The sequence below is a fragment of the Providencia sp. PROV109 genome, from assembly GCF_033681625.1.
Classification (GTDB): Bacteria; Pseudomonadota; Gammaproteobacteria; order Enterobacterales; family Enterobacteriaceae; genus Providencia; species Providencia hangzhouensis.
The window spans coordinates 1-111,185 of the sequence record NZ_CP096321.1; the positions used below are offsets into that span (position 1 = coordinate 1).

121 protein-coding genes and 5 pseudogenes (1 of these 126 running past the window's edge) are annotated in these 111,185 nt (G+C 52.1%); 99 read left to right on the forward strand and 27 right to left on the reverse strand.

The features are described from left to right. Nucleotides 1-59 precede the first annotated feature (59 nt). From M1F25_RS21570 to M1F25_RS21580, 3 genes are read left to right on the forward strand one after another with little or no spacing between them, the layout of a single operon-like run. Nucleotides 60-845 (forward strand): ParA family protein, encoded by a 786-nt coding sequence (locus tag M1F25_RS21570; RefSeq protein ID WP_001151305.1) that lies wholly within the window; start codon nucleotides 60-62, stop codon nucleotides 843-845. A 3-nt stretch (nucleotides 846-848) separates the two neighbouring features. Then, nucleotides 849-2,030, forward strand: a complete 1,182-nt coding sequence (locus tag M1F25_RS21575) for a ParB/RepB/Spo0J family partition protein (RefSeq protein WP_001207227.1) — start codon at nucleotides 849-851, stop codon at nucleotides 2,028-2,030. A gap of 48 nt (nucleotides 2,031-2,078) precedes the next feature. Further along, nucleotides 2,079-2,351 carry a helix-turn-helix domain-containing protein gene (locus M1F25_RS21580; RefSeq protein WP_000703827.1) on the forward strand — a complete coding sequence of 91 codons (273 nt, stop codon included), beginning with the start codon at nucleotides 2,079-2,081 and terminating at the stop codon, nucleotides 2,349-2,351. 52 nt (nucleotides 2,352-2,403) lie between these two features. Here M1F25_RS21580 and M1F25_RS21585 read toward each other — a convergent pair whose 3' ends face one another. Both M1F25_RS21585 and M1F25_RS21590 read right to left on the reverse strand, forming a co-directional pair. After that, nucleotides 2,404-3,039: an N-6 DNA methylase gene (locus tag M1F25_RS21585; RefSeq protein ID WP_000074431.1), complete on the reverse strand. Its 636-nt coding sequence runs from the start codon at nucleotides 3,037-3,039 to the stop codon at nucleotides 2,404-2,406. Nucleotides 3,040-3,130: 91 nt separating this feature from the next. Next, nucleotides 3,131-3,274, reverse strand: coding sequence for a hypothetical protein (locus tag M1F25_RS21590; RefSeq protein WP_000939033.1), 144 nt, complete (start codon nucleotides 3,272-3,274; stop codon nucleotides 3,131-3,133). A gap of 326 nt (nucleotides 3,275-3,600) precedes the next feature. Here M1F25_RS21590 and M1F25_RS21595 point away from each other — a divergent pair, with 326 nt between their 5' ends. The 11 genes from M1F25_RS21595 to M1F25_RS21645 are packed head-to-tail and all read left to right on the forward strand — an operon-like array spanning nucleotide 3,601 to nucleotide 9,497. Next, on the forward strand, nucleotides 3,601-3,978 hold the full coding sequence (locus tag M1F25_RS21595) for a hypothetical protein (RefSeq protein WP_001125904.1): 378 nt from the start codon (nucleotides 3,601-3,603) through the stop codon (nucleotides 3,976-3,978). Further along, nucleotides 3,971-4,252, forward strand: coding sequence for a hypothetical protein (locus M1F25_RS21600; protein ID WP_000044823.1), 282 nt, complete (start codon nucleotides 3,971-3,973; stop codon nucleotides 4,250-4,252). The genes M1F25_RS21595 and M1F25_RS21600 overlap by 8 nt, the downstream gene beginning before the upstream one ends. Continuing rightward, nucleotides 4,227-4,901: a hypothetical protein gene (locus tag M1F25_RS21605; RefSeq protein ID WP_000344149.1), complete on the forward strand. Its 675-nt coding sequence runs from the start codon at nucleotides 4,227-4,229 to the stop codon at nucleotides 4,899-4,901. Before M1F25_RS21600 ends, M1F25_RS21605 begins: the two co-directional genes overlap by 26 nt. Beyond that, nucleotides 4,894-5,400, forward strand: a complete 507-nt coding sequence (locus M1F25_RS21610) for a hypothetical protein (protein ID WP_000566443.1) — start codon at nucleotides 4,894-4,896, stop codon at nucleotides 5,398-5,400. The genes M1F25_RS21605 and M1F25_RS21610 overlap by 8 nt, the downstream gene beginning before the upstream one ends. 5 nt (nucleotides 5,401-5,405) lie before the next feature. Next, the gene (locus M1F25_RS21615; RefSeq protein ID WP_002210541.1) at nucleotides 5,406-5,717 is read left to right on the forward strand and encodes a hypothetical protein; all 312 of its coding nucleotides are present in this window, start codon (nucleotides 5,406-5,408) and stop codon (nucleotides 5,715-5,717) included. An 8-nt stretch (nucleotides 5,718-5,725) separates the two neighbouring features. Continuing rightward, a complete protein-coding gene (locus M1F25_RS21620) occupies nucleotides 5,726-6,226 on the forward strand; it encodes a hypothetical protein (RefSeq protein ID WP_000647188.1) in 501 nt (166 codons plus the stop codon). 3 nt (nucleotides 6,227-6,229) lie between these two features. Further along, complete coding sequence (locus M1F25_RS21625) at nucleotides 6,230-7,657, forward strand: DNA cytosine methyltransferase (protein WP_000936897.1); 1,428 nt, start codon at nucleotides 6,230-6,232, stop codon at nucleotides 7,655-7,657. Then, nucleotides 7,657-8,313: a hypothetical protein gene (locus M1F25_RS21630; RefSeq protein ID WP_000268552.1), complete on the forward strand. Its 657-nt coding sequence runs from the start codon at nucleotides 7,657-7,659 to the stop codon at nucleotides 8,311-8,313. Before M1F25_RS21625 ends, M1F25_RS21630 begins: the two co-directional genes overlap by 1 nt. Nucleotides 8,314-8,368: 55 nt before the next feature. Next, on the forward strand, nucleotides 8,369-8,986 hold the full coding sequence (locus M1F25_RS21635) for a hypothetical protein (RefSeq protein WP_000464630.1): 618 nt from the start codon (nucleotides 8,369-8,371) through the stop codon (nucleotides 8,984-8,986). Nucleotides 8,987-8,998: 12 nt separating this feature from the next. Next, the gene (locus M1F25_RS21640; protein WP_231138427.1) at nucleotides 8,999-9,193 is read left to right on the forward strand and encodes a hypothetical protein; all 195 of its coding nucleotides are present in this window, start codon (nucleotides 8,999-9,001) and stop codon (nucleotides 9,191-9,193) included. Between the two features lie 25 nt (nucleotides 9,194-9,218). Beyond that, a complete protein-coding gene (locus M1F25_RS21645) occupies nucleotides 9,219-9,497 on the forward strand; it encodes a hypothetical protein (protein ID WP_000746034.1) in 279 nt (92 codons plus the stop codon). Between the two features lie 90 nt (nucleotides 9,498-9,587). Here the strand turns inward: M1F25_RS21645 and M1F25_RS21650 are convergent, their stop codons facing one another. Genes M1F25_RS21650 through M1F25_RS21665 form a run of 4 tightly spaced genes read right to left on the reverse strand, consistent with a single transcriptional unit; the run spans nucleotide 9,588 to nucleotide 13,115 of the window. Next, entirely contained in the window at nucleotides 9,588-10,076 is a 489-nt protein-coding gene (locus M1F25_RS21650) for a hypothetical protein (RefSeq protein ID WP_004201072.1), read from the reverse strand. 14 nt (nucleotides 10,077-10,090) lie between these two features. Continuing rightward, nucleotides 10,091-12,283: a DNA topoisomerase 3 gene (locus M1F25_RS21655; RefSeq protein ID WP_000366823.1), complete on the reverse strand. Its 2,193-nt coding sequence runs from the start codon at nucleotides 12,281-12,283 to the stop codon at nucleotides 10,091-10,093. Continuing rightward, nucleotides 12,283-12,516, reverse strand: coding sequence for a hypothetical protein (locus M1F25_RS21660; RefSeq protein ID WP_001191890.1), 234 nt, complete (start codon nucleotides 12,514-12,516; stop codon nucleotides 12,283-12,285). The genes M1F25_RS21655 and M1F25_RS21660 overlap by 1 nt, the downstream gene beginning before the upstream one ends. Beyond that, nucleotides 12,498-13,115 (reverse strand): hypothetical protein, encoded by a 618-nt coding sequence (locus M1F25_RS21665; RefSeq protein WP_001249395.1) that lies wholly within the window; start codon nucleotides 13,113-13,115, stop codon nucleotides 12,498-12,500. Before M1F25_RS21665 ends, M1F25_RS21660 begins: the two co-directional genes overlap by 19 nt. 167 nt (nucleotides 13,116-13,282) lie before the next feature. Between M1F25_RS21665 and mobH the strand changes: the two genes are divergently transcribed. The 18 genes from mobH (at nucleotide 13,283) to M1F25_RS21755 (ending at nucleotide 29,381) form a co-directional block, all read left to right on the forward strand. After that, entirely contained in the window at nucleotides 13,283-16,255 is a 2,973-nt protein-coding gene (mobH, locus tag M1F25_RS21670) for a MobH family relaxase (RefSeq protein WP_318840344.1), read from the forward strand. After that, complete coding sequence (gene traD / locus M1F25_RS21675) at nucleotides 16,252-18,117, forward strand: conjugative transfer system coupling protein TraD (protein WP_000178857.1); 1,866 nt, start codon at nucleotides 16,252-16,254, stop codon at nucleotides 18,115-18,117. Before mobH ends, traD begins: the two co-directional genes overlap by 4 nt. Nucleotides 18,118-18,166: 49 nt before the next feature. Beyond that, nucleotides 18,167-18,712, forward strand: a complete 546-nt coding sequence (locus tag M1F25_RS21680; RefSeq protein ID WP_000228720.1) for a hypothetical protein — start codon at nucleotides 18,167-18,169, stop codon at nucleotides 18,710-18,712. Continuing rightward, nucleotides 18,669-19,298: a DUF4400 domain-containing protein gene (locus M1F25_RS21685; protein WP_000743449.1), complete on the forward strand. Its 630-nt coding sequence runs from the start codon at nucleotides 18,669-18,671 to the stop codon at nucleotides 19,296-19,298. The genes M1F25_RS21680 and M1F25_RS21685 overlap by 44 nt, the downstream gene beginning before the upstream one ends. Nucleotides 19,299-19,345: 47 nt before the next feature. After that, nucleotides 19,346-19,522: a hypothetical protein gene (locus M1F25_RS21690; protein WP_169342285.1), complete on the forward strand. Its 177-nt coding sequence runs from the start codon at nucleotides 19,346-19,348 to the stop codon at nucleotides 19,520-19,522. 241 nt (nucleotides 19,523-19,763) lie between these two features. Further along, nucleotides 19,764-20,141 carry a hypothetical protein gene (locus M1F25_RS21695; protein ID WP_000869297.1) on the forward strand — a complete coding sequence of 126 codons (378 nt, stop codon included), beginning with the start codon at nucleotides 19,764-19,766 and terminating at the stop codon, nucleotides 20,139-20,141. Beyond that, a complete protein-coding gene (locus M1F25_RS21700; RefSeq protein WP_001231464.1) occupies nucleotides 20,141-20,803 on the forward strand; it encodes a hypothetical protein in 663 nt (220 codons plus the stop codon). Before M1F25_RS21695 ends, M1F25_RS21700 begins: the two co-directional genes overlap by 1 nt. 180 nt (nucleotides 20,804-20,983) lie before the next feature. Next, nucleotides 20,984-21,127: a hypothetical protein gene (locus M1F25_RS21705; protein WP_001275801.1), complete on the forward strand. Its 144-nt coding sequence runs from the start codon at nucleotides 20,984-20,986 to the stop codon at nucleotides 21,125-21,127. Between the two features lie 11 nt (nucleotides 21,128-21,138). Next, on the forward strand, nucleotides 21,139-21,504 hold the full coding sequence (locus M1F25_RS21710) for a hypothetical protein (RefSeq protein WP_001052530.1): 366 nt from the start codon (nucleotides 21,139-21,141) through the stop codon (nucleotides 21,502-21,504). Nucleotides 21,505-21,648: 144 nt separating this feature from the next. Further along, complete coding sequence (traL, locus tag M1F25_RS21715; protein ID WP_000805625.1) at nucleotides 21,649-21,930, forward strand: type IV conjugative transfer system protein TraL; 282 nt, start codon at nucleotides 21,649-21,651, stop codon at nucleotides 21,928-21,930. After that, nucleotides 21,927-22,553 carry a TraE/TraK family type IV conjugative transfer system protein gene (locus M1F25_RS21720; RefSeq protein ID WP_001049717.1) on the forward strand — a complete coding sequence of 209 codons (627 nt, stop codon included), beginning with the start codon at nucleotides 21,927-21,929 and terminating at the stop codon, nucleotides 22,551-22,553. The genes traL and M1F25_RS21720 overlap by 4 nt, the downstream gene beginning before the upstream one ends. Beyond that, complete coding sequence (locus tag M1F25_RS21725; RefSeq protein ID WP_000794249.1) at nucleotides 22,537-23,454, forward strand: type-F conjugative transfer system secretin TraK; 918 nt, start codon at nucleotides 22,537-22,539, stop codon at nucleotides 23,452-23,454. The genes M1F25_RS21720 and M1F25_RS21725 overlap by 17 nt, the downstream gene beginning before the upstream one ends. After that, nucleotides 23,454-24,767, forward strand: a complete 1,314-nt coding sequence (locus M1F25_RS21730) for a TraB/VirB10 family protein (protein WP_024131605.1) — start codon at nucleotides 23,454-23,456, stop codon at nucleotides 24,765-24,767. Before M1F25_RS21725 ends, M1F25_RS21730 begins: the two co-directional genes overlap by 1 nt. After that, nucleotides 24,764-25,342 (forward strand): type IV conjugative transfer system lipoprotein TraV, encoded by a 579-nt coding sequence (gene traV, locus M1F25_RS21735; RefSeq protein ID WP_000793435.1) that lies wholly within the window; start codon nucleotides 24,764-24,766, stop codon nucleotides 25,340-25,342. The genes M1F25_RS21730 and traV overlap by 4 nt, the downstream gene beginning before the upstream one ends. A 78-nt stretch (nucleotides 25,343-25,420) precedes the next feature. Further along, nucleotides 25,421-25,738, forward strand: a complete 318-nt coding sequence (gene traA, locus M1F25_RS21740; RefSeq protein WP_064754699.1) for a TraA family conjugative transfer protein — start codon at nucleotides 25,421-25,423, stop codon at nucleotides 25,736-25,738. A gap of 284 nt (nucleotides 25,739-26,022) precedes the next feature. Continuing rightward, nucleotides 26,023-27,285 carry an IS1380-like element ISEcp1 family transposase gene (locus M1F25_RS21745; protein WP_000608644.1) on the forward strand — a complete coding sequence of 421 codons (1,263 nt, stop codon included), beginning with the start codon at nucleotides 26,023-26,025 and terminating at the stop codon, nucleotides 27,283-27,285. A 323-nt stretch (nucleotides 27,286-27,608) separates the two neighbouring features. Then, the gene (locus M1F25_RS21750) at nucleotides 27,609-28,754 is read left to right on the forward strand and encodes a class C beta-lactamase CMY-6 (protein ID WP_015058212.1); all 1,146 of its coding nucleotides are present in this window, start codon (nucleotides 27,609-27,611) and stop codon (nucleotides 28,752-28,754) included. Nucleotides 28,755-28,847: 93 nt separating this feature from the next. Continuing rightward, on the forward strand, nucleotides 28,848-29,381 hold the full coding sequence (locus tag M1F25_RS21755) for a lipocalin family protein (protein ID WP_001221666.1): 534 nt from the start codon (nucleotides 28,848-28,850) through the stop codon (nucleotides 29,379-29,381). Here M1F25_RS21755 and sugE read toward each other — a convergent pair. Continuing rightward, nucleotides 29,378-29,695: a quaternary ammonium compound efflux SMR transporter SugE gene (gene sugE / locus M1F25_RS21760; RefSeq protein WP_000118520.1), complete on the reverse strand. Its 318-nt coding sequence runs from the start codon at nucleotides 29,693-29,695 to the stop codon at nucleotides 29,378-29,380. The two genes, M1F25_RS21755 and sugE, sit on opposite strands and share 4 nt — an antisense overlap. 256 nt (nucleotides 29,696-29,951) lie before the next feature. Here sugE and M1F25_RS21765 point away from each other — a divergent pair. From M1F25_RS21765 to traN, 10 genes and pseudogenes are all read left to right on the forward strand, one after another. Next, nucleotides 29,952-30,323 (forward strand): annotated as a pseudogene (locus M1F25_RS21765) (LuxR family transcriptional regulator); the annotation flags it as partial. A gap of 99 nt (nucleotides 30,324-30,422) precedes the next feature. Beyond that, nucleotides 30,423-35,909 carry an Ig-like domain-containing protein gene (locus M1F25_RS21770; protein ID WP_000606835.1) on the forward strand — a complete coding sequence of 1,829 codons (5,487 nt, stop codon included), beginning with the start codon at nucleotides 30,423-30,425 and terminating at the stop codon, nucleotides 35,907-35,909. A gap of 148 nt (nucleotides 35,910-36,057) precedes the next feature. Beyond that, on the forward strand, nucleotides 36,058-36,765 hold the full coding sequence (locus M1F25_RS21775) for a DsbC family protein (protein WP_001259346.1): 708 nt from the start codon (nucleotides 36,058-36,060) through the stop codon (nucleotides 36,763-36,765). Continuing rightward, entirely contained in the window at nucleotides 36,762-39,209 is a 2,448-nt protein-coding gene (gene traC, locus M1F25_RS21780; RefSeq protein WP_000637384.1) for a type IV secretion system protein TraC, read from the forward strand. The genes M1F25_RS21775 and traC overlap by 4 nt, the downstream gene beginning before the upstream one ends. Nucleotides 39,210-39,223: 14 nt before the next feature. Further along, complete coding sequence (locus tag M1F25_RS21785; RefSeq protein WP_000351984.1) at nucleotides 39,224-39,541, forward strand: hypothetical protein; 318 nt, start codon at nucleotides 39,224-39,226, stop codon at nucleotides 39,539-39,541. Next, nucleotides 39,538-40,068 carry a S26 family signal peptidase gene (locus M1F25_RS21790; protein WP_001010740.1) on the forward strand — a complete coding sequence of 177 codons (531 nt, stop codon included), beginning with the start codon at nucleotides 39,538-39,540 and terminating at the stop codon, nucleotides 40,066-40,068. Before M1F25_RS21785 ends, M1F25_RS21790 begins: the two co-directional genes overlap by 4 nt. After that, the gene (locus M1F25_RS21795; protein WP_001447719.1) at nucleotides 40,031-41,296 is read left to right on the forward strand and encodes a TrbC family F-type conjugative pilus assembly protein; all 1,266 of its coding nucleotides are present in this window, start codon (nucleotides 40,031-40,033) and stop codon (nucleotides 41,294-41,296) included. Before M1F25_RS21790 ends, M1F25_RS21795 begins: the two co-directional genes overlap by 38 nt. Beyond that, on the forward strand, nucleotides 41,293-41,964 hold the full coding sequence (locus M1F25_RS21800) for an EAL domain-containing protein (RefSeq protein ID WP_000575345.1): 672 nt from the start codon (nucleotides 41,293-41,295) through the stop codon (nucleotides 41,962-41,964). The genes M1F25_RS21795 and M1F25_RS21800 overlap by 4 nt, the downstream gene beginning before the upstream one ends. Continuing rightward, a complete protein-coding gene (locus M1F25_RS21805) occupies nucleotides 41,961-42,968 on the forward strand; it encodes a TraU family protein (RefSeq protein ID WP_000983282.1) in 1,008 nt (335 codons plus the stop codon). The genes M1F25_RS21800 and M1F25_RS21805 overlap by 4 nt, the downstream gene beginning before the upstream one ends. A 103-nt stretch (nucleotides 42,969-43,071) precedes the next feature. Next, nucleotides 43,072-45,879, forward strand: coding sequence for a conjugal transfer mating pair stabilization protein TraN (traN, locus tag M1F25_RS21810; RefSeq protein ID WP_001447718.1), 2,808 nt, complete (start codon nucleotides 43,072-43,074; stop codon nucleotides 45,877-45,879). Between the two features lie 38 nt (nucleotides 45,880-45,917). On the opposite strand, the gene M1F25_RS21815 is transcribed toward traN, so the two are convergent. Together M1F25_RS21815 and M1F25_RS21820 are read right to left on the reverse strand one after the other, a co-directional pair. After that, nucleotides 45,918-46,559: a hypothetical protein gene (locus tag M1F25_RS21815; RefSeq protein WP_223854615.1), complete on the reverse strand. Its 642-nt coding sequence runs from the start codon at nucleotides 46,557-46,559 to the stop codon at nucleotides 45,918-45,920. A 341-nt stretch (nucleotides 46,560-46,900) separates the two neighbouring features. After that, nucleotides 46,901-47,542, reverse strand: coding sequence for a hypothetical protein (locus tag M1F25_RS21820; RefSeq protein ID WP_000796664.1), 642 nt, complete (start codon nucleotides 47,540-47,542; stop codon nucleotides 46,901-46,903). A 294-nt stretch (nucleotides 47,543-47,836) separates the two neighbouring features. Between M1F25_RS21820 and M1F25_RS21825 the strand changes: the two genes are divergently transcribed. From M1F25_RS21825 to M1F25_RS21930, 22 genes are all read left to right on the forward strand, one after another. Continuing rightward, entirely contained in the window at nucleotides 47,837-48,157 is a 321-nt protein-coding gene (locus M1F25_RS21825; RefSeq protein ID WP_000547566.1) for a hypothetical protein, read from the forward strand. Between the two features lie 303 nt (nucleotides 48,158-48,460). Further along, the gene (locus M1F25_RS21830; RefSeq protein WP_001186917.1) at nucleotides 48,461-48,646 is read left to right on the forward strand and encodes a hypothetical protein; all 186 of its coding nucleotides are present in this window, start codon (nucleotides 48,461-48,463) and stop codon (nucleotides 48,644-48,646) included. Nucleotides 48,647-48,865: 219 nt separating this feature from the next. Continuing rightward, nucleotides 48,866-49,834: an AAA family ATPase gene (locus M1F25_RS21835; protein WP_000085160.1), complete on the forward strand. Its 969-nt coding sequence runs from the start codon at nucleotides 48,866-48,868 to the stop codon at nucleotides 49,832-49,834. Nucleotides 49,835-49,844: 10 nt separating this feature from the next. Continuing rightward, nucleotides 49,845-50,753, forward strand: a complete 909-nt coding sequence (locus tag M1F25_RS21840) for a hypothetical protein (protein WP_000739139.1) — start codon at nucleotides 49,845-49,847, stop codon at nucleotides 50,751-50,753. 60 nt (nucleotides 50,754-50,813) lie between these two features. Next, nucleotides 50,814-51,344, forward strand: coding sequence for a single-stranded DNA-binding protein (gene ssb, locus M1F25_RS21845; protein ID WP_000987165.1), 531 nt, complete (start codon nucleotides 50,814-50,816; stop codon nucleotides 51,342-51,344). 94 nt (nucleotides 51,345-51,438) lie between these two features. After that, nucleotides 51,439-52,428: a phage recombination protein Bet gene (bet, locus tag M1F25_RS21850; RefSeq protein ID WP_001282585.1), complete on the forward strand. Its 990-nt coding sequence runs from the start codon at nucleotides 51,439-51,441 to the stop codon at nucleotides 52,426-52,428. Nucleotides 52,429-52,490: 62 nt separating this feature from the next. Beyond that, nucleotides 52,491-53,501, forward strand: coding sequence for a YqaJ viral recombinase family protein (locus M1F25_RS21855; protein WP_000706865.1), 1,011 nt, complete (start codon nucleotides 52,491-52,493; stop codon nucleotides 53,499-53,501). Between the two features lie 199 nt (nucleotides 53,502-53,700). Further along, nucleotides 53,701-54,978, forward strand: a complete 1,278-nt coding sequence (locus M1F25_RS21860) for a DUF3150 domain-containing protein (protein ID WP_000170087.1) — start codon at nucleotides 53,701-53,703, stop codon at nucleotides 54,976-54,978. Between the two features lie 84 nt (nucleotides 54,979-55,062). After that, nucleotides 55,063-56,859, forward strand: coding sequence for a VWA domain-containing protein (locus M1F25_RS21865; RefSeq protein WP_000039319.1), 1,797 nt, complete (start codon nucleotides 55,063-55,065; stop codon nucleotides 56,857-56,859). 61 nt (nucleotides 56,860-56,920) lie between these two features. Then, on the forward strand, nucleotides 56,921-57,256 hold the full coding sequence (locus M1F25_RS21870) for a hypothetical protein (protein ID WP_001447572.1): 336 nt from the start codon (nucleotides 56,921-56,923) through the stop codon (nucleotides 57,254-57,256). A gap of 264 nt (nucleotides 57,257-57,520) precedes the next feature. Further along, nucleotides 57,521-57,955, forward strand: a complete 435-nt coding sequence (locus M1F25_RS21875; RefSeq protein WP_004200877.1) for a hypothetical protein — start codon at nucleotides 57,521-57,523, stop codon at nucleotides 57,953-57,955. 54 nt (nucleotides 57,956-58,009) lie between these two features. After that, the gene (locus tag M1F25_RS21880) at nucleotides 58,010-58,213 is read left to right on the forward strand and encodes a hypothetical protein (RefSeq protein ID WP_000050847.1); all 204 of its coding nucleotides are present in this window, start codon (nucleotides 58,010-58,012) and stop codon (nucleotides 58,211-58,213) included. 71 nt (nucleotides 58,214-58,284) lie between these two features. Beyond that, the gene (gene yfbR, locus M1F25_RS21885; protein WP_000071870.1) at nucleotides 58,285-58,890 is read left to right on the forward strand and encodes a 5'-deoxynucleotidase; all 606 of its coding nucleotides are present in this window, start codon (nucleotides 58,285-58,287) and stop codon (nucleotides 58,888-58,890) included. After that, nucleotides 58,883-59,152 (forward strand): hypothetical protein, encoded by a 270-nt coding sequence (locus M1F25_RS21890; RefSeq protein WP_000184110.1) that lies wholly within the window; start codon nucleotides 58,883-58,885, stop codon nucleotides 59,150-59,152. Before yfbR ends, M1F25_RS21890 begins: the two co-directional genes overlap by 8 nt. 13 nt (nucleotides 59,153-59,165) lie before the next feature. Beyond that, a complete protein-coding gene (locus M1F25_RS21895) occupies nucleotides 59,166-59,384 on the forward strand; it encodes a hypothetical protein (RefSeq protein WP_000260293.1) in 219 nt (72 codons plus the stop codon). A gap of 73 nt (nucleotides 59,385-59,457) precedes the next feature. Further along, nucleotides 59,458-60,015 (forward strand): hypothetical protein, encoded by a 558-nt coding sequence (locus tag M1F25_RS21900; protein WP_000064432.1) that lies wholly within the window; start codon nucleotides 59,458-59,460, stop codon nucleotides 60,013-60,015. 74 nt (nucleotides 60,016-60,089) lie between these two features. Further along, the gene (locus M1F25_RS21905) at nucleotides 60,090-60,941 is read left to right on the forward strand and encodes a hypothetical protein (RefSeq protein WP_000595210.1); all 852 of its coding nucleotides are present in this window, start codon (nucleotides 60,090-60,092) and stop codon (nucleotides 60,939-60,941) included. A gap of 205 nt (nucleotides 60,942-61,146) precedes the next feature. Further along, a complete protein-coding gene (locus M1F25_RS21910; protein WP_001032043.1) occupies nucleotides 61,147-61,293 on the forward strand; it encodes a hypothetical protein in 147 nt (48 codons plus the stop codon). A gap of 106 nt (nucleotides 61,294-61,399) precedes the next feature. Continuing rightward, nucleotides 61,400-61,786 (forward strand): hypothetical protein, encoded by a 387-nt coding sequence (locus tag M1F25_RS21915; protein ID WP_001077336.1) that lies wholly within the window; start codon nucleotides 61,400-61,402, stop codon nucleotides 61,784-61,786. Nucleotides 61,787-61,963: 177 nt separating this feature from the next. After that, entirely contained in the window at nucleotides 61,964-63,691 is a 1,728-nt protein-coding gene (locus tag M1F25_RS21920) for a toprim domain-containing protein (RefSeq protein ID WP_000122922.1), read from the forward strand. Continuing rightward, nucleotides 63,678-63,956, forward strand: a complete 279-nt coding sequence (locus tag M1F25_RS21925; protein WP_000268337.1) for a hypothetical protein — start codon at nucleotides 63,678-63,680, stop codon at nucleotides 63,954-63,956. Before M1F25_RS21920 ends, M1F25_RS21925 begins: the two co-directional genes overlap by 14 nt. 72 nt (nucleotides 63,957-64,028) lie before the next feature. Beyond that, entirely contained in the window at nucleotides 64,029-64,250 is a 222-nt protein-coding gene (locus M1F25_RS21930) for a hypothetical protein (protein ID WP_000714163.1), read from the forward strand. A gap of 181 nt (nucleotides 64,251-64,431) precedes the next feature. On the opposite strand, the gene M1F25_RS21935 is transcribed toward M1F25_RS21930, so the two are convergent. From M1F25_RS21935 to intI1, 4 genes are all read right to left on the reverse strand, one after another. Beyond that, complete coding sequence (locus tag M1F25_RS21935) at nucleotides 64,432-65,436, reverse strand: IS110-like element IS4321 family transposase (RefSeq protein ID WP_000427620.1); 1,005 nt, start codon at nucleotides 65,434-65,436, stop codon at nucleotides 64,432-64,434. A 78-nt stretch (nucleotides 65,437-65,514) separates the two neighbouring features. Beyond that, nucleotides 65,515-68,487 carry a Tn3 family transposase gene (locus M1F25_RS21940; RefSeq protein WP_001138073.1) on the reverse strand — a complete coding sequence of 991 codons (2,973 nt, stop codon included), beginning with the start codon at nucleotides 68,485-68,487 and terminating at the stop codon, nucleotides 65,515-65,517. A 2-nt stretch (nucleotides 68,488-68,489) separates the two neighbouring features. Further along, nucleotides 68,490-69,047 carry a recombinase family protein gene (locus M1F25_RS21945; protein ID WP_001162012.1) on the reverse strand — a complete coding sequence of 186 codons (558 nt, stop codon included), beginning with the start codon at nucleotides 69,045-69,047 and terminating at the stop codon, nucleotides 68,490-68,492. Nucleotides 69,048-69,352: 305 nt separating this feature from the next. Then, on the reverse strand, nucleotides 69,353-70,366 hold the full coding sequence (gene intI1 / locus M1F25_RS21950) for a class 1 integron integrase IntI1 (RefSeq protein WP_000845048.1): 1,014 nt from the start codon (nucleotides 70,364-70,366) through the stop codon (nucleotides 69,353-69,355). Nucleotides 70,367-70,572: 206 nt separating this feature from the next. On the opposite strand from intI1, the gene aac(6')-Ib reads away from it, so the two are divergent. The 4 genes from aac(6')-Ib (at nucleotide 70,573) to M1F25_RS21970 (ending at nucleotide 72,869) form a co-directional block, all read left to right on the forward strand. Then, entirely contained in the window at nucleotides 70,573-71,151 is a 579-nt protein-coding gene (gene aac(6')-Ib, locus M1F25_RS21955) for an AAC(6')-Ib family aminoglycoside 6'-N-acetyltransferase (protein ID WP_015058213.1), read from the forward strand. Nucleotides 71,152-71,319: 168 nt separating this feature from the next. Then, nucleotides 71,320-71,667 (forward strand): quaternary ammonium compound efflux SMR transporter QacE delta 1, encoded by a 348-nt coding sequence (locus M1F25_RS21960; protein WP_000679427.1) that lies wholly within the window; start codon nucleotides 71,320-71,322, stop codon nucleotides 71,665-71,667. Continuing rightward, nucleotides 71,661-72,500, forward strand: coding sequence for a sulfonamide-resistant dihydropteroate synthase Sul1 (sul1, locus tag M1F25_RS21965; RefSeq protein WP_000259031.1), 840 nt, complete (start codon nucleotides 71,661-71,663; stop codon nucleotides 72,498-72,500). Before M1F25_RS21960 ends, sul1 begins: the two co-directional genes overlap by 7 nt. 126 nt (nucleotides 72,501-72,626) lie before the next feature. Further along, nucleotides 72,627-72,869 (forward strand): hypothetical protein, encoded by a 243-nt coding sequence (locus M1F25_RS21970; RefSeq protein ID WP_000376617.1) that lies wholly within the window; start codon nucleotides 72,627-72,629, stop codon nucleotides 72,867-72,869. 83 nt (nucleotides 72,870-72,952) lie between these two features. Here M1F25_RS21970 and M1F25_RS21975 read toward each other — a convergent pair whose 3' ends face one another. Together M1F25_RS21975 and M1F25_RS21980 are read right to left on the reverse strand one after the other, a co-directional pair. Next, nucleotides 72,953-73,252 (reverse strand): DUF2293 domain-containing protein, encoded by a 300-nt coding sequence (locus M1F25_RS21975; RefSeq protein ID WP_001183923.1) that lies wholly within the window; start codon nucleotides 73,250-73,252, stop codon nucleotides 72,953-72,955. A gap of 113 nt (nucleotides 73,253-73,365) precedes the next feature. Next, nucleotides 73,366-73,536: a hypothetical protein gene (locus M1F25_RS21980; RefSeq protein WP_016479969.1), complete on the reverse strand. Its 171-nt coding sequence runs from the start codon at nucleotides 73,534-73,536 to the stop codon at nucleotides 73,366-73,368. A 332-nt stretch (nucleotides 73,537-73,868) separates the two neighbouring features. Between M1F25_RS21980 and M1F25_RS21985 the strand changes: the two are divergent. Further along, nucleotides 73,869-74,420 (forward strand): annotated as a pseudogene (locus M1F25_RS21985) (DNA cytosine methyltransferase); the annotation flags it as partial. A gap of 381 nt (nucleotides 74,421-74,801) precedes the next feature. Next, complete coding sequence (locus M1F25_RS21990) at nucleotides 74,802-75,416, forward strand: endonuclease III domain-containing protein (protein WP_000413042.1); 615 nt, start codon at nucleotides 74,802-74,804, stop codon at nucleotides 75,414-75,416. A 97-nt stretch (nucleotides 75,417-75,513) separates the two neighbouring features. Here M1F25_RS21990 and M1F25_RS21995 read toward each other — a convergent pair whose 3' ends face one another. After that, a complete protein-coding gene (locus M1F25_RS21995; protein WP_000855769.1) occupies nucleotides 75,514-76,359 on the reverse strand; it encodes an RmtC family 16S rRNA (guanine(1405)-N(7))-methyltransferase in 846 nt (281 codons plus the stop codon). 309 nt (nucleotides 76,360-76,668) lie between these two features. Between M1F25_RS21995 and M1F25_RS22000 the strand changes: the two genes are divergently transcribed. The 4 genes from M1F25_RS22000 (at nucleotide 76,669) to M1F25_RS22015 (ending at nucleotide 79,388) form a co-directional block, all read left to right on the forward strand. Beyond that, a protein-coding gene (locus M1F25_RS22000) for an IS1 family transposase (protein WP_223174630.1) occupies nucleotides 76,669-77,366 on the forward strand; the annotation gives its coding sequence in 2 pieces (ribosomal slippage) (nucleotides 76,669-76,918 and nucleotides 76,918-77,366; 699 coding nt in all). A 197-nt stretch (nucleotides 77,367-77,563) separates the two neighbouring features. Further along, a complete protein-coding gene (locus M1F25_RS22005; protein ID WP_004201164.1) occupies nucleotides 77,564-78,376 on the forward strand; it encodes a subclass B1 metallo-beta-lactamase NDM-1 in 813 nt (270 codons plus the stop codon). 3 nt (nucleotides 78,377-78,379) lie between these two features. Further along, on the forward strand, nucleotides 78,380-78,745 hold the full coding sequence (gene ble, locus M1F25_RS22010) for a bleomycin binding protein Ble-MBL (RefSeq protein WP_004201167.1): 366 nt from the start codon (nucleotides 78,380-78,382) through the stop codon (nucleotides 78,743-78,745). 4 nt (nucleotides 78,746-78,749) lie between these two features. Then, the gene (locus M1F25_RS22015) at nucleotides 78,750-79,388 is read left to right on the forward strand and encodes a phosphoribosylanthranilate isomerase (RefSeq protein WP_004201168.1); all 639 of its coding nucleotides are present in this window, start codon (nucleotides 78,750-78,752) and stop codon (nucleotides 79,386-79,388) included. A gap of 10 nt (nucleotides 79,389-79,398) precedes the next feature. Here the strand turns inward: M1F25_RS22015 and M1F25_RS22020 are convergent. From M1F25_RS22020 to cutA, 3 genes and pseudogenes are all read right to left on the reverse strand, one after another. Next, a pseudogene (locus M1F25_RS22020) lies at nucleotides 79,399-79,965 on the reverse strand (twin-arginine translocation (TAT) pathway signal sequence domain protein); the annotation flags it as partial. Between the two features lie 90 nt (nucleotides 79,966-80,055). Next, nucleotides 80,056-80,430: pseudogene (locus tag M1F25_RS22025) on the reverse strand (protein-disulfide reductase DsbD domain-containing protein); the annotation flags it as partial. Nucleotides 80,431-80,434: 4 nt separating this feature from the next. Next, a complete protein-coding gene (gene cutA / locus M1F25_RS22030) occupies nucleotides 80,435-80,764 on the reverse strand; it encodes a divalent-cation tolerance protein CutA (protein WP_004201171.1) in 330 nt (109 codons plus the stop codon). Nucleotides 80,765-80,957: 193 nt separating this feature from the next. Between cutA and groES the strand changes: the two genes are divergently transcribed. The 6 genes and pseudogenes from groES to M1F25_RS22060 all read left to right on the forward strand — a co-directional run bounded on the left by groES (nucleotide 80,958) and on the right by M1F25_RS22060 (nucleotide 87,240). Next, a complete protein-coding gene (groES, locus tag M1F25_RS22035) occupies nucleotides 80,958-81,248 on the forward strand; it encodes a co-chaperone GroES (protein ID WP_004201172.1) in 291 nt (96 codons plus the stop codon). A 55-nt stretch (nucleotides 81,249-81,303) separates the two neighbouring features. Further along, nucleotides 81,304-82,944, forward strand: a complete 1,641-nt coding sequence (groL, locus tag M1F25_RS22040; protein WP_004201176.1) for a chaperonin GroEL — start codon at nucleotides 81,304-81,306, stop codon at nucleotides 82,942-82,944. 224 nt (nucleotides 82,945-83,168) lie between these two features. Then, nucleotides 83,169-83,711: pseudogene (locus M1F25_RS22045) on the forward strand (transposase zinc-binding domain-containing protein); the annotation flags it as partial. 91 nt (nucleotides 83,712-83,802) lie between these two features. Beyond that, complete coding sequence (locus M1F25_RS22050; protein ID WP_004201181.1) at nucleotides 83,803-86,205, forward strand: RHS repeat-associated core domain-containing protein; 2,403 nt, start codon at nucleotides 83,803-83,805, stop codon at nucleotides 86,203-86,205. Beyond that, entirely contained in the window at nucleotides 86,195-86,617 is a 423-nt protein-coding gene (locus tag M1F25_RS22055; RefSeq protein WP_001165345.1) for a hypothetical protein, read from the forward strand. Before M1F25_RS22050 ends, M1F25_RS22055 begins: the two co-directional genes overlap by 11 nt. Nucleotides 86,618-86,787: 170 nt before the next feature. Then, nucleotides 86,788-87,240 carry a hypothetical protein gene (locus tag M1F25_RS22060; RefSeq protein ID WP_000791469.1) on the forward strand — a complete coding sequence of 151 codons (453 nt, stop codon included), beginning with the start codon at nucleotides 86,788-86,790 and terminating at the stop codon, nucleotides 87,238-87,240. A gap of 15 nt (nucleotides 87,241-87,255) precedes the next feature. Here the strand turns inward: M1F25_RS22060 and M1F25_RS22065 are convergent, their stop codons facing one another. Further along, on the reverse strand, nucleotides 87,256-87,858 hold the full coding sequence (locus M1F25_RS22065) for a hypothetical protein (protein WP_000278322.1): 603 nt from the start codon (nucleotides 87,856-87,858) through the stop codon (nucleotides 87,256-87,258). 269 nt (nucleotides 87,859-88,127) lie between these two features. On the opposite strand from M1F25_RS22065, the gene M1F25_RS22070 reads away from it, so the two are divergent. The 11 genes from M1F25_RS22070 to M1F25_RS22120 all read left to right on the forward strand — a co-directional run bounded on the left by M1F25_RS22070 (nucleotide 88,128) and on the right by M1F25_RS22120 (nucleotide 102,015). Beyond that, a complete protein-coding gene (locus M1F25_RS22070) occupies nucleotides 88,128-88,409 on the forward strand; it encodes a hypothetical protein (protein WP_000575657.1) in 282 nt (93 codons plus the stop codon). A gap of 298 nt (nucleotides 88,410-88,707) precedes the next feature. Next, a complete protein-coding gene (locus M1F25_RS22075; RefSeq protein WP_000949433.1) occupies nucleotides 88,708-89,244 on the forward strand; it encodes a hypothetical protein in 537 nt (178 codons plus the stop codon). Between the two features lie 2 nt (nucleotides 89,245-89,246). Further along, entirely contained in the window at nucleotides 89,247-90,257 is a 1,011-nt protein-coding gene (locus tag M1F25_RS22080) for a tyrosine-type recombinase/integrase (RefSeq protein WP_000543934.1), read from the forward strand. A 4-nt stretch (nucleotides 90,258-90,261) separates the two neighbouring features. Further along, nucleotides 90,262-91,131: a 3'-5' exonuclease gene (locus tag M1F25_RS22085; protein ID WP_004201184.1), complete on the forward strand. Its 870-nt coding sequence runs from the start codon at nucleotides 90,262-90,264 to the stop codon at nucleotides 91,129-91,131. Next, complete coding sequence (locus M1F25_RS22090) at nucleotides 91,128-91,619, forward strand: hypothetical protein (protein ID WP_000139717.1); 492 nt, start codon at nucleotides 91,128-91,130, stop codon at nucleotides 91,617-91,619. Before M1F25_RS22085 ends, M1F25_RS22090 begins: the two co-directional genes overlap by 4 nt. A gap of 316 nt (nucleotides 91,620-91,935) precedes the next feature. Continuing rightward, on the forward strand, nucleotides 91,936-92,811 hold the full coding sequence (locus tag M1F25_RS22095) for a DNA replication terminus site-binding protein (protein ID WP_001097010.1): 876 nt from the start codon (nucleotides 91,936-91,938) through the stop codon (nucleotides 92,809-92,811). Nucleotides 92,812-92,963: 152 nt separating this feature from the next. Continuing rightward, nucleotides 92,964-94,004, forward strand: a complete 1,041-nt coding sequence (locus M1F25_RS22100) for a DNA-binding protein (RefSeq protein ID WP_000101568.1) — start codon at nucleotides 92,964-92,966, stop codon at nucleotides 94,002-94,004. Between the two features lie 286 nt (nucleotides 94,005-94,290). Next, on the forward strand, nucleotides 94,291-95,802 hold the full coding sequence (locus M1F25_RS22105; protein WP_000811656.1) for a UvrD-helicase domain-containing protein: 1,512 nt from the start codon (nucleotides 94,291-94,293) through the stop codon (nucleotides 95,800-95,802). 110 nt (nucleotides 95,803-95,912) lie between these two features. Continuing rightward, nucleotides 95,913-96,953: a conjugal transfer protein TraF gene (gene traF / locus M1F25_RS22110; RefSeq protein WP_001326396.1), complete on the forward strand. Its 1,041-nt coding sequence runs from the start codon at nucleotides 95,913-95,915 to the stop codon at nucleotides 96,951-96,953. A 1-nt stretch (nucleotide 96,954) separates the two neighbouring features. Next, complete coding sequence (locus M1F25_RS22115) at nucleotides 96,955-98,388, forward strand: conjugal transfer protein TraH (protein ID WP_000256129.1); 1,434 nt, start codon at nucleotides 96,955-96,957, stop codon at nucleotides 98,386-98,388. 12 nt (nucleotides 98,389-98,400) lie between these two features. Continuing rightward, the gene (locus M1F25_RS22120) at nucleotides 98,401-102,015 is read left to right on the forward strand and encodes a conjugal transfer protein TraG N-terminal domain-containing protein (RefSeq protein ID WP_000534551.1); all 3,615 of its coding nucleotides are present in this window, start codon (nucleotides 98,401-98,403) and stop codon (nucleotides 102,013-102,015) included. Between the two features lie 37 nt (nucleotides 102,016-102,052). On the opposite strand, the gene M1F25_RS22125 is transcribed toward M1F25_RS22120, so the two are convergent. Next, complete coding sequence (locus M1F25_RS22125) at nucleotides 102,053-102,415, reverse strand: hypothetical protein (protein WP_000683483.1); 363 nt, start codon at nucleotides 102,413-102,415, stop codon at nucleotides 102,053-102,055. A gap of 715 nt (nucleotides 102,416-103,130) precedes the next feature. Here M1F25_RS22125 and M1F25_RS22130 point away from each other — a divergent pair. From M1F25_RS22130 to M1F25_RS22145, 4 genes are read left to right on the forward strand one after another with little or no spacing between them, the layout of a single operon-like run. After that, a complete protein-coding gene (locus M1F25_RS22130) occupies nucleotides 103,131-103,403 on the forward strand; it encodes a helix-turn-helix domain-containing protein (RefSeq protein ID WP_000356489.1) in 273 nt (90 codons plus the stop codon). After that, nucleotides 103,403-103,936, forward strand: a complete 534-nt coding sequence (locus tag M1F25_RS22135) for a transglycosylase SLT domain-containing protein (RefSeq protein ID WP_000790610.1) — start codon at nucleotides 103,403-103,405, stop codon at nucleotides 103,934-103,936. The genes M1F25_RS22130 and M1F25_RS22135 overlap by 1 nt, the downstream gene beginning before the upstream one ends. A 10-nt stretch (nucleotides 103,937-103,946) precedes the next feature. Further along, entirely contained in the window at nucleotides 103,947-104,555 is a 609-nt protein-coding gene (locus M1F25_RS22140; protein ID WP_000891157.1) for a hypothetical protein, read from the forward strand. Continuing rightward, nucleotides 104,552-105,103, forward strand: a complete 552-nt coding sequence (locus M1F25_RS22145; RefSeq protein ID WP_001020646.1) for a FlhC family transcriptional regulator — start codon at nucleotides 104,552-104,554, stop codon at nucleotides 105,101-105,103. Before M1F25_RS22140 ends, M1F25_RS22145 begins: the two co-directional genes overlap by 4 nt. Nucleotides 105,104-105,162: 59 nt before the next feature. On the opposite strand, the gene M1F25_RS22150 is transcribed toward M1F25_RS22145, so the two are convergent. Genes M1F25_RS22150 through M1F25_RS22165 form a run of 4 tightly spaced genes read right to left on the reverse strand, consistent with a single transcriptional unit; the run spans nucleotide 105,163 to nucleotide 107,154 of the window. Beyond that, a complete protein-coding gene (locus tag M1F25_RS22150) occupies nucleotides 105,163-105,582 on the reverse strand; it encodes an H-NS family nucleoid-associated regulatory protein (RefSeq protein WP_000651490.1) in 420 nt (139 codons plus the stop codon). Between the two features lies 1 nt (nucleotide 105,583). Next, the gene (locus tag M1F25_RS22155) at nucleotides 105,584-105,877 is read right to left on the reverse strand and encodes a hypothetical protein (protein ID WP_000919078.1); all 294 of its coding nucleotides are present in this window, start codon (nucleotides 105,875-105,877) and stop codon (nucleotides 105,584-105,586) included. A 16-nt stretch (nucleotides 105,878-105,893) separates the two neighbouring features. After that, entirely contained in the window at nucleotides 105,894-106,877 is a 984-nt protein-coding gene (locus M1F25_RS22160) for a ParM/StbA family protein (protein ID WP_000077457.1), read from the reverse strand. After that, nucleotides 106,813-107,154 (reverse strand): hypothetical protein, encoded by a 342-nt coding sequence (locus M1F25_RS22165; protein WP_131728116.1) that lies wholly within the window; start codon nucleotides 107,152-107,154, stop codon nucleotides 106,813-106,815. Before M1F25_RS22165 ends, M1F25_RS22160 begins: the two co-directional genes overlap by 65 nt. 221 nt (nucleotides 107,155-107,375) lie before the next feature. Here M1F25_RS22165 and mobI point away from each other — a divergent pair, with 221 nt between their 5' ends. From mobI to M1F25_RS22185, 4 genes are all read left to right on the forward strand, one after another. Continuing rightward, a complete protein-coding gene (gene mobI, locus M1F25_RS22170; RefSeq protein ID WP_001447712.1) occupies nucleotides 107,376-107,915 on the forward strand; it encodes a conjugative transfer protein MobI(A/C) in 540 nt (179 codons plus the stop codon). Nucleotides 107,916-107,919: 4 nt separating this feature from the next. Next, nucleotides 107,920-108,207 (forward strand): hypothetical protein, encoded by a 288-nt coding sequence (locus tag M1F25_RS22175; protein WP_000127321.1) that lies wholly within the window; start codon nucleotides 107,920-107,922, stop codon nucleotides 108,205-108,207. Next, a complete protein-coding gene (locus M1F25_RS22180; protein WP_001348532.1) occupies nucleotides 108,192-109,292 on the forward strand; it encodes a RepB family plasmid replication initiator protein in 1,101 nt (366 codons plus the stop codon). The genes M1F25_RS22175 and M1F25_RS22180 overlap by 16 nt, the downstream gene beginning before the upstream one ends. 786 nt (nucleotides 109,293-110,078) lie before the next feature. Continuing rightward, nucleotides 110,079-110,243 (forward strand): hypothetical protein, encoded by a 165-nt coding sequence (locus M1F25_RS22185; RefSeq protein WP_032427622.1) that lies wholly within the window; start codon nucleotides 110,079-110,081, stop codon nucleotides 110,241-110,243. An 85-nt stretch (nucleotides 110,244-110,328) separates the two neighbouring features. On the opposite strand, the gene M1F25_RS22190 is transcribed toward M1F25_RS22185, so the two are convergent. Continuing rightward, the gene (locus M1F25_RS22190) at nucleotides 110,329-110,763 is read right to left on the reverse strand and encodes a hypothetical protein (protein ID WP_004201092.1); all 435 of its coding nucleotides are present in this window, start codon (nucleotides 110,761-110,763) and stop codon (nucleotides 110,329-110,331) included. A gap of 17 nt (nucleotides 110,764-110,780) precedes the next feature. After that, on the reverse strand, nucleotides 110,781-111,185 hold the final stretch of the coding sequence (locus M1F25_RS22195; RefSeq protein WP_000946104.1) for a phosphoadenosine phosphosulfate reductase family protein. 711 nt of this gene lie beyond the right edge of the window; 405 of the gene's 1,116 nt are visible here — the last part of the coding sequence; its start codon lies off the right edge, out of view; its stop codon occupies nucleotides 110,781-110,783.

Genomic DNA, 111,185 nt, shown 5'->3' on the forward strand with positions numbered 1-111,185 from the left:
ACATGTGAAAGTTTGGGGGTGGTCTTGATCACCTGCGAGAAACCAAAATAGAGGTGGGTATGGCAAAAGTAATCAGCTTCGCCAACCAGAAAGGCGGAGTGGGTAAGAGTACCCTCTGTATCCAGCAGGCCTTTTATCTGGCGTTACAGAAGAAAAAGAAAGTGCTGGTCTTGGATATGGATGGTCAGGGGAACACGTCCTCTCGACTGGCCCCCAGACGAGAGCTTGAGGATGGTGACTACGAGCCCATCCTCACTGGAACCAAAACCGCAGAGCTGTTCGCTTACGAGCTGGACGGCATTGAGGTCATGCACTGCCCTTGCGGTGCAGACCTCATTCATACGCCGAAGAATGACCCGGATCTGTTTGAGATGGAGGCTGTGCCTCTTGACCAAGCCATGAATCCGGCTCGCCATTTGGCTGAGCTGTTTGAGAACTACGACTACGTGCTGATTGATTGTCCGCCTAGCCTCGGCAGAAAGCTGGTGGCAGCGTTGGTGATGTCTACCCATGTGGCATGTCCGGTAAAGCTCTCTGGCTTCGCTGTGGACGGCGTAGAAGGTCTCCTGAACACGATTATTGGTGTGCGCGAGGCATACAACCAAAATTTGGAGATCCTGGGCATCGTGATCAACGACATGGACCGCTCTGTCAATCACGACAAAGCCCTCAAGTCGCTGGAGAACACAGTTCCGGATCTGCTGTTTGAGAACAAAATTATGCACCGGCCTCCGCTCGATACGGCGACGACTGATGGCATCCCTGTCTGGGAGCTTCGCTATGGACATGTCGCGGCCAAAGAGGTTGAGGCGGTGTTGGAAGAACTATTAGAGAAGGTGGGCTAAGCGATGGCATTGAACAATTTAAAAGGCCTGTCCGAACTTGCTAAAGCCGCCAAAGGCAAGAAAGGCAAAGAGGTTCTTACCGTACCTGTTGACGACGTTGTATCCAAGGTCCAGGTTCGTAAGCGCTTCCGTAACATTGAAGAGCTGGCGGCAACCTTGCTGACCGAAGGGCAGCAATCTCCGATCATCGTGTTCCCGAAGAATGAAGAAGGCAAGTTCGTCATCCAAAAAGGGGAGCGGCGTTGGAGAGCGTGTAAACACGCTGGTATCGAGACCATTGACCTGGTGGTGAATGATAAGGTCCAGAACAATTTGGACGAGACTGCTGGTGAGCTGATCGAAAACATCCAGCGGGATGACTTGACTCCGGTAGAGATTGCCGAGGCGTTAAACCTGTTTATTGAAGAAGGTTGGAAGCAAAAGGATATTGCTGATCGGCTCGGTAAGAATATCACTTTCGTATCTACGCATCTGTCGTTGCTCAAGCTACCTGACTGTGTGCGTGAGTTATACGATAATGAAGTATGTTCTGATACAGAGACCTTGAATAACCTTCGTCTCTTGTTCGATCTGAATGAAGAAAGATGTCGCGCCGTCTGCGCGGTGGCTATGTCTGACGGGATTACTCGTAAACAAAGCCGTGAGCTGCTGAATGATGCCAAACGTATCAAAGACGAAATGGAAAAAGGCCCACTGACTGGCTCCCACCAGAATGATGAGCTTGGCGCTGGCAACACCGACGAGCAATCCCTCAACTCGGGTGGGGATGGTACGTCGGAACAAACCGGGAATGACGACCTGAACCTTGCCCAGGAGGAACTGGAAGGGGGTAAAAATTCCAATGGTCAGGACGATGATGACGAAGACCCTTTGCGTGATGAAGAGGGTGAGCACAAAGATCCTGTCAAGCAGCCAGATAACAGCGGCAAGGACAAAGATGAAGAAGGCGGTGATGCTCTTCCTCCTCTGCCGAAGGACAAGGAATGGAAGAACGTCCGGGCTGACAGTTTGATTTTTGCTGTCAACGTTAACCTGGATGGCGAGACCAAACGTGGAGTCATCATGACCGACCGTGTTGCTCTGGTTCCGTCTACTGTCTGGGTTAAAACGCTCGATGGCGAAGGCAAGGAAAAGCATGTTCATGTGCCTGTGTCAGACATTGAACTCCTGAGTGTCGAAGGCTAATAAAGGAGGCCCAGCCAAAGAGGTTGGGCCTGTCAAGAACAGGTGAATATGAAGATCTCACAGGACATGAAAAGAAAATTTGCTTTGGTGAATGCCCTGTCTAAAACGGAGAAGCCAAGTCTCCAAGACCTTCACAAGGCAACAAATATTCCTGAATCAACGATCAAGAGACAGTTGTCTGCCCTGCGTGATGAGTTCGGAATGAATATCTTGTTCGTCAGGGAGTCTACCGGCGAACGAGGTGCCACCGGCTACTACATGCTGACAGACTGGGGGATCTTAGACAGGTCTTCGTTCTTGAACCGGTACGGAAAACTGTAAGGTGCCATAGAGCAGCGCATTGAATGCAAAACCCGCCAATCGGCGGGTTTTTTTATGCTGCCACGGTAGCGGCGGTTGCTGGAGGTTTTTCGGCGTAGTAGGCGATGTTCTTGGTTCGTCTGCTAAGGGTGTCTATGCCGACGATACTCAGCGTTTTGGGAGTGGTATTGCGGGACTCGAAATAATGGAATAGCTGGATCATGCAGCACTTCACCATCAACGGATCGATGTCTTCCAGGTAGATTGAGGCTTCTCTCAATGCTTCGGGACCGTGGTTCTCGATCAGGTTTTCCATCCAGTGAATGGCGTTGATGCCAGAACCACAGCAAGGCTCATAAAAGTCTGCCGAAGACTGTGAGCCAACAATGAGTGACATCAAGCGGCCAATCTCTGGAGGAGTGGGGAAGTAATTGGTGCCCTTCTTGTGGAAGCCAGACATGCTTAGGACGTAACCCAAAACATCGCTGGTGGGGTCGCGCTTAATGGCGGCAGACAGGACGTGAGAGAGCTCGAAGGCGACCGGCTGAAGTTCTTCCGGGATCTCCTCCTTGGCTGGGTATAGGCCAGTCTGCAAGTATGCCCACTGGTCAATAAAGGCCTCAACAAACCGAGATGTGCCCATTCTGTATCGGGACTGCTCGATGAGAGATAAAGCCTTGGATGTAAGTTGCTGTGTTTCTGGTGACATAAGCGCTCCAGTTTGTTCTGACGAAACATTCAAGAGGTAGAAACGAAGAACCCCGCCGAAGCGAGGTTCTTTGCTTTCCTGCCTGATCGCCTTAATGCCGAAGCAAAGACGTCTTGATAAAGTCGGGGCAACCGGACATTTCCCGGTCGATGAAGTCCTGACGTTTCGCCAGCGGCCATTTCATGAACGCCGCGAGCGGGATGCGCTTATTCGTGTTAGTATTGCCTTGCAGCATAACAAAGCTCCTTAATTGCTTGATTGTGTTGTAAGGGCTGCAACGAAGGTCGAAGAGCGATGCGGCCCTTATTTATGATTATTACAGCATCATAAAATAATATCAAGAGACAATAAAACGATACCAAGAAACAAAACTTTCACATGTGAAAGTCTCCCCGCTGTCCACCTCGCACACTCCAAACGCCCAAACGCCCAAATAACTTGTCTATCTGCCCAAAATGGGCGCGTAAGCGTCCGATAGAAAGTAATTGTTAGTGAGATATTGACTACACGGAATATGGCTATATCATAGAATCATAAAATGATGCTGTAAAAGTGATATGTATGCCAAAGCAAGCAAATCATCTCCGTTTGAAGAAACCTTGCGCCAACTGTCCATTCCGGAAGGAGGGCGCTATCGAGCTGGCCCCTGGGCGATTAGAAGGCATCATCAACGACATCGTTGAAAACGACATGACGACGTTTCATTGCCACAAGACCGTGCACTCAAAGTCAGGTGGTGAATGGGATGAAGAGGGTAACTATGCACCTTCGGGACAAGAGTCGATGTGTGCCGGTGCTGCGGCTTACTTGATGAAAATAGGCAGGCCGACAGTGGCTATGCGAATTGCCTTTGCGTTTGGTGATGCAAAGGTGTCCGACTGGGACGAAGCTCAAGAGCTGGTTGTCGAGCCTTTGGTACAAGGGGACCGAAATGAGTAAGCGATATGCGGTAGTGCCGCATCCGAAACTGAAACGAGAGTACAAAGGTCGGCTGGTCAGAACTACTCGGGTACTAAAAAACGGCTGGGGGTTGATCCCTCTAGGGGCTGTGGCAACGGTCACGCATCAGTCTCCCAAGGGATCAGAACTGACCTTTGAACCATGCGACTGCTGCGGCCTGAAAGCCATTATCAGTCATGTAAGCATGGACTCCATTGAATTTATCGAACCGATTACTGAGGAAGAAGATGGACGAGAACAAGCTCAACATTGAAACGGTCGATGGGCACAACGAGCTGGTAGTCAGCTTTTTGTCCAGAATGGTAAGCCTGAGTGACGAGGAAAAGCAGACAGTATTGTCCTGCCTTCCGGACACCGGCAAACAAACAATCACCCAGCTCTATGAGGCGCTGCGTTCTCAAGGGCACCAGGATCTTGCAGAGAAAGTCGAACCATACCTCCAGCAGGGGGTGTTTGGGCCGATCTTCGATAACGCCAAGTCCAAGGTGTTCGTTCGGGACGAAGCGCCTTTTTTCCTCATGGATGAAAATCCTTTGAACTGGGATGACGCTAAAGCATTCAATCGCCTACGTATGAGTACGACCTGTGTTCTTGGCCGTGGCGGCTGGACTATCGGTGAGCGCTTTGATGACCGCTTTGATACCGAGGTGGGCGGAACACAGCTTATCGTCACTCAGTCACTCAACGAAAAAGGTGAGATTGAAGGAGGACTTCCTACCTCGATGTCGCTGAATGACTTTGCTGAGTTCCCTAAACAGCCAAGGCCTCCTCAAATAGTCGATTACCAGGAAGACAAGCGATACACGCTTGAGGAAGCGGAAGCTATCCCTGAGCTCGCACCAGTGGTTCAGCGTCTGAAAGAGCGCATCGAAGAGTATGAGGAGAGAAGAGCCCATGATTGACCTGACATGCCGCCTTTGTGCTGGTTCCGGTGTTTATGACTTTTCCCCTTCCAAAGAAACCTGCGGTATGTGCCAAGGGCATGGGAAATTTGTTGACGCCAAAGCAATGCTGGTGGCTGCCATCGAGCTGGCAAAGAAGCAACGCGAGCCTGTCATTGAAGTGGTAATGGGGTTGGTGCTCCAGGGTGTGGATGTTAGAGGGAAGGAGCCTGGAGAGCGGTTCAAGGCTGCTCAGGCCTTTAACGCCCCAGGGCACAACCTATTACGATACGGGTGGGATGCTTGGGAGCTCTATGCCCTCCATGAGGGTGTAAGTCCAGAACTTGCATCGCTTGGCCGAAGTGTGATGCGCGAGTGGCATAGCCATTCATGGGGCCGGTTCAGTGGAGAGGTAGGCTTTAACGCCGCCGAGATCATGATCAAACAGGCCAAAGACAACCCAGAAAAAGCAGAAGAGCGCTGGGCGTTCCTGCTTAGTGAAGAATGGATGGTGGAGTAATTGTCGTGACAGAACAAACCAATAAGAAATTGATGCTGGATGAGTCTCCAGATATGCCCCTGCAATTCAAGTGGAGAAAGTTTGGTGGTGCGATTTTTACTGCCACGCAAACAATGGAGCACGTCAAGGAAGGACGTAAGCTCGGGCCGACTCCAGCAGGGATGCTACCTCAAGAAGTGTGGCTGAACCGCCTGATCGCTATGGAAGAAACCCTGCCACGAGGGAAGTTTTTTGACAGATTCCGCCGCCGCGACAAAAACGAGCAGTATGACTTGGCCGCCGATCATCTCCGTCTTGTCGGACAGAAAAAGCGATAGGGGGATAGATGAAAGCCCAGGCATACCCACCATCAGTCATTCGTAAAGGCGCTGTGTTGTACGCAGCCCTTTATTACATCTCTGATGATGATAAAGCAAAGGTCGAGGTTACAGAGTGGATAGTTCGCTCTATTCAGAAACGACGCAACTCAACCAGCGATCAACGCTATGTCAATCTTGCCCAAAAGTTAGATGGGATTACGTGGGGGAAAAGGTCACGGAAGAATGGGGACTTTGGTTGGTTGCCATCTATACCGAGCTGGTGCTTGAAGCAGTTCCGGGAAGGTGGCGAATTGCCTTTTGGCGTTTATACGACGCGACTGGCCGCTCTCAAGTTTGCGAAAGTCAGCTTGCAGGAAGAGGTCCAATATTGCGAGGCCGAGCTGAAAAAGGCTCAGACAGAAGAGGATACTCAGGAACTCCAAGAGGAGCTGGCGGAGAACCAGAGACTTCTGAAAGCTGCTGGAGCAATGGTGAAGCGCGAGCAAAACAAGAAGAAAAGAGGTTGACCAATGTTACCGATCGTCTCCCCCTCCGTAGTAACCAAACAACTTGCGTTCAATCGAGTAGGCGATAAACGCAAGGTTAGGGTTTCGTCCAACTTTTTGGATGTTATGGGGTTCAAGCCAGGTATGGGCATCGCCGTTGAGCCAGGGGAGGGGATGGGCGGTTTTTCGGTGATCCCAGCGACCGATGAACTACAGACACACCAGGTTTATCAGCGCCGGTATCAACCAAAGAGTCGCTCCAACAACCCGCTGGAAACCGTTATTGAGTTTTCTGGACAAGGGCTCATAGATAAGTGCTTCCCTCGCTATACAGAGCGTTTCCACGTCGAAATGCGAAAAGGTCGAGTAGTCTTCACTCCCGTCGCAAACAGAGCCTTTGCCATTGCTGATCGGTTCAGAAAAACCAGCCCTTTCCGTGCCTTTGTGGCATTGACTGGCGGGGTAGACATTCATGTTATGGAATCGCTTGGCTGGAAGGCTGAGATTGTTTTGGAACATCGTCCAGTTGAAGCCAGAGACAGAGCATCCGGGCGGAACCTGAGTGAAGTACATGCGCTCAATACGCTGGTGAACAGCTCCCCGCGTATCCTGCTGAATGAAGACATTCATCACCTGGAGCTGGATCGCCTTGGAGCCTTGCTGGCGGAGTGCCCACCAATTGGTTTGGCCCATTACTCGTTGGGGTGTGATGACCACTCAAACGCCAAAAGTCCAAGGGACAAAGAGCGTTCTCTTGAAGATCTCTCCACCATGCTCGACATGGTTTACCCGGCACTAAAACAGATCGAGGTCGTGAACCCTGCCGTCGTGCTGGTGGAAAACGTCCCGAACTTCAAAGCATCCGGAGCCGGGGCGATGATGGGAACGACACTGCGGCGGATGGGGTACTTCCTCACTGAGATGGTCTTGAACGGTCTGGATTTCGGCGCGTACCAGGGGCGAGAACGCTATTACATGGTGGCGTCGGTCTTCCCTGGGTTCGTTCCACCGAAACCTGAGCAGAGAGCTGGTGGACGATTGTGGCCGGTGATCGAGAAGCACCTCGGGGATTGTGCAGACGTCACAGCGTTGAAGTCAATTCAGGCCAGAGAGTCAACTTCTCGCAGGATGCCTGCGTTCTTGACGAGAGAAAGCACCAGTTGCCCGACCATCCTCAAGTCTCAGGATCGTGGGGTAAAGGATGCAGTGTACATCCAAGACGGTGGCCGCATTTACAAGCCATCGGTCGATCTGGTTCAGGAGTTGATGTCGATACCTGATAGCTTTGATATTTCGTGGATGGCAAAAGAACAAGCGACAGAAACACTTGGGCAGAGTGTGGATTACAGATTGCATTCAGCGGTCATGGCCGCAGTTCGGGATCACCTGAATGTGAATTGCGGTCGCCATACCGTGGTGCAGCACGGTATCAGAAGTAAGGAAGGTAAATAATGGCAGTCATTTACTACGGCGAGGGAACCCATGACGCCGGTTTCGTCGGGTTCCGTGTCGCACGAACAGTTGGGGTGGCGGATGATTACCGGCAGGAATACTTCTCCTTGAGAGAGTATTCCTACGCAACAGCTCACCGGCTGGCCTACAGCTTGGACCGAAAGTGGGAAGCTGAGGCAGAAGAGGTGAAGCGTCAGAATAAGACTTGTAAGCGGCGACGCAACTCCGGGCCAAATATCATTGCTGAGGGGCTGAGGGCTTATATCAGTATCGAGAACCGGAGCCGGATGGGGGTGAAGAGAACCTACTTCGCACCTTGTTTTCTCGTCACAAAGCCAGGCTACGGCAATGGGGATATTGTTTTCAGGATTTCCACTCATGGCTACGCAGAAGCCTACGAAAAGGCGGTGGAAAAATATTGTGAGATCCATGATTTGACGGATGAGCAGTATGTTGAGTTGCTTGACCGTATGCCGAGTACAGAGGTGTTCACTGGATACCTGCTGAATGCTCTTTTAATACGCGGTCATCGCGCCACAAAAGCTGAAATACTGAGTAAGCTGGGGGCTGCGAAGAATGAAGATGACATCACCAATAGCAAAGGGAAAAGCGGCCACAACAGAGTGCGTTGCCCAGAGTATCGGTGGGCGCAATAACAGCGCCAGATGTTCAAACCATGTTTTATAGCAACACCTCTTTGGGGGCGGAATTATGTTTTTTGATAACAAAGTAGAATCTCACTCGCTCGTAATGGGAGCCAGCGGGAAGGGCAAATCGGTCTTGTCCGAACAAGTGCGGAAAAACGCGAGGCTGCGCGGTGATCTGCTGGTGGATACTGAGATGTACCGTGAAGGTCGAGGGTTGAAACCATACGAGCATGAGTACGCTCGTCGCTTAGTTCTGGGGCTAAGTGGACCGTTGCCGCGTGAACTGCGTGGGAAGCCGGTGACGGTTATCTCTGATGTGTCCAGACCAAAAAAGGTAAAGCGTCAGCCAAAGCAATTTGTTAAGACCGTAAATGGCGTCACCCTTGAACGCCAATTGGTGGCAGATGCAAGAGACCAGTTGGAAATGCAAACAGGCGTCTGGCTCAAACAACCTCAGCTCATCGAGCTGATGGAAGAGTCGGGCATAGACGAAACTCTAGCCGATTTTGGTGAGGCTGAAACACAGATCCGAGAAATGCTGGCGGATGCGTTGGCGATGAAACTGGTAGGGCGCTCATGGCCCAAGTGTGGAGCCCTCTATAACGCGGCAGAAAAGTCCGACGTTAACTTTTCCTCCGAGCTTGATGCTGCGGCAAAAGAAGCTGGATACATGGTTCGCTGAATGGGATTTGGTGTGGACAAGATAGATCGGCAAAGTTGGCTCGTTAAATTCAGGCGAGCGAAGTGTCAGGACACTTTAGACACGATGCGGGATGCGGCCATTCGCAACTATGAAGGGAATATTCGTGTTATCGCGGATATTGTATTGGCCCATGAGGCGAGAGAGACAGAAATTGAAAAAGGGATGTTTTGTCTAATAGTTAGATAGTCTGATGAGCTATCAGGTGGTGATTATGAAAAAGAGAATACTTCATCTGCCCGTAAAAAAGATTTACTTCGATCAGATCAAATCTGGAGAAAAACCAGATGAATATCGCCTCGTCACAGACTACTGGATAAAAAGACTAGAGGGGCGCGAGTATGATGAAGTCCATGTTAAGTGTGGCTACCCAAAGGCTGGAGATATGTCCAGGATAGAGATTCGTCCTTGGCGTGGCTTCTCAAGGAACGTCATAACGCACCCGCACTTTGGAGATTATCCGGTTGAAGTATTCGCCATCCATGTGAATTGATTTTGGTATTCTGATTTAAAACTATTGTAGCTCAGGTATCAAAAGAACTTGGGTAATTAAAGATAAGGGGCCGACGGCCCCTTAATTGTTTTAGTTTGTGAATATTGAACAATCGAGGTGGGATAGCGCTTGTTCGTAGCTACCTTTGTGGTTCGTCTTACGCAGTGCCACCAGCTCAACAATCAATTGGCTTAAAGCCAGTGATTGAGGCTCCCAGACGCGCTTGCATTTGTCAGCCATGTTGGCATTTACGTCTGTAATGACGTAGAGGAAATCAGGGACGTCTTTCAAGGTCCCCAGGCCTTTTGCCATATCAACAGCCTCAGGGTTTTGATAGCTTCGAGTGGCGCTCAGGTCATCGTGGGAAATATAGCTGGCAGATGTCTCAGCGAAACCTAACACCATGCCTTTTCCTGCGCTTTTTGCAATGGCCGAGCCGATAGCTAGAGTTGGCATGATGGCCTGACCTATTTGGCGGGTAGATGCAGTTGCCAAGCCTGAGGCGATGTTCTTCCCGGCATCTTCGGCAGTGGCAGAGCTGGTTGTGAGCATCGCAGTTAAAATGATTTTTCCAAACATACTTAATTCCTCTATCAATCCATAAAGTCCGACTTTTTGAAGGGCATAGTGCCTTTGCAATCGGGATACGCTGTGCAGCCCCAGAACTTAGAGGCTCGTTTCTTGCCAGGGGCTTTTCCTTTCCTGAGACGCATCGGGCTACCGCAATCTGGGCAGTCTGGACAATCCTCCGCCGCGATACGTTTCTCGGGTTTCCCTCGGTTGTCTGGGAACGTCTTCTTGCAAGCCTCGTTCTGGCAGCCCCAGAAAAAACCGTTCTTCCCTTTGATCCGGTGCATCTCTCCACCGCAGTTGAAGCATTCGTGTGAAGGAGGCTTCGCGCCCTCGAAGGCTTTAGCCATCGCGCCACCTTCTTTGGTCAGAACCGGTGCGGCCACTTTGAGCTGCTCAACCATTTGGCAGATCCAGGTGGAAATCTGCTTCATGAAGACAGACATGTTCCCGGAGCCGGAGGCAACTTTCTCAAGCTCCTGCTCCCAAGCCGCAGTCATGCCGGGTGATTTGATGGCTGGTGGAAGCACTGCTATAAGCGCATGAGCCTTATCAGTTGCAAGCAGTACCTTTTTCTGACGCTTGAAGTAGCCTTTATCAACAGCGCCCTGGATGATGCTTGCGCGTGTTGCTGGAGTGCCTAAACCGGCTGTGTCTTTGAGGATTTGTTTGAACTTCTCCTCAGTCACGAACCGGGCAATGTTCTCCATCGCGGCAAGCAATGTGGCTTCGGTGAAGTGCGGTGCTGGCCGCGTCATTTTGTTTGCCAGCTCGGCCCCATTCAGCAAGGCAGGTTCGCCCTGGCTAACCCTGGGGAGCTTCTCTTGTTCAACCGGCGCGTCGGTGTCTTCCCCCTCGTCCTTGGGACTGCTTTCACTATCAGAAGCAAACAAAACCTTCCAGCCTTGTTTGGTAGGTGTCTTACCAGCGGACGCAAAGAGGTGACGCCCACACTGCACCTCGATGGAGGTTTTGGTGAACTCGAACTCGCTGTAGAACTGCGCGATGTAGAAACGACGGATGGCGTCGTAAAGATTGAACTCGATCTCAGACATGGCACTGATGTCTGTTCTGGCCGGTGTTGGAATGATCGCGTGGTGCGCGGTCACTTTGGCGTCATTGAATACCCTGGCCTTGCGATGAGGATCTGCGCCAGCCACCAGCCCAGAGACGTTCTGATCGGACAAAATGAGCGCCTGGAGAATGTCCGGAATGTCTTCCTTTTGGCTCTCGGGTAGATAACGACTGTCAGTACGAGGGTAGGTGGTCGCTTTGTGCGTCTCGTACAGAGCTTGAGCTGCATCCAGTACCTGCTGAGCTGTGTATCCCCATCGTTTGCTCGCGTATTGTTGCAGCGACGTTAGATCGAAGGGGAGGGGGGCTGACTCTTTACCTGGTTTGGTTTCTGCTTTGCTGATAACAGCATTGGCACCATTGACCTGGGAGGCTACCTGCTCGGCATAGGCCTTATTGACGCACCGGCCTTGCTCGTCACTGCACTCTTCTGGTGGTATCCATTGGGCGGCAAACTGTCCATTCTGTACGGACACGTTCACACCCAGAGTCCAGTATGGTGAGGGGGTGAAACCGGCGATCTCTCGGTCCCGTTGACAAACAAGAGCGACGGTTGGGGTGATAACCCTGCCAACGTGAAGAGTGTGGTTGAAGCCGACATCTCGGGCCAGCACTGTGTAGAGGCGGCTCACGTTCATGCCTACCAACCAGTCAGCGCGTTGCCGTGCCAATGCGGCGTAGTAGAGTGAGACCGTATCCTTGCCATCCTTTACGTTGTTCAGCGCTTTCTTGATGCTTGACTCATCGAGAGCCGTCAAACAAACTCGGCGAATAGGGCCAGAGTAGCGGAATCGATCCAGAAGCGAACGGGCGATAGCCTCACCTTCTCGGTCGTAGTCCGTTGAGATGTAGATGGTGCTCGCCTTTTTGACCAGTCCCTCAACAATTTTGTACTGTTTGAACGCACTCTTGCGAACGTTGTACCGCCATGACTCTGGTGCAATAGGGAGGGTCTCCAGTGACCATGACTTGTAGCGTTCGTCATAATCGTCTGGCATATACAATTCCAGCAGGTGGCCGAACGCCCACGTAATAACGCGGTTTCCTCCATCATGGAGAAATCCATCACCTCGTTGGGAGGCCTTCATTACGCCAGCCAAATCTTTTGCCTGAGAAGGCTTCTCGCAGATATAAAGGTCCATTAAGCAGCTCCTCTCATCTTTGATTCCAGATTCGCCAGCTCAGTCCAGCTTTGAGCCAGACCTTTGACTTCGGGGTAGTCTCTGGAGAGGTTTTCGAGGACTCCAGAAATGACATAGGCCGCTTCGCTGGAATTACCCCTCGAACCGGCCTCCTGGAGCATGATTAATAAAGCGTCGAAGAGCTCAGCCTTACGGCCTAGCTCTGTCTGGTTTCTTATTTCAGAGCTTTGCATGGGTTCACCACTGAATAGGGACGCACGGACTCGCGCACAATGCGGCGATCTGCGTCAGTTACAGCCTGACTGGTGCAAAAGTGCGTCCAGGCATTCAGATAATCTTTATAGGTGTGGGTAGGTGGTATGCAGCCGGTTACAACGTCCTTGGGGATGTTTGTGGTTCCCTCGGCTTCCACAAAGCGCCAATCGTGCTCGTCCATACCTTTGCCACCATCGCAATAGCGTTCCCAGCGTGACAACTCGTACAGCGAGTAGCCTTTGCCTTTATTCATGGACTTGAAGGTATTGATGGCTTCGTTGACATCCCCGTGCTGTTTGATCCCTGCTGGAGTTTTATCTGAACCAGCGGAGTCATCTTTGACCTTGTTCATCGTTGCGCTGACATTACCGTCGCCCAGCACATGGATATAACCAGGTTGACGTAATGCAGCACCACCGCGCCCCATGTTGTCCCATGCCATCGACAGTTCCCGGCTAACTCGGGCAGGTTTGTCATTTTCGGCAGGGGCAGTCTGGGGCTGAGGCTTTTGCTCGGGGGCGTTAGAGGCACACCCGGCCAGAATTGCCACTCCCAGAATTGCTATCAGTTGTCTCATCGTGTCGTTCCTCATAAAAAATTGTCGATGAGCCCATTCTAAAAGGGGGGGGATGGAAAGCTGGTTTCTCAAACTGCCCAAATTGGACAGATAGGCGTGTGTGCGATCTAAAGGTGTTTTGAGAGCATGTAGCGACGAGAAATACGATAGGAATATGGTCAACCTACATGCTGAAAGCCCTTAACAAGTTATTTGGTGGGCGAAGTGGAGTGATCGAGACCGCGCCGAGCGTCAGAGTGTTGCCGCTTAAAGACGTGGAAGATGAAGAAATCCCTCGATACCCACCTTTTGCCAAGGGCCTGCCAGTGGCCCCACTAGACAAGATACTGGCAACCCAAGCTGAACTGATTGAGAAAGTGCGGAACTCTCTCGGTTTCACTGTGGACGACTTCAACCGGCTTGTTTTGCCGGTGATCCAGCGGTATGCCGCGTTTGTTCACCTGTTGCCAGCTTCCGAATCACACCACCACCGTGGCGCTGGTGGTCTGTTCCGACATGGGCTTGAAGTGGCCTTCTGGGCAGCTCAGGCATCTGAGTCAGTTATCTTTTCCATCGAGGGGACGCCTCGTGAACGCCGTGACAATGAGCCGCGTTGGAGACTGGCGAGCTGTTTCTCCGGGCTGCTGCATGATGTGGGTAAACCGCTCTCGGATGTGTCCATTACGGACAAAGACGGGTCAATCACATGGAACCCGTATTCGGAGTCACTTCATGACTGGGCACACCGTCACGAAATCGACCGTTACTTTATCCGGTGGCGCGACAAGCGACACAAAAGACATGAGCAATTCTCGCTGCTGGCGGTGGATCGAATTATTCCGGCTGAGACTCGGGAGTTTCTGTCCAAGTCTGGCCCGTCCATCATGGAAGCGATGCTGGAAGCTATCTCAGGAACCAGCGTCAATCAGCCTGTGACCAAGCTGATGCTTCGCGCTGACCAAGAGAGCGTCTCACGGGACCTTCGCCAGAGTCGTCTCGATGTGGACGAGTTCTCCTATGGTGTGCCTGTCGAGCGGTACGTGTTCGATGCCATCCGCCGCCTGGTTAAAACCGGAAAATGGAAGGTCAATGAGCCAGGCGCGAAAGTCTGGCACCTCAACCAAGGTGTATTCATTGCCTGGAAACAGCTTGGGGACCTTTATGACTTGATCAGCCACGACAAGATCCCCGGTATTCCACGAGACCCTGACACACTGGCCGACATTCTCATCGAACGTGGTTTTGCTGTACCAAACACGGTGCAGGAGAAGGGTGAACGTGCGTACTACCGCTACTGGGAAGTTTTGCCTGAGATGCTCCAGGAGGCGGCGGGATCGGTGAAGATCTTGATGCTCCGACTCGAATCAAACGACCTGGTGTTTACGACTGAGCCTCCTGCGGCTGTTGCTGCGGAAGTTGTTGGTGATGTTGAGGACGCTGAGATTGAGTTCGTTGATCCTGAGGAAGTCGATGACGACCAAGAGGAAGATGTGTCAGCTCTGAACGATGACATGTTGGCCGCAGAGCAGGAAGCAGAGAAAGCTCTAGCTGGTCTTGGCTTTGGTGATGCGATGGAGATGCTGAAAAGCACCTCAGATGCTGTCGAGGAGAAACCAGAGCAAAAAGATGCTGGATCAACGGAATCATCTAAGCCTGACGCTGGCAAGAAGGGTAAGCCGCAGAGCAAACCGGGCAAAGCAAAACCGAAGAGTGATACAGAGAAACAACCCCACAAACCAGAGGCAAAAGAGGATTTGTCCCCTCAGGACATTGCCAAAAACGCACCACCTTTGGCAAACGACAATCCGTTACAAGCACTCAAGGATGTTGGGGGTGGACTGGGGGACATCGACTTTCCGTTTGACGCATTCAGCGCATCGGCAGAGACAGCCAGCACTGACGCAACAAACTCAGAAATCCCAGATGTGGCAATGCCCGGAAAGCAAGAGAAGCAGCCAAAACAGGACTTCGTTCCACAAGAACAAAACTCCCTGCAGGGCGATGACTTTCCAATGTTCGGTAGTTCTGATGAACCGCCATCATGGGCGATTGAGCCGCTCCCTATGCTGACTGACGCACCAGAACAAACAACACCAGCGCCAGCAATGCCACCTACGGACAAACCTAATCTGCATGAGAAAGACGCAAAGACCTTACTCGTTGAGATGTTAGCCGGGTACGGAGGAGCATCGGCGTTGCTTGAACAAGCGATCATGCCTGTTTTGGAAGGTAAAACGACGCTGGGCGAAGTCCTATGCCTGATGAAGGGTCAAGCCGTCATTTTGTACCCGGATGGCGCTCGGTCGCTGGGTGCGCCGTCAGAGGTTCTCTCGAAGCTGTCCCACGCCAACGCGATTGTTCCAGACCCGATTATGCCAGGTCGCAAAGTTCGTGATTTCAGCGGAGTGAAGGCAATTGTACTGGCGGAGCAGCTTTCAGATGCAGTCGTAGCGGCCATTAAGGATGCCGAGGCGTCAATGGGGGGATACCAGGATGCCTTTGAGCTCGTCTCTCCCCCTGGCTTGGATGCAAGCAAGAATAAGTCTGCACCGAAACAACAAAGCCGAAAAAAGGCGCAGCAGCAGAAGCCTGAGGTTAACGCCGGTAAACCCTCGCCTGAACAAAAGGCGAAAGGTAAGGACTCCCAGCCACAGCAGAAGGAGAAGAAGGTCGATGTTACTTCTCCGGTTGAAGAGCCGCAGCGCCAGCCGGTCCAAGAAAAACAGAACGTGGCTCGCCTTCCTAAGCGGGAGGTTCAACCAGTGGCTCCTGAGCCCAAAGTTGAGCGTGAGAAGGAATTGGGACACGTCGAGGTGCGAGAAAGGGAAGAGCCAGAGGTTAGGGAGTTTGAGCCGCCTAAGGCGAAAACAAACCCGAAAGACATCAACGCGGAAGATTTCTTGCCGTCTGGTGTTACGCCTCAGAAAGCACTCCAGATGCTCAAGGACATGATCCAAAAACGCTCGGGCAGATGGCTCGTGACACCTGTCCTGGAAGAGGATGGCTGCTTAGTAACCAGTGACAAAGCCTTCGACATGATTGCCGGTGAAAACATCGGCATCAGCAAACACATCCTCTGCGGGATGCTGAGCCGGGCACAGAGACGGCCTTTGCTCAAGAAACGTCAGGGAAAACTGTATTTAGAGGTAAATGAAACATGACAATGAGTTATGACCCGCTCGCCTACGAGATGCCGTGGCGGCCCAACTATGAAAAAAATGCTGTAGCAGGCTGGCTTGCCGCCTCCGGCGCGGCTTTGGCCGTAGAGCAAGTCAGCACGATGCCTCCGGAGCCCTTCTATTGGATGACGGGGATCTGTGGCGTGATGGCGATGGCTCGTTTGCCAAAGGCTATCAAACTTCACCTGCTCCAAAAGCATTTGAAGGGGCGTGATCTGGAGTTTATTTCTATTGCGGAGCTCCAAAAGTACATCAAGGACACGCCGGACGATATGTGGCTTGGTAGTGGGTTCCTGTGGGAAAACCGCCATGCCCAGCGCGTGTTTGAGATCCTGAAACGCGACTGGACTTCCATCGTAGGGAGAGAGTCCACGGTCAAAAAGGTTGTCCGGAAGATACAGGGTAAGAAAAAGGAGCTGCCAATCGGCCAGCCCTGGATTCACGGGGTAGAACCCAAAGAAGAGAAGCTGATGCAGCCACTCAAGCACACTGAGGGGCATTCGCTGATCGTTGGGACCACCGGCTCGGGCAAGACCCGTATGTTCGACATCCTGATTTCACAGGCCATTCTGCGTGGGGAAGCCGTGATCATCATAGACCCGAAAGGGGATAAGGAGATGCGGGACAATGCACGACGTGCCTGTGAAGCTATGGGGCAGCCGGAAAGATTCGTCTCATTTCATCCAGCATTCCCGGAAGAGTCGGTGCGTATCGACCCTCTGCGTAACTTCACCCGCGTGACTGAAATTGCAAGTCGTTTGGCAGCGTTGATCCCGTCCGAAGCAGGGGCCGACCCGTTCAAATCATTTGGATGGCAGGCACTGAACAACATCGCTCAGGGCTTGGTCATCACTCATGATCGTCCCAACCTGACAAAGCTCCGCCGATTCCTTGAAGGTGGCGCTGCTGGCTTGGTCATCAAGGCCGTTCAGGCTTACTCAGAGCGAGTTATGCCCGACTGGGAGGCAGAAGCAGCGGCTTATTTGGAGAAAGTCAAAAACGGTTCGCGTGAGAAGATCGCTTTCGCGTTGATGAAGTTCTACTACGACATCATCCAACCTGAGCACCCAAACTCTGATCTGGAAGGCTTGCTGTCGATGTTCCAGCACGACCAAACCCACTTCTCCAAGATGGTGGCGAACCTCCTGCCGATCATGAATATGCTGACGTCCGGGGAGCTAGGCCCTCTGCTGTCTCCAGACTCATCTGATCTGAGCGACGAACGCCAGATCACTGATTCCGCAAAAATCATCAACAACGCTCAAGTTGCTTATCTGGGGCTCGACTCCCTGACCGACAACATGGTTGGTAGTGCTATGGGGTCCATCTTCCTGTCAGACCTGACAGCGGTTGCCGGTGACAGATACAACTACGGCGTCAACAACAGACCCGTAAATATCTTTGTTGATGAGGCTGCTGAGGTGATCAACGACCCGTTCATCCAGCTCCTGAACAAAGGTCGCGGTGCGAAACTTCGTCTTTTCGTTGCAACTCAGACTTTTGCTGACTTCGCAGCTCGACTGGGTAGCAAAGACAAAGCGCTCCAAGTGTTGGGGAACATCAACAACACGTTTGCTCTGCGTATCGTCGATGGTGAAACACAGGAGTATATCGCAGATAACTTGCCGAAGACCCGGCTCAAGTACGTCATGCGGACTCAAGGCCAGAACTCGGATGGCAAGGAGCCCATTATGCACGGAGGCAACCAAGGCGAGCGTTTGATGGAGGAGGAAGCTGATCTGTTCCCAGCCCAGTTATTGGGAATGCTTCCGAACCTGGAATACATAGCCAAAATTTCAGGCGGAACAATCGTAAAAGGCCGTCTGCCCATATTGACCCAGTAAGAGCAGAGCTATGTGTGACAAGAAGTATAGAAATTACGAGGTAGCCATCATGGTCGATGTGAACCCTTTCGACAGGGTTATGAATGAATTGAAAAGTCGTGGCCGCAAGAACGCTCACATCCTGAGCATCCTCCAATTCGACTGGCCTGCATCGGAGGCCATCATCGAGAAGCTGAGCTGCTACATCACAGACGGGATTAAGGCTAATCAGGAGCCTGTGATTTACCCGATCATTGAAGAAGCTCTGCATCGCTACAGCCAGCTCGTGTTTCATGAGCAGAGAGAGAAATATGAAGACCCGGCCAGAATTGGGGCATTTCTGGAAACCCTGATCACCGAAACCTGCCGGGCGTTGGAAGTGCAAATTGTCGATAGTGGCGGTGATTCATGGTCTGTCGATTCAGGAGAGTCGTTCTCACTGTGGCTTTCTTCCCATCCAGGAGAACTATCCATTAACCCGCAGCCCCATGAGGATGAGACCTCTTTGCGTGGCTTGCTGTATGAGCTCATCACCTGTGAGAGCGTGAAAACTGTTTTAAGGAGAACCGACTATGAAGAAGCCGTGGTTGCTGGTCGCATGGCTGCTGGTTATTGAGTTGCTGGCAATATTGCTGCTGATCCCTGGCGACTGGACAGACAGAGCCATCAAAAGGGAATCCGAGCTGGTGGAACAGAGTCTTGGTGTCGAAGCAAGAGACTGGATACAGAACAAAGCATCTACCTGGTTCAGGTCGAGCGTTATTGATTCAGGATTCTATGAGGGGATGTACCAAACGCTGATCCCATCAGAAGAGGAGCGCCAGAAGTCCAAGGGGATGCAGGACATGGGCAAGGGCTGGTTTGTGTGGGTCAAAGGCCGCATGGAAGCCTTTGTCAACGTCATTTACCAGTTCTACACAAGGTTGGCACTGTTAGCCGCGTGGGCTCCCTATATGCTGATCCTGTTCGTACCTGCGGTATATGACGGGATGATGACATGGCGAATTAAGCGGACCAACTTCGATTATGCGAGTCCGGTTCTCCATCGTTACAGCGTTCGCGGAACGATGTACCTGATGGCCGGATTGTTCATCGCGTTCTTCATCCCCATAGCGCTCGATCCGGTTGTCATCCCGATGACAATGATGACGTGCTGTGTCCTGGTTGGCCTGACGTTCGGCAACCTCCAGAAACGGGTATAGGGAGGGAGGATGAGCTACTCCGTTATAAATCAAGATGGGGTGCATCTGTGCGACATCCCATTGAACGTCTACCAGGTGATACGTCGCCAATCCTTGTCTGCGTTGTGGCTTTACTGGGCGCAGAGCTTGAATTTGGTGAAGGTGCTCATTGCTTGCGTCGGAAAGATGATCTTTGTGATGCCGGTAATGTGGTTCTGGGTGCTGGTGGTGTGCCGCTTGGTTGAACCAGAACGTATCTCAGACGTGTCAGGACTTATCTCTCCGGACGTGATCGGGTGGGCCGCTGGTGCGGCCATCACCCTCATTATCTTTTCCGTATTTACACGCCCAGCGTTGTACGGATACCACAACTTTTTCAAGCAGCATATTTGCTCAAGAGTAAAGCAAGTAACGCCGGAACTCAGAACAGTCACTGGGCCACTGTTCTTTTACCGAAACGAAATTGGAACGATATAGAGAGGAACCATGAAAGTAACTAATAGACTCCAACTGCTGGCACTGGGGCTGTGTATAGCCGGTACTGCCATCGCGGCTCCTGATGTGCTCAATGACGACGCAAAGCTCAAGAACCTTGAGAAGGTGTGTCCCGACTGTCAGATGGTGGCAAAAGATGTACTCAATCTGCGGGTTGAAAACTGCCAGCTCAAAGACACTTCCAGTGCAATGATGATTGGCACCATGCAAAATGACCCTATGTTTTCGTTTATGCTGGCTGTACACACAGCGGCAGGCTCGGAGGCATACAAAACGGTAGTTGGTGCCGCTGGCAACCATGTTGACTGTGAAAACCCGTTGAACTGGATCAAGCTGACCCAGCAAGCGATTAAAGGTGGCAAAGTCTAATGCGTAAGAGAGATTTCTTTTTTGGAGAGGTGTATGAGGGGAGTGGAGGAGCCACTCTACGACTGAGTGATATGGAACCATTGGCAAGAAAAGTGTCGGCAGAGTTCTTCACTGCACAACTGAACCGTATACTGAAAGAGCATGACGGTCAGTTGACGCTCAGCGATGGAACGTCGTACCCCAGCTTTTGGAGCTTCATCGACAAGGTTGATCCAGAGCAGGTTGGTTTCGTGGAGATCTACGCTCGGCAGGATGTTAACGATAATGTTGAAGCGACACTGGCGTGTGACATCGTTTTGGTAAATGGTGTGATCACCGTTAAACCTCACTGGTGTGCTTACAAAGACATCAGGGCTGACGAAGTGATTTCCACCTTACTGGTGCCTTTGCATTTGAAGGCTCTCCAGGGTAAGGCTTACATTCGCTGGGATGATGGTGAAACCGAACCTCTGTTACAAAACGACGACTATCAGGCTGAACTTGAAAATGTGTTTAGTGTTTCCAAGTACCCATCAGCCATGAGCTGGGGCGATACAGCAGACCAGAAGGTTAAGCAGTACAAGATGGACCTTGAGTGCGCCACAGATGTTGGTCGTCGAGGTGTCTCATCAGAGCAAGCATGGGATGCTTATCGAGAACTCCGTTACAATAGAACAGTGTGAAACAAGCGGCCATCGGCCGCTTTGAACTTTCACATGTGAAAGTTTTTCGCCTCCCGCTCTTATCATCTCCTCGAATAAACCTCCATAAAGTGCCCAAAATGGGCCGTAACAGCACTGTTCCTAGATTGATCAATTAAGAGACGATTACTCCGTGATGACGACAAGTTATTTGGAGGGTCTATGTCCGCACAAGCTCACGTCAGAGAAAGCGAAAGCTCATCTGGTTCATTCATCTCCTGGCAGTTCCTTGTCTGGCAGGTGATGTTCGTTATAGGTGTTGTTGCAGGGATGAACCTGGAACACGCATTCAATTTTCTAGGTTAATGGGAGGAAGTGTGAACCTTAATAAACAATTTTTCTGGTTTTTGATGAACGCGGTGCTGATGTGCATCTTCATCGTTCCAGTGGCCGTCGCGTTTTGGCTGTCTGCTTTTGCGGCAGGTTTTGACTGGAGTCAGTGGGTTAAGTTGGCTGCTGATACGGCCAACAGAGCTGCAAGTGACCCGGCCAAGGCTCTGGGCACGGTTCAGACCTACTGGGGCATTCTCAGCTTCTTCCTGCTGGCGGCGTACAGTCTGATGTTCAAGTTTAAAGCCAATGCTAACAAGGAAGTGAAAACTCTGGAGGTGGCCCGACCAGCCAATGAAGTTAGCGTTGCGGCTTCGGAAAAACATTCGGAAGCGGTTCCTCAAAATCAATAACCGATCCAGTAAACGCAAAAAAGGCGGCTTAGGCCGCCTTTTTTTATTTGTCGCTGGAAGTGCCCGAAAAGGGCGCGAAGCCGTGGCAGAAAATCAGTGACCCTGAATGAGAATACAGGCCACTAGGAAAAGAAGAGGGTTGCTATGAAGCCTGTAAAGATACCGCGCCGGGTCGATGAGCCCCCGCATCTGCTGTTGTGGAGCGCAGATGAGTTGGCCCCGATGCTTTTGGGGCTAACGATAGGGGTCATCATCGGTAAGGCTCTGATCTGCTTTCTGGGGGGGTTACTTGTAACCAACCTTTATCGCCGATTCAGGGATAACCATCCGGATGGATACCTGCTCCACATGATCTACTGGGCCGGGTTCATCATGACCAAGGCCAAATCTCTCAAGAACCCGTTTGTCCGGAGGTATTTGCCTTGAACCTGAAAAAGTATCTCAAGACCTGGGAAGGGACCCAAACAGAAAATAAGTGGGGGCGAATCTTCCAGGGTGGTCTTATTGCTATCGTTTTCCTGCTGGTGGTCCAAGTATTCAGCAAGGAAACCATCGTCACTATCCAGCCTTTCACGCTCACGGAAGAAGCCTGGGTGACGAAAAGTAACGCCTCTCAGTCCTATAAAGAGGCTTGGGGTTTCGCTTTTGCTCAGCTCCTTGGCAATGTGACGCCAGGAACCGTTGACTTTGTGAAAGAACGGATCACCCCGCTTCTCTCCCCGAGCATCTATCAGGACGTGATTGATGCCATCGAAATTCAAGCTCAACAGATCAAGAACGACCGCGTAACCATGCGGTTTGAGCCGCGTTTTGTTGAGTACGAGCCCAAGAGCGACAAGGTGTTTGTCTACGGATATTCCTACGTCAAAGGGGCTTCTTCTAACGAAGAGCGTAGCGAACGCTCCTACGAGTTCGCCATCAAGATTTCAAACTACGCGCCCGTGCTGGACTACATCGACACCTATGTAGGAAAGCCACGCACCAAAACTGTTTTGGAGCAACTCCAGCGCAAAGAAGAAAACCGGAGAAAGCATGAAGAACAACGCTAAACTTTCGCTCCTGGCGCTGTCCTTGGCGCTTGGAACTTCAATGGCCTATGCCTCGGATGACATTCCTGTTGTCCCGGCCAGTGTTATGAAAAAGGATGTTCCTGCCCCTGTGACGTCAGGACAAAGCTCCCATGAGGTTGTGGGCAGCATGAATGAAAACCCCTTACTGACGATGAAGCCGGGGGTTAACCAGATCATCCCGATAGCCGTTGGTCATCCGAACCGAATCGTCACGCCTTTCAGCAATCCTGAGATCGTTTCAACATCTCTGACCGGGGCGACGGATAACGGCCAGTGTGGTGAGGTCTGCATCAAAGAGAATGTGGTCTATGTCGCCACGGATAAGCAGTATCCGGTGACTATGTTCATTACTGAAAAAGGCTCGGAAGCCCAAGCTCTCAGCCTGACGATGGTTCCCCGTCGTATTCCGCCCAGAGAAGTCTTTCTCAAGCTCGATGGTGGTGTAGGTATCACTGGTGCTTTTGCCAATACCAAGGCTGAGACCTGGGAACAGAGCCAGCCTTATGTCGAAACCATCCGGTCGGTATTCCGCAAGATTGCTCTTGGTGAAGTCCCTCAAGGTTACACGTTGAACCGCATCCCTGCTGGTGCTGCGGTGCCGAGCTGCGCTCATCCTGGGGTAAAGGTGGATTTCAGCAAGGGGCAATACATGATGGGCCACCACCTTAACGTGTTCATCGGTGTCGCCCTGAACGTCTCTGATCAGCCTATTGAGTTCAAAGAGGCGTTGTGTGGGAGCTGGGATGTGGCTGCGGTGACTACGTGGCCGCTTAACGTGCTTGAGCCCGGCCAGAAGACGGAGATCTATGTGGCGAAGAAGCAGAAGCGTGGTCTCGCACCAACGTCTAAGCGTCCATCGCTGCTGGGAGGTGCCCAATGATTAAGCGATTTTGGACACAGTTAGACCCCAACAAGAAGCGTTGGGTGTCTATCGCTGGCGGCGTCTTCGTTCTTTTTGCGGTCGTGACAATGTTCTCTGGTGAACCCAAGAAAGAAGAGAAGCGCGGTCGCCAAGAAACCATCAAGCACGTTCTCACAGACAAAAACACCCGTGAGATCGGGATAGATTCGTTGTCTGCCGATGTGAAGATGGTGTCTCGTGAAAACTCCGACCTGAAAAAGGAGCTGGAACGAGTCAAGAAAGAGCTGGAGGAAACCAAAACCACTGCCGGGAAATCCAGTGATGTTGGCCGTGAGATGACCCGCCTTCGTCAAGATTTGGACCGCCTGACCCAGAAGAACATGGAATTGGCTAAGAAAGTCGAAACCGGCGCTGCTGGTGGAAAAACATCCTCTTCATCAGAGGATGCCAGAGCCGATGTTAATGGTGCATCTGGTGGTGATGGTCAGTTCATGGAGAAAAAGCTCGACTACAAAGATCCTGCATCCTTTTTTCGGGACGCACCGCTTCCTGACTCGAAGGGTGGGGCTCCTGCAACTGGCAAGGGAGACGGTCGTGATGCAACTAAACCAGGCATCCAAATAGTGAGCTACTCGCAGAAAGCGCCAGAAGTTGAAGAGAAGGACAACAAGGATGATGAGTCTATCTACCTACCTTCTGGCTCCATCCTGACAGGGGTGCTCATCAACGGTATGGACGCACCAACATCTCAAGGTGCTCGTCGAGATCCGTTCCCTTCGACCCTCAGGATTCAGAAAGAGGCTATTTTGCCTAACCGCTTCCGTGCGGATGTTCGTGAGTGCTTCCTGATTGTTTCAGGCTATGGAGATCTCAGTTCAGAGCGAGCGTACCTGCGTGGCGAGACCTTCTCGTGCGTTCGGGATGATGGGGGTGTCATAGAAGCGAAGCTGGATTCCTATGCAGTGGGTGAAGACGGTAAGGCCGGTGTCCGTGGTCGCGTCGTATCGAAGCAGGGGCAAATCATCGCCAAGAGCTTGATGGCAGGCTTCCTTGGTGGCGTTTCCGAAGCCTTTGACGTCAATCCTGTGCCGGTCGTTAGCACTAACCCTGGCTCAAATACCCAGTACCAGTCTGTGTTCTCCGACCAGATGTTGCAGGGAGCAGCAGTGAAGGGGGCCAGTAAGGCGCTAGATCGCATCGCTCAGTTCTATATCGACATGGCCGAAGGCATCTTCCCTGTTATCGAGGTCGATGCTGGCCGTCAGGTAGACATCATCGTGACCAAAGGAACCAAGCTACAAATTCGTTCCACCGGGGGAACCAAGAAATGAAAAATTTGAACATTTTGACCAGAAAGGGCAGTTCCAGAGGCGAGGCTCAAAAGGAACAGGCAGTAAGATCCGCAAAGATGTTGGGGGTGGGTGCAGCGCTACTTATTTTGTCGGGCTGTTCGACGTTCAACATCGGCAAGGATGAGTATAGCTGTCCGGGAATGCCGAATGGTGTTCAGTGTATGTCAGCGCGAGACGTTTACGCCGCAACCAATGACGGAAATGTCCCGCGTCCAATGAAACCAGAGGAAGTCGAGGCCAAAGCGGAAGCGGATGGCGAAGGTTCCTCAAACGTTTCAGCGAACTCATCTAGCTCCGGAGACCCGGTGATTGACAACTATGTCGCACCGCGTCTTCCGGATCGCCCGATTCCAATTCGTACACCAGCACAGGTTATGCGGATTTGGGTAGCTCCCTGGGAGGACACCAATGGTGATCTCATCGTGACAGGGTATGTCTATACCGAAATCGAACCGCGCAGGTGGGTGATTGGGGATGGCACACCGCAAAGTGAGCCAGTTTTGAGACCGCTGCAAACGGTACAACACGAACCGAAGTCTGAAACAACCAAATAGGAGATGTTCTTGATGAACGCAAATCAGTTGGCGAATGCCTCAAGTAAAAACAACGCACTCTTCCTCTTCCTGGGGTTGATGGTGGTAGCCTTCCTGCTCGTGCCGGATCAGGCCCACGCTGGTACTGGTGGTACAGCGTTTGACGACGTATGGGTAACTCTCAAGGATTGGACCCAAGGTACTTTGGGTCGAATCGTTGCGGGTGCGATGATCCTGGTCGGTGTTGTTGGTGGTATCGCTCGCCAGAGCCTCATGGCTTTCGCTATGGGTATCGGTGGCGGTATGGGCCTGTACAACTCCCCGACCGTAGTGGAATCCATCATGTCTGCTACTCTGGAACATGCAGAGAAGGTCATCCCGGCTGTTGTGCAACTCAGCAATGGCCTGGGGGTGTAAAAGACACCTTGCCGTTAATCAACGGGTGATAGGGGCAGCCTAAAAGCTGCCCTTATTTTTTGGCAAAAAGTCCAGTCATAACAAATTCCAACTATTTCCCTAGATTCTACGTCAGTACTTCAAAAAGCATAATCAAAGCCTTGATAAATATGCATTCCTTCGAAATTCAGCTTTCACCCATTGGGTGAAAGAAAAGTGCTCAAAAATATGTTAAATTATCAGCTTTTATGACTCGATATATGGTAAAATAATAGTAAGAAAAGTAGTAAAAAGGGGTTCTAATTATGATTAATAAAATTGATTTCAAAGCTAAGAATCTAACATCAAATGCAGGTCTTTTTCTGCTCCTTGAGAATGCAAAAAGCAATGGGATTTTTGATTTTATTGAAAATGACCTCGTATTTGATAATGACTCAACAAATAAAATCAAGATGAATCATATAAAGACCATGCTCTGCGGTCACTTCATTGGCATTGATAAGTTAGAACGTCTAAAGCTACTTCAAAATGATCCCCTCGTCAACGAGTTTGATATTTCCGTAAAAGAACCTGAAACAGTGTCACGGTTTCTAGGAAACTTCAACTTCAAGACAACCCAAATGTTTAGAGACATTAATTTTAAAGTCTTTAAAAAACTGCTCACTAAAAGTAAATTGACATCCATTACGATTGATATTGATAGTAGTGTAATTAACGTAGAAGGTCATCAAGAAGGTGCGTCAAAAGGATATAATCCTAAGAAACTGGGAAACCGATGCTACAATATCCAATTTGCATTTTGCGACGAATTAAAAGCATATGTTACCGGATTTGTAAGAAGTGGCAATACTTACACTGCAAACGGTGCTGCGGAAATGATCAAAGAAATTGTTGCTAACATCAAATCAGACGATTTAGAAATTTTATTTCGAATGGATAGTGGCTACTTTGATGAAAAAATTATCGAAACGATAGAATCTCTTGGATGCAAATATTTAATTAAAGCCAAAAGTTATTCTACACTCACCTCACAAGCAACGAATTCATCAATTGTATTCGTTAAAGGAGAAGAAGGTAGAGAAACTACAGAACTGTATACAAAATTAGTTAAATGGGAAAAAGACAGAAGATTTGTCGTATCTCGCGTACTGAAACCAGAAAAAGAAAGAGCACAATTATCACTTTTAGAAGGTTCCGAATACGACTACTTTTTCTTTGTAACAAATACTACCTTGCTTTCTGAAAAAGTAGTTATATACTATGAAAAGCGTGGTAATGCTGAAAACTATATCAAAGAAGCCAAATACGACATGGCGGTGGGTCATCTCTTGCTAAAGTCATTTTGGGCGAATGAAGCCGTGTTTCAAATGATGATGCTTTCATATAACCTATTTTTGTTGTTCAAGTTTGATTCCTTGGACTCTTCAGAATACAGACAGCAAATAAAGACCTTTCGTTTGAAGTATGTATTTCTTGCAGCAAAAATAATCAAAACCGCAAGATATGTAATCATGAAGTTGTCGGAAAACTATCCGTACAAGGGAGTGTATGAAAAATGTCTGGTATAATAAGAATATCATCAATAAAATTGAGTGTTGCTCTGTGGATAACTTGCAGAGTTTATTAAGTATCATTGCAGCAAAGATGAAATCAATGATTTATCAAAAATGATTGAAAGGTGGTTGTAAATAATGTTACAATGTGTGAGAAGCAGTCTAAATTCTTCGTGAAATAGTGATTTTTGAAGCTAATAAAAAACACACGTGGAATTTAGGAAAAACTTATATCTGCTGCTAAATTTAACCGTTTGTCAACACGGTGCAAATCAAACACACTGATTGCGTCTGACGGGCCCGGACACCTTTTTGCTTTTAATTACGGAACTGATTTCATGATGAAAAAATCGTTATGCTGCGCTCTGCTGCTGACAGCCTCTTTCTCCACATTTGCTGCCGCAAAAACAGAACAACAGATTGCCGATATCGTTAATCGCACCATCACCCCGTTGATGCAGGAGCAGGCTATTCCGGGTATGGCCGTTGCCGTTATCTACCAGGGAAAACCCTATTATTTCACCTGGGGTAAAGCCGATATCGCCAATAACCACCCAGTCACGCAGCAAACGCTGTTTGAGCTAGGATCGGTTAGTAAGACGTTTAACGGCGTGTTGGGCGGCGATGCTATCGCCCGCGGCGAAATTAAGCTCAGCGATCCGGTCACGAAATACTGGCCAGAACTGACAGGCAAACAGTGGCAGGGTATCCGCCTGCTGCACTTAGCCACCTATACGGCAGGCGGCCTACCGCTGCAGATCCCCGATGACGTTAGGGATAAAGCCGCATTACTGCATTTTTATCAAAACTGGCAGCCGCAATGGACTCCGGGCGCTAAGCGACTTTACGCTAACTCCAGCATTGGTCTGTTTGGCGCGCTGGCGGTGAAACCCTCAGGAATGAGTTACGAAGAGGCAATGACCAGACGCGTCCTGCAACCATTAAAACTGGCGCATACCTGGATTACGGTTCCGCAGAACGAACAAAAAGATTATGCCTTGGGCTATCGCGAAGGGAAGCCCGTACACGTTTCTCCGGGACAACTTGACGCCGAAGCCTATGGCGTGAAATCCAGCGTTATTGATATGGCCCGCTGGGTTCAGGCCAACATGGATGCCAGCCACGTTCAGGAGAAAACGCTCCAGCAGGGCATTGCGCTTGCGCAGTCTCGCTACTGGCGTATTGGCGATATGTACCAGGGATTAGGCTGGGAGATGCTGAACTGGCCGCTGAAAGCTGATTCGATCATCAACGGCAGCGACAGCAAAGTGGCATTGGCAGCGCTTCCCGCCGTTGAGGTAAACCCGCCCGCCCCCGCAGTGAAAGCCTCATGGGTGCATAAAACGGGCTCCACTGGTGGATTTGGCAGCTACGTAGCCTTCGTTCCAGAAAAAAACCTTGGCATCGTGATGCTGGCAAACAAAAGCTATCCTAACCCTGTCCGTGTCGAGGCGGCCTGGCGCATTCTTGAAAAGCTGCAATAACTGACGATGAGGCCCAGGATATTGGGCCTCCTTTCTTTCTCTTTTTTTCCTGTTGTCATTTACACTTAACAAAAATACAGCAAGGAAAATCCCATGCGCATTTTGCCCGTCGTTGCTGCAGTTACGGCTGCATTCCTGGTTGTCGCGTGTAGCTCCCCGACACCGCCGAAAGGCGTTACCGTGGTAAATAACTTTGATGCCAAACGCTATCTGGGAACCTGGTATGAAATTGCGCGCTTCGACCATCGTTTCGAGCGCGGATTGGATAAAGTGACCGCAACATACAGCTTGCGCGACGACGGCGGCATCAACGTTATTAACAAGGGCTATAACCCTGACAGGGAGATGTGGCAGAAAACGGAAGGGAAAGCCTATTTCACCGGCGACCCAAGCAGAGCCGCGCTTAAGGTTTCTTTTTTCGGCCCCTTCTATGGCGGGTATAACGTAATTGCACTCGACCGGGAATATCGTCACGCGCTGGTTTGTGGTCCGGATCGCGACTACCTGTGGATCCTTTCACGGACCCCTACTATTTCAGATGAAATGAAACAGCAAATGTTAGCCATCGCGACCCGGGAAGGGTTTGAAGTGAATAAACTGATTTGGGTGAAACAGCCTGGCGCTTAGTGAGTGCTCAGCTTCAGACCAATAATGCCAGCAACGATCAGCCCAAGGCTCAGCAAACGTGCCGGGCTGGCAGACTCACCCAGCAGCAAAATCCCTGTAATGGCCGCCCCAACAGCGCCAATACCGGTCCAGACCGCATAAGCGGTTCCTACAGGCAACGTGCGCATTGCCCAAGAGAGCATGGCGATACTGACGATCATCGCCGCAATAGTGATAATGCTTGGCGTAAGACGCGTAAAACCGTGGGTGTATTTCAGGCCAATCGCCCAGACAACTTCGAGCAAACCTGCAATTAATAAAACGATCCAGGACATATCAGGCTCCAGAACAATGGGGCCGTCCCCGGTGAAAGAAGCGTTTGCAGGTCGTCCTGCAAAGCTAATGTGTGAAATGGCATTTTTGCCCGGAAGAAAATGAATTTCAACCTTTTTATTCACCGCCTGCTAAAAGCAAGAATTAAGCATAATTAGCGGCGTAGTTCCCGCATTTGGCACTCATCGGAGTTCTCTATGATGAAGGGCTTTCTGAAACCAGAAAGTCGATTGCCCCTCTTCTGAATGCGAAACGTTTATGCTTAAAATTTTAGTGATTGACCGGTGCCACTTTACCCGCACAGGGATAGAGGCCTTGCTTAATCATTCTGGCAGGTTCAGCTCCTCATTTCTGGTATCAGGAATCAATAATCTCCTGTTAGCAAAAGAGCATATTTTGCAATGGAAACCGCATCTGGTGATCGCGGATTTATACAGTTTTATTAGCGAGACGCACTCCAGTCCGCCAATTAAACCTTTTTTTATGAGTTGTGGCGTCATCCCACTAATTTTACTGCAATCAGCAGACAGACAGCATGCACCCATCGTGCCCTCTCAATCCGTAGCCCATTCGGTCTTGACCAAGCACACCACGCTGAACACACTCTCCCACACAATTCAGGATTTCCTTATTTGCTCAAAAAGGGCACTTCCACAGCCCATGTTTATGCACTCCCTCCCGTAACCTCCAGCATTGGGTTCTTGTAACTCAAAACGAATGGAGAATGCGATGATCAATTTCAAGCCTAAAATTCCGGCGATGCTTGGGGCTCTGGCGGTTCTTACCGCTGGTGCTGCTCATGCAGAGCTGCTGGAATACACCTTTAAGGCTCCAGATGGTACGCAACGGTCTCTGACTCCGAATGCCAACTATGCCAACCCAACGGGCAATATCTCGTTTGCCTTGAGTGCCGGTATCGACCGAAAGGTAAAGATTTCGGTGCTTCGGTCGGATGGAACAGTGGTTTCGACAGCGACCAGCCACCTTCTTGGGGCTACTGATCGCATCACAGTGGGTGGAAAATCCTACTATGGTGCGGAACTTCAACTACCAGCTCCAGTTGGTGGGGCATACACTATCAGGGCGGAAATTCTTGCCTCTGATGGTTCTACAGTACAGACGGATGAATACCCTCTTACTGTCGATGTGACGCCGCCAACCTACTCTTCGCTTGCCCCGGTTTATAGTAACTATGGGCAGGTTACTAGCGGTGATGTTTGGAAACTGGGTCTAGGTGGCTCTGAGGATAATGCCTTTTTGCTGTCAGGAATCTCTGATGAGTCACCCATCAAAGGCGTCAAAGCAAAGCTGTATCGTCAAGACGGTTCACTCTACAAAGATGTATCCGTGAACTACGATGACGCTAACGGACAAGCTAGACAGTCTTTCCAATCTGGCTTTTTCCCAGCCTCTGACTTGGATGAAGTGTTTACACTTCAGTTTGAGATAAGCGATAGCGCTGGAAATAGCTATCTTTCACCTCGTCAAAAAGTGATGTTTGATAGCATAACCAATGCTCCGTCTGCACCTTTTGGTGTTTATGACCCTTCAAGTACAAACAACTTAGGCCCTGGATTAACCGGATTTGTTGCTTACACTGAGGGCATGACAGTTAAAACTAACCCAATCAAGTTAGCTTGGCGTGTTCCGCGTGATAACTGGCATGAGTATAGAGAAGGTGGGATAAATATGACCAATGCCTTGGGAGAGATGTCCAAGGTAGGAGAAGATGCCAGCTATGTTTATCTCGTCACAACCGCACCTTATGGCAATACCGACGGCAATTATTGGCGTTGGGTGAACTTCGGCCAGTGGGGGGGAGGCGGTATTGCTTATAACCTCACACTCTCTCCATCAGCGCCTAAAAGTCCCAGACTTTTGGGTGTGGACTACAATTACAGTGATATAGGATGGTCTAGTTTTTACCGCTACTGGGTGAACAATTCTGTTCTTCCTGTCACTGTTAGTAGTATCCGTGTCAAAGTTGAACCAAGGCCTTACGTTCAAACTGCCGTTCACAGGGGAAGCTGTGAAATTCCTGTTGGTCAAGATAGCTGCGTGATTGCAAATAGCTTCACAATGGCTAAAGGCACAACAGGGTACGTCCACGATAATGCGACAGTTTTCAATCCGGATAAATCTCTTCGCTCGAATCCTCTTTGGGCAGAGGTTAACTGGAACGATCAGCACTACCCTCAGCTAAGTCAGCAGTTCGATCAAAATAGCAAGGTATTTACCTTATTCGTTAACCAGCCAGGACGAGGCGCTTACTTTGATAGGCTGCGTCTGCGAAGTGCATGGATTGAAGATAGCAAAGGCAACAAGCTGTCTCCAACTGGTGGGTTAATAGCCAACAACTGGGAGAACTACACTTACCAGTGGGATCTTAAAACTCTCCCTGAGGGGCAATACAGTCTTGTTGCCGCAGCAGAGGAGATGCACGGGCCTTTAACGCGACAACCAATGTTCCAGATAACGTCTGATAGAACGCCACCAACCATGACACTCAGTGTGGCAGATGGAGCAGCTATCCAGACTCTAGATGATGTTGTTATTACCTTGGCTGATGCTATCGACCCTTCACCTAAATTGACCTCTATTGCCCTTGTAGGGGGGCCTGCCAATGACAAGGTGCAGTTGTCTTGGCGTGAGGAGTCGAAAGGTCGATTCCGCCTTGAGTACCCGGTAATGTTCCCTTCTTTGAAGGAAGGGGAATCTTACACGCTGACTGTTTCCGGTGAGGATGCACAAGGCAATGCGGTTCAAAAGGCTGTTGGCTTCGAGTACAAACCTCGTCAGGTAATGCTGGCGGATGGGATGGATGGCAAGGTCATGGTCCCCGCTGTCACTCATGAATTTGTTCATGCAGATGGCAAACGGATCATCGAAACCAAGCCGCTGACGCTCAGTGATGGTGCTGTCGTGACAGGTTCATACGACGTGTTTGCGACCCTACGTTCTGATGCGAAAGTACCGCTGGTGGTTAATGGGGTGCGTATCGAGCCAGGCCAGACAATGGGGATCATGAGCCAACATGATTTCGGTGCGTCAGGTGGTCGTTTGAGCATTCCGGTTAAACCTGCTGTTCCTGATGTGGTCGGCTCTTCCAGCCTTCTTGTCATGACCTCCGCGCCGAACTCACCCATCTTGGTTGTGGACATCAATACCTGGAAAGGGACGGCTAAGCTCTCTGCTGAATCATGGACAATTCGCCAGGTCATTGACCCAGTGAAAATCTATGCCCTGCCAGAGTCGGGTGTGCCTTGCCGGTTCACCACGAAAGAGGATGTGGCTATGGCCGCAGACCCAATTCGTGACCCGGTGTGTTTGCTCCAGTGGGACAGAACTCCAGATGAGGCTGAACAAACTACGCAGGACAACAACGGGATGAAAGTTGCTGGGCTGGTGGGGCAGGCTGTGAGCATTGGTGAACAACCTGTCGAATACAGCCTGTACCTGTTCAGTGGTGACGGTTCCAAGGTAAAAGTTGGGTCTGGCTCTCAGAACCTGACGGTAACTACTGCCTATGGCTCTGTTGGCTACACCCCGATTGATGACATTGCTCAGGTGAATCGCGTCATTGAAGATTTTGATGTGAACTTCAAGCAGAGCAAGGGGCCAGACTGTTCTATAACCCTCAGCGCAGACCGTGCGAAAAAAGAGGCCGCGAACAAGGCTGTTGGTAGTGCAAGCCGTGCCTGTCTGTTCGAGTGGCAGCAGATCCCCGATGGATTGGTCCAAGACCCGTTATCGGAATCACCTTCGCTCTCTGGTTCATTGGCCTCCAACGGCGTTCATCCACTGGGGTGGCGGGTAAGTATTTTCACCCGTAACGGCACTAGGGTGACGTTGAACGACGAGACTTTCAATGTCGAAGCGGTTGACCCACCAGCTCCGACCGTTGAACTAGCCTCCGACTACAACTTCAAAGACAACATCTACTTGGTGCCGATGACAGGTAACTACCTGGGTGATGCCATTATCAACTCTGAACGAGCTGATCTGGATATTGCCATATCGCGCAACTCGGATGTTCTTGAGTCTGAGACCTTCACTCCGGGATGGGGTGCCACCAATAAGGTGTATCGCCGCATCAATACCGATGAGCGAGCGTTGTGGGAGGAGACCACCTACAAGGTGAACGCGGCCTACAACAAGGTGCCTGATGTGAAGACTGAGGTTGTCTACCGGGCTATCTCTGCACCTTCTGACAGTATCCGTCCTATCGTTGAAGTTAAAGGTGATACCGCGATTGACACCCAGGCATTGCCGGTTAGGGTTCTCATCCGTGATCAGTACAAACCTGATGGTGACTATGACGCTAACACGATGGGGGTGTGGAAAGTACGCCTGATCCAGCAAAAGGCCTACAACGAGACGGTTGCGCTCACTGATTATGCGGAAGCATCGAACGGTGAAGCTCAGTTCTCAGTAGACCTGTCTGGTGTGGATACTTCCTCCGTCCGTATCGCTGCTGAGGCTGTTCTGGAAAGCCCTGTTGAGGGTTACAACCGCACAGAGTTGTCTATCAGACCTGCCTTCTTGACAGTGCTTCGCGGTGGTGCCATCGGTGCTGGCGTGGAGGCTCGCAAGTTGTCTGGTGAAGCTCCGTTCACTGCTGTGTTCAAGCTATCTTTGGACGACCGTCAGGATCTCCGGGCTACCGGCCAGGTTGTGTGGGAAACCAGTAAGGACGACGGTAAAACCTGGGAGCAGTTCATCCCAGAAGATCGATACAAGTATCAGCTTGTGAAGACCTTCGACAAGGGGGAGTACCAGGTTCGGGCCAAGGTGGTGAACGTCAACTCAGGTGCGGAAAAGTACACCGAAGCGGTCAGTGTTGTCGCTTACGACAAACCTGATATTGCTGTTATCGGCCCGACCACGTTGTTTGTCGGAAGTGAAGGCAAGTACACAGCGAACCTGACGTTGAACGATGAGCCAATCTCCGGTGGCAATGCCATTGTTGAGTGGTCTACTGACGGTGGCAAAACCTACGCGCAGACAGGGGATAGCATCACGCTTTCGAGCGATGAAGAAACCCGATACCGCCTGTGGGCTCGTGTGCGCTCTGCCACGGCACCGGCTGATGACGGCTATGCCTATGAAGTTGCGAAAACGGCGGTTGACTTCCGAGCAGTGAAGGCACCTCGTCCTTACGTGACAGGGCCGCGAGTTATTGAGACCGGTAAGAAGTATGTGTTCAAAGCCGAAACCAGCCTGCCTTACCGTGGGATGGACGTGAAGCTGAACGGGTTCTTCACGCTGCCTGATGGCTCGATTGTGCAGGGTGATACTGCTGAGTACGAACCCTCTGACACTGACCTCAATCAGGCTACTGTAGAAACGAAGTACACCACCTGGATCGAAGGATACCGAGATCAGGGTGCAGAGGCTTCGCATAGCCTACGCTCCCGCGTTTGGCAGTATGTATGGCCGAGCTTCGGAATGCAGGTTAGGAAGAACGCAGACGTGGCTCCTGCGACGATCACCGCGTCAGTGCGGCCAATTGCCTTCAACGGCAAGCTGGAAGAGCCGACCTACGAGTGGGAGTTGCCGGAAGGCGCTGTGATTCAGGATCAGCGGCAGGATATTGTCCGGTCCTTTGTGATCAATGAGCCGGGTGATTACAACATCAAGGTCACTGTCCGTGATGCTCGCGGCCATGAGACCGTGATCGAGCAACCGCTCAAGATCGGCCAGGCAGCGCCCTATGCCATTGACCTGCAATACTCTGGCTCGAACAAATACGAGCGTGAGCCTCTGGATGTGCTGTTGCGACCGTACATTTCTGGCGGCCACCCACGCGACCGTATTTCGACTCGTGTTTATTCGGTAGATGGTACACCGTTGGAAAGCAGTGGTTACTACGGCAGAGCAACTCTGGGCGCTGGTGAGCACAGCATCAAGCTGAAAATAACCTCAGAAATGGGGCATGAAGCTGAGGGCGAGGTGAACATCAATGTTGCAGAGAACAAGTTGCCTGCATGTAGCCTGAGCTCACGAGAGACCGTTGGGTCGTGGATCGTCTATGCGAACTGCGAAGATACCGATGGCCGCATGAAGTCCTACGAATGGACCATTGCCGGTGAGTTGCAGAGCATCAGCTCTGATCGAGTGACTATCAGCAAGGGCACCTATGAAACGATGCCGACCATCTCTCTGGTTGGGGTCGATGACTCTGGGGGCAAATCCGAAGCTGTTACCATGAACTAAGGTTCATTCCTCTCAAAGCCCGGTTCAGACCGGGCTTTTTTTTGTATCGCGCTGGAATTGTCCAAATTGGGCTATTACAGAGGCGAGTCTATTTCCATCCCCCGGATACACTGCCCAGCATCCAGTAATCCAATCTTAGGGGATAGACATGCGGACAAAATTACTTGGGGCGCTGATGGTGTTCGGGATTATTACCGGCACGGCTCATGCGTCATCGAAATTGGAAATCACCGATCCCAGAGCGGCGAAGATAGAGGACATTGTAGAGCTACCCATCAAAGGGGTTCGAGCCGTCCAAAGTGATGGGCAGATCATGTTCCTCTCTGAAAACGGACGATTTGTTATTTCAGGACAAATCTACGACCTGTGGAGCAAGAAGCCCCTCAACACGATGTCCCAAATGAGGGATGTAGCGGAGCGTATCCACTTCAAGAGCATGGGCATGGATGTGGACACGCTGAACACTGTGTCGATGGGGCGTGGTGACAAAGAGGTGGTGGTCTTTGTTGATCCTAGGTGCGCGGTTTGCCATCAGCTCATGGGTGATGCCAAATCGCTGGTGGATGATTACACCTTTAAATTTATCGTGATTCCAGCTCTGGGTGCTGAGTCCAACCGCCTGGCAAAAAACTTGTACTGCGCGAAAGACAAAACCCACGCGCTTGATGCGCTGATGAACAACACCCTGGGTTCCCTTCCTTCAAAAGAAACCTGCGACCCCGGCCAATACGACCAAACGCTGCTGACAGCTCATTTCATTGGGATTGAGGGCGTTCCGTTCGTTGTTGCTCCGGATGGTCGTGTCAGCAAAGGACGTCCGAAGAACCTGAAATCATGGTTGGAGAGTGCTGAATGATCGTAACCATCAAAAAGAAACTCGAAGAAACGTTGATCCCGGAGCACTTGCGAGCTGCCGGGATTATTCCTGTCCTGGCCTATGACGAAGACGATCATGTCTTCCTTATGGATGATCACAGTGCAGGCTTTGGTTTCATGTGTGAGCCCCTGTGTGGTGCCGATGAAAAAGTTCAGGAGCGAATGAACGGTTTCCTGAATCAGGAGTTCCCGTCGAAGACTACGCTCCAGTTTGTCCTGTTCCGCTCCCCGGACATCAATCAGGAGATGTACCGGATGATGGGTTTGCGTGATGGCTTCCGTCACGAGCTGCTGACATCTGTTATCAAGGAACGGATTAACTTCCTCCAGCACCACACGACAGATCGCATATTTGCCAAGACCAACAAAGGTATCTACGACAATGGCTTGATCCAAGACCTCAAGCTGTTCGTTACGTGCAAAGTCCCCATCAAGAACAATAACCCGACTGAAAGCGAACTCCAGCAGCTCGCACAGCTTCGCACGAAGGTCGAATCATCGCTTCAAACCGTTGGTCTGCGTCCTCGCACAATGACGGCGGTGAACTACATCCGGATCATGAGCACCATCCTGAATTGGGGGCCAGATGCTTCATGGCGACATGACTCTGTGGATTGGGAGATGGATAAGCCCATCTGCGAGCAAATCTTCGATTACGGCACCGACGTGGAAGTCAGCAAGAATGGCATCAGGCTGGGTGACTACCACGCGAAAGTCATGTCAGCGAAAAAGCTGCCTGACGTTTTCTACTTTGGTGATGCGTTGACCTATGCCGGGGATCTCAGCGGCGGCAATTCCAGCATCAAAGAAAACTACATGGTCGTGACCAATGTTTTTTTCCCTGAGGCAGAAAGCACGAAAAACACTCTGGAGCGCAAACGCCAGTTCACTGTAAACCAAGCCTACGGGCCGATGCTCAAATTCGTGCCGGTGCTGGCGGACAAGAAGGAGAGCTTCGACACTCTCTATGAGTCCATGAAAGAGGGGGCTAAGCCAGTCAAGATCACCTACTCGGTGGTTTTATTTGCTCCAACCAAAGAACGTGTTGAAGCGGCGGCGATGGCCGCACGAAACATCTGGCGTGAATCTCGGTTCGAGCTGATGGAGGACAAGTTCGTTGCTCTGCCGATGTTCCTCAACTGCCTGCCATTCTGTACCGACCGGGATGCAGTGCGAGACCTATTCCGCTACAAGACCATGACAACCGAGCAGGCTGCTGTGGTCCTGCCGGTGTTTGGGGAATGGAAGGGGACCGGGACCTATCATGCAGCGCTGATTTCCCGCAACGGCCAGCTCATGAGTCTGTCTCTTCACGACAGTAATACCAACAAGAACCTGGTGATCGCAGCCGAATCCGGCTCGGGTAAATCGTTCCTTACCAACGAACTGATTTTTTCCTACTTGTCCGAGGGGGCTCAGGTCTGGGTTATTGATGCCGGTAAGTCCTACCAGAAGTTGTCGGAAATGCTCAATGGCGACTTCGTTCACTTTGAAGAAGGAACGCACGTCTGCCTCAACCCGTTTGAGCTCATACAGAACTACGAGGACGAAGAAGACGCGATAGTCAGCCTCGTTTGTGCGATGGCTTCGGCTAAGGGCTTGCTGGATGAATGGCAAATCTCTGCGTTGAAACAGGTCCTTTCTCGCCTGTGGGAAGAGAAAGGTAAAGAGATGAAGGTTGACGACATCGCTGAGCGCTGCCTGGAAGAAGAAAATGACCAGCGCCTCAAGGATATTGGTCAGCAGCTCTACGCCTTTACGTCGCAGGGCAGCTACGGGAAATACTTCTCTCGCAAGAACAACGTCAGCTTCCAGAACCAGTTCACTGTACTGGAGCTCGATGAACTGCAAGGGCGTAAGCACTTGCGTCAGGTTGTACTACTCCAGCTTATTTACCAGATCCAGCAAGAAGTATTCCTGGGTGAACGTAACCGCAAGAAAGTCGTCATCGTGGATGAGGCCTGGGACCTGCTCAAAGAGGGCGAGGTCTCGGTCTTCATGGAACATGCCTACCGCAAATTCCGTAAGTACGGTGGCTCCGTTGTCATTGCAACGCAGTCCATCAACGACCTCTATGAGAACGCAGTGGGCCGCGCCATCGCGGAGAACTCGGCCAGCATGTACTTGCTCGGCCAAACCGAAGAAACCGTGGAATCTGTTAAACGTAGCGGTCGTCTGACCCTTTCAGAGGGCGGGTTCCACACCCTCAAAACGGTACACACCATCCAAGGCGTGTACTCAGAAATCTTTATCAAATCGAAGAGCGGTATGGGCGTCGGTCGCTTGATAGTGGGCGACTTCCAGAAGCTACTTTATTCGACCGATCCGGTGGACGTTAACGCCATCGACCAGTTTGTGAAACAAGGCATGAGCATACCTGAGGCAATCAAGGCCGTAATGCGAAGCCGTCGGCAGGCTGCATAACCAGGGAGACAGTAATGGACATTAAATCAATCGCAATCGCCGCCATTCTCGGTGCCGCTGGTGGCTTCGGCGGTAGCTACTACGTGATGAGCGAACAAACGGCAAGCATCCATCAGCGTTTGAATCAAACCCCGCCAGTGGTCGTGGTTGACTTCGCTAAAGTGGCGTCGGCGTATCCCGCTGGTGCCTCTCAGGAGGAAGTTGAAAGGCTGATGGTCAAGACCAATGACGCAATTTTGAAGTTGAAAGACGCAGGTTATTTGGTCCTTGACGCAAGTGCTGTCGTCGGGGCTCCAAGTGACGTGTACCTCCCTGATGAGGTGCTGAAATGAATTTTCCACTCAAGAAGTATTTCGTCAAAAAGGAATCCTGGAAGCGCTTCGGGGTTAAGGCAGGTGTGACACTAGTGGTTCTTTGGGCTGCTGGTGCGGCCTTTGCCAGCCGCTACCGTATTGGCATTGATCCACAACAGGAGAAGTGCCTGCCGGGTTACACCTTCTTCCTCATTGATCTGAACGACCAAACTCTGGAGAGGGGAGCGGTTTACGCCTTCCAAGCCAAGAACATGCAGCCTTTCTACAAGGACGGGACTCGCATGGTCAAAATCCTCACCGGTATGCCGGGGGATAAAGTCGAGATCAACGATAAGTGGAAGATCACCGTCAATGGTGATGTCGTCGGAGAGGGGCTCCAGCTCGCAGGGAAACTACATCTGCCAGAGAGCCACTTTTACGGCAAGACCACGCTGAAAGAGAACAACTACTGGTTTATGGGCAAAAGCCCATTCAGCTTCGACTCACGTTACTGGGGGACTGTGAAAAATGATCAGATCATTGGCCGCGCATATCCCCTGTTCTAAGAGCGTTCTGGTGGCGTTGATGTTCTCTGTGGCTGGCGGGGCATACGCTCAAGAGTCTCCGCTCACAGAGCAGGATAAGGCGCTTATTGAGCAAGGAAAGCAAATTGCCCAAAAGGCCCAGAAGATGGAAATGCCATCTCTGTTGCAAAACCAACACATGGACGAGGCTCAGGCCGAAGCCAAGGCATTTTTCAAGCAGCTCCAAACTACTAACCCAACGCTCAAGGAGATGCACCGGAAACAGGCTGAAAAGGGTATCTACTCTGACCATCGGATACTGGTTTTCGCCTCGTTGTCTCTTGGCGAACAGGGGTTAGATGACGTCCTAACGGCGGTGTCAGGCCAGCCTGATTCTGTAATTGTGTTCCGTGGCATCCCGGAAGGAATGAACTTGGGGCAGGGAGTTAAAGCTATTCAGGCGCTCGCGGCCAAAAAAGACCCAGTGCCGAACATCATCATCAACCCTACGTTGTTCAAAACGTACAACATCACAGCCGTTCCCACGATTGTGATGCTGGAGGATGAGCCGCTGCCTGGCGAACAACCAAACGTCGTCGCCCAGGTCTCCGGGTTGTCCGACCCGGTATGGTTGGCTCGGGAAGTGGATAACGGAGAAAAAGGCGATCTCGGCGTTAAGGGGCCGGTGGAGAAAATCAGTGAGCCAGACCTTATTGATGTTGCCAAGAAACGCCTTGCCAATATCGACTGGGAAGAGAAGAAGAAACAGGCTATAGAGCGCTTCTGGACCAAGCAGAATTTCAATGAGCTGCCAAGAGCGCCAAAATCTCGAACACGAGAAATTGACCCTAGCGTCATGATCACCAGTGACATCAGCACTCCGGATGGCACTGTGTTCGCTCACGCGGGTGACGTGATCAACCCATTGTGCGATCCGAAGGAAGTTTGCAAGCCTGGAACGCGGCCATTTACCCAAGCGGTCGTAGTTTTCGACCCGCTGGACAAAAAGCAAATGGAACTACTCGCCAAGAAGCTGCCTGAAATCAAGCTGGAGCCTGGCGTACAACGGATCACCTATATCGCCACAGAGTTCGACAAAGACAAAGGCTGGGATTCCTACAAGAGTGTCACCGACAACTTTGACGCGCCGGTATATCTGCTGACGCCAGATCTGATTACCCGGTTCGAGCTGGAGCACACACCGAGCGTCATTACTGCCAGAGGCAAGAAGTTTGTTGTCCGCGAACTTGCTGAGGAGGGCGGTGAATGATTTTTGCCCCGGCTTTCCAACCAATTAAAGACGTCGGCACAGGTTCGTTTGTCGCTGCTGAGGTACTGGCTCGTTGGTACGACGAAGGCCGGGTTCTTACACCATCCTCTCTGTCATCTCCTCCTTATTGGGGACTGGTGGATATGGAGATGGCACGGTTCATTCAGGACAACCTTCATTATTGCTTGGATCTGTACCCGGCTCTCTTTCTGAATGTCTCCGAACAAACTTTGCAATCAGACGTCATCTTCAAGGCGTGGTGTAGGGTTGTCCGCGACATTGCTAAAAATCACTCATCACGGCTTGTCATCGAGATTACAGAGGGCATTCAGGACGCCTCTCTCGCATCGAGATGGGAGGCTCTGACCGAAATAGGGGTTGAGCTGGCGCTGGATGACTATGGAGACAAAAACTCTTCTCTGGATCGCCTGAGCCGTTATGACTGGCACTATTGCAAGTTTGACGCGAGAAGACTGCGGTCGCTTGAAGACTACCCGGCCATCCTCCACTGCCGCCGAAAAGGCATACAGCTCATTGCTGAGCAGGTGGAGAGCTTCCCATTGGGGGAGAGCGCCAAATTACTTGGACTGTCATGGCAACAAGGTTTCTATCACGGGAAGCCTGCTGTCATGGAGAAAAATTTGAATTACGTAAAGGCCTTACCATGATGCAAAAAATTCTACGGATCATGGCCGTTAGCGCGGTCTTTTGGGTTGGTTCGGTATCGGCTGACCCTGGGTGCCAGAATGCGGAAGTGATCGGCGGAAAACTGATTACTGACATCTGCTGGAGCTGTATTTTCCCTATCAAAGTAGCAGGGGTTCCTATAAGTGGTGGAGGCGGATCATTCCCGAGTGAAGCCGTAAGCAACCCTCTGTGTATGTGCGAGGATAATCTAGGGGTCCCTCGGCCTGGAGTCACCACTTCTATGTGGGAGCCAGCACGGCTCGTTGAATTTCAGAGAGTGCCTGGCTGCTCATCAGTCTTGAATGGTGTCAGGTTCCCGTTTGATAGGACTAACCAAGGGCATCATGGCATGGGAGACATGGATGGTGGTGATGGTTCTTTTATGCACTATCACTACTATGCGTTTCCTCTGTTGGTGATGCTCGATTTATTTATTAAGCAGACCTGTAATGCTGATGGGTATATGGATCTCGACATCATGTACATGTCGGAGCTCGACCCGACCTGGAACAATGATGAGCTCGCTTTTTTTACCAATCCAGAGGCGGCGGCAGTAGCAAACCCAATTGCGGCGGCTGCGTGTACTGCTGATGCTGTCTCATCAACCGCTGGAAAACCTTTAAAACAGCTTTTCTGGTGTGCTGGTTCATGGGGCACCCTGTATCCATTTAGTGGCAACCAGAATGGTGGAAAAGGTGTTATCCGCGATAGCAGTCTTCTTAGCACAAGGGTTCTGGCTGCTTTGCATCGCCGGGGGTTAGCGTGGAAGACAATGGGTTCTGAGGCTATGTGTAGAGGCGTTATTAGCCCAACACTACCCAAAACGCAGTACAAATTCACGCTATTGCATCCGGTTCCAGAGACAAACTCATCTCACGTAATTGGCGAATCCACTCTTACGTGGGGTCTGGCGCGAACTATACCGGCAATTGGGCAAGACCCTATTTACACCATCTGGCGATGGAATGATTGCTGTAACAATTGAGCAGACCCTAACGAATTTGCACGGGCATTTTAGATTATGCCCCAAAAGGGCCACTACACGTACAGGTGGCCCTTGTCTTCTCAGATAGCATGGGAAGGTTGAAATGGAGAACACAATGCGAAGTCATAATTACTTTATGAAAGCTGTGGCCTCGCTGTTGACAGTAACCATGTCTGCGCTGCCGATACATTCCTACGCTAACGGTAGCCAAGACCAGGACATCACAGCGGTGGGTAAAGAGGCCCAGGCTTTCGGACAAAACCTCTCAAACTCATTCAAGTCGAGCTCGGGGACTGTGCAAGATGGCACAATCTCTATGCCGACGTTGAAAGACGGTCAATTCCAAATGAACGGGGGGAGTCAGATTAATGTCAATGATCTATTCCCCGGAACGAGCGGGACCAACAATAAACCTGATAGTTATTACTTCCCTGATGCCAATAAACCTGATGTGGGCGGTCTGCAAGGCATTTACGACTCTGGCGATGACATGGACAGCGTGGGGAATAATGCAAAAGGGTCGCTGTGGAGTGATGCCAATAGTGCTAATCCATCAATCTCTGGTGCGGCATACAAGGTTCTTCTCGATGCCTCTAATCGATCACGCCCTGATTTCAGTAATGACCCGGTACTAAATCTAAGCAAAAAGACCTATGAGGATATGGACCTCATCGCAGGTGGCTTTGGGGATTGTTCTGCCGAAACAACCATCAATCAGAATACTATCAACGCCCACATTCCAGAGTATGAACGGTGTCAGCGTGTTGTAGATCAAAGCGCGGACTGTGAGGTTGTCCATGACTACGACGCCTCTGTGGTGAAGCACTATGATGGTCCATATAACCTCAAATCTTGTGGAGAAGGCTGTACTGAGTTGTGGATTGGTCGAGTGGGGGACAACTACTGGAGTGGTAACTGCAAGATTTATGAGGAGTACACGCGGGTCCAAGTCAGCAATCCAGATGCCATAGTGTCTGCAACGCTTGAATACGCCAAGTGGGATGACTACATGCAAGTGTGGGTCGGTAAGTCCGGCCAAGAGACTAAAGTGTGGTCTGGCCCAGATGGCAACTTCCCTCCAGAAACAGCCGGTAGATGTGAGCTCTCCACGAGTTGGGAGCGAAACCCTAATGTTGATGTCACTCCCTATTTTAAGAACGTGAAAGATGGTGATGTTGTTACGTTTAAGATCCGCGTTTCAGTAAGTGGCGAAGGTGAGGGTTTTGGCCGCATAAAACTCCGCTATGACCCATCGAAAGCCATTACCAAGGATGAGTGGGCTCCACAGAGCTGCATGGATTCAGCCAAAGGGGTGGTAGATGGTTTTGCGGAAGGCGAGATCACATGTATAGATGACCCGACTGATGCTACTGGCTGCACAGTCATCAATGGGATCAAAGTTTGCGAATCTCAACTCAAGCCGTCACCTTTGCCTGGTATTCCAAAACTATGCAAAAAGGTTCGAGTTAAAGCTGACTATGACTTCTATAAGGGGCAAATGGACTGCTGGACAGACCCTCAAGGTGAAACGCACTGTCCGGTAAACACGGGCGGGAATCTCGATAGCTGTCAGAAATATGAAGAAAACCCTCAGTGCGGCTTCATCAGTTCCAAATGTGTTGATGGTGCTCAGGGAAGTTCTGGTACGTGCTACGTCCACGAGGATACTTATGACTGTGGTACAGATGTTTCTGTTCCGACCTTGGAAAAGGAAACTGAGTACCAGTGCGGTGGGCCTATACGCTGCATGGGAGATGACTGCCTTGATTTGACCAAAACACAAAGCACTGATTTTGCTCGCGCTACTGCGTTGCTCAATGCAGCCCAATTCATGACGCAGGATATGAGCTGCACAGGCCAAGATGGGGATGACAATCCTACCGGGGATGAAAACGTTATTTGCTCTGCTTTTGCAGGGGAAGCTGGCGAATGCAAGATAGCTGTTGGGGGAGTTTCTGATTGCTGTGAAAAGCCAACCAATATATCTCTTGCCGATTATCTGAACCTAATAATGGCCGTTCCAAAGCTCGATGGCGCAGTGATGGGGCTGACTGATGGTAATGCGCTTAAAGGTGCTTATCAGGTACTTAGGGAACCTGCCCTTCAAGGGTGGACAGAAGTCACAAAACCGTTCACAAGTTATATAGAGAACGTTTCAGGTGCTGTTGATTCGTTCTTCCAGCCTGTAGAGCAGTTTGTTGATCAACTCATTGACCAGCTCAAAGAGCAAGTCAAAGAAGTGATGATGGATGTCATGAAATCAGCAGGCCAAGATGCAGCAACAGAGCAGGCGGCTGCCGCAGCATCTGAACAAGCTGCCGAAGCAATGATGGAGACTGCGACAACATGGCTTAGCACTGCCATGACGATATATACCGTCTATGTCGTTGCGATGGTGATGATCCAGATGATTTATAAGTGCGAGGAAGAAGAGTTCACTATGAACGCAAAAAGAGCGCTCAAGAATTGCACCTATGTAGGCTCTTATTGTAAATCTAAGGTGTTGGGCGCTTGTATTGAAAAAAGAGAAGCGTATTGCTGCTTCAATTCTCCGCTCTCTCGTATTATACAAGAACAGGTTCGCCCTCAATTGGGGCAGAACTTTGGAGACCCCAAAAATCCTCAGTGTGAAGGGATTCCACTAGATAAAATTGCCGAAATTGATTGGAGCAAAATTAATTTGGATGAGTGGCTTGGGATATTACAGCAGAACGGTAAATTCCCTGATCCGGCCTCAATAAATCTCGACTCGCTGACTGGAGCAGGGAATGACTTCAATATTGACGGGACGCGGAAGAATGCTCAGGAAAGGGCGTTGGAGCGGTTGGAAGGGATTGATATTGACGCGAAGCGAAAAGAGGCGACAAACAGCATAGACCCTCAAACAGGCGCGCCAACTGGTGGTGGATAAAAAAAGGGGCCTTTCGGCCCCTTTCTCATGTAGATTGATTACGCTTCTGGGTAAACAAATAACTCTGCTTTTCCCTGATCAAGAAGGTAAGGGAAAGCAACTTTTTCGCCATTATCCAGCTCAACCGATTTTGGAGCAAGGTAGAGGTAGGCCCAAGCTGGTAGCTGTTTGCTAATAGCTGCGTAGATCGCTTGCTGAGGAGCATGGCTTGCTGCCCCATTACCGACATTCACAAAGTTGTATGCGGTCTCATGGCCTGATGTGAAGGCATACGCTGTACCTTGAACGCCAGAGACAAAATTAGGAGCTGACCCTAGGCGAGGCTCCACGATTTTCACCTTAACGGAACACATGTCAGCTACCTTACTTTGTCCGTTCACCCACGTCGGGCAACCCCATTCATTCTTGTAGAACTGATAGGTTAGGCGACCGTCTTTGTCATACAGAAGCGTGAAATTGGCACCCAAATCAGTCAGCGCTGACTCAATGGAAACTTTCACATGTGAAAGAAATTTGGCCTGAGCGTCTGCCGGTGAAACTGCTTCGTTAGCAGGCATCCAAGCGATCAAGCTATTGCGAGCGCCATGCTGTTTGGGGCCGATAGCCCAGTTCGCAAGGTTGACCAAGCCACCTTGCCAGTCGGTCATTCCGAGCTGAGGGGACATGTAGCCAGACAGCACGTAGGCTGCCCCAAACGTTTTGGTGTCGGTCAGACGCTCCAGCTTGTCACGCGGAACAGAAGCGTCTTGGATGCCTGTTACCAGGCCACCGGCCTCCGCGATGTTGTAAGCGCGACTGTGATTGGTTTTGTACGCTGTGGGTTCGTAACTGCTGGTGGATGCACAGCCAGATAGAGCTGCTACAGCCAGAGCCACGGTGGTGATTAAAGCCTTTTTCATGTTGTTCTCCGTTCTTACCTGAGTTGAATCTGATTTACTTCGATAATATCACAGCATCAAAAAATGCAACCATAAAAGACAAAAAAAAGCCCCTCGGGCGAGGGGCAAAGGTTTGGGCTGGGTTATGCTGCTTTTGTTTTCTCGGCTTCGTCTGCGATTTCCTTGTCGCCGGTTGCAGATTCCGGAGCGGCTTCGGCCACTTCACCTTCTTTGCCTTTGCTGTGGGCGGAAATGCGAGCCCGTTTCTCGATGCCGATGATTCGACCGGCCAGCTTGATGAGGCGTTGCTGCCATTGGTAAGTGGCGTCGGTGCGCTGCTTGCTGGTCAGTACGGTGTTCAGCCAGAGAGTGTCAACGATCCCCATCAGGGTATCCAGTTTGCGGATCAGGTGTGCAAACTGAGCAACCTGAGGAGAGTTGATCTCGATGGTGTATTCATTCGGGTTGGTGTAGCCGGGCATCATGTCGATGCCGTTGTCTTCCATCAGCTTGTTGAGCTGGGCGGTAGCTTTGTCCAGGTCTTCGGAGACCTTGGAAATGTGTTCCAGGATGACGGTTTCAACCTGGTCGATTTCGTCCTGCTCACCGATGATGCGAAGGATCACGTCGATGGAGAACAGGGAGTTGGAAACTCGCTCAAAGCTGCGTTCCATGACGCGCTGAGCTTGGAGGCTGTTTACTTTCAGAACTTGCTTGAAAACAGGGCGAGAGTAGTGGTTGCTGCGGTCGTTGTTTGTGTCCAGTGCTACTTGTGCTTCTGCCATTAGAGATACTCCTAAATTTGAGGTACAGATAAACGCACTGGAAAGGATAAATGCGGTCAATCTGTAACCTGACCTCTCGAAGTGCCCAAAATGGACAGTTACAGCGTTTTCTGTTTAGCAAAGGTGAGCTATATTTGAATCATCTTAGTCGCTCTGCGGCTATAGGTGAGATAGCTGGTCTCCGAAAACAAACAGCATCTAGTCTTATGCCGTATGGCATTACTTAACCCCAAGCCGGGGGCTTCTCCCGGTTTTCGGGTGTTGCCCCTGTTTTTTTTACATAGGAGCAACACCATGCACATCATCACTTTCATTGTAGTTCTGCTTGCATCTCTGGGCGCACTGTACGTAGGCGCGAAGGCATTTGCTTTTTCCTTCATCGTTCTCGCTAAAGTGTTCCAGCGTATCGGTTTGTTCCTTTGGAACAAATTCGCAGTTCCTGCAATGCGGTCTGTACAGGCCGTCATCAAAGAACGTGCTGCCAAGGCTGAACAAGCCAAAGCAGTCGTTGAACCTGAGGTAACTCAAGTTCAAGAAGTCGCTAAACAAGAACCTGACTGGGATTATCTCGAAATCCCGACTTACCTTCGTAAGGGCAAGGAACTTGTTTGGTAATAACTGTCGCTGAGTAATCTTCGACACTTTCAAACCCATCGGGGCAACCATACCCCGACGGGGATGTTGCCCCTTTTTGCTTAGGAGCAACATCATGGAAATCGCTATCATCGCTTTGTGTATCCCTGCTGGTTGGGCAATCTCTCGTCCTTTCGTGAGAATCGCTGAATCGTTCGGTTACTGCTGATAGTCAACGCAAAGGGAGGGGGCAACCCCTCTCTTTCTGGTCAAGCCTCTGTGGCTTGTCCTCAAAGTCTTCTGGTGTCAGTTGGCTTTGACGACAAGCTACAGGGGGAATGTCGAATGCAACAGAATCTTCATGTTTACGACGATCACGCAGGCATCATCTATCTGGCTGATGGACGCGAGGTGAAATTTGATCCGAAACTGTATTCCAGCTCCTACCAGGCGCACAGTGAAGCAGTGAAGTGGGCCAAAGAAACCGGGGTCATTGGTCAAAACGACGATGTGGTGATGTTCGTCCATTGAGGGAGTAGCCTCCAGGAGAGGCTACTCTCCTCGCTCCTTAAAAGTCTTCTTACTCATGGTGAATACCATCAGTAAGCAGATTTTGTTCTCTTCGGAGAGCGAAAAGTGCGATAGCTGGTCGCCAAAAACAAACAGCAAATTAACGTTAATTTACTAGCCCAACCGGGCGCATCCGCCCGGTTCGGGACGTGGTGCGCCTGTCACAATAGGAGCGCACCTATGTCTCAATACTCTCAATTCTCAGTAAGCAAGGTTTTCGGTATGCCCAGCATTCCGGAGAAGGTAACGGCCATCGGCTACGCTGACGGTTCAAACCCTTTCATCCCTGCCACTGATACCAACTACGTTTTCCGCAAAGAGTTTCTGCGAGAGGTCTTGGCCTATCTCAAAGAGCCTGGCGGTGACGCATTGTTCGTAACCGGCCCTACCGGGTCTGGCAAAACCTCAGGTATCACCGAGATCGCTGGTCGTCTCAACTGGCCTGTTCAGCAAATCACTGCCCACGGGCGGATGGAGCTGACAGATCTGATTGGACATCACGCTCTGGTCGCGGAAAAGCCTGGTCAACCACCTGTCATGAAGTTCATGTATGGACCTCTGGCAGTCGCTATGCGTGAAGGTCATCTGCTCCTCATCAACGAGGTGGATTTGGCCGACCCTGCCGAGCTGGCTGGTCTCAACGATGTCCTTGAAGGGCGTCCCCTTGTGATCGCTCAGAATGGCGGGGAAATCATCAAGCCGCACCCGATGTTTCGTGTGGTCGTTACTGGTAACTCTACGGGGTCCGGTGATGCTTCTGGTTTGTACCAGGGGGTGATGATGCAGAACCTCGCAGCTATGGATCGCTATCGTTTCACCAAAGTAGGGTATGCGGATGAGGAAGCTGAACTCAGCATTCTTGGCCGTGCTACTCCGAAACTTCCGGAAAATGTGCGGAAGGGAATGGTTCGGATTGCTAATCAGGTCCGCAAACTGTTTCTTGGCGAAAACGGTGAAGATGGTCAGATCAGCGTCACCATGTCCACTCGGACGTTGGTGCGTTGGGCGAAACTGTCTCTAGCGTTCCGTGGTGCCCCAAATGCTCTTGAATACGCCTTGGATCAAGCTCTGCTTATCCGTGCGGCCAAAGAGGAGCGTGAAGCCATCCTGCGTGTTGCGAAGGATGTGTTCGGGGACCAATGGCGCTAAGAGGTGACGCATGAAGAAAAATGACTGTTTGTGCCGTCGTTACACTGCTAAAGAGTGGGGCAATGACGAAACCACAATAGAAGTCTTCATTGGCTACAAGTTGCTCCGGGAGCCCAGCTCCTCGGAGCCAGGCCAATTCACGATGGTCGAGCTACGCCGAACCGTCACTGATGGGAAAGCTGAAAATTGGTCTGAGACAAAGCTCGAAGGACCTTTTGAAGCTAACGGCCCAGACACGATCCCAATGTCCTACAAGGACAAAGAAAGCCAGTATGTGTCACAGTTTCTCAGCCAGGGGTACACCTTTCTGGATGAGGTGCTGGTAAACGCAGAGACACAGACGGTGCTGGAAGGGGGGAATGTTTCAGCCGGACAAACAGCCAGCTTGGGATCTCTCAACTGGCTGTTATCTCCGCCCTCTGAGTTACCTCCAGGTGACATAAACCTCTTCAAAGGTTTTGTTGCTGGGGTTTTTGCCAAAGGAGCCGGTTTAATCGGCTTTGAGGTTGCTCGGAGCGAAGGCTCAAATGACTTGCTACCCAGTGTGCTGATGCGTACTGACAGCGGTTATGAGCTTGGGGTTAGCACTGGACTAGGCGAAAACACTATCCATCCAGCTACGCTGGAAGGCGCTGGTGAACTCCGCCCGGAACATGGTCACAAACCCCTGCTGATGTTGGTTTACCTGCAACAGCGTTTCGCGGATGACTTTTCAAACGTAGAGAAGCCGCTGGTGGCATTCTGTGATGAACAGGGTGATACCTTCGACTACGAGCGTTTTGATTCACTAAAACCCCTCATTGAACGGTTTGGTTTCAGCTACGACGAAGTAAGAGCAGATGCAGAAAGGCTTGGCCTTGTATCTGAGCTGATTCGCCTGGCAGAGATCGACGCCGAACAAGAGGATCACTTTTTTTAACCCTTACGGGGGCTTGCTCCCCGAAAGGGGCGTTGGCCCTCTCCAAATAACTTGGAGGTCATGATGTCTAAAGGCGTCAACAAAGTAATTCTGGTCGGTAATCTCGGTTCTGACCCGGAAATTCGCTACATGCCAAGCGGCACTGCCGTTGCCAACTTCAACGTTGCAACAACGGATACGTGGCGCGATAAGCAGTCTGGCGAGCAAAGAGAGCATACTGAGTGGCACCGTATTGTGCTTAAAGGTCGTTTGGCGGAAGTCGCTGGTGAGTACCTGAAAAAGGGCTCCCAAGTCTATCTCGAAGGGAGCAACCGCACCCGGAAGTGGACTGACAGCCAACAAATCGAGCGCTACACCACCGAAGTACACTGCGTTGAAATGCAGATGCTTGGTGGTCGTGGAAATGCACCTCAGGACAACTCTCAACGTGCAGCGCCCCAAAAAGGGCAACGTACAGGAGCCGGTACGCAATCTGCTCCTGTGCAGCAATCAGCACCGCAAGGTGGTATGGGCGGAGGCTATGGTCCCGCTCCTGATGGCTGGGATGATGACATCCCGTTCATGCGGCTGCACCACTTGGCTGGCGGGTAACACCGCCAACTCTTACTAAACCCCACGGGGGCACTCATGCCCCGAGGGGGTCATGGTGTCCTCAAACCGTTCATTCGTGAATTGGAGAAACACCATGTCTGATAACAAATCTCTTGTAACCCGTATCGCAAGCCGGTTTGGCGTGGACACCCGAAAGTTCTATGAAACTTTGAAGGCGACCGCATTCAAGCAGCGAGATGGAAGTGCCCCGACCGATGAGCAGATGATGACGCTCCTGATCGTGGCTGAACAGTACGGTTTGAACCCTTTCACTCGGGAAATCTATGCGTTTCCTGACAAGCAAAATGGGATCATTCCGGTAGTAGGTGTTGATGGTTGGAGCCGCATCATCAACGAGCATCCCCAGTATGATGGCGTCGAGTTCGTGTATTCGGACAAGATGGTCAGAATGCAGGGGGCGAAAGTTGACTGCCCTGAGTGGATTGAATGCGTGATTTACCGTAAGGACAGATCTCGCCCTATCCGCATCAAGGAGTTCATTGATGAGGTGTACCGTGAACCGTTTCAGGGTCAAGGTCGCAATGGTGCTTACACTGTTGATGGCCCCTGGCAAACGCACACCAAGCGTCAACTCCGGCACAAGTCGCTGATCCAGTGTTCTCGTGTCGCATTTGGTTTCTCTGGTATTTATGACCAGGATGAAGCTGAACGCATCCGTGAAATGGAGCAGGCATCGGCCATTAACCCGGCTATTGCCAATCTCCCTTCACCATCTCAAGTTCAAAGCCAAGAGCCTTTGGCTATTGAGCACAAAGAGCTTGACCCGATCCTAACCAAACTCGCAAATCGCGCCATTGCTGAAAACGCATGGTCTGCGGCGCATGAGTATGTGAAGGGACGGTATGAAGGTTCGGAACTGCAATATGCGACTCAATTCCTTCGTGACAAGGAGATGGATCAAATGGAGCCTCCGAAACCTGACTACCAGGAAGCGCACGAGCAAGAGTCCGCCGCTGGTGGTTCTGCAAATGCTGAACCTGGTGCCGAAGAAATGCCGCCTTTGAGTGACGAGGACATGATCCCTGTTACAGAAGAGGAGGGCGCGGAAGGCAGTTACTACTAACCCCAACGGGGGGGACTCCCCCGCTGGGGGAGATCTCCCTCCTAACCATTGGAGAGAGGTCCATGAAAATAGTCAACCTATCGCAACGCGAGGAAGATTGGCTTGATTGGCGGCGTCAAGGTGTAACAGCCACTGACGCCGCTATCCTGCTCAATCGGTCTCCGTACAAAACACGATGGAGACTGTGGGCCGAGAAGACTGGGTATGCGCGTGAAGTCGATCTGAGTCTTAATCCGCTGGTTCGCCGGGGGATAGAAAACGAAGATGCTGCAAGACGCGCTTTCGAGGAGAAGTATGATGACATGCTGCTCCCCGCCTGTGTCGAATCGGTTCAATACCCGCTCATGAGGGCCTCCCTGGATGGCCTGAGAGATAACGGGGAGCCCGTCGAGCTGAAAAGCCCGAGTGCGACTGTCTGGGAAGATGTTTGTGCTGAGAAAGCAAACAGCAAGGCATACCAGCTTTATTACCCGCAGGTGCAACACCAGCTCCTGGTAACGGGGGCCAAGCAAGGCTGGTTAGTCTTCTACTTTGAAGGTCAGATTCAGGAGTTTCCAATACTCCGAGACGAAGCCATGATTCAAGAAATCTTGGCCGAGGCTAAAAAGTTCTGGCAACAGGTAGTAGACAAGAAGGAGCCCGACAAAGATCCAGAGAGAGACCTGTACATACCGCAAGGTGAAGAGGTCAACCGTTGGATTGCTGCTGCTGAGGAATACCGCCTCTATGATGCAGAGATTCAGGAGCTGAAACAGCGACTGTCTGAGCTTCAAGAAAGGCAAAAGCCTCATCTCGACACCATGAAGTCCCTCATGGGGGAATACTTCCATGCCGACTACTGCGGTGTGATGGTAACGAGATACAAAGCGGCTGGCCGGGTAGACTACAAAAAGCTGTTGGCTGATAAGGCGTCAGGCGTGAAGCCTGAGGATGTTGACCAGTACAGAGAGAAGTCATCAGAGCGGTGCCGTGTAACGGTTACTGGCTCTGTGAAGCCACGGTACATTGTTGATGAGGACGTGCTTGCTCCTCTTGATGATTTGCCGGAAGAAGTAGAGACGTTCTACTGGTGAGTGGGGGATTTTCCCCCGCTTTCCCTTGGGGATTCTGGGAGTCTCCAACGGAAAGCAAGATTTTGTTCTCTTCGGAGAGCGAAAAGTGCGATAGCTGGTCGCCAAAAACAAACAGCAAATTAACGTTAATTTACTAGCCCAACCGGGCGCATCCGCCCGGTTCGGGACGTGGTGCGCCCCCAACTTTTTGGAGTGCATCATGACTAAAGTGAACCATCTACAAAGCCTCTGTGTTATCCACGTAGACTTTGACATCTGGAGTGGACAAACCCGTTTGTCTGCATCTGATCTCAAGCTGGGCGAGGGTGGTGAAATTCCACCTGAGAAAGTAGCTCAACTGGGAAGTAAGAAGATCTGTGATCCGGCTAAGCTGAAAGGCTTTCATCGCCTGAAAACAGAAACTCGTCGCCTCCTGCTGAAATTCGGTATGCCGTTCATGAACGGATTTGCCGTACCCGTCAGCAAGACCGATGAAATCTGTAACAAGCTGAATGACATCAACTTTCAGTTTAACCAACTGAAACAGGATTTCATCAAAGGTTACAACAAAGCCGTGGATGAATGGTGTCAGGAGAACCCTGAGTATGAACGAGCTATCCGTGCCGGAGCCCTTCCAAAGGAAACGGTCGAGGAGCGGATTGGCTTTGAGTACCAGGTGTTCATGATCCAGCCTGTGAACGAAGATGAGGCCAACGCCAAACGCCTTAACCGCAAGGTTGAGCGCCTGGGTGACGATCTCATCTCCGAAGTGGTTCAGGAAGCGAATAAGTTCTATATGGAACGTTTGGCCGGTCGAGACCAATGTGCGGTCACTACTCGGCAGACACTCCGTAACATCCGCGACAAGGTGGATGGGCTTAGCTTCCTGAACAGCGCTTTTAACCCTCTGGTCAAGCTGCTCGACCAAACCCTCCGGGGATACGAGCAACATGCCGATGGCCGAAACATCGTTGCGCCTTTCTTTTATCAGGTCGTGGCCGCAGTGCTGATCATGAGCGAGAGGGACCGCATCGAGCAGTATGCCAATGGCTCGATTACTGTAGAGGGCATGGCTAATGACATTGGCGGTTCGGGAGCCCAGATGGGGGACCGTTCTAAAGATGAAAAGGCCGAACAGAAAAGCGATAAAGCCGGTGAGCTTATCCCTGCAACAGAGGGTGGCGAAACCAAGCAGCAACAGGTAGGTGGTACTGAATCTGTTCAATCAGAACAGACTAACAGCGGTGGTAACTCTGTTGACCTGGATGAAGACATCGACAACTTCTTCAAGAGTTTTGCAGAACGAGGCGAGGGTGAATCGGAAGATGAATCCAATGCCGGTGATGTGGTTCGAGAAGAGCGTGTTGATGTTGAGGATGAGCTGGTTTTGCCTGAGGAAACTCCGGTAGAGCAAGAGCCTGTCCAAGAGGAGACGACAGAGGAGCCTCTCAACCAGGAGCTGCCTAAAACTGACGACGATGGCGACTATTTCTTCTAATAGTCACTTCAACTAAACCGACCCGGAGGGGATAGCCATTCCCTCCAGGGGTGGACTATCTCCTTCCCTACCAGGAGAAAAGATATGTCCAAAAAACGCACCATTTACAGCGCTCTACCAATCGTGGCCGCAGCCTATGGTGAAAAACTCGGTGTCAAAGTCGCCATCGGTAACGATGACGCATACACCGATGGTAAGACCATCGTGGTTCCGAATATCCCCGACGACTATCCTCACATGGATGCTGTCTGGGGGTATTTGGCCCATGAAGCAGCCCATGTCCGGTTTACGGACTTTGGTGTTGAGCGCCGCAGAGGTCTTCATGCTGAGTTGTCCAACGTTTTGGAGGACTGCCGCATAGAACGGGCCATGATGGAACTCTTCCCCGGTACGTCGCAGACCCTGAATGAGGTTGCTCGCTATATGGCTCAAGCTGGTCATTACGAGCACGTCACAGACAAAGAGGCCCCTGCCTCCATTCTGACAGGGTTTTGTTTGTACTGGTTGCAAACCAAGGCTGTAGGGCAATCCGTCCTTCAACCCTATCTCGATTCGGCTACCCCCGTATTCGAGCGCGTGTTCCCTCAGGGTGTTGTTGTTCGGCTGAACGCTTTACTGCGTAAGGCTGTGAACACTAAGTCAACCGCAGAGGTGACATCCTTGGCCGACCAAATCATCAAGATGATCGAGGAGGAAAAGGAGAAAGAAGAGCAAAAGCCCCAGAATGGTCAGGATGGTAACAACCAGCAGAATGCTGGTGGCAACCAACCTCAGAACAGTCAGGGCGGAAGTGGTAACGATCAAAACCAAGGGCCTGATGCCAATGGTGGTGATCAGCAAGGTAAAGACCAGAAGCAAGACGATGCTAACGGGAAATCTGATCCGAAAGGACAGGGCGACCAAGGCAAGTCGGATACTGATGGTGGCAGCAAGGCAGGACAAAGCCAGGCTGGTGGCAATTCTGACGCGGCGAAACAAGACGCGGCCAAAATGCTCCAGCAGGTTCTGAATGCCGGTGCCGGTGATTTGCGTGGTGACGCGCATGATGCACTTAAAGCCGAGCTCAACCGGGTGGCTCAAGATAAGGGGGACAGTAGCTATATGACTGTTCGCTCTGCTGTGAACACCCAGGACAACCCTGCTGTTGGCAAAAGCCTGGTAGGGGATGTGAAGAGCACCACTTCAAAGATAAGAACGCAGCTCTACGGATTGGTCCAGGCCAGCCAGCGAGTTGCTCACCGTAACCAACGATCAGGGAAGCGTGTGGATGCTCGGAAACTACATCGTGTAGTGACGGGTGATACCCGCGTATTCCTCAAGCCAGAAGCCAAGAAACGCCCTAATACGGCGGTTCACATCCTGGTTGATATGAGCTCCTCGATGGCCTACAAGGCCGCCAATGGAAAGGAGCGTCAAGACATTGCGCGGGAAGCGTCCTTGGCTATTTCGATGGCTCTGGAAGCAATACCCGGCGTAAACCCGGCAGTCACCTTTTTTGGTGGCAACCGGAACCAGCCAGTGTTCAGTGTCGTGAAGCATGGAGATACGGTTCAGAATCGGGCCGGTCGGTTTGGGTTCAAAGCAACTGGCGGTACGCCTATGGCGGAAGCTATGTGGTATGCAGCTTTTGAACTCACCAAGACCCGTGAAGAGCGAAAAATGTTGATCGTAGTGACTGACGGGCAGCCTCAAAGCGCCCCGGCATGTCGCTCAGTGATTGACCTCTGTGAACGAAGCGATGTTGAGGTGATCGGCATAGGGGTAGAGACTACCGCAGTGTCAGGACTGTTCCAAAAGAACATTGTCATTGATGATGCGGCAGCTCTGCAACGCACACTGTTTAAGTTGATGGAGCGGTCATTGACTGCTTTTGCAGCTTAACAGGAAGTGAAACGACAAACGGCTATCCCTTCGGGGGTGGCCGTTTTTATTTGGAGAGTCTATGAACCAATTCCATTCATCTTTGGATTTGTATCATCGGAACAAAGGTAGAAGGGCTACAGTGCCGGAGACGCCTTTTTTACTGCTTGCTAAGCGCATTCCTCCGATGTACTGGAGACTGTTCCAGGGTGTTACTTTGGATAGTCGTATGGGATACACAGGCAGGCGGCAGTTCCACCGTCTTGGGCAAGCAATCGACTGGGCAAAGTCATCAGTTGGCGATTCCTGGTCAAATAAGCGCTTTCACAAGCCGGTAGGCCTCGATGTATTGCTGGCCTGTACTGCGAGTAAGGTGCCTGAACATCTGGTCGAAGAACTGAAAAGACGGGGCAGTTGATGCGTCTTTGAGCTTTGCACCCGAAAAGGGCAGTTTGAGCGTTCCTGTTCACACAGCTCTCGTGGAACAATCAAAGTGAGGAGGGAATACCCTCCCACTTTCTCAGAGGCCTTCATTGAGGGTTGCTGAGAAAGTGAATTTTGTCCTCTCTGAGGGCGAAACGTGCGATAGCTGGTCGCCAAAAACAAACAGCATTCAACCTCAGCCTAAGGGCGCACTGCGCCTGACAGGCTCTGTGTGCCCAAGTTACTTTAAGGAGCACACATGTCTCATCTGAACAATCTCAAATCCGTAATGATCTCTCTCGCCGCCGAACATAAGCTGCCTGAAATCTACCAGGATGACATCACTACCGATGTGGAGTCTCTGGATCGATTCGATGGTTTACGTCTGGTCTGGCTGTTGCGGTCTTGCGGCAGCGTATTGGTGCCAGCGGAAGTTGGCGTTAATCCGATCTATATCACCCATTGGTTGTGGTCTAACCACGGTCAACAGGTGGTTCCATTCTCTGTGGATACCCGCACGGGGTTGATTGAAAAAATCGACTTCGAGCAAGCTGAAAAGCTGATCATGCAGATGCCTTGCAACCTCTCTTCATTGCAGAACAAGGAATACTTGGTTGACCAGGTAAACCGAGTATTGCAACGAGGTTGTGAAATGCGTATCTGGGGTAGCTGGCCCAAAACAGCAATAACCTAACCCCTCGGGAGGAAACCCCTCCTGGGTTCTCTCCCACAAACAAAGGAGAGAAGCATGAGCCTAGACAAGTTAAGTCGGCTGGTGGACCAACAACGAAAGATCCAGGATGAAATCGACAATGAAATCATTCTGGCCGTCAAAGAGGTGTTGGCTACAAACTCAGTCGGTTTAGCCCGTGAGCTTGTTGGGGGTGTCCCGCAAGATCATCCATTCCATCCGTTTTTACTCGCTATAGCTAAGCAGCTTGACCCGAGATAACTAAGTAACCCAACCGGGTACACCAAGGCCCGGTCGGCTTTGGTGTACCTCCAACCAATTTTGGAGGCACTATGTCTAATTCAAATTTCGGCTTTCTAGCTCTGGCCTTGCGCCAACGCCTGATCAAACGCTGGTCACTGATGCACTCTGTTCAACCGGAGTCTGTGTTGGAACACAGCGCTGTTGTTACCCTGCTTTCCTACCTGGCTGGCAATATTGCCATTCAGCAAGGGAAGTCGGTGGATCTGGCAGTCATGCTTGCTCATGCTTCGTTGCATGATGCAGCCGAGGTTCTCTGTTCGGATGTTGTAACACCGGTCAAGAAAGCAAACGCTGTTTTGCAGCGTGAGTTTGAACGACTGGAAAAGGCCGCAGAGGACAAACTCATCCAGACTCTTCCCGAAGAACTCCAGGATGCAGTCGCCATAGCCTTCGCTCCCGGTGGCTATGAACAATCACTGGTTAAGGCCTGTGATACCTACTCCGCTTACATCAAGTGCAAACTTGAGGTGGCCGCAGGTAATGGCCTTGAGTTCCAGGATGCTCTCAGCAAAATGGAACGTGTTGTTGCTCAGGTGAAATCGGACTTCCCGGAAATCGACGCTCTGGACAAATGGTTTGGTAACGGACTCGGCCATTCAGTAGATAAACTGCTGGCAGGGGGTAACGATGACTAATCCAATCCCTGGCGACATCAAGATTAAGGACTTTGGCCGCGACCGGAAATTCCGTTCGGTTGATGAGCTTCAAAGCACTTTGTCAGAACAGTACAAAGGTCAGCATGTCAGCATCGTTTACCCTGCAAAGCCCAGCGGTTTACTCCGCACGGTTTTTGTCAGTGTCGATGATGCTGGTGGCGTGAATCGAACCTATGGGGACCAGTCTCCTGTCGATTTTTCTGCCATCAAAGATGACCTGTATGTACCAAGTGACCTGTAGGAGAGCACTAGCTATGGTGGTGATCATCGTAAACACAGGACACTATGAGTTTATCGGCCTTGGTGAGACCCACGGACAAGCCACAGAAGGGCTTTTGAAACGCTGGGACGAACACTGCGAACGTAATCCGGATGCTGAGTCTGGTTACATGCAGGAGCTGATAGAAGAAGGAAGCGCACAAGTTGTCGAGATGGAGCCCGGCTCCGCCGTAATTTACGGACTTGACGGCTAAGCCTTCTCAACTAACCCACTCGGGCGCATCATCCCGAGAGGGTGTGGTGCGTCCTAACCAAAAGGAATGCACTATGTCTAACTTTGAACAAGCTCTGGAGCGTACTGACGGTAAAACACTGATTCTCAGCAATGGGAGTAAGTGGGCAGGCCAAGACCCGGACAGTATTCAGACTTTACTGGATGTCCTGGGTGACAACGTTCTTGACCCGATGTTTGAGCAGTATCACTGTTATCGCCCATACCCGTTTGAACCAATGGTGAGGACGGGGCGAAATGGCGAAATGTTCCAGCCTTGGCTTGGGGCAGCCTGCTTCTTTGGGAACTTCCTGACTGTCTCTCATGTTTTCAACATCATCACGAAAGATGACGGTGTTGTTGAGGCCTTAACAGAGGCGATCCGGAAGAATATGGCGACTGAACAGTACCAGCAGAATGCCTATGAGCGTTATGCCGGTTGGTTCTACGCTGAAACCAGCGAAGGGTTAAGGCTAGTCTCTCCAAGTGAGGCTGCCGACATCCGAGCTGGCGCAGTTTCAAAGCTGCGTTACCCAAGAAACTTCGAGGTTATGAAAACTGCGGTTCTCAAAGGTCCTCGATTTGATACTGAATTAAGCCGCAAGGCTTCTTAACCCAAACATTAACCCCACGGGGGACATCGGTCCCTGAGGGGATGGTGTCTCCCTCTGAAATTAAGGAGATACCAATGATTAAACAGCATTTTCAAAACGAACTGGTTAAGTGTGGATACCCGGATGATCTGACGATTGAGTACAGTCTCGGATACTGCCAGGGGGATGGCGTAGCCTTCTACGGGGATTTGAGCGTTGATGACGTCAAAGCTCTCATGAATCGCCTATTCAGCACTGAGCCCGGCCAAGTGGATGCTGTCAGCCGCGTGAAGAACCTGATGGCACAGAAAGACATTGAGAATATGCTTTCTGTCCTCCGCGAATATGGTTCCTGTGACCTGTCCATTACTCGGAATAGTCACGGGCATCACTACAGCCATTGGAACTGCATGAACATCGACGACAACGTGGACTTCACAGGGATCTTCCCTGATGATGATTCCATGATTGGCACCGGCATTGAAGGGATTAACCAGGATATGGTCGAGCGCTGGCAAGACCTCTGGGAACGCTTTGTGCTGGAGCTGGCGGATGATGTAAAAAGTCTTTCCAAGAAGCTCGAAGCGGACGGGTACTCGCTGATCGAGGCCTCTCCATGCGAAGATGAAGTGGTTTGGGAACGGGCCACTGAAAACTACCTGGTGCGTGTTACTGAACTCCCTGAGCGGGATTTCGATATGGGCCACTGGGATGACGAAGTAAGAGACCAAACAATTTGTTCTATCCTGGAAGGGAAAGAGCGAGTGCTTGGCCTACGTGTTGAGGTACTCTCTCGTGAAAACGAGATTGTCCTGGGTGAAGAGAGTCTGCACGGCTTGACCGTTGCCAGTGATGACAAGAGCTACGCTGGCTACAGACGAGAACTTCTCCGGGGAGCTATCCAGCAAACCAGGGACTTTTTCTCTCGCCACCTCAAAGCGGCATAACAAGGCAGGGGGAAACCCCTGCTTTACTTCCCAAGTCTTCTTACTCATGGTGAATACCATCAGTAAGCAGATTTTGTTCTCTTCGGAGAGCGAAAAGTGCGATAGCTGGTCGCCAAAAACAAACAGCAAATTAACGTTAATTTATTAATCCCTGCGGGAGTCTATCTCCTGCTGGAGATACCTCCCGTTATTTCTGGAGGTATCCATGAACAAATTCCAAGACTTTAAGTTGGTTTATCGTCAAGGTGGTCGTCGCTTAGAGCGTGTCTTTACGGACACTCTTTACGCGAATGTGAAGCGTGTCGCTGACTCGTTTCCTCCGACCGTTCTTTGGCGCATTCAGCCAGCGTAAAACTCGGAACCTTAAAGCTCGGCTTTGGCCGTGACCTTTCAATAACCCATGCGGGTACACTTCCCCGCACGGGGTAGGTGTACCCATTAACTTTGGAGTACACCTTATGAACCAAGTAGCTAAATTGGACCTCGCCCAAATCCGTCAACAAGCCATCAATGATGGTCTGCTGGTGGACCAATCTTCCATCGGTAAACAAGCTGGTTTCCTGACCAATGTGGCAGTGACCCCGGCAATTGTCGATGGAGTATTTGGTGCAGATGGTAAGCACTCGGTAGAAGACTTCCTTTTCATGTTTTTGCAGCTTTGTGTTGCTCAAACAAAGGTCGCTTTTACCGACAACAAGAATTGGGGAAAGATTCGTCTTTATTACCCCATGCCCACTGTAGATGGCTTTTTCAAACCCACTGAGGTTGTGATTAAGTCAGATCCTGTAACCGCAGATGTCACAATCATGATGGCCTCGGAAGAGGGCGCTCATTTGTGCTTGTGATATTCACAAAATTCGCCTCCGTTTCGGGGGCGACCTTTTTAAACCCCTCGCCGGGGAGAACTCCCCGGCTGGGGAGCCTCCTTGGCACATTCTCCCGGTGTCGGGGTTTCCTTAAAACCCTGGCGACGGGGGTTTAAGGAAGCCTCGATGCTGGGGTTCACGCTAAGGAGAAAACCTATGTCTTACTACAAAGCTGACACCGTTCGTGAAGCTGCAAACGGAAACTGGCTATTCATCCTGGCGGCCCTAGCGCCCCATCTTGAACCAGCTCTCCGTAAACCTGGTCGTCATGTTTCTTGTCCTATCCACGGCGGGAAAGATGGCTTCCGACTGTTCAAGGATGCCCACCTGACTGGTGGCGGCGTATGCAATACATGCGGTGCCAATCATGATGGTTTTGAGCTGCTGATGTGGCTCAATAACTGGGACTTTAAACAGTGCCTGAGCGAGGTTGGTGATTATCTGGGCGTTGAGAAAGAGCAACCCCAGTATCAACAAGCCGCTGCACCGACACGAGCTCCTGTCCAGGCCAAAGCGCCTGTTCAGCAAGAGCCTATGAAGGTGAATAACAAGGTTCTCGATTCCAAGAATCGTAAAAAATCCATTGCCGGTACTCTGATTGCCCACGGTAAAGCTCCTTATGAGCATAACGAAGACAACGAGCTCAGCTACTTTGCCTTCATCCGTGACAAGAGCGGTTTGGAACGCACCATCTGGGGCGTGGATCTTGAAAGAGCCATTGGTGAAAGTGAAGCCAAGTATGGGGATGAGATCGTCATGACAAACCTCGGGCGCGAGCCTGTAACTGTCGTCGTTGAAGTTAAGGACGAGCAGGGGAATGTTGTGAGAGAACAACCTATGCAAACGCATCGCAACACCTGGCTGGTGGAACGTCGCGGCGCTACGGTAACGCAGTTCCGCGCTCGCTCGAACGGTGGTGTTGAGCCGGTGAGTCACCATGTTGAGTCGGCCCCTGTGGTCAACCGCAAGGTAGAAACTCCGGCACCGCAAGTACAACCTGCGGCCACACAACCGGAAGAGCAAAGCAGCGAAAATAAGCCGAAAGTTGTTCCGATGTTTCGTGAACAACCTAAGCCTTGGTTGCTTGAGCTCCAAGAAGAAATGGAGAAGAGAATGGAGCGCGAACGCGCTTACAGTGCTCGTCTCCGTGAGAAAATCGAGAAGGTATGGAACGAGTGTTTGCCGTTCTCCAGTCATGTGACTGAGCCAATGCGTCTGTACTTCAAAAACCGCGAGCTGCTGTTCAAAGTTGATGAAGTAGAAAAAACAGACTGTCTGCGGTTCAATCCGGCTATGGCCTACTACGACGAAGATGGCAATGAAGTTGGGAAATTCCCGGCTATCGTCTGCGCTATCCGAGATGTGGAAGGCAACCTGGTAACGCTCCACCGCACCTATCTCACCCAAAACGGTAAAAAAGCCAAGGTCGGCAACGCCAAAAAGATGATGCCCATTCCTGACGGTTTGGATGTCAATGGCGCGGCCATCCGCCTCGGTGAACCGACTGAGGGTATCCTGGGTGTTGCAGAAGGGCTGGAAACAGCTCTGTCAGCTTATCGAGTCACTCAAATCCCGGTTTGGTCAACGGTCAATGCCACCCTAATGGAGTCCTTCGAGGTTCCAGAAGGTGTTCACACCGTACTGATCTGGGCTGACAAAGATAAGTCTGTGACTGGGGAGAAGTCAGCGAACGTGCTGAAAGCCAAGCTGGAGAAGCGCGGCATTCGTGTGTACGTCCTGCTGCCTAAGCTCCCGATCCCGCCCAGAGCGAAAGGGATTGACTGGAACGATGTCCTGATGAGTCAGGGAAGCCTCGGTTTCCCGAATGCTCGCTACCTGCGCGATTTCATTGCGAGAAGGAGAGCTGAGTATGGCCGTCATTGATGTCTCGAAGGTTGATACAACGCCTGGTAACGACGCGGTGTGCCCCTTCTCTCCCCCTGAGGGGTGGGAGGGGGACTCTGCGGCCTACGTTGAGCTTATGCGGTCTCGGTATCGTCATCTGATGCACGGCCAGAGAATGATGGTGACAGCCTCCTTCGCAAGAAGGGAGCCTATCCAAGTTACTGGCCCGTTTGCTGATGAAGCGACGAAGATCATTAACTCAATGAAGATGAACAAGGCGAAGCCAACAGCTTTGTCTGCCTAAAACTTTAACCCTGAGGGGGTGTTCATGCCCTCTCAGGCATGATTCGCCTCCTCTTCAACTATGGAGGTAATCATGAAAAAGTTTTTGCGTATTAAGACGTGGTTTGTGCGTCTTTTCTCTCCTGACAAGAAGACTCTGGGAGCTATCGGTGAAGACCTGCGTAAGGTCGCCGTAACAGCCATCGGTGTCGGTATTGTAGGGGTCGTCTCAGAAAACGGAATCTATGGTCACTCCCGTTTTTGCAACACCGATTTTGACGATAAATTGGCTTGCTTGAATCTATCCGGCGTCTGAATGGGATTTTATTCCCGCGCCTCGATGAGTTCCGCGCCTGATGAACCTCCAGAAAATATACGGCTTCAATGAGCCTTTCCGTTTTACAGGTTCCTCAACAGGCCGGTGGGCCGTTAGTATCATCAATATCAGTATTCGCAAAACCAGATCAGTGATTCTTTAAACCGGTGTATTTCTGCCGTTATGCTACATAAGTTTGCTGTCGTGCCGTTAGGGCCCAGGCTATTCTGGCCAGCTTGTTTGCCAGAGCACAAGTGACGACAAAGTTGCTTTTCCTACACAGTAGATCCCTGACCCAATCGGCCAATTTGCCAGACTGGTGTTCCAGTTTTTGTATGAATACCCTGGCACATTGAACCAACAAAGTTCGGATCTTTTTGTTACCTCGCTTACTAATTCCCAGCAATGTCGTCCGACCTCCCGTGCTGTACTGTCGAGGCACTAGCCCTGTTGCCGCCGCAAAGTCACGACTGCTGGCGTACTGCTTCCCGTCGCCAATCTCAGTTGAAATAGTACTCGCTGTCAGTGTTCCGACGCAGGGAATGCTCAGCAAGCGCTGTCCAATCTCATCTTCGTCCAACTTTCGTTTCAACTGGGATTCCAAATCTTTAATCTGCTCAACAAGATAGTGATAATGCTGTTGTAATTTCAGCAATAACTGGCTGAGGTATAGAGGCAAACTATTGTCCTCAAGAAGGGTACTCAGTCGGCTAATAACGGCAGCTCCTCGTGGAACGCTGATGCCAAATTCCAGCAGAAAAGCATGCATCTGATTGGTTGTTTTTACCTTATCCTGAACCAGGGATTCACGGACACGATGCAGCGCACGCATTGCCTGCTGAGATTCAGTTCTGGGCTGTACAAAACGCATAGACGGACGCGATGCAGCTTCACAAATAGCTTCGGCGTCGACAAAGTCGTTTTTGTTACTTTTAACGAATGGACGGACAAATTGTGGTGATATCAGCTTAGGAAAATGCCCCAACTCTTCCAACTTGCGTGCCATAAAGTGAGAGCCACCACAGGCTTCCATTGCGATGGTTGTAGCGGGGCATGTCGCCAAAAATTCGATTAACTTTGGCCGTGTAAATTTTTTACGGTAAACAGCCTTGCCGCGACGATCTTGGCAATGAATATGGAAAGAGTTTTTACCCAGATCGATACCAATGAGCGCAATGTTTTCCATGATAGTTCTCCGAATGAAAGCCTATCCTCAGCATAGTACCGGGAAGGAGGGAGTGACCATCTCATTAAATAAAGCACGCTAAGCCGGTGGCAGCGGTCGCAATGGCCTAAACTTCCCCGCACCGACCTTGGCGCTGCTGCGCCATAGGTAATCGCCGGTCAGGTTGATGTGCTCCCACCCCAGCGGCGACAGATATTGCAACAATGTGTCGTCCAGCGCCGTGCCGTTGCCACGCAAAGCACTGGTGGCACGCTCCAGATATACCGTGTTCCACAACACGATGGCCGCCGTCACCAGATTGAGGCCGCTGGCCCGGTAGCGCTGCTGCTCAAAACTGCGGTCGCGGATTTCACCCAATCGGTAGAAGAAGACCGCCCTGGCCAGCGCGTTGCGCGCCTCGCCCTTATTCAGCCCCGCATGGACGCGGCGGCGCAGCTCCACGCTTTGCAGCCAATCCAAAATGAACAGCGTGCGCTCGATGCGCCCCAGCTCGCGCAACGCCACGGCCAAGCCGTTCTGGCGCGGGTAGCTGCCGAGTTTGCGCAGCATCAGCGAAGCCGTTACCGTGCCTTGCTTGATGGAGGTGGCCAGCCGCAGAATTTCATCCCAATGGGCGCGTATTTGCTTGATGTTCAGCCTGTCGCTGCTAATCATCGGCTTGAGCGCGTCATAGGCGGCATCGCCCTTGGGGATGAATAGCTTGGTTTCGCCCAAGTCACGGATACGCGGCGCGAAGCGAAATCCCAGCAAATGCATCAAGCCAAACACGTGATCGGTGAAGCCTGCCGTGTCGGTGTAGTGTTCCTCGATGCGCAAGTCCGACTCGTGGTACAGCAGGCCATCAAGCACGTAAGTTGAATCACGAATGCCCACGTTGACCACCTTGGCACTGAAGGGCGCGTACTGGTCGGAGATATGGGTGTAGAAAGTCCGTCCTGGACTGCTTCCATACTTCGGGTTGATATGACCAGTGCTTTCTGCTTTGCTGCCGGTTCTGAAGTTCTGGCCGTCCGACGATGACGTGGTGCCGTCACCCCAGTTGCCGGCGAAGGGTTGCCGAAACTGCGCATTCACCAGCTCGGCCAGCGCCGTCGAATAGGTTTCATCGCGGATGTGCCAGGCTTGCAGCCAAGACAGCTTGGCGTAGGTGGTGCCAGGGCAGGACTCGGCCATTTTGGTCAGACCCAGGTTGATCGCGTCGGCCAGGATCGTCGTCAACAGCAAGGTTTTGTCCTTGGCCGTGTCGCTGGTCTTCAGGTGTGTGAAGTGGCGGGTGAAGCCCGTCCATTCATCGACCTCCATCAGCAACTCGGTGATTTTGAGGTGCGGCAGCAGCATAGCTGTCTGGTCGATCATGGCTTGCGCGGCGTCTGGTACTGCCGCGTCCAGCGGCGTGATCTTCAGGCCTGACGCGGTGGTGATGATGGCATCCGGTAAGTCGTTGGCCGCAGCCATGCGGTTGACTGTGGCGAGTTGCGCCTCCAACAATTCCAACCGGTCATGCAGGTATTGGTCGCAGTCGGTGGCCACTGCCAGCGGCAATTCGCTGGCCAGCTTCAAAGTGGCGAACTTCTCGACCGGCACCAGGTATTCGTCGAAGTCCTTGAACTGGCGAGAACCCTGCACCCAGACATCACCGGAGCGCAGCGCGTTCTTCAGCTCCGACAGGGCGCATAACTCGTAGTAACGCCGGTCGATGCCGTCGTCGGTCAGAACCAGCTTTGCCCAGCGCGGCTTGATGAATGCGGTTGGCGCATCGGCGGGCACCTTGCGCGCGCTGTCGCTGTTCATGCCGCGCAGCATGTCGATGGCATCGAGCACACCCTTGGCGGCGGGCGCAGCCCGCAATTTGAGCACGCCCAGGAACTGCGGCGCGTAGCGGCGTAGCGTGGCATAGCTTTCACCGATGTGGTGCAGGAAATCAAAGTCGGCAGGCCGCGCCAATGTTTGCGCTTCGGTGACGCTGGCGGCGAAGGTGTCCCAGGGCATAACGGCCTCGATGGCGGCGAACGGATCGCTGCCGCTTTGCTTGGCCTCAATCAACGCTTGACCGATGCGCCCATACATCCGCACCTTGTCGTTGATCGCCTTGCCGGAAGCCTGGAACTGCTGCTGATGCTTGTTCTTGGCCGCGTTGAACAGCTTGCCGATGATGCGATCGTGAAGGTCGATGATTTCATCGGTGACGGTGGCCATGCCTTCGATGGCCAGCGCTACCAGCGTGGCATAGCGTCGTTGCACCTCGAACTTTGCCAGATCAGCAGGCGTCATCTGGCCACCTTCACGAGCGATTTTGAGCAGGCGGTTCTGGTGAACCTGCCGCTCGATGCCTGCGGGCAGATCAAGTGCTTGCCAGGATTTCAGGCGCTCAATATGTTCGAGCATGTGGCGAGAGTTCGGTTTGGCAGGCGACTGGCGCAGCCATGCCAGCCACGTCACTTTACTGCCGTCCTTGCGCTTGAGAAGTTCGTCCAGGCGCTGACGGTGGGGTGATAACAAAGAATCGGTCAGCGCCGCGTAAATGCGTCGGTTGGCACGGGTGATGGCCTCGGCGCTTGCGCGCTCGATGGCATTCATGGCGGGCAGGATAATGCTCTGCCGCCGCAGATTCTCGACAAGTGCGCTCGCCAGCACGATGCCTTTGTCGGTCTGCAAGGCCAGCTCGGTCAATGTATGCACGGCTTGCCGATAGTGGCTCATGGTGAAGGGCTTGAACCCAAAAACCGTTTGCAGCTCGACCAAGTGCTCCCGCCGTGTCTGTTCGCGCTGGCCGTACTCGCTCCAACTTTCCACTGGCATCTTGAGTTGCGCGGCCACCATGCGCAACAGGGGCGGAAACGGAGGCTCATCGACGCCCAAAAAGGTGCCAGGGAATCGCAAGTAGCAAAGCTGCACAGCGAAGCCCAATCGATTCGCGGCGCCGCGACGCTGACGGATCACCGACAGGTCGGTTTCGTTGAACGTGTAGTGCCGTATCAGTTCGTCTTTGGCATCTGGCAGTGCCAGCAGGCTTTCGCGCTCGGTGGCGGACAGGATTGAGCGGCGTGGCATGGTCAGTCTTCCCGCAGGTACTGGTACAAGGTTTCGCGGCTGATGCCGAAGTCACGGGCCACCAAGGTTTTTTGGTCGCCTGCCGCAACTCGCCGTTTCAACTCGGCAATTTGTTCGCTGTTCAGCGATTTCTTTCGTCCCCGGTAGGCACCGCGCTGCTTGGCCAGCACGATTCCCTCGCGCTGACGTTCGCGGATCAGGGCGCGCTCGAACTCAGCGAAGGCTCCCATGACCGACAGCATCAGATTGGCCATCGGTGAGTCCTCGCCGGTGAACTTCAGCCCTTCTTTGACGAACTCCATGCGCACGCCCCGTTGTGTCAGCCCTTGGACGATGCGGCGCAGGTCATCAAGGTTGCGTGCCAGCCTGTCCATGCTATGCACCACCACGGTGTCGCCCTCGCGGACGAAGGCCAGCAGCCTTTCCAGCTCGGGACGCTGGGTGTCCTTGCCAGAAGCCTTGTCGGTGAACACCCGCGCCACCTGAACACCCTCCAATTGCCGTTCCGGGTTCTGGTCGAAGCTGCTGACGCGGACATAGCCGATGCGTTGACCTTGCAAGATGCCTCCAAAGGCAAAAGTGTCAGGATGAAATCTATTACCTTTGACGGAATATGTCAATCAATAGGAAATTTAACTCTATTCTGACATCGTTTGCACATGGTGTCGTTTTCAGAAGACGGCTGCACTGAACGTCAGAAGCCGACTGCACTATAGCAGCGGAGGGGTTGGATCCATCAGGCAACGACGGGCTGCTGCCGGCCATCAGCGGACGCAGGGAGGACTTTCCGCAACCGGCCGTTCGATGCGGCACCGATGGCCTTCGCGCAGGGGTAGTGAATCCGCCAGGATTGACTTGCGCTGCCCTACCTCTCACTAGTGAGGGGCGGCAGCGCATCAAGCGGTGAGCGCACTCCGGCACCGCCAACTTTCAGCACATGCGTGTAAATCATCGTCGTAGAGACGTCGGAATGGCCGAGCAGATCCTGCACGGTTCGAATGTCGTAACCGCTGCGGAGCAAGGCCGTCGCGAACGAGTGGCGGAGGGTGTGCGGTGTGGCGGGCTTCGTGATGCCTGCTTGTTCTACGGCACGTTTGAAGGCGCGCTGAAAGGTCTGGTCATACATGTGATGGCGACGCACGACACCGCTCCGTGGATCGGTCGAATGCGTGTGCTGCGCAAAAACCCAGAACCACGGCCAGGAATGCCCGGCGCGCGGATACTTCCGCTCAAGGGCGTCGGGAAGCGCAACGCCGCTGCGGCCCTCGGCCTGGTCCTTCAGCCACCATGCCCGTGCACGCGACAGCTGCTCGCGCAGGCTGGGTGCCAAGCTCTCGGGTAACATCAAGGCCCGATCCTTGGAGCCCTTGCCCTCCCGCACGATGATCGTGCCGTGATCGAAATCCAGATCCTTGACCCGCAGTTGCAAACCCTCACTGATCCGCATGCCCGTTCCATACAGAAGCTGGGCGAACAAACGATGCTCGCCTTCCAGAAAACCGAGGATGCGAACCACTTCATCCGGGGTCAGCACCACCGGCAAGCGCCGCGACGGCCGAGGTCTTCCGATCTCCTGAAGCCAGGGCAGATCCGTGCACAGCACCTTGCCGTAGAAGAACAGCAAGGCCGCCAATGCCTGACGATGCGTGGAGACCGAAACCTTGCGCTCGTTCGCCAGCCAGGACAGAAATGCCTCGACTTCGCTGCTGCCCAAGGTTGCCGGGTGACGCACACCGTGGAAACGGATGAAGGCACGAACCCAGTGGACATAAGCCTGTTCGGTTCGTAAACTGTAATGCAAGTAGCGTATGCGCTCACGCAACTGGTCCAGAACCTTGACCGAACGCAGCGGTGGTAACGGCGCAGTGGCGGTTTTCATGGCTTGTTATGACTGTTTTTTTGTACAGTCTATGCCTCGGGCATCCAAGCAGCAAGCGCGTTACGCCGTGGGTCGATGTTTGATGTTATGGAGCAGCAACGATGTTACGCAGCAGGGCAGTCGCCCTAAAACAAAGTTGGGCGAACCCGGAGCCTCATTAATTGTTAGCCGTTAAAATTAAGCCCTTTACCAAACCAATACTTATTATGAAAAACACAATACACAGCATCGTGACCAACAGCAACGATTCCGTCACACTGCGCCTCATGACTGAGCATGACCTTGCGATGCTCTATGAGTGGCTAAATCGATCTCATATCGTCGAGTGGTGGGGCGGAGAAGAAGCACGCCCGACACTTGCTGACGTACAGGAACAGTACTTGCCAAGCGTTTTAGCGCAAGAGTCCGTCACTCCATACATTGCAATGCTGAATGGAGAGCCGATTGGGTATGCCCAGTCGTACGTTGCTCTTGGAAGCGGGGACGGATGGTGGGAAGAAGAAACCGATCCAGGAGTACGCGGAATAGACCAGTTACTGGCGAATGCATCACAACTGGGCAAAGGCTTGGGAACCAAGCTGGTTCGAGCTCTGGTTGAGTTGCTGTTCAATGATCCCGAGGTCACCAAGATCCAAACGGACCCGTCGCCGAGCAACTTGCGAGCGATCCGATGCTACGAGAAAGCGGGGTTTGAGAGGCAAGGTACCGTAACCACCCCAGATGGTCCAGCCGTGTACATGGTTCAAACACGCCAGGCATTCGAGCGAACACGCAGTGATGCCTAACCCTTCCATCGAGGGGGACGTCCAAGGGCTGGCGCCCTTGGCCGCCCCTCATGTCAAACGTTAGATGCACTAAGCACATAATTGCTCACAGCCAAACTATCAGGTCAAGTCTGCTTTTATTATTTTTAAGCGTGCATAATAAGCCCTACACAAATTGGGAGATATATCATGAAAGGCTGGCTTTTTCTTGTTATCGCAATAGTTGGCGAAGTAATCGCAACATCCGCATTAAAATCTAGCGAGGGCTTTACTAAGCTTGCCCCTTCCGCCGTTGTCATAATCGGTTATGGCATCGCATTTTATTTTCTTTCTCTGGTTCTGAAATCCATCCCTGTCGGTGTTGCTTATGCAGTCTGGTCGGGACTCGGCGTCGTCATAATTACAGCCATTGCCTGGTTGCTTCATGGGCAAAAGCTTGATGCGTGGGGCTTTGTAGGTATGGGGCTCATAATTGCTGCCTTTTTGCTCGCCCGATCCCCATCGTGGAAGTCGCTGCGGAGGCCGACGCCATGGTGACGGTGTTCGGCATTCTGAATCTCACCGAGGACTCCTTCTTCGATGAGAGCCGGCGGCTAGACCCCGCCGGCGCTGTCACCGCGGCGATCGAAATGCTGCGAGTCGGATCAGACGTCGTGGATGTCGGACCGGCCGCCAGCCATCCGGACGCGAGGCCTGTATCGCCGGCCGATGAGATCAGACGTATTGCGCCGCTCTTAGACGCCCTGTCCGATCAGATGCACCGTGTTTCAATCGACAGCTTCCAACCGGAAACCCAGCGCTATGCGCTCAAGCGCGGCGTGGGCTACCTGAACGATATCCAAGGATTTCCTGACCCTGCGCTCTATCCCGATATTGCTGAGGCGGACTGCAGGCTGGTGGTTATGCACTCAGCGCAGCGGGATGGCATCGCCACCCGCACCGGTCACCTTCGACCCGAAGACGCGCTCGACGAGATTGTGCGGTTCTTCGAGGCGCGGGTTTCCGCCTTGCGACGGAGCGGGGTCGCTGCCGACCGGCTCATCCTCGATCCGGGGATGGGATTTTTCTTGAGCCCCGCACCGGAAACATCGCTGCACGTGCTGTCGAACCTTCAAAAGCTGAAGTCGGCGTTGGGGCTTCCGCTATTGGTCTCGGTGTCGCGGAAATCCTTCTTGGGCGCCACCGTTGGCCTTCCTGTAAAGGATCTGGGTCCAGCGAGCCTTGCGGCGGAACTTCACGCGATCGGCAATGGCGCTGACTACGTCCGCACCCACGCGCCTGGAGATCTGCGAAGCGCAATCACCTTCTCGGAAACCCTCGCGAAATTTCGCAGTCGCGACGCCAGAGACCGAGGGTTAGATCATGCCTAGCATTCACCTTCCGGCCGCCCGCTAGCGGACCTGGTCAGGTTCCGCGAAGGTGGGCGCAGACATGCTGGGCTCGTCAGGATCAAACTGCACTATGAGGCGGCGGTTCATACCGCGCCAGGGGAGCGAATGGACAGCGAGGAGCCTCCGAACGTTCGGGTCGCCTGCTCGGGTGATATCGACGAGGTTGTGCGGCTGATGCACGACGCTGCGGCGTGGATGTCCGCCAAGGGAACGCCCGCCTGGGACGTCGCGCGGATCGACCGGACATTCGCGGAGACCTTCGTCCTGAGATCCGAGCTCCTAGTCGCGAGTTGCAGCGACGGCATCCATGTCTCGACGATGCCAGCGGAGTGCTTAAGCTACTCCTAGCGCATTGGGCGCTGGGACGGGGCGGGGGTGCATAGCCATGCACCGGCGGATAAGCGTGCGCGCGGCTCGCTCCACCGATTTGGCTAGGGGAGCGCGGTGCTGCGCCAGCTTTCTAGAATGTCGCTTACTTCGCGGCTGACAATTAACCGCGCCTCGGCGCGAGCCATACCGGAGATCGCCAAAAGTCGATCGTAGTCGGTAAGTTGGTGGCGGGCGAAGGTTGAGGCCACAATGCCGACGACCTTGCCTAGCGAGGCTTCTGTCCACCGTTTGGCCAGAATCCGTTCGATGAGGATCTCGCGGTATTCCGGCGGGCAGCGAGCTTGATGTTTGCGAAAATGTCGCTCGACCGTCCGCCGGGTGAATAATGTGCCTTGCTGCATGCGATGCCTCCAAGGAGACGCTCGCATCGGCCTACGCCAAAAGGGGTCGCATGAGGTGCTTGGGGGCCGCCAAAAGGGTAGCTCAGCGACATGCCTTCCGATGTTGCCGTCAGCTAATCGCCAACCTTGGGGGGCGGCAGTTCGTTCGGCGTTCCCCACGACAATAGCCAGGCTTTCACAGCCTCGTGGCTGATAGTCCGGCCTGCCTCAATGTCGGCAATGCCCTCGGCGGTCGCTTCCTGGTCGTCGTCAAAGTTGTCGGCTTGGGAGTTCACGCAGTCCAACTACCACAACACCCGACCGCCCGGCCACACCGGTCCGACGCCTACGCCTTTACGGCCACACGGTGTAATGGAGGAGAGAGAGCCAACACATGCGCCAGCGCGAATGGCTTGGCGGCGGTCCGCAGGATTTCAGTCGCCGCCTCGTAGGCTTCAGACGGGACCACTCGGTCCGGAGGCGTTGCGGCGGGACCCCTAGTGTGCGCCCTTCACAGACCCTGAGGAGCGCACCGCTCGCCTTCTTGCTGCCCATCGCGATAGCGGGGACATCACAACTGAGCAAACTCAGGGACGCCCAGTGTTGCGGCGGGACATCCACTTCTGCGTTTTTACAGCTGCGCGCCGGCGGGCATCGCAACAGCCATGCGAACGCCGGTGTCGTACCCGCCATCGCTTTCGCGCAGAACAACCGTGGTGAAGTGCGCTTCGAGTCGGGCCATGGCCAGGTGGCTTGCACCGTGCTGTCCAACGGCAAGCCGGGCTACGGCGTGCCGATGGTGGCCTGCGTGTCTCTGCGCGGCCGCGAGCAGGGCCTTGCAGCGGAGCTGGGCGGCAGCGTAGCGGCCACACTGCGTACCAGCGGCGGCGGCGCGGACAAGCCCCATGTGCTGGCCCCCGACTTCGAGGCGCATTTCCGCTACGACTGGAACGACCCCGGCCCCGGCGACTGGTCGCACTGGCGGGTGCGGCGGCTGATGCCGACGGAGTGCGAGCGGCTGCAAGGCATGCCCGATGACTACACGCTGATCCCCTACCGCGGCAAGCCCGCCGCGGATGCGCCGCGCTACAAAGCAATCGGCAACTCCATGGCCGTCCCGTGCATGGCATGGCTGGGCCAGCGCCTGGTGCAGTGCCTGCACAAGACGGGCTCGACCGCTTCGGATTGATCGGCGACGCAGCCTGCGGGCCGCGCCATTCTCCCTCCTGCATTGCCGACGTATCGGCAGCAGCCCGCAGCCAGGGTGTCAAGGCTGCCGTGGGTTCCCCCCGCGCCACCCGCCAGTTCGCCTCGGCATCTCACCGGCGAACGCTGCCCACCGGGGCATCGATGCCTCTTTTCTCCAACCCACGGGATGGCCGCCACGTCCCGTCAGGGGCATGTCGCCACCCGGTCGATTTCAGGAGAATTTTAAAGTTTTTACCATCATTCTTGTCACTGTTACCTTTCGAACTCACATTAAATTCTTTCATCTTCTAAAAATTAATATTAACTAATGTATAATCCTACTGTGAACAAGAAAACGCGTGCAAAATATGTATTAGAAGAGATGGAAAAGCTTTTTCCGGATAGTAGCTCAGAGTTGAGGAACTGGGAAACAGATTTCCAATTTCTTCTTTGCATCATTTTATCAGCTCAGACGACTGATTTGCAGGTGAATAAAGTGACTCATAATCTATTCGCTAAATATCCTGATCCGGCTTCACTTTCGGAGGCGGAAGTCGGAGAGGTAGAGAAGATATTAAGCTCTATAAATTACTATCGCACTAAATCTAAGAATATTGTAAATGCGGCTAAGGTTGTGAAAACTAGGTTTCACGGCCGAGTTCCTAGGAGTGTAGAAAAATTGATCGAAATCCCAGGCGTCGGATTGAAGACTGCTAATGTATATTTGAATAGTATGTATCAAGCGAATCAGGGAGTGGGAGCAGACACTCATGTGATGCGAGTTTCGAGGAGACTTGGTTTCACGGATAGTCGTGACCCTAGGAAGGTCGCAATCGCGCTACAAAAGCTGTATCCGAAAAAAGATTGGTACCGAGTTACGGCGTTATTTGTCTTGTATGGGAGGTACTATTGCAAGGCTAGAGTCAAGCCAGAAAATAGCAAATGTATTTTTAAGGAATTTTGTACTCACTGTAGTGGTTTGGATCCTTATAGCTAGGCGAGGTGTGTTAGAATTTGCCTTCGTAGAGGCGGAAGTTACACATGCACGACTTACGTATTATACACCTCAAAGAAAAATCTTCTCCACCCTAAAGTTACAATCTCGATACGATAAAATACATCTCGTTTCCTAATTTCAATTTTTGCATGATTCTCAGATCTGACCCAACAAGATCATTCTCGAACTTAACAGTGTAATTCTCTTCCATCCCAACATCTCTCCCACTTATAGTTTTAATAGGAAAAGAGATCACAGCATTTTTGTATTTCCACTCTTGAAGAATTTTCAAACCAGAGGCCTCTTCCTGCCGATCGAGTAGAGTATATAGCTTGAACATAAGTAGAAGATCACTCTCGCCTGACGGATCGGATAATATATCTCCCTGTTTGACAACAATACCCTCTGGGGCGTTAAGCGTTCTCAACGAGTGTTCGATCGCTTCGATCATACCTTTATCAAGATCGAAACCTATGTATTGCCCAAGCATGCCAGCCTCCGTAAAGAATGGAAAAGAAAATGGATTCAAAGCGCAACCTGCATCGGTGATACTTGTTGGAACCCCTGTTACCTCAAAGATCTTTTGGTAAAGCTCATCGTAAGCCACCGTTCGCTCATTTGTTGAAGTGTGCAAGTTCAATATTTTCAGGCAGATCTCTTTTTCCCACTCCGTACGAGTTGCTTCATCCGTAGTTGGATTTGGTATCTCATGAATTATCTTCTCAATCTTCTTCTCCAACCTTTTCCCATCGATCCCACCAATATAAGCACCATATGCTTGATGCAATTTCTTGCGAACCTCCTTCTCTAGCTGCTTGGGAGGGTATCGATCGAAAAGCCTCTCAGTTACACGTCGTACAGTTGGTGGATAAAGTGTGGAGTATTTACCACTTGTGAGTACTTTGGCTGTTACTTCTTCGATATAATTATCGTTGGTTTTCATATATGGTCTGTGAAAAAGGATTATTTTAATCCTAAATTCCACGTGTGTTTTTTATTAGCTTCAAAAATCACTATTTCACGAAGAATTTAGACTGCTTCTCACACATTGTAACATTATTTACAACCACCTTTCAATCATTTTTGATAAATCATTGATTTCATCTTTGCTGCAATGATACTTAATAAACTCTGCAAGTTATCCACAGAGCAACACTCAATTTTATTGATGATATTCTTATTATACCAGACATTTTTGGTGATGCTACCAACTTGCTGATTTAGTGTATAATGGTGTTTTTGAGGTGCTCCCGTGGCTTCAGTCTCCGTCTGCTGTCCCTCCTGTTCCGCTACTGAAGGCGTGATGCGTAATGGCAAAAGTACTGCCGGGCATCAACGTTATCTCTGCTCTCACTGCCGTAAAACATGGCAGCTCACCTTCACTTATGCCGCTTCTCAGCCCGGTACACACCAGAAAATCATTGATATGGCTATGAACGGCGTCGGTTGCCGTGCCACCGCACGACTAATGGGCGTGGGCCTCAACACCATTTTGCGCCATTTAAAAAACTCAGGCCGCAGTCAGTAACCTCCCGGATACAGCCGGGCAGTGATGTCATTGTCTGTGCGGAGATGGACGAGCAATGGGGCTACGTCGGTGCAAAATCACGTCAGCGCTGGCTGTTTTACGCGTATGACAGGATACGCAGGGCGGTGGTAGCCCACGTTTTCGGTGAACGCACTATGGCCACACTGGAGCGTCTTCTGAGCCTGCTGTCAGTTTTTGACGTGGTGGTATGGATGACGGACGGCTGGCCGATGTATGAGTCACGTCTGAAGGGAAAACTGCACGTCATCAGTAAGCGTTACACGCAGCGAATTGAGCGACACAACCTGAATCTGAGACAGCATCTGGCAAGGCTGGGCAGGAAGTCCCTGTCGTTCTCAAAATCGGTGGAGCTGCATGACAAAGTCATCGGGCACTATCTGAACATAAAACACTATCAGTAAATTGGAGTCATTACCAGATTGGCTTACACCATTAGAGAAATTTGCTCAGCTTGTTGATTATCATATGGCTTTTGAAACTGTCGCACCTCATGTTTGAATTCGCCCCATATTTTTGCTACAGTGAACCAAATTAAGATCATCTATTTACTAGGCCTCGCATTTGCGGGGTTTTTAATGCTGAATAAAAGGAAAACTTGATGGAATTGCCCAATATTATGCACCCGGTCGCGAAGCTGAGCACCGCATTAGCCGCTGCATTGATGCTGAGCGGGTGCATGCCCGGTGAAATCCGCCCGACGATTGGCCAGCAAATGGAAACTGGCGACCAACGGTTTGGCGATCTGGTTTTCCGCCAGCTCGCACCGAATGTCTGGCAGCACACTTCCTATCTCGACATGCCGGGTTTCGGGGCAGTCGCTTCCAACGGTTTGATCGTCAGGGATGGCGGCCGCGTGCTGGTGGTCGATACCGCCTGGACCGATGACCAGACCGCCCAGATCCTCAACTGGATCAAGCAGGAGATCAACCTGCCGGTCGCGCTGGCGGTGGTGACTCACGCGCATCAGGACAAGATGGGCGGTATGGACGCGCTGCATGCGGCGGGGATTGCGACTTATGCCAATGCGTTGTCGAACCAGCTTGCCCCGCAAGAGGGGATGGTTGCGGCGCAACACAGCCTGACTTTCGCCGCCAATGGCTGGGTCGAACCAGCAACCGCGCCCAACTTTGGCCCGCTCAAGGTATTTTACCCCGGCCCCGGCCACACCAGTGACAATATCACCGTTGGGATCGACGGCACCGACATCGCTTTTGGTGGCTGCCTGATCAAGGACAGCAAGGCCAAGTCGCTCGGCAATCTCGGTGATGCCGACACTGAGCACTACGCCGCGTCAGCGCGCGCGTTTGGTGCGGCGTTCCCCAAGGCCAGCATGATCGTGATGAGCCATTCCGCCCCCGATAGCCGCGCCGCAATCACTCATACGGCCCGCATGGCCGACAAGCTGCGCTGAGCCATGGCTGACCACGTCACCCCCAATCTGCCATCGCGCGATTTCGATGTGACAGAGGCGTTTTATGCGAAGCTGGGCTTTGCGACGAGTTGGAAGGATCGCGGCTGGATGATCCTGCAGCGCGGCGGTTTGCAGCTCGAATTCTTCCCCTATCCTGACCTCGACCCAGCTACGAGCTCGTTCGGCTGTTGCCTGCGGTTGGATGATCTCGATGCCATGGTGGCATTGGTGAACGCGGCGGGAGCCGAGGAAAAAAGCACCGGCTGGCCGCGCTTCAAAGCTCCGCAACTGGAGGCGAGCGGCCTGAGGATCGGCTACCTGATCGATCCCGACTGCACGCTGGTGCGGCTGATCCAGAACCCCGACTGACCGCATGCCCGCGAAAATCAAGATTTGCGGGATCAGCACACCCGAGGCGCTCGATGCGACCATCGCGGCGCGGGCGGACTATGCCGGGTTGGTGTTCTATCCAGCGTCGCCCCGTGCGGTTACGTCGAATGTCGCGGGCGCTTTGACATCGCGCGCAGCTGGCCAGATCGCCATGGTCGGTTTGTTCGTCGATGCGGATGATGCTGTCATCGCCGACGCACTGGTGGCAGCCAAGCTGAACGCGCTGCAGCTGCACGGTTCGGAATCGCCCGAACGCGTGGCCCAGTTGCGCGCGCGGTTTGGCAAGCCGGTGTGGAAGGCGCTGCCCGTCGCCAGCGCCAGCGATGTCGCACGCGCCGCAGCCTATGCCGGGGCGGCGGACTTGATCTTGTTCGACGCCAAGACCCCCAAAGGCGCGCTGCCCGGCGGCATGGGGTTGGCGTTCGACTGGTCGCTGCTGGCCGGATATCGCGGTGCCTTGCCGTGGGGGCTGGCAGGCGGGCTAAATCCGACGAATGTTGCCGAGGCGATTGCGCGCACCGGAGCGCCGCTGGTCGATACCTCCAGCGGCGTCGAAAGCGCGCCGGGCGTCAAGGATACCGACAAGATTACCAATTTCGCCTTTGCGGTGCGCTTGGCCTAAATCGCGTCGATCAATAGGCGTCGTTCAGCGCAAAGATCGGCTTGCGGGTGCGCCACTGCCCTCGGGTGAAGTCGGGAAAATCTAACGTGCGATTGCCCTCAGCAATCGATTGTTCCGACAGAGGCGTGATCGCGCTCCAGGCCAGCGCGTCGTAAATGTCGATTGGCATCGGGGCCTTGGCCTTCAGCGCCTCGACAAAAGCGTGGATCACGAACCAGTCCATCCCGCCATGCCCGGCCCCTGCCGCCAGATCGGCGTAGCGTTTCCATAGCGGGTGATCGTATTTCGCAAACCAGCCCTCGGCAGGCTCCCAGCGGTGCGGCTGTGGGCTCTTGCCCTCCAGATAGATCGACTTGTTGACGTCCATCCACAGCCCCTCGGTGCCTTGCACCCGAAAGCCGAGAGAATAGGGGCGCGGCAGCGAGGTGTCGTGGCACAGCATGATCGTTTCACCATTAGTGCAGCCGATCATGGTGTTGACCACATCACCCAGTGCGAATTTCACCTCGGCGTTGGGATGATCGGCAGAGCCGTTCTTGACGACATAATCATGCAGCCCGCGCGCCTTACAGCCGAAGCCGCCAGCGCCCGCTTCGCCCGGCAACGCGACCTTCAGGGTGCGGGTCTGCGGCGGGTAGCACACGCCGGCATCGGCGCAGCCCTGGTACTTCACGGTCAGGGTGGTCGCGCTCGCGCCGGCCGCGGGCGTGCCGGTGAGGGTGCCGAGCAATTCCTTGCGGTAGGTTTCGACGTCGCCGAAGAATTCGTCGCGGTAGGCCTTGCCCTTCGGCAGCGCCATGGTCGCGCCGGTGAAGGCGGCATCGGCCTTGACCGAGGTGCGGTGCCGGTACAGGTAATAGCCGTCGGCGATCCGCCAGCGCACCTCGATGCGGTCCGGCGCGGTGGCCTGCGCGGACAGGACGAAGACCTCGTCGACCGGCGGCAGTTCGAAGTCCTGGGCGACGGCCGAGGTCGCGGGCAGCGCAAGCAGCAGGGCGAGCCCGGCCAGCCAGCGGCGCAGGCGGATCGTGGATGCGGTCATTGGCTCAGTTTACCGGTCGGCTCTCGGCGGCCAGCCATTGCAGGTATTCGGGCAGGCCGGACGCGGCTTCGACCGCGAGCAGCTCCGGGAGTTCGTAGGGATGCAGTTGGCGCAGGCGTTCCTGCAGGGCGGGGTAGGCCTCGGCACTGGTCTTGACCAGCAGCAGGACCTCGGCCGCGGCCTCGACCTTGCGTTGCCAGCGATAGACCGAACGCAGGCCGGGCAGGAGGTTGACGCAGGCGGCCAGGCGCTCGGCCACCAGCGCGGTGGCGATGCGCTCGGCGCTGTCGGCGTCGGGACAGGTGCAGAAGCAGATCAGGGCGCTCACCGGCATAGGGTAGCGGCTGCCCCGATCCGGCGGGCCTGGCGGACATCCGCGTGCGGCCCTTGAAAGTCGGCGGGCCCGCCCCATCTCGGTGGCATGCCGGGTTCGCCCGGTTCTGTTGTCCGCGGTTTGGCACTCGCTTCGCGCGACTGCTAAAATCGCCGGGTTTTTCCACGTCAATCAACCATTTACCGAGGTTGCCATGTCCAATATCAAGCCGCTGCACGACCGCGTGGTCATCAAGCGCATGGAAGAAGAGAAGCTGTCCGCCGGCGGGATCGTGATCCCGGATTCGGCCACCGAGAAGCCGATCAAGGGCGAAGTCGTCGCCGTCGGCACCGGCAAGGTGCTGGACAACGGCCAGGTCCGCGCGCCGCAGGTCAAGGTCGGCGACAAGGTGCTGTTCGGCAAGTACAGCGGCACCGAAGTGAAGCTGGACGGCGTCGAGCTGCTGGTGGTGAAGGAAGACGACCTGTTCGCGATCCTCGGCTGATCGCGCGTCGCTCCCACACATTTCTCATCCGAATAATTTTTCGAGGTAATTCGCAATGGCTGCCAAGGACATTCGTTTCGGCGAAGACGCGCGCTCCAAGATGGTGCGCGGCGTCAACGTGCTCGCCAACGCCGTGAAGGCGACCCTCGGCCCGAAGGGCCGCAACGTCGTGCTGCAGAAGAGCTACGGCGCGCCGACCATCACCAAGGACGGCGTCTCCGTCGCCAAGGAAATCGAACTGGCTGACGCGTTCGAGAACATGGGCGCGCAGATGGTGAAGGAAGTCGCTTCCAAGACCTCCGACAACGCCGGCGACGGCACCACCACCGCCACCGTGCTGGCGCAGGCGTTCATCCGCGAGGGCATGAAGGCGGTCGCCGCCGGCATGAACCCGATGGACCTGAAGCGCGGCATCGACCAGGCGGTGAAGGCCGCGGTCGGCGAACTGAAGTCGCTGTCCAAGCCGTCGTCGACCAGCAAGGAAATCGCCCAGGTCGGCGCGATCTCCGCGAACTCGGATGCCAACATCGGCGACCTGATCGCGCAGGCGATGGACAAGGTCGGCAAGGAAGGCGTGATCACGGTCGAGGAAGGCAGCGGCCTGGACAACGAACTCGACGTGGTCGAGGGCATGCAGTTCGACCGCGGCTACCTGAGCCCGTACTTCGTCAACAACCAGCAGTCGATGTCGGCCGACCTGGATGATCCCTTCATCCTGCTGTACGACAAGAAGATCTCCAACGTGCGCGACCTGCTGCCCGTCCTCGAGGGCGTGGCCAAGGCCGGCAAGCCGCTGCTGATCGTGGCGGAGGAAGTCGAAGGCGAAGCGCTGGCGACCCTGGTGGTCAACACCATCCGCGGCATCGTCAAGGTCTGCGCGGTGAAGGCCCCGGGCTTCGGCGACCGTCGCAAGGCGATGCTGGAAGACATGGCGATCCTGACCGGCGGCGTGGTGATTTCCGAGGAAGTCGGCCTGTCGCTGGAGAAGGCCACCATCAAGGACCTCGGCCGCGCCAAGAAGATCCAGGTGTCGAAGGAAAACACCACCATCATCGATGGCGCCGGCGAAGGCGCGGGCATCGAGGCGCGCATCAAGCAGATCAAGGCGCAGATCGAGGAGACCTCCTCCGACTACGACCGCGAGAAGCTGCAGGAGCGCGTGGCCAAGCTGGCCGGCGGCGTTGCGGTGATCAAGGTCGGTGCCGCCACCGAAGTCGAGATGAAGGAAAAGAAGGCGCGCGTCGAAGACGCCCTGCACGCGACCCGTGCGGCCGTCGAGGAAGGCATCGTCCCGGGCGGCGGCGTCGCCCTGATCCGTGCCAAGGCGGCGATCGCCGGCATCAAGGGCGTGAACGAAGACCAGAACCACGGCATCCAGATCGCCCTGCGCGCGATGGAAGCCCCGCTGCGCGAGATCGTGACCAATGCCGGCGATGAGCCGTCGGTCATCCTCAACCGCGTGGTCGAAGGTTCGGGTGCGTTCGGCTACAACGCCGCCAACGGCGAGTTCGGCGACATGATCGAGTTCGGCATCCTGGACCCGACCAAGGTCACCCGCACCGCGCTGCAGAACGCCGCGTCGATCGCGGGCCTGATGATCACCACCGAAGCGATGGTGGCCGAGGCCCCGAAGAAGGACGAGCCGGCGATGCCGGCCGGCGGCGGCATGGGCGGCATGGGCGGCATGGATTTCTAAGCCCCGCGATCCATCAAGCAAGACCACAAAGCCCGGCCTCGTGCCGGGCTTTGTGCGTTCTGGCGTCCGAGGCGGGAGACTTCCTACCCGCCCCGCGGCAATGTCTGACGCGAAGATCAGAAAACGCCGATATGAACGCGTGCTCGCGGGCGCAACCCTGAGCAGCCGTCCCTGCAACGGAGCGCTGCGTGCCGCGCCTGACCGCACCCCGGCGGCAGGCCGAGGTGTGCGCGCCACTGCCGGCCGCCCACGCCGCTGCGCGTTACGCGCGCCACCTGCCCGAGCGCACGCTGCTGTACGCGCTAGTGCAGGCGCACTACCCGGACTTCATCGCGCGTCTTGAGGCCGAAGACCGCCCGCTGCCCGAGTATGTGCGCGAGGAGTTCGAGACCTACCTGCGCTGCGGCGTGCTCGAGCACGGCTTCCTGCGCGTGGTCTGCGAGCACTGTCGTGCCGAGAGGCTGGTGGCGTATTCCTGCAAGAAGCGCGGGCTGTGCCCGAGCTGCGGCGCACGGCGCATGGCCGAGTCGGCGCGGCATCTGGTGGACGAGGTGTTCGGCCCGCGGCCGGTGCGGCAATGGGTGCTGAGTTTCCCGTACCCGTTGCGCTTCCTGTTCGCCAGCAAGCCTGAGGCGATCGGCCCGGTGCTGGGCATCGTGCATCGTGTGATCGCCGGTTGGCTTGCCGATCAGGCCGGCGTGCCGCGGGATACGGCGCAATGCGGCGTGGTGACCCTGATCCAGCGCTTCGGCAGCGCGCTGAATCTCAAGTGTAACCCAAACCCTCACCTATGACGCCAGAGGAAGACTTGTCAGCTCCACTGGGCCAGAAGGAACCACGGTCTACAACTATGATGCTGTGGGCCTCCTGAGTTCGCTGACCAAGCCAAATGGTGCAACCGTCAGCTATGAGTACGACGCTGCACATCGGCTGGTGGCGGAAACAGATGCACAGGGCAACCGGCGCGAGCTTGAGCTCAATGACCTCGGGAACCCAGTAGAAGAGCGACTGCTCGATGCGCTGGGCCAGACCCGTTGGATAGAGCGCCGGATCTTCAACGAAATCGGCTGGCTCTCCAGTGTCTCCGACGCCTATAGCAATCAGTCATCGTTTTCCTACGATGTGGTGGCAAACCTGATACAGGAGACCAGTCCCTCTGGTAACACACACTCCTACAAGTACGACGGCTTCCATCACCGGACACAAACGACCGATCCCCTCGGGAAGGTCACGCAGGTGCTCTACAAGGATACCGGCGATGTTTACCGTGTCTCCGACCCTCGTTCGCGCCTGACCTACTACAGCTACAACGGCTTTGGCGAAGTGACCCAGGTCCGGAGCCCGGACACCGGCACCACCGACATTACCTATGACGAAGCCGGTAACGTGGCAACGCGCAAAACGGCCAAGGGGCAAACCACAAGCTACAGCTATGACGCGCTGAACCGGATCATCGAAACCTCCAGCGATGTCGCTGGCGAATCGCCAATTCTGTACGGGTACGACGAAGCAACCTCACCATACGGCATAGGCCGCTTGACCTCAGTCGATGATGGCAACGGTGTCCGGAGATTTGGCTACACCCCCGAAGGATGGCTGGCTTACGAAACCTGGGAAACCCACGGGCAGAGCCTGACTACCCAGTACCAATACGATGGTGCAGGCCTCGTCACGAAGATCACGTATCCCAGTGGCCGTGAGGTCTCCTACACCCGTGACTCAGCCGGTGACGTCATCGAGGTGACAACGACACAAGCAGGCACCACAACAAACCTGGCAAGCCAGATTGAGCGAGCGCCCTTTGGCCCCGTCACCAGTATGGTCAGAGGGAACGGCATTTCAGAAAGCCGCACTCTGGATCTCGATTACCGTGTCACCGGCATCGACGCTGCTAGGGTGCATTCGCTGGTCTATCGGTACACGCCAGACTCGTTGATTTCAGCCATAGACGACAATCTCAGCTCATCAGTCAATCAGTCACTCGGTTATGACGCGGTTGGCCGCATCACCTCTGCTGAGGGGATCTATGGCGTTTTGGGCTATGGCTATGACGCCACCGGCAACAGGACCTCGATCACGACCGATGGCCTGAGCCAAAGCTACACCATCAACTACATGAACAACTGGTTGGTGAAGGCCGGGCAAACCTCCAGAAGCTATGACGCCAATGGCAACCTGACGAAGCAGGGGGCGGATACCTTCACCTATGACAGCCAGAACCGGCTGGTGGCCGCAACGGTCGCGGGAGTGACTGTAAGCTACACATACAACCATCTGGATCAGCGTGTAACCAAGACCCTAAACGGGCATACCCGGCTGCTGGTTTACGACCTGGCAGGAAACCTCATCGAGGAGCTGGACGCGGCCACTGGAGACGTGCTGGCGGAGTACATCTGGCTCGATGGGACACCCTTGGGCTTTGTTCAGTCAGGACAGACCTACCAAGTCCACGTCGATCACCTGGGCACCCCGAAGGCACTGACCGACGTCAGCGGCCAAGTCGTTTGGAAGGCGAGCTACAGCCCGTTCGGTAAGGCCAGCATCATCATCCAGGGGCCAACCTTCAACCTGCGATTCCCAGGACAGTATTACGACGCGGAGACCGGGTTCCACTACAACTGGCGGCGTTACTACGACCCAGCGACCGGGCGGTACATTACCAGCGACCCTCTTGGCCTGATCGATGGAGTAAACACCTACGGGTATGTGCATGGAAACCCTATGTCCAATACCGACCCGACGGGTGAATTTGCGTTTGTTGGTGCAGGTATTGGAGCTGGGTTGGAGCTACTTAGCCAACTAATCGAAAATAATGGGAGTTGGAAATGTGTTAGTTGGTCAAAAGTTGGAATCGCCGGAGCGATTGGGGCTATAGGTGGCGGCTGGGCGTCAGGAGTTTTCAGACATGCCAGCTCCGGTAAATCGTGGTTCAAATTAAGCCAAAAATGGAGCAATGTCTCACCCAGAGTAAGGAAAGTTCAAGGGGTTCCACGAGGTAATGAGCTTCACCATTGGGCTATTCAGAGAAATGGCAAGTTTGGCAAATATGTTCCTGACTCAATAAAAAACCATCCTTGGAACTTGAAGTCCATTCCAAGAGATATTCACCAAAACATTCACGGCAATGGACCTACCCCATATAGCGCATTTGGTCGTTGGTGGCACGGGACGCCTGAATGGGCAAAAGTAGCTCAAGCCTCTCCTGTTAGTGGTGGTTTAGCTGATTCAATAAATGATGAGGGATGCGGTTGTGCAAATTGAATTTCCAGCGCTGCTTGTGAGCAGCAAGAAAAGGTCGCTCTTCGTAGTGGCATCAGAATCCGAGTTCGGGAAATGTACTATTCAGTCTTTGAGGAACGGTTATTTTGAGCTGATGGACATTTATGATTCGGAAGGTCGTCACTACAAAATAGACGAGGTTGCGAGCTACAAGCCGCTAAGTCCATTCTGGTACTGGCCTGTAGAAATTGTGATGTATGGTTCTCGACTGTTTAAGGCTAATTTCAATGCTGTTCTTATCTCTAATCTGGATTGCAAGGAGTTAAAATCTGAACTTTGTGATTTGGCTAAAAAGTACAGAAGTAATTTGGATTCCGGCGTCGGAATTGAAAAGATTATGGAGGAAATGGAGTCTGCCAGAACAATTAAAGAATTGATAAAGGTTTTTGGCTAGTTATTCATTGAATACGCTGGTGTTAGTCTAGCTAACCGACGCCAGCGGCCAAGTGTTTGGAAGGCGAGCCATCATAGAGTCAGTAGAGAGAGATACTTTTGGAAATCAATAGTATTATGATTGGTACAAATGAGTTGTAGCTCCATATTTTAAAGGGGGATTTCAGAGAAATGAAGAATAAGAAGGTAATAACTTTGATAATGGCCGCAGCCGCATCATGCTCGTCAGTCTACGCCGCGACATTACCGACCAGTGAGGTAGACGCATACATACTTGCGATGAACACCATGTCACCTATCACTGCAAAGTACACCATCCAGTACAAGCAAGCGGTTGAGCAGAAATGCAATACAGCCCTGAGCGTTGAGCAGCTCAACTCAAAGGCATTCACCAATGTTGTCCAGGCAATGGTGAGTAGTGAGACCGTCGATAGAATGGGGCTTGATGCTGCTGGTGGATCACTCCAGGATACCCTGTCTGTGATCGGCAAGAACGTCACATGCAGTGACCTGAACGCGCCATTTAAAGCACTCTTGGATGATAAGGACTTCACCAGAAAGCATCAGCACCTATCGAAGGTGCTGCATACTTGGAATGAAGTTGTTTCTCAAAGCAAACCCTGAGTAACAAAAAGGAGCCTAACTGGCTCCTTTTTTAATGGGGATGATGTTACGTTCGTGGACGTTATTTTCACTCGGGATATGTAACGTTGAAAAAGGCGTACCGACAAGAGAGTGGTCACATAGCTCTCCATAATAGATGAGCGACAAAATCTCTTGCTCGTTGATTTTTCCCACCTTAAAAAGGTAATTGATTATTGCTGTATCCAGTAGGTCGTGACACCCATTAAGCAGATCCACGATATTGGCCGCAGCTTCATTTTCCTCTCCGTCATCTCGACCGGCTAATACTGATTCAACCCAAGCCTCAAGGCTCGGATGTCCCTCAGCGAGCTCTATTTGACGGCACTCGTTCTCGATCAACCCTGTGATTGCTTCGTTGAGCGTTCCGCCATAAGTCGGCATGTTGAGAACAACTCCAAATCCGGGGATTTCTTTTTGGATTGGCTTCGCATCCTTGGGAGCTGATTTCAGCCACAGGAAAAACCAGATCCCAGAGCTTATGTCTTCCGGCTTGACCTGGTTGGCCGCAAGGAATTTGGAAACCTCGTTACAGATGATGCCATCTGGCGCTGCCATCTCGTAAATACCCGCCATCAGATCTTCAAGGCTCTTATACATATTATCTCTCGCACCTGTACATGATGTTTTCACTATCGTTGTTAAGCGTTTTTTCAGCAAGTATGTTCCAGCGAGACATCTTATACCATTCCATCTAAATCTGTAAAATTACCGTATTACCGTATTACCGTAATTATGTTAATTACGGTAAATAAATTTAAGTTCTTCTTGCTGTTGTTCTACTTATTAAAATGTACCTTTGAAAAAGTAGAGTTTTTGGAATAGGATAGGTGGTGCTGAATGCCCACTTTTTACAAGGAGCGCGACCAGTGATTTTTGATGTAAGAGCGACCTTTGAAGTGGCACTCCAGACGGACACCCACCTGGTACTTATCGATCTGGATCAGGGAGCATCAGTTACGAACGATGCTGATGCAGTGATCGCCTGGTTGGCCGCAAACCTCGAAGGTGGAATTGGAAAACGTAAGGTGTACTACCGGGACACCGATGGACGCTTTGATGAGCTCAAGGTTAATGCCGGTGCTTTTGCCGGATTTGCACCTTGTAGCGAAGGCCAGCAGACCACCTTGGCTGGGATGCTCGGCCAGTAACTTTGTGTGGAGAACTCGATGTTAAACAAAAACAAATTTGAGAAAGTTTTAAAGAGAATCCTCGATAAGAACTTTGAGCGCTGCTCTATTTGCAGGAAACCATTCCCTGGACCGTGCCATACTTTTGCTGGTTTGGATTCGGACAATAAAGTTCAGAACGTAGGTTCTTGCTGTCGGACCAGTATTGTGGACTTGCGGCATGGAGGTGTGTATACGACCGCTCCTGTAGATACTCAAGAGGGGCAAAGTCAGGCGCATGAGCTACTCGCAACACATCCTTGTAAGGGGATGATGGGGCATGCTTAGCAAAAAAGTCTTTTTCATTAGTCAAGCGGAGGCCGAAAGACTGGAGCCGGTTCCCGGTGCGGCCATGATCTCCATAACTGACCCAGACAAGTCCCCTGCCGCTCTCGGACAGTGGGGGCAGTTGTACCGCGATAGCTTCTATGACGGCGGCTATTCTGAGAACACCATCCACACGATGAAGGCAGCGTTCCGGATGAATTACGCCTCTTACATTGACTCATCCCAGGCTGAAAAGCTGTCCACCTTCCTGGATGGATTGGTTGGTAGCGGTATCGATCAGATCTTCGTTCATTGCTATTACGGAGAATCCAGAAGTGGCGCGGTAGCGCTGTACCTCCAGAACAAACATGGATTCACTCCGAATAAGCCGATCACCAAGCCCAACCGAACAGTTTACGAATTGCTGTGCAATCCAACCAAGTTTGAACCACTGATGCAAAGCTACGAAACGCAACATATGGAGGAGGAACTACCTCTTCACCTCAAAATATGGGATTTTCTTCTCGTTGCGGTCGGGCTTAGGAGGTGACTTTGCACGACACAAACAATGACAAGGAAGAGCTAGTTTCACATGCGAAAGTAAATGTTCCGGCAGAACAAAGCATTCGCGGTGAACTGTTGCCGTCATCGAGCTCGCTCCGGAACATCCAGGACAACCCCGCCGTCGCCTATCTGGTGAGCCTCGGGTCAAAGCGAAGCAGGCAGACCATGAGCTCATTCCTCAACATTGTCGCCAAGATGATCGGGTTTCAGAACCTTCGTGACTGTGCATGGAGCTCAATGAGGCGGCACCACATATTGGCGGTGCTGGAAATGCTGGGGGATGCAGGGAAGGCTCCGGCAACGATCAACACCTACCTGTCAGCGCTCAAAGGGGTGGCTCTTGAAGCCTGGACGATGAAGCAAATTGATACGGATAGCTTCCAGCACATTAAGCAAGTCCGTTCAGTACGTGGATCTCGACTTCCTAAAGGGCGGGCACTTGAACGCCATGAGATTCGCAGCCTCTTTTTCACATGTGAAAGTGATTCAAGCGCCAAAGGGCTTCGGGATGCGGCCATTCTCGGGGTGCTCCTCGGGTGTGGCTTGCGCCGCTCGGAAATCGTTGCGCTGGACATGGGAAGCATGATCTACAAGGACCGCGCTCTCAAGGTTCTTGGCAAGGGCAACAAAGAGAGAATGGCGTATGTGCCTGGTGGCGCATGGAAAAGACTGGATAAGTGGGTTGAAGAGGTTCGAGGAACGCATGAAGGGCCTTTATTCCCGAGGATCAGGCGGTTTGATGATGTGACTGGAGAGCGGATGTCGGATCAGGCCATCTACCACATCTTGGAGACCAGAAGAGTTGAAGCCGGTCTGGAGATGTTTGCGCCCCATGACCTGCGACGCACCTTTGCCTCCTCGATGCTGGATAACGGTGAGGATATTGTGACCGTGAAGGACGCAATGGGCCACTCAAGCATTGCAACTACCCAGAAATATGACAGACGCGGCGATGAGCGTTTGAAGAGAGCGAGCCAACGCCTCGATATAGCGGATTAACAGCATGAATGATGAAGAACTCGAACTTGCCAGAGCCGAAGCCATGAAAGCCGATAGGTGCTTTTCAAAAGGACGGCTCAGGGACGAATTTCGGATGAAGCCTAAGCCAGGAGTAGAGCCAGTTTCGTTCTACAAAAACGGGTATGGTGGCCAATTTGGAGTGTACCGGATAGCAGATTGCCAACCAATGCGGAGAAGGGGTTGTTCACCGGCATCACAAAAGCAAATAAGGGCGCAATCCATCCTTTCGGTCAAGGCAAGAATGCGTAGCAACCTGGCAAAGGCCTCTGTCATGGCACAAAGGTGGGTCGCTCTGGAACCTCTGGTTCTCGATACCGAGACGACCGGACTTGGTGAAAGAGACCAGGTGATCGAGCTGGCTGTTACTGACATCAGAGGCGCGGTTCTCCTCTGCACCAGATTACGGCCAACCGTGGAAATAGACCCTCAGGCAATGGGTGTTCATGGCATCACCGAGACTGAGCTGTCGAATGAGCCTACGTGGACTCAAGTTGCGCCAGCTCTCGCCCGGCTTTTGTCGGGCCGTCATCTGGTGATATTTAACTCCAGTTTCGACAGTAGGATGTTGAGGCAAACAGCCAGTGCATTTGGAGACCAACTCTCTTGGTGGCAAGAGCAGAACTGTCTGTGCGCGATGAAGCTGGCGGCTGATGCCTTTGGCTCAACCAACCGGCACGGCACAATCTCACTTGCGGATGCCACCTGCGAGGCAGGTGTGAGCTGGAAAGGTCGAGCCCATTCAGCAGCGACCGACGCTATTGCCACCGCCGACTTGGTGACAGAGATAGCCAAAGTCCAACGTGACCTCATGGTCCAGCTCCAGGAGCTTCAAAGCAAAGGTAATTTGGAATGACAGAACAATCCTACGGCGAAAGCCTCAAATTTTTCTCAGACTGGCAGAAGGACCCCGCGAAACGCACCGGCCTGAATGTGCAACACACGCTAACCAGAGGTGAATATCCTACGGTCAGCATCGAGATTGCGCCGATCAGGGCATCGGGGTCCAGCCCAGACTGGAAAAGCAAGATCACGGTGCAGCTCACTCGCGGCGAACTGACGGCGTTTTGCAGCGTTCTCTTTGGTTTGCGTAGCAAGGCTGAGGGTTCCTATCACGGCGACGCGAAGAATAAGAGCTTTGCGGTTTACAACAACGGCAAGGCCGGTGTTGCGATCATCCTTAGTGAGCGAGGAAACCAGCTCCAGAATTTCATCAATGATGACGACCGAATGGAGCTCGCAGTCTTCGCAGTTCGCCAGCTTTCCAACGCATGGAAAGTTACCCCTTCTGATGCCATCGCGCTGCTACGCCAATCAGCGTGGATGGACCGAAATTTGTCCTAATCGAGCAAATCTAGGCACCCTAAAAGTCGTCCTATAACCACAAAGTTAGACCATCATGCAAAGTGGGGTATAGAGGGTGCCAGCCCCACCCCAGCAGTCCCCCTCAGCCACATTTCTGGCTTGCCCCGCGCTTTTCTTCTTTCTCTCTTTTTCTCTCTCTTTCTCAATCTAATCTCACACACGAAGGTCAAACAGGGCACCCGCCGACGCGAAGCGGAGGCGTATTCTTGCCTCTCCCCCTCATTGCATGATGGTCTAAATCTGTCTACTATGTAACCAATGAACTGTTAGAACAAACCCACACATAGGCGGCAGCATGGCTAAAAACTTCATATCAGAACAATTCTCGGCCATGTGCCGCGACTTAACGAACCTGTCCTCTCTTATCAAACGACTACCGCCACGGTACGCAAAAGTTGCGGCCATCCCTCCTACCGGAAAAGGAATGGAGAACGAGCCCGTCAACAAGATTGTCGTAACTGAACAAACTGGGCGCGAAGCTCTTGAGCTGGCAGCGCACAGCTACAGAGATCTTCACATCAACCCAGACTATTCGCAGAAGTCTGCCAGGCGCACCGTGGGGGTACTCTGGTTCTCCCCTTCCAGGATTGGTGTAGCTGACGAAATTGCGGCGACGGTTGAACGCATCAACGCGGCCAAAGCTGGTATCGAGGAGTTCATTATCTCGACGTACCCCACCAGGCAAGAGAGGTTTGAAGCACTTCGAGCGGACTGCCCTGGTGTCATGACTCTCCACCTTTACAGACAAATTCGGTGCTATACCAATGGCGACATCGACTCTATCCGCTTCACCTGGCAACGGAAGGACTCTTTGAAGAAGCCCGTAAAAGAGGAGCTTTTGCAACGCATCAGAGAGGAGCTGGAGCGATCTGGGCCAGACTATCAACTTCCCCTGGAGCAGCTTATCCAGAAGATCGCCAGCACCCCGGAGCCTTATCTCCGGGAGCGAAGGGAAGTAAAGGTTCAACCGGTGGCAAACGTCATGGCCGCAGGGGTACTCAAAACCGTTACCGCGCCAATGCCCCTGATCGTGCTCCAGGATAAGGATGTTCAGCTCAAATTGCTTCGTAACTTTGACGCCTCAGAACAACGCAAAACTCGATCTGATAAAGCGGCATCGGAAATCCTTGGCACCTTCGGTGGAGTCACTATCGAATCCTTCCCTGGATGAATCAGCGTGACCGCGTAACAAGGCTTTTCCGCAGCCGGAAGGGCTTTGTCCCACACAAACAATTCCAATCGACAGCAGCATGATATATAATTATGATAATTACCGTATTATCGTAATTATCGTAAACATTACAAATTAAAAGGAACGTTCTCATGGCAAGAAAATTGGTTGAGTTTGACGATGTAGCGGCTGCGGCCCAAAAGCTCAAGGACGCCGGTAAACGCCCAACGGTCATCGCTATCAGAGACATCATTGGCAAGGGGAGCTTTACCACCATTTCAACGTATCTCAAACAGTGGTCAGAGGAACACTCCCTCGATGAAGAGCTGGTAGAGGTAGTCCTTCCAGAATCGGTTATGAGCGATGCTGAGCTCTTCCTACAGAAGATCTATACGGTAGCCAAAGCAAGCGCCGATGAACAGCTTGAGCGCGAGCGTGAACTGCTACGACAGAAAGAAATTGAGTACCAGGAAGATATGCAGCAAGCCGTGGACATGGCAAATGATGCCACCGAACGGGCTGAGCTACTGGAAGAACAACTTGAAGCTCTCACCAACAAAAAATCAGAGCTCGATGCGGCCCTTGGTAAGGCAGAAAACTCGCTATCCCTCAAGTCTGCGGAGCTAGAACGCTCACTGGCTGACATTGATAAGCTGGAAAAGCGGATCGTTGAGTTGGAGGGCAAGCTGGAGGCGAAAGCCGCAGATCTGACCCGAGCACAGGATCACCTGGAGCAAGCTAAAAGCGAAAATCGCTCTTTGAGCCAAAAATTGGCAACTACAGAGGGTGAGTTGGAGGAGCAAAAAGGCAAGAGTATAGAGCAGACAGAAAAGCTCCGGGCCGCTCAGGAACAAAAAACATCGTTGAAAGAGCAGCTCGAAAATGTACAGGCCAAACTGGCCCAATCACAGGACTCCCTTGCCACAGCCAAAGCTCATGGCGAATCCGCTGAACGAGAGTGCCAGCGCCTATCTGGAGAGGTAGAAAAGCTGGACGCCAAATTATCCAGCGCCGAAGCAGAAGCTCGCGCTCTTGTTCAAGACAAAGGCATGATGGCTGGTCAGTTGCAGGAAAAAGACCAGCAGGCCAAGAGCCTCGAACAAAGACTCAATGATGCACTGACCAAAATTTCTGGGTTGGAGCAAGAGCTCGCTAAAGCTGGTAAGGGAGGGAAAAAGAAAGAGGAAAACTGATGGCGCGAAAGGCTAAATATTCAGAAGAGTGGCGACACAGAGCTGCGGCTCTTCAAACCAAGATTGAGGAGGCTATGACACTAGCCACCTCATCTATTGGCGACTATCGCTGGTTACACCGTCTCCATAGTTGGGTTACGGAGGTGGCTCAAGGTAAAGCCCCAGACTGGTGGACAGATCTGGATTGTGAAGTATCCCTCCCCCGAGAAGAAAAGCGGATCAGTACGTTCCTCTCGACACAAAAGAAGCGCATCACTCTCCAGATGTGTTTGTCGTAGGGGGCCTCATGAAACAACTTCCTCCTGACACACCAGAACAATCACTGATCACTCAGTACAAAGGGCCTCGCCTTGTCGTTAAGGCCTACGCTGGAACGGGTAAAACCACGACACTGGTGAAGTACGCCCACAACAACCTCGATTCACGTATCCTCTACTTGGCATACAACAGGGCTATCCGCGACGAGGCAAGAGAAAAGTTTCCTGCAAACGTAGACTGCAAAACGTCCCACCAGCTTGCCTACGCCACTATAGGAAGGGGCTACCAGCACAAACTCTCCGGCAACCTAAGGCTCACCGATATTGCCCAAGCGGTGAATACCAAGAACTGGACGTTTGCCAAAGATATTCTCGATACGCTCAACGCCTTTATGTGTAGTGCAGACATGCGGATTCTTTATACGCATTTTGCTCGCGCCGATACGGGTAAAGTGCTTACGTCCAAACAGGAGAGATACCAAATCCAGGTGGTCGAAGGTGCTGAGCTCATATGGAAACGGATGACAAACGTTCAAGATCCGTTCCCGACCGTACACGATTGCTACCTCAAACAGTATCAGCTCGGGATGCCGAATCTGTCTCGCCGGTACACCACCATTCTTTTTGATGAGGCACAAGACGCTAACCCCGTAACAAGTAGCATCGTCCTACAGCAGAACTGCAAGGTAATCCTGGTTGGAGATCGCCACCAGCAGATCTATAGGTTCAGAGGCGCAAACAACGCCCTTGATAGCAAAGAGCTCATGAACGCCGACCAACTCTATCTCACTCATAGCTTCCGCTTTGGCCCCAACGTTTCGCTGGTGGCAAACGCCCTTCTTGAACTCAAAGGTGAAACACGACCTGTTGTTGGCCGGGGACCAGCAGATCAGGTACTCATGTTTTTACCAGGTGACGTGGGCCACCGCGCAATACTTCACCGAACCGTCATGGGGGTTATAGAGACGGCGCTCTCTGCGACCGAATCCGGAGCGCAGGTATTCTGGGTCGGTGGAATCGACGCTTACCAGATCAATGAGCTCCAGGATTTGTACTGGTTTTCGATGGCAGAGCCAGACCGGGTAAAGAATAAGAAACTGCTTGATGAGTATGAAGACTACTTCGAGTATCAAGAAGTAGCGAAGGCGACCAAAGACCCTGAGATGATGAGGGCTGTCAAGATCATCAACAGCTACGATGAAATCCCTGAACGACTCACCACTCTACGACGCAATACAGTCAAAGAAGAGTTTGGGGCTGACATTACGGTCTCAACAGCTCATCGGTGCAAAGGGTTGGAGTGGGACTTTGTTCAGCTCTATGACGACTTTCCGGATGTCCTGGACCCAGAGCTCGACCCAATGGCCCGTGACGATGAAATAAACCTGCTCTACGTTGCATCCACCAGAGCGATGCGAATCCTTGCGTTGAACAGCGCTGTCGAGATGGTTATCCGCTACATCACCCAAAAACGCATGGTCGAGAAGCAGATGAAGATGGCCGCAGAAGCGACAGAAGTTGAAGAGGACACGACCAAATAGTTTGGTCAATTCTTTCACATGTGAAAGTTGACAAATAAAACGCTCTAAGCGCCCTAAATGGGCGCTTACACCTGCCTAATTTCACGCCTCCCACCTCTACCATATCGAGCATGGGAAAATACGTGCGTGAGACTATGAAAAAATCACCTTTGAATTTACTGCTCCTTGCAGCGCTCACGCTGGGGGCATCACACCAGGCTTGGGCTCAAGATGGCACAAGACCTGGTTTTTATGAGCGAAAGGAAGAGGGTTGGTTCTGGTACAAGGAAGAGCCCAAAGAACCAGAGAAAAAACCCGAAAAGCCCAAACCAAAGCCTGTGGCAGAAGCGAAGCCTACACAGCCTAAGCCTGCTGCTCCGCTTCCGAGCGGCCCAGAAATGTTCTCAGCGGAATGGTTCCGGGAAAACTTACCCAAGTACAAAGACCTTGCTTGGAACAATCCTACCGTTGAAAACGTCAGGACGTTTCTCTACTTGCAACGATTTGCGATAGATCGCTCTGAACAATTTTCCGATGCTACAGAGCTGGCGGTCGTAGGTGATCCTTTCTTGGATGAAATTACTCGACGTCCTGCTGCCACGTTTGCCTCACAACAAGTTGATCGTGACGCTGGTAACGCCAAAAACATGCTACTCAAAAGCGTAGCCGAACGCGTAGGGATATTCTTCTTCTACAAGTCCGACGATGACTACAGTGACTTGCAAGCACCGCTCATCAAGATGTTGGAACAAGGAGAAGGATTCTCGATCATTCCTGTATCTATGGACGGCAAACCACTCCCCAGTGGGCTTTTCCCCCATTACAAAACCGATGAAGGCCATGCCAAACAACTTGGTATCGTAACTTTCCCTGCTGTTTACCTCGCATCTCCAGACGGTCAGTTCGCTCCTATAGGACAAGGGCCAATGTCTCTTCCTGAGCTGAATCACAGGATTTTGGTCGCAGCAAAACGCAATGGTTGGGTCACAGACGAAGAGTTTAACCGTACACGTCCGGTACTCAACCTAGAAAACAACATAGCCGAACGCTTGGCCTCACCAGAGCTGGGCTCTGACCTCAAACAACTATCTCAAGCGAGCGGCGATAAAGACAACTTTGTGCCACCGGAACAACTCATGAAGTACATCCGGGACAAATTACAGGAGAACTAAGATGGTCACGCACAAGACATTAAAAAGGAGCCTGCTTGCCCTGAGTGTGGCGGCCAGTCTCGTCATGGCACCGACAGGGGCGATAGCCGCTAACGGCCTCCAATCACAGATGGACAAACTCTTCAATGAAATGAGCAACACAACACCACCTGGGGTTTATGAAAGCCAACGACGTGGCGTTTTAGCTGGTGGCCGGTTCACTGCAAAGACACGAATCTTCGACGAGAACCTGGTGAGCTTTGCCCCTCCATCATGGAAAGCTGGTTGCGGTGGTGTAGATCTGTTCGGCGGTTCGCTTTCCTTCATTAACGCGGATCAAATTGTCCAACTCCTTCGGGCTGTAGCAGCCAACGCCAAGGGCTATGCCTTCCAGCTTGCGCTCGATAACGTTTTCCCGGACGGAGCGAAGTGGATAGAGAACTTCCAGAAGAAAGTGCAAGCGCTCAACCAACATCTGGGCAACTCCTGCCAGCTCGCTCAAGGTTTCGTGAACGACCTAACCAGCGGCATGGACCTTAAACACAAAACTGATGCTTCTATAACCGCGACAACTTCCGGCCTGTATGAAGACTTCTTCGGGTCCAAGCAGGAAACCAGCGGCAAGAGTCCTCTGGAAGAACTGAAAGCCAACAAACCTGACGAATACAACAAGATGATTGGCAACATCGTCTGGAAGCAACTCAAGAGCAACAACGCCAACACCTGGTTCCAGTACGGGGATAACACCCTTCTTGAAGCGATCATGTCTTTAACCGGCACAGTCATCATTGGTGATCTGGTAAACGACCCGAACTCAACCGGCACTGGTGCGAAAACAACCCCTCTGACGACCCTACCAGGTAACAAGATCACCTTGTCAGACCTGATTTCAGGCGGTTCTGTTGAGATCTATTCCTGTGATTCTGATACGACCAACTGCCTGAGTGCTGGCTCCAGCAATAAAACTGTCGTGCTCAAAGGTATCAAGAACCAGATCACCGATATGCTGTTAGGAACAAGCTCTACACCTGGTGTGATCTACAAATACGCAACGAACTCTGGAACCTTAACCGACCCAGAAAAGGCCTTTGTTTCTAACCTCCCCGGAGGGATTGGCACCATTGTTCGTAACTTGTCTGTCCTTTCACAGGACGGCGCTAACCTGTTCGCAACAGAGTCATCAGGAGCGATAGCCCTGACCATGATGTATAGCTTCTCGGAAGAGTTCTTCCGCGCAGCTCGCATTGCGATGGCTAACAGCAAATCACCCTACAAGAAAGAGGCACTAGAGCTTCTCGCGCAATCGCAACAGCAAATCCGTGCTGAATACACAATCCTGTCCTCTCAATACGGCGATCTGGCAAGCCAAATTGAGAAATACAACAACCTACTGGACAACATCCGCAAGCAAAAATACATGCTGGCAACTTTGTCCAATCCTCCTAGCACGAACTAAGGAGCTATTGGAATGGGATCTTTTTCAATCCACTCTATCGGTGACTCTGCTTTTCTGGAGCAAATCCTGATTGCAGTATCAATGATCACCGGCACCGGGGATTTCGAGAAGATGGTCAGTATTGGCCTGCTTCTTGGGGTCTTGATGATCTGTATTCAGTCCGTCTTTCAGGGCGCAAAGCAAATCAACCTCCAGCAAGTGCTGGTAGGTTGGATTCTATATGCCTGTTTCTTCGGCCCAACCACAACTGTGACTATCGAGGACGCTTATACAGGGCAGGTTCGAGTCGTCGCCAATGTCCCTATTGGGGTAGGCTTTGCTGGAGGTGTCATATCCAACGTGGGATACACCATCACCAATTTGTTTGAAACTGGATATGGGGTAATCGTACCCAATGTCACGGAAAGCCACTTTTCCGAAACACTGAAACTGTTGAATGACGTCAGACGGCGAGCCTATGACACAGGAGTTTTTACTGCGCTTAACTCAGCAAATGGAGGCGGCTATGTTGACGTGAGGCGTTCCTGGAACAATTACATTCGGGAATGCACGTTAACCAAAGTCGATCTCAACCTAATGTCCCTTGATGAGTTGATGAACCGTTCAACTGACTCAGCTTTGCGATTCAACTCACAGCTCTACGGAACTAGGTTGTATTTGTCTACAGCAAACCCTGACGGCGCTGACTACACATGTACTGACGGATGGGTGGCTATTAGCACTGCAACCGCCAACCTAAGCAGCCCGGTTGTTGTTGATGCTCTTAACAGCCTACTGGGTATTGACACGTCAACTGGAGACAACGCTCTAACGAAGCTGACCGATTCGCTTCAAGCGATGGGTGCCACAACTACGTCATCAATCGACTATCTGAAAGCCGCCGTTCTGGAGCCCCTCTATTATGAAGCCGCAGCAGGACGTTATCAGGACCTCCAGGATTATGGCTCTGCATTGATGGTCAACCAGGCTATTCAGCAACGGAACACACAGTGGGCCGCAGAGCAGTCGATGTTCATGACCGTCGTCCGACCAATGCTGACGTTCTTTGAAGGCTTTATTTATGCTATAACCCCGATCATTGCTTTTATTATCGTGATGGGCAGCTTCGGCCTCCAGTTAGCCGGGAAATATGTACAAACCATCCTCTGGATTCAGCTATGGATGCCAGTCCTCTCAATTATAAACCTGTTTGTTCATACCGCCGCGTCAAATGAGATGTCTAGCCTCAGTGCTGGTGGTCTCAACTCCATGTACGCTCTTTCCTCAACTGGAGATGTTCTGCAACACTGGATTGCAACCGGCGGCATGTTGGCTGCGGCCACTCCGGTGATTTCCCTGTTTATCGTCACAGGTAGCACCTACGCCTTCACCAGCTTGGCATCGAGAATAAGTGGTTCTGACCACGTTGACGAAAAGATGCAAACGCCAGATCTACTCAAGCAAGGTCCGGTTATGCAAAGTCAGCCAGCGTACAATCACAACCAGTTCAGTGGTGCGATTGCAAACGGCGCAGAAAGCATGATCAGTACCTTCTCGCTTGGCTCCACCTTAGCATCAGGCGTGAGCTCCGCACAGGCATTACAAAGTCAGAAATCGGAGGCTTTCCAAAGCACTCTTGGTCGAGGTTTTTCTGATGGAGTAAGTCAGGATCAAGCCTATTCAAGACTCTCCAATGTCGGGCGCAACGTTTCGTCGCAAAACACAGCTCAAAGCCAATTGATCAACCAGCAAGCCAAGAACTTCATGGATAAGTTCCAGGTGGATGATAGCCACTCTGATGCTGTCAAAGGTGCTTTTGCCATGCAGGCTATGGGCACACTCGATGTTGACGAAGCTGCGTCCATGCTTATGCCTATGGTTGGCAAGGCCAGGGCAGCAATGAAGGCCGCTGCTGGTGTGAAATCAAACAGTACAGCCCTAGTTCCTGCTGGTGGTAATGGCGAATCAGGCGGCGGCAGTGATGTCCTGGACATCAAAGCGCAAGCGAAGGGAGCAACAGAGTCATCAACTCAAGACTCTTCAAGCTGGTCAGCGAGTGATGTGTCCCAGTTCATGAAGGGTGTGAGCTATTCGCAAACCGATAGCCAGGCGTTGACAAATCAATTAGCGCAGGGTTTCAGCCGTTCTGGAAGCGAGTCATTCAAGCAAACCTGGGGCGATAGCTTATCCCAGAACCTATCCAAGTCCGCTTCGGAACTGGTGTCTGCATCGGACACCTTCACAACAATGAGTCAGCTCCAAAACCAAATGGGCTCCATGACTAATACCGACTTTAAAACTCTCGGTGGTGCAGTAGCACAAACCCCTGCGGCCATGAACCAACTGAATGACTATTTCCGAAATGCCGCGCCGCAATCGGTTAAAGACGAGGCGGCTTCACTACAGCAAAGATACCAAGCCTACGGAATGTCTCCTCAAGTGGCCCAGGCAGCAGCGCGAATGACAGCAATGACCAACTCCAAAAATTACGAACAGGGTAAGGAGCTTGGCGGGTATCAAGCCGCACTACAGGCGATCAATACCGCGTCCGGTCGCAACGGAGCATTTAGTGGTGATGCTTACGGAAATAACGGCATTGAAGGCCCGAATGTTCAAGGCCTACCAGGTCAGGTTCAAGGGGCTGTAGGCAGTGGACCTAACATCCCAACCGGATTCCGGGAGAATGTGGCTGGGATGGCTGGAACTAATCCGGCATCAGAAGCTGGGCAGTTACCAACGAATAGCCCCCTTGTTCAAAATGAACATGCAGCCGGTACGTCAGCTCTTCATAACCAAGCACAGCAAACAGAGCGAAATGTATCTGCTCCTGAACTGAAAAAAGCCCAAGATAACCTTATGAACTCGCTTCCGGAAATGTCTTGGAGCGCTTCGGCGTGGGGAGCGTGGGACAACTCCAGTGATTGGATGGGCCGCAGAGCTGAACAAGCAGGTGGAGCTCTCATTGCTGGTGGTCAAGCTGGCGCTGATGCGTTCTCAAGAGCGATGGATCAAATGAGAACGATGACACCTGAACAACGCGACCAATTCATCGCGGCCACTCAACGCGGCGACCAGGCCGTGCAAGAGGAGTTTGGCTGGGCCGGTGATGCGATGGTCGGTATGGCTAAACTTGGCCGCAACGTCATGGGAGCTGCTGCAAGCGGCTATGATGCAGCGAAGGAGTGGTTAACTGGTAAATCTGATCTATCGGAAGCCGCTAAAGGGATGAGCATTGAGGAACGCGGCGCGTTCTATGCAGCAGCGCTATCCTCTGCCGCAGAAGCTGGTGGTGGAGCCGCGCAGCAGTTTATGAACCAGTACGGTGATGAGTTCAAAGAAACGATGCAGTCTATCGCTCAAAGCCGTTATGGGCTGACTGAATCCCAAGCCGCTGTTTATGCCGAATCGTTTGACACAAACGAAGGTCGCATGAACCAGGCTGTTCAGAATCTGAAAATGGAGTATGCAGAACGTAACCCGGATGGCTCACCGATGATGCAAGGAGGTCAGCCTGTTCTTTCTCAGCAAAACGAAGAGTTTACGGACAAGCTGGTAAACGTATTGCAGAACTCGACGGAAGCTGGAGACCGTTCAGGTAGCTATTTGACTGCCGTCAGGGGGTACAACATAGCAAATCAAAGGTTCTAAAAGACCAACCAAATAATAAGGGGGCCAGCAGGCCCCCTTATTCGTCTCCAGCTCCAATATGGAAGCGCTGGTCAAAATCATAGGAATCTTGAAACCCACCAGTTTGTTTTTTTCTGCGCCGGGTAGGTGGTGCCTCTTTATATGCTGACCGCGCAACGCGGATAAAGCACGTTAGTCCAAACAGAGCCCCGACAACCAAAGCAACTTGCCACTGGAAGTAAGCGATCCCTCCCCAAAAGATAACAGCAGCCCAAAGGCTTTTGTGAACCAGAAATAGGAAACGAGCACCCCAAACGCCGAAGGGAGCCAGCGCCACACCAAGTCCCCAAGGTGTGTCAGCCATCATGGCTATTCCCAGAAGCACCATTCCCAGCAGAAGAATATTGACCACATGTTTCATATCAACCCCCTTACTCTTTACCTCCAGTTTACCACGGCATCAAAAAATGCAACTGTGAAAATTTGACTATTTTTTGCTAAACAACCATTCCATTGGCAACTTCTTCGATTAGAATTTGCCCTCAAACTTTCACATGTGAAAGTTTGCCCTTACGGAACAAGGCGTTTATTGACAAAGCATTACATAGTTGAACATGTCAAACAAATCGCATACACTATGGAATAGGCCATTGCTAACGCTTTGGTCCCCATCTGCAACACCGCAGAGTTCTCTTTCTCAAATATCTCTTTCTGTAAACACCATCATCCTTGTGTGGTCGGGATGCGCCTTTGCCTTCCCTGCCCTCCTCAGCTCCTGCTGTATTCGCAATTTCAGCCCTCGCTGTATCCCTAAAATCACTTATACCTAAACGCTATTTAATATCACAAAATACCGCACTCCCCGTGCGCTATTTCCGCCATTCTTTTGGCGCACTTTCCATTGCTATCGCAAAAATATCCGTATCCCATTGATTACTAAAAGTATTGTAACTTTGTTCCGTCGGTACAAAGTTAAGTGTATGTTTTTAAAGGTTTTTTATTGTTGACAGCATCATTATTTGGGCTTGTAAAGGCGCAAAATGTGTCAGTTTGTGACAATAGAAGAACTCTAAAAGCGTTCATCGAATAACGCACTTTTTGTATGGCTAACAACGCAGTTTAAAGGGTGGCAAACAATGGATAAATGCCAATTGATAGACATCCCAAGCGACCCAGAGAAGAAACGTGAGTGGATCAAGTACAAACTCAAGATCCAGGGGCTTTCTCTGGCCGCATTGGGCAGAAAACACAAAACATCTCGGCAGGTGGTGTCTACGGCACTCTATAAGCCCAGTCCACGCTGGGAACATGAGATAGCTACAGCTTTGGGTGTGAAGCCGTCTGAGATTTGGCCGGAGCGGTACGACGAAGAACACGAAATACCCCTCAGACATAAGGAGGCAAGCTGATGAAGAACAAAGCCAAGGCGCTAGTTCTGTCTGCGGCTCTCCTTTCATCAACAGCGAATGCTATTGACCTGAGCGGAACCATCTTCGACAAAGCAGCGAAAGCATATAACCTCGACCCTCTTCTAGTGTATTCGGTCGCATTGGCCGAATCTGCATCAGGGAGAGGTAATGGCTCTATAAGTCCTTGGCCTTGGACGCTTCGCGTTCCTGGGCTTCCTTTCTATGCTAAGTCGGAAGATCAGGCAAAGGCTAAGCTCGCTGAGTTTCAGCAGCAGTACGGTCGTGCCATTGATGTCGGGTTTATGCAAGTGAGCATCCGGTGGAATGGTCATAGAGTTTCTTCTCCAGCAGATCTTCTCGACCCAGAGACCAACGTCATGGTTGGGGCAGAGGTGCTATCAGAAGCCATTCAGTCATCTCCAAATGACTTGGAGCTTGGCGTTGGCCGCTATCACGCCTGGGAAGACGAAATCCGAGCCAGAAACTATGGTAGCCGAGTCTTGGCTATCTATCGCAACCTTCGTGATTTGTGAGGGGGGCGGAATGTTGGAACTGGATATTATTGGTGCGTGGGATGCAAGAGCCGTCAACCTCGATCAAGAAGAAGCTGATAGAAACGTCTACGAGTTCGATCTGACATTGTGGAACCTGCTATCCACTCTGGCAAAAGAACGTCCAGATGATGCGGCCTCACAATTTTCTTTGGGCATGGACACCGTTCAAAAGCTGTCACTGGCAACACCTTCCCAATTGGAAGCTCTGGCCTCTGGCGTGTTGATCTCTTTCAAACTCGAAACAGCAGAGCAGAACATCATCACGCGACTCTCTGGCGACTACGACCCTGTAGTTTTTATCAACCATAGTGTTGATGAATTTGATGCTGCCTACTGGTTGCTATTTAACCGCGTCGCATCGAGAGACCCGGAGATGGCAAAGGAAGTTTTCGGGGTTTCGAGAGAGCTTGCGGAGCTGGTGGCTAAGGCAACAGACAGCCAGTTGCGCCACATGTCTGGAACAACGGTTACGCATTTTACGCTTCGTTTTGCTCCGAGCATCATTGAAGAAATTCTCGATGACAGCCGGGAAGAGTTAACACACCCGGTATTGAAAAAACTGCAACAGTCTCTACAGGGACGTGGGAGGTGGAGATGAACATTGGCAACTCTGGTACATTGGGTCGCTGGGTTACAGCTCGACACATGGCCCTTGCTGGGTACATCACAAAAATCATCATGATCGAGACTGGCCTGACCTACAAACAGGTCAGACGGCTTTACCAGGATCTGGAGAGGGACGGATATACTCTGGAACGAAAATCCAGAACTTTCCGGGGTGGTGCGACACTGATTCATAGTCACACATCCAAGATACAGGCCTCTCTTCTAATGCAGCTCTACTTCAACATTGGTGGAGAAGCCGTGTTGCGGTCTGTGAACATCAAAGCCTTGAACAAGGCATTTAGAATGTATCACGCAATCCGCAAAGAAGTGCCCGGAATGAAAGGTGCTCGGTGGGCTCCGTTTGATATTACTGATGCCTGGTGTCTTGCTTCGGAGCTGAGAAGTGGGGACGCAATGCTGGAGGTGTGCGACAACTGCAAGTGTACGTACTTCACCTCTGTTAATCAAAGAACCTGCGTTGAATGTCCGTTCTGCAAAGAACAAGGAAGGCATGGTGGTGGGGAGAAAGAGTGTGCTTGAGTAGACTATGACATTTCGGACCAGAAGATGAGCGCCCAAACTTTGCGGCGCTCATTTTTTTACTTCTTCTGTGGGATACGGTAGCGCTCCAGCTCGACAGCTCCCAACCCCTTGAAAGCATCCGGGCGACGTCCTTGCCCACTCCACGAAACTCCGTCTTTTGAATATTTAGCATTATCAGGTTCTGATCTGCTCGTGAACATTTCGTTGAGCAAGCCGATGTCCACACCGCAGGATTCCATGTCGCTCATTATTCGCTCAGCCTGAGCTCGCTTTTCTTTTTCTTCTTCTTCTCGCTTTTTGTACTCTTCCTCCAGTTCATTGAGAACGCCCTTCATTCTGTCAATGATCTCCCGAACTTCATCTAACGGGAGTCCTCGCAACAGGGTGCGAATGCGGCTTTTACGCTTTAACTCTGCGATTATTAACTCTCTACGTTCAGCCGCTGATAGCGTAGAGAACTCCTCGTGGTCTTTCATGTCATACGGAGCCCATCAGTTTTCCTTTAAGTGAATCACGTTGAGAGTTCAGTTTTGCGTCAGTCTGCACTGGCGAATTTTGATGCTGTGCAGGTTGACTCTCTGAACTCTGTTGCTCAAAAGACCCAATGTTGCCAGAAAATCGAAGAGAATAAAGACCCAATAGAGCAAGGGCGCGGAGCCGATCACTACGCGCCTTATGCTGCATCTGGGACAGTTCACGATAGAGCTCCGGAAAGGCTTGCTCCGATATGTTCAGATTAGATATTTTTCCATCCCATTTGCTACCAGCCACAACGACCTCCTATCTATCAGCCGCAGAACCAGAAGCCCCTGGCATTGGATGCCACGGATTCGTTGGGCAGTACGATCCTGCTCTTAGGGAAAAGCTCCTTGGCCGCATCTTGGTAAGCCTCGGCACCGCCGCCAGCCAGCAGAACTACGTCAGCATCCATCCCGTCCTCACGCATTGACTTCCGCATAGGGATCAAGGCGTTTTGAGCGACTTTGGTTGAGGCTTTCTTGAAGTAGTCTTTGATCGATACCTTTTCACCGTAGAGGAAGATTTCGGCCTTACCGGCACGAATAGCTTTCTCGATCTTTTCGATGCCAGGGGCACCGCCGTGGTCTTCCTGAATTAGCCGGTCCGTTTCCTGTAGCAACACCGACATCGCCTTGAGGCTGGTGCCAGATGAGTGATAGCGGACCTCTCCCTCTTCAAGAGCTACCCAGTCTACAGAAAAGAACCCAGGGTCAATTACAACGGTTTTTCCTCCCTGGATAATCTCCAGGAGGTCTTCATCTTTGGTTGAACTTACAACATCCATGTAAGCACCGGCAGGTTGAGGTACAACCACGACAGACTTAACCGCTACCGATCGTTTTGGCGTGATCTGGTGTTCGCCCTCAAGCCGAGCTTTCAACGCCTCTCTGCGCTCTACGTCCATGTACTGACTAACAGGCAGGCCAGTCACCAGCACATCGATCTCCTTCTGCTCGGACATCAGGAGTGCAGCGTAGAAAAGAGCCTTGTATGGATTGGTCGAAGGATAGTCGCCGTGAAGCTCACGCTCCCATCCTTGCAATCGGTCAGGCTCGACGCCTGCAACCCATTTCTCTCCATCAATCACAACCTGAATGCAGGTCCCTGCACCGCCAGTTAACTGTTGTGGCATCAGTTCCAATGGACCTGCCCCCACCGGCATGACGACTGTGCGAGCTTCCTCACCTTTATACCCCATTGCCATTTTCAGGTTGGAGTAACCAATATCCAAACCCAGAACAAATTGACTCATGAAATCCTCCAAAGATTGCTTTTAGATTGCTTTTCGATTGCTTGCCGCGTGTTGGATAGAGAATAAGGCTAAAAGCGGGGACAGATGGCCTGTGTAATTGCCCAAAAGGGGCATATAGGTTGCTTTTCGGTGGCTTTTTGATCGTTGAGTAAGGGAACCTATGGGAACGCTGCACGGATAGGCTCAGATAAACAGACCTTACCCTCGCATCGAGAACCGCTTGCCCTCCAGCATCGAGAGACGGTGGTAAAGAGGCATTTGGAATCTTTGATGCCATATCCAATATATCTGGAATCTTTACATATAGATTCATATTTAAAGAGGCTGTGAAAGAATAAGAGCATCAAGATTCCAGATAGATAGAGGGAAATTTGACAAATTCCAAAGATGGGTTAGCCTAGTGACAGAACTAGATTCCAATATTGGAATAATCAGCTTTAAATTCCAGATAGATAGTTATGTGGATAGGAATTGGATAGGAATTGGGAGGGTATTGAGGTGAGTCTACCAACAGAGCGATGGCTAGATCTGCTAGATCCGAAGCTCGAAGAAGAACGATCCGAGATAACAGAGGATCTGCTAGAGGCAGAGGGACGAGAGTTTGTTGCAGAGGTACGGAGCAAACTGGATCACGCCTTAGCGGTTCTTGCTGTCGAGGCGCAGCAGGAAGCGGACATGTACTGGAACGCGCACAAATCAGCGCGTGAAGAAGCGTCAGAGGACGAACAAGGGCGTGTCGGTACACGGGTTCGCATTCTAGGCGTATCACTCGTTGCAGAGTGGTATCGCAACAGATTTGTCGAACAAGTTCCCGGACAAAAGAAAAGGGTTCTATCGACACATATCAAGAAGGGTCGCGGTCATGCCTACAGCATGTCGCACTTCAAGAAAGAGCCTGTCTGGGCACAAGAGTTGATCCAGCAAGTTGAAACCAGGTATGCCGTGTTAAGACAACGCGCCACTGCCTTAGCAAAAATTCGCCGGGCGCTAAACGAGTACGAGCGCCAGCTAAACAAGACACATAGCGACGAGGTGTGACAACATGACAGCATCTGTAGCGGCCACTGAATTGGCGAAACTGGGGAAATGTGAAGCGATGATCAAGAAAGTCGCCAGCCATCCTCGCCCTGCCCTGTCAAAGCGCCCACAATCGCCACAGGGGACAGATAGCACCCTTCGGGGTGAGTTCGCTCATTTCCGATATGAAGCGGCAGCCCTGCGTTTTATGAGCGGCACTGCGGGGGCTAAGCGTCGCATCTACCAGCTAGTGTTTTCAGCGACGGTAGCAGCGGGAGCATTGACAATGCTGGCGGCATGGACCACCAGCTAGAAAGTATCGACGGAACAATCATGAGCAAGAGAACCAAAGACAAAGACCTGGAGAAACTCGACGTAATCAAAGACTCACCGCAAATGAGCCTGTTTGAGATCATTGAATCTCCGGCCAAGAAAGACGACTACTCCAACACCATCGAGATCTACGATGCGCTGCCGAAGTACATTTGGGACCAAAAGCGTGAGCATGAAGATTTATCCAACGCTGTAGTGACACGACAATGCACCATCAGAGGCCAGCATTTCACGGTGAAGGTGAAGCCAGCCATCATCGAGAAGGATGACGGAAGAACCGTGCTGATCTACGCGGGACAGCGAGAGGAAATCCTTGAGGATGCTCTACGCAAGCTCGCAGTGAACGGGAAAGGCCATATCATCGAGGGCAAGGCTGGAGTCATGTTCACTCTGTACGAACTCCAGAAAGAGCTCTCGAAGATGGGTCACGGTTACAACCTGAACGAAATCAAGGAAGCAATCCAGGTTTGTCGTGGCGCAACACTCGAATGTATCAGTGATGACGGCGAAGCCTTCATCAGCTCCAGCTTCTTCCCGATGGTGGGACTTACCACCAGAGGTGAGTTTCGCAAGAAAGGCGGGAACGCCAGGTGCTATGTGCAGTTCAACCCGCTGGTAAACGAATCGATCATGAATCTGTCGTTTCGTCAGTACAACTACAAAATCGGAATGCAAATCCGCTCCCCTCTTGCACGGTACATCTACAAGCGAATGAGCCACTACTGGACTCAAGCATCGCCAGATTCGCCGTACACGCCATCGCTTATCAGCTTCCTGACACAGAGCCCTCGTGAATTGAGCCCACGGATGCCGGAGAACGTCAGAGCTATGAAGCTCGCTCTGGAGGCCCTCATCAAACAAGAGGTCATAAGCGACTACGACGCGAACCAGATCAAGGATGGCCGCAGAGTCATCGACGTGCGGTACGTCATAAGGCCTCATGAGAACTTCGTGAAGCAGGTGATGGCGTCCAACAAGCGTAAGCAGCAGACAGAGCTACGGGCCATCAAGCAAGGCATGATCGACCACGACATCATTGATGAACCCCAGCGTAAGGGGAGGTAGCCACCAGAAGCTCCCAATACCCCAGGGAAAAGAAAGATAGGCGCGTCAGCGCCTTTTTTTATGCCAGAAGAAAGCGCACAAGGTACGCCCACAAGGAAAGACCGGAAACGGAATGCCTCCGCATATGGGGGAGCTGCACGGATAGAGCGAACGTGACCCCAGATGCTTCGTGGGCTGAGGCTCGATATATGGGAACGTTGCACGGTAGTTGCAAGCCGAGTCTCAGTATCGTGCAAGCGTAAGCCACGACGAAGGATAAGTGCCATGCTGCTCCAGTGGTTCCCGTAGAGTGGTTCCCGTAAGGTATTGATAGTTAAAGGGTGAGGATGTGGGGGACCTGCACGTTATGAGATTTGATATGTGGGTACGTTGCACGAAAGCAGGTTCTGAACCTCTCGATATATGGGAACTCTGCACGATTGACGAAGCAGAACAAAGATTGACAGATCAGGACAAACCTAAAAAGGCAGTCAAAATGACTCCAATAGTCCATAAAGTGATCGTGCTCACATAAAAAGAGGCCAAAAGTTATCCACATTTCCTGTGCATAAACGGGGTTTTGGTATGTGGGAGCGCTGCACGATCACATGTGGGTACGCTGCACGGAGCAAAAAACGACCAAAATTGATATATGGGAACGTTGCACGTTAAGAAGAGAATATATGGGCTGACTGCACGTATAACCTTAGACATGTGGGAACACTGCACGAACACCAGTTCTGATATGTGGGAACGCTGCACGAAAGCTCTGTTTTGTAAGGATTTTGTGGAAAAAAAAGGGGTTCCGTGTGGATAACAGTGGATAAGATCCAAGGGTATGTGGGGGCGTTGCACGGCAACCTATGGGTTCGCTGCACGGCAACCTATGGGTTCGTTGCACGGAATAAATATGAAAATGCCAGCAATATCAATGCGTTGAATGACAACTCAGAGCGCCTAACCTGTTTTTAACCGCTTTTAATCCTTTATACAAAGATCTAAAGATCTTTATATTTATCCTTTTGATCGCTGAGCAAAAAATAATCAACACTGTTTTTTAGAGAAAAGTCTCGTATGCAAGGCCGAACAGGACGAGTATCACTAACAAGATAAGCATCGACAGCACAAAGTAACCAGACTCGTACACCACAGCTTTGATCACAGAAACGACGCTGATCGATCTTCCAGAGATCCTCCCGATGATCCAGTGAAACGCAACGAACGAACCAAGCCCACAGATCAGCACCACCGCTACGGAGACAAGTGCATGTTCCCTCAGGACAGACTCACTAAGGAAACCATACTGCATCCCCATCAATACAAGCCTGCCAATGCCAAACCCCAGACCCAATGCAACAGCTCCACGAACCAGCACAACCTTCAACGACTGGAGCCATGTCAGTTCAAGATCCATCCCCTTACGGGAAGACCGACGCACCAGCACCATAGATATGCCCAGCCCCAAAAACACCAAAAAAACAAAATCCAACATTACCACCTCTGCACAAATCAATCAGAACCACAGGCCTCTCGGCCAAATGCGCCACCAGGGAGAACCCACTTCTGCCCCTCCGGCACAAAAATCGGGAGCGTGTAATCCTCTCTGGATACCTGCTCCAATGCCTCAACATCACTAATCTGTATCGGCGCAACAGCAGAACCTAAATCTATTACGTCGATTTTTTTTCTTGATACCGTCACACCAAAGGTTTGTTCATACTGAGCAATCTTCCCAGCTCGTTCAGGCCAGTAGTGACGGATAGTGGACCAGATACGCTGTGAGTTGTAGATGCAGGTCATACACGAAGACCGGCTCCAACCAAGGCGATAAGGGACTGGGGCCAGAATGCGGTGACGCTCGATTACTTCCCATACCTCTTCCTCAGTCCAATGAAGAACGGGCCTCCAGGCATC

What these genes read in the sequence shown, in the direction of transcription:
- M1F25_RS22140 (WP_000891157.1), top strand. Translation starts at nt 103,947, where the DNA reads ATGTTGGAACTGGATATTATTGGTGCGTGGGATGCAAGAGCCGTCAAC.
- M1F25_RS22180 (WP_001348532.1), top strand. Translation starts at nt 108,192, where the DNA reads ATGGACCACCAGCTAGAAAGTATCGACGGAACAATCATGAGCAAGAGA.
- M1F25_RS21700 (WP_001231464.1), top strand. Translation starts at nt 20,141, where the DNA reads ATGCGTAAGAGAGATTTCTTTTTTGGAGAGGTGTATGAGGGGAGTGGA.
- M1F25_RS22105 (WP_000811656.1), top strand. Translation starts at nt 94,291, where the DNA reads ATGAAACAACTTCCTCCTGACACACCAGAACAATCACTGATCACTCAG.
- groL (WP_004201176.1), top strand. Translation starts at nt 81,304, where the DNA reads ATGGCTGCCAAGGACATTCGTTTCGGCGAAGACGCGCGCTCCAAGATG.
- M1F25_RS21680 (WP_000228720.1), top strand. Translation starts at nt 18,167, where the DNA reads ATGGTCGATGTGAACCCTTTCGACAGGGTTATGAATGAATTGAAAAGT.
- M1F25_RS22165 (WP_131728116.1), bottom strand. Translation starts at nt 107,154, where the DNA reads ATGGCATCAAAGATTCCAAATGCCTCTTTACCACCGTCTCTCGATGCT.
- bet (WP_001282585.1), top strand. Translation starts at nt 51,439, where the DNA reads ATGTCTGATAACAAATCTCTTGTAACCCGTATCGCAAGCCGGTTTGGC.
- M1F25_RS21590 (WP_000939033.1), bottom strand. Translation starts at nt 3,274, where the DNA reads ATGCTGCAAGGCAATACTAACACGAATAAGCGCATCCCGCTCGCGGCG.
- mobH (WP_318840344.1), top strand. Translation starts at nt 13,283, where the DNA reads ATGCTGAAAGCCCTTAACAAGTTATTTGGTGGGCGAAGTGGAGTGATC.
- M1F25_RS22090 (WP_000139717.1), top strand. Translation starts at nt 91,128, where the DNA reads ATGACAGAACAATCCTACGGCGAAAGCCTCAAATTTTTCTCAGACTGG.
- M1F25_RS21620 (WP_000647188.1), top strand. Translation starts at nt 5,726, where the DNA reads ATGAAAGCCCAGGCATACCCACCATCAGTCATTCGTAAAGGCGCTGTG.
- traV (WP_000793435.1), top strand. Translation starts at nt 24,764, where the DNA reads ATGAAAAATTTGAACATTTTGACCAGAAAGGGCAGTTCCAGAGGCGAG.
- M1F25_RS22095 (WP_001097010.1), top strand. Translation starts at nt 91,936, where the DNA reads ATGGCTAAAAACTTCATATCAGAACAATTCTCGGCCATGTGCCGCGAC.
- M1F25_RS21635 (WP_000464630.1), top strand. Translation starts at nt 8,369, where the DNA reads ATGTTTTTTGATAACAAAGTAGAATCTCACTCGCTCGTAATGGGAGCC.
- M1F25_RS22135 (WP_000790610.1), top strand. Translation starts at nt 103,403, where the DNA reads ATGAAGAACAAAGCCAAGGCGCTAGTTCTGTCTGCGGCTCTCCTTTCA.
- cutA (WP_004201171.1), bottom strand. Translation starts at nt 80,764, where the DNA reads ATGCCGGTGAGCGCCCTGATCTGCTTCTGCACCTGTCCCGACGCCGAC.
- M1F25_RS21755 (WP_001221666.1), top strand. Translation starts at nt 28,848, where the DNA reads ATGCGCATTTTGCCCGTCGTTGCTGCAGTTACGGCTGCATTCCTGGTT.
- groES (WP_004201172.1), top strand. Translation starts at nt 80,958, where the DNA reads ATGTCCAATATCAAGCCGCTGCACGACCGCGTGGTCATCAAGCGCATG.
- M1F25_RS21900 (WP_000064432.1), top strand. Translation starts at nt 59,458, where the DNA reads ATGTCTAACTTTGAACAAGCTCTGGAGCGTACTGACGGTAAAACACTG.
- M1F25_RS22115 (WP_000256129.1), top strand. Translation starts at nt 96,955, where the DNA reads ATGGTCACGCACAAGACATTAAAAAGGAGCCTGCTTGCCCTGAGTGTG.
- M1F25_RS21695 (WP_000869297.1), top strand. Translation starts at nt 19,764, where the DNA reads ATGAAAGTAACTAATAGACTCCAACTGCTGGCACTGGGGCTGTGTATA.
- M1F25_RS21830 (WP_001186917.1), top strand. Translation starts at nt 48,461, where the DNA reads ATGCAACAGAATCTTCATGTTTACGACGATCACGCAGGCATCATCTAT.
- M1F25_RS21805 (WP_000983282.1), top strand. Translation starts at nt 41,961, where the DNA reads ATGATGCAAAAAATTCTACGGATCATGGCCGTTAGCGCGGTCTTTTGG.
- M1F25_RS21660 (WP_001191890.1), bottom strand. Translation starts at nt 12,516, where the DNA reads ATGCAAAGCTCTGAAATAAGAAACCAGACAGAGCTAGGCCGTAAGGCT.
- M1F25_RS21655 (WP_000366823.1), bottom strand. Translation starts at nt 12,283, where the DNA reads ATGGACCTTTATATCTGCGAGAAGCCTTCTCAGGCAAAAGATTTGGCT.
- traN (WP_001447718.1), top strand. Translation starts at nt 43,072, where the DNA reads ATGGAGAACACAATGCGAAGTCATAATTACTTTATGAAAGCTGTGGCC.
- M1F25_RS21880 (WP_000050847.1), top strand. Translation starts at nt 58,010, where the DNA reads ATGAGCCTAGACAAGTTAAGTCGGCTGGTGGACCAACAACGAAAGATC.
- M1F25_RS22120 (WP_000534551.1), top strand. Translation starts at nt 98,401, where the DNA reads ATGGGATCTTTTTCAATCCACTCTATCGGTGACTCTGCTTTTCTGGAG.
- M1F25_RS21895 (WP_000260293.1), top strand. Translation starts at nt 59,166, where the DNA reads ATGGTGGTGATCATCGTAAACACAGGACACTATGAGTTTATCGGCCTT.
- M1F25_RS21970 (WP_000376617.1), top strand. Translation starts at nt 72,627, where the DNA reads ATGGACAGCGAGGAGCCTCCGAACGTTCGGGTCGCCTGCTCGGGTGAT.
- M1F25_RS21625 (WP_000936897.1), top strand. Translation starts at nt 6,230, where the DNA reads ATGTTACCGATCGTCTCCCCCTCCGTAGTAACCAAACAACTTGCGTTC.
- sugE (WP_000118520.1), bottom strand. Translation starts at nt 29,695, where the DNA reads ATGTCCTGGATCGTTTTATTAATTGCAGGTTTGCTCGAAGTTGTCTGG.
- M1F25_RS21800 (WP_000575345.1), top strand. Translation starts at nt 41,293, where the DNA reads ATGATTTTTGCCCCGGCTTTCCAACCAATTAAAGACGTCGGCACAGGT.
- ssb (WP_000987165.1), top strand. Translation starts at nt 50,814, where the DNA reads ATGATGTCTAAAGGCGTCAACAAAGTAATTCTGGTCGGTAATCTCGGT.
- M1F25_RS22085 (WP_004201184.1), top strand. Translation starts at nt 90,262, where the DNA reads ATGAATGATGAAGAACTCGAACTTGCCAGAGCCGAAGCCATGAAAGCC.
- traL (WP_000805625.1), top strand. Translation starts at nt 21,649, where the DNA reads ATGAAGCCTGTAAAGATACCGCGCCGGGTCGATGAGCCCCCGCATCTG.
- M1F25_RS21610 (WP_000566443.1), top strand. Translation starts at nt 4,894, where the DNA reads ATGATTGACCTGACATGCCGCCTTTGTGCTGGTTCCGGTGTTTATGAC.
- M1F25_RS21685 (WP_000743449.1), top strand. Translation starts at nt 18,669, where the DNA reads ATGAAGAAGCCGTGGTTGCTGGTCGCATGGCTGCTGGTTATTGAGTTG.
- M1F25_RS21770 (WP_000606835.1), top strand. Translation starts at nt 30,423, where the DNA reads ATGATCAATTTCAAGCCTAAAATTCCGGCGATGCTTGGGGCTCTGGCG.
- M1F25_RS21825 (WP_000547566.1), top strand. Translation starts at nt 47,837, where the DNA reads ATGCACATCATCACTTTCATTGTAGTTCTGCTTGCATCTCTGGGCGCA.
- M1F25_RS21570 (WP_001151305.1), top strand. Translation starts at nt 60, where the DNA reads ATGGCAAAAGTAATCAGCTTCGCCAACCAGAAAGGCGGAGTGGGTAAG.
- M1F25_RS22150 (WP_000651490.1), bottom strand. Translation starts at nt 105,582, where the DNA reads ATGAAAGACCACGAGGAGTTCTCTACGCTATCAGCGGCTGAACGTAGA.
- M1F25_RS22130 (WP_000356489.1), top strand. Translation starts at nt 103,131, where the DNA reads ATGGATAAATGCCAATTGATAGACATCCCAAGCGACCCAGAGAAGAAA.
- M1F25_RS22060 (WP_000791469.1), top strand. Translation starts at nt 86,788, where the DNA reads ATGAAGAATAAGAAGGTAATAACTTTGATAATGGCCGCAGCCGCATCA.
- traA (WP_064754699.1), top strand. Translation starts at nt 25,421, where the DNA reads ATGGTGGTAGCCTTCCTGCTCGTGCCGGATCAGGCCCACGCTGGTACT.
- M1F25_RS21785 (WP_000351984.1), top strand. Translation starts at nt 39,224, where the DNA reads ATGGACATTAAATCAATCGCAATCGCCGCCATTCTCGGTGCCGCTGGT.
- M1F25_RS21820 (WP_000796664.1), bottom strand. Translation starts at nt 47,542, where the DNA reads ATGGCAGAAGCACAAGTAGCACTGGACACAAACAACGACCGCAGCAAC.
- intI1 (WP_000845048.1), bottom strand. Translation starts at nt 70,366, where the DNA reads ATGAAAACCGCCACTGCGCCGTTACCACCGCTGCGTTCGGTCAAGGTT.
- M1F25_RS21585 (WP_000074431.1), bottom strand. Translation starts at nt 3,039, where the DNA reads ATGTCACCAGAAACACAGCAACTTACATCCAAGGCTTTATCTCTCATC.
- M1F25_RS22100 (WP_000101568.1), top strand. Translation starts at nt 92,964, where the DNA reads ATGGCAAGAAAATTGGTTGAGTTTGACGATGTAGCGGCTGCGGCCCAA.
- traD (WP_000178857.1), top strand. Translation starts at nt 16,252, where the DNA reads ATGACAATGAGTTATGACCCGCTCGCCTACGAGATGCCGTGGCGGCCC.
- M1F25_RS21995 (WP_000855769.1), bottom strand. Translation starts at nt 76,359, where the DNA reads ATGAAAACCAACGATAATTATATCGAAGAAGTAACAGCCAAAGTACTC.
- M1F25_RS22145 (WP_001020646.1), top strand. Translation starts at nt 104,552, where the DNA reads ATGAACATTGGCAACTCTGGTACATTGGGTCGCTGGGTTACAGCTCGA.
- M1F25_RS21935 (WP_000427620.1), bottom strand. Translation starts at nt 65,436, where the DNA reads ATGGAAAACATTGCGCTCATTGGTATCGATCTGGGTAAAAACTCTTTC.
- M1F25_RS22175 (WP_000127321.1), top strand. Translation starts at nt 107,920, where the DNA reads ATGACAGCATCTGTAGCGGCCACTGAATTGGCGAAACTGGGGAAATGT.
- M1F25_RS22005 (WP_004201164.1), top strand. Translation starts at nt 77,564, where the DNA reads ATGGAATTGCCCAATATTATGCACCCGGTCGCGAAGCTGAGCACCGCA.
- M1F25_RS21960 (WP_000679427.1), top strand. Translation starts at nt 71,320, where the DNA reads ATGAAAGGCTGGCTTTTTCTTGTTATCGCAATAGTTGGCGAAGTAATC.
- M1F25_RS21795 (WP_001447719.1), top strand. Translation starts at nt 40,031, where the DNA reads ATGATCAGATCATTGGCCGCGCATATCCCCTGTTCTAAGAGCGTTCTG.
- yfbR (WP_000071870.1), top strand. Translation starts at nt 58,285, where the DNA reads ATGTCTAATTCAAATTTCGGCTTTCTAGCTCTGGCCTTGCGCCAACGC.
- M1F25_RS21665 (WP_001249395.1), bottom strand. Translation starts at nt 13,115, where the DNA reads ATGAGACAACTGATAGCAATTCTGGGAGTGGCAATTCTGGCCGGGTGT.
- ble (WP_004201167.1), top strand. Translation starts at nt 78,380, where the DNA reads ATGGCTGACCACGTCACCCCCAATCTGCCATCGCGCGATTTCGATGTG.
- M1F25_RS21910 (WP_001032043.1), top strand. Translation starts at nt 61,147, where the DNA reads ATGAACAAATTCCAAGACTTTAAGTTGGTTTATCGTCAAGGTGGTCGT.
- M1F25_RS21855 (WP_000706865.1), top strand. Translation starts at nt 52,491, where the DNA reads ATGAAAATAGTCAACCTATCGCAACGCGAGGAAGATTGGCTTGATTGG.
- M1F25_RS21875 (WP_004200877.1), top strand. Translation starts at nt 57,521, where the DNA reads ATGTCTCATCTGAACAATCTCAAATCCGTAATGATCTCTCTCGCCGCC.
- M1F25_RS21890 (WP_000184110.1), top strand. Translation starts at nt 58,883, where the DNA reads ATGACTAATCCAATCCCTGGCGACATCAAGATTAAGGACTTTGGCCGC.
- M1F25_RS21870 (WP_001447572.1), top strand. Translation starts at nt 56,921, where the DNA reads ATGAACCAATTCCATTCATCTTTGGATTTGTATCATCGGAACAAAGGT.
- M1F25_RS22075 (WP_000949433.1), top strand. Translation starts at nt 88,708, where the DNA reads ATGCTTAGCAAAAAAGTCTTTTTCATTAGTCAAGCGGAGGCCGAAAGA.
- M1F25_RS21600 (WP_000044823.1), top strand. Translation starts at nt 3,971, where the DNA reads ATGAGTAAGCGATATGCGGTAGTGCCGCATCCGAAACTGAAACGAGAG.
- M1F25_RS21920 (WP_000122922.1), top strand. Translation starts at nt 61,964, where the DNA reads ATGTCTTACTACAAAGCTGACACCGTTCGTGAAGCTGCAAACGGAAAC.
- M1F25_RS21930 (WP_000714163.1), top strand. Translation starts at nt 64,029, where the DNA reads ATGAAAAAGTTTTTGCGTATTAAGACGTGGTTTGTGCGTCTTTTCTCT.
- M1F25_RS21580 (WP_000703827.1), top strand. Translation starts at nt 2,079, where the DNA reads ATGAAGATCTCACAGGACATGAAAAGAAAATTTGCTTTGGTGAATGCC.
- M1F25_RS21790 (WP_001010740.1), top strand. Translation starts at nt 39,538, where the DNA reads ATGAATTTTCCACTCAAGAAGTATTTCGTCAAAAAGGAATCCTGGAAG.
- M1F25_RS21575 (WP_001207227.1), top strand. Translation starts at nt 849, where the DNA reads ATGGCATTGAACAATTTAAAAGGCCTGTCCGAACTTGCTAAAGCCGCC.
- M1F25_RS21990 (WP_000413042.1), top strand. Translation starts at nt 74,802, where the DNA reads ATGGAAAAGCTTTTTCCGGATAGTAGCTCAGAGTTGAGGAACTGGGAA.
- M1F25_RS21745 (WP_000608644.1), top strand. Translation starts at nt 26,023, where the DNA reads ATGATTAATAAAATTGATTTCAAAGCTAAGAATCTAACATCAAATGCA.
- M1F25_RS22190 (WP_004201092.1), bottom strand. Translation starts at nt 110,763, where the DNA reads ATGTTGGATTTTGTTTTTTTGGTGTTTTTGGGGCTGGGCATATCTATG.
- M1F25_RS21975 (WP_001183923.1), bottom strand. Translation starts at nt 73,252, where the DNA reads ATGCAGCAAGGCACATTATTCACCCGGCGGACGGTCGAGCGACATTTT.
- sul1 (WP_000259031.1), top strand. Translation starts at nt 71,661, where the DNA reads ATGGTGACGGTGTTCGGCATTCTGAATCTCACCGAGGACTCCTTCTTC.
- M1F25_RS21940 (WP_001138073.1), bottom strand. Translation starts at nt 68,487, where the DNA reads ATGCCACGCCGCTCAATCCTGTCCGCCACCGAGCGCGAAAGCCTGCTG.
- M1F25_RS22015 (WP_004201168.1), top strand. Translation starts at nt 78,750, where the DNA reads ATGCCCGCGAAAATCAAGATTTGCGGGATCAGCACACCCGAGGCGCTC.
- M1F25_RS21650 (WP_004201072.1), bottom strand. Translation starts at nt 10,076, where the DNA reads ATGTTTGGAAAAATCATTTTAACTGCGATGCTCACAACCAGCTCTGCC.
- M1F25_RS21925 (WP_000268337.1), top strand. Translation starts at nt 63,678, where the DNA reads ATGGCCGTCATTGATGTCTCGAAGGTTGATACAACGCCTGGTAACGAC.
- M1F25_RS21835 (WP_000085160.1), top strand. Translation starts at nt 48,866, where the DNA reads ATGTCTCAATACTCTCAATTCTCAGTAAGCAAGGTTTTCGGTATGCCC.
- M1F25_RS21860 (WP_000170087.1), top strand. Translation starts at nt 53,701, where the DNA reads ATGACTAAAGTGAACCATCTACAAAGCCTCTGTGTTATCCACGTAGAC.
- M1F25_RS21705 (WP_001275801.1), top strand. Translation starts at nt 20,984, where the DNA reads ATGTCCGCACAAGCTCACGTCAGAGAAAGCGAAAGCTCATCTGGTTCA.
- M1F25_RS21605 (WP_000344149.1), top strand. Translation starts at nt 4,227, where the DNA reads ATGGACGAGAACAAGCTCAACATTGAAACGGTCGATGGGCACAACGAG.
- M1F25_RS21725 (WP_000794249.1), top strand. Translation starts at nt 22,537, where the DNA reads ATGAAGAACAACGCTAAACTTTCGCTCCTGGCGCTGTCCTTGGCGCTT.
- M1F25_RS22065 (WP_000278322.1), bottom strand. Translation starts at nt 87,858, where the DNA reads ATGTATAAGAGCCTTGAAGATCTGATGGCGGGTATTTACGAGATGGCA.
- M1F25_RS21750 (WP_015058212.1), top strand. Translation starts at nt 27,609, where the DNA reads ATGATGAAAAAATCGTTATGCTGCGCTCTGCTGCTGACAGCCTCTTTC.
- M1F25_RS21775 (WP_001259346.1), top strand. Translation starts at nt 36,058, where the DNA reads ATGCGGACAAAATTACTTGGGGCGCTGATGGTGTTCGGGATTATTACC.
- M1F25_RS21865 (WP_000039319.1), top strand. Translation starts at nt 55,063, where the DNA reads ATGTCCAAAAAACGCACCATTTACAGCGCTCTACCAATCGTGGCCGCA.
- M1F25_RS22125 (WP_000683483.1), bottom strand. Translation starts at nt 102,415, where the DNA reads ATGAAACATGTGGTCAATATTCTTCTGCTGGGAATGGTGCTTCTGGGA.
- M1F25_RS21595 (WP_001125904.1), top strand. Translation starts at nt 3,601, where the DNA reads ATGCCAAAGCAAGCAAATCATCTCCGTTTGAAGAAACCTTGCGCCAAC.
- M1F25_RS21905 (WP_000595210.1), top strand. Translation starts at nt 60,090, where the DNA reads ATGATTAAACAGCATTTTCAAAACGAACTGGTTAAGTGTGGATACCCG.
- M1F25_RS21630 (WP_000268552.1), top strand. Translation starts at nt 7,657, where the DNA reads ATGGCAGTCATTTACTACGGCGAGGGAACCCATGACGCCGGTTTCGTC.
- traC (WP_000637384.1), top strand. Translation starts at nt 36,762, where the DNA reads ATGATCGTAACCATCAAAAAGAAACTCGAAGAAACGTTGATCCCGGAG.
- M1F25_RS21840 (WP_000739139.1), top strand. Translation starts at nt 49,845, where the DNA reads ATGAAGAAAAATGACTGTTTGTGCCGTCGTTACACTGCTAAAGAGTGG.
- traF (WP_001326396.1), top strand. Translation starts at nt 95,913, where the DNA reads ATGGGAAAATACGTGCGTGAGACTATGAAAAAATCACCTTTGAATTTA.
- M1F25_RS21915 (WP_001077336.1), top strand. Translation starts at nt 61,400, where the DNA reads ATGAACCAAGTAGCTAAATTGGACCTCGCCCAAATCCGTCAACAAGCC.
- M1F25_RS21645 (WP_000746034.1), top strand. Translation starts at nt 9,219, where the DNA reads ATGAAAAAGAGAATACTTCATCTGCCCGTAAAAAAGATTTACTTCGAT.
- M1F25_RS22160 (WP_000077457.1), bottom strand. Translation starts at nt 106,877, where the DNA reads ATGAGTCAATTTGTTCTGGGTTTGGATATTGGTTACTCCAACCTGAAA.